Origin of the sequence: Klebsiella sp. WP3-W18-ESBL-02, assembly GCF_014168815.1 — a bacterium.
In the GTDB taxonomy this organism is placed as follows: domain Bacteria; phylum Pseudomonadota; class Gammaproteobacteria; order Enterobacterales; family Enterobacteriaceae; genus Kluyvera; species Kluyvera ascorbata_B.
The window spans coordinates 742,347-857,689 of sequence record NZ_AP021972.1 but is presented as its reverse complement, the minus strand read 5'-3'; the positions used below and the strand labels follow the sequence as shown (position 1 = coordinate 857,689).

The window sequence follows — 115,343 nt, the reverse complement described above, 5'->3', positions numbered from 1 at the left end:
GATCTCCTCTGCCCGATCGGCGGCGATCAGGTCAGCTGCGATGCTGACTTCGACCGGCTTATCGCCGCCGTTAACGCGCTTAGCGAAGACCGCTGGGAGGTCAGCAGCTATGAACGTTACTTCGCCACGCTGGCCAGTCAGACGCTGCCACGCTGGCGCGGTGAGTTTCGTACGCCGCGCCTTTCCCGGGTACACAAAAGCATTGGTTCTTCGCGTTACGACATTAAAAAAGCCAATGCAGATGCGGAAAGGTGCCTCACCCGGCTGGCAGAGCCCATGCTGGCGCTGGCACGGCGTAACGGCTTTAGCGAAGGTGAAGAGATGCTGGAGCAGGCGTGGCGATGGCTACTCGAGTCGCACGCCCACGACAGCATGGGCGGCTGCAACAGCGATGAAACCAACCGCGACGTGCTGCACCGTTGCCGTCAGGCGCAGCAAATCGGCGAGGCAATATTCAGCCTCCACGCTCGTCAGCTTCTGGCGAATCTTGAGATCCAAACGCCCTATCGCTTTCTGGTGCTCAACGGGACCAGCAGCCCCGCCATCGACGTCCGCCAACAGACGCTTATTACCCCCACGGCCCAATTTGCGCTCATCGGTGAGAATGGCGAACCGATACGCGTCGTGGTTCATCGACAGCGCCAGGTTCAACTACCGCGCCATGTTCTGCTGACGCCGGATGGCGAGGTCGAGACAGAACAACAGTGCTGGTACTACGAAAACATCGTCGACCTGCTCAACGTACCGGTGCCACCGCTGGGCTTCGCGCTCTTTTACGTCGCCCCCAGCCAGCGGCCGATGCTCTTTCCCCTCTCTTGCCCTGAGGCGTTGGCGATCGAAAATGCGCACTATCACCTGAGTCTGCGGGACAACCAGCTACAGCTGTTGGAGAAAAACACCGGCCGCAGGCTAACGCCGCTGCTGCAACTGCGCGATATCAGCGACGATGGCGATCTCTACGACTTTTCGCCCCTGCCCGGCGATAGCGGGCTGCTCTTCTCGCACTTCACCCTCAGCGAGGTTCAGCAGCATCCGTGGCAACAGTCTCTGCGCCTGCACGCCGCGCTGCGGCTGCCGGAAGGGATTAATGACGACCGACGGGCGCGTAGCGATCGCCTGCGCGTCGTTAACGTCACACTGACGCTGACCCTTGAAGACGATATGCTGCACGGCGAGCTGACTATCGAAAATACGGTACGCGAGCACCGTATGCAGCTGCTGTTCAATACCGGGCAAACCATCGCCGCGGTGTGCGCCGACGTGCCGTTTGGCACGCTCACGCGCACCAATCAGCAGATTGCCGATAGCACAGACTATGCGGAGCGCCCGGTTGATAGCGAACCCTTTATGCACCGGCTGAGCCCACACGCCGATTTTCACGTTTTCGCCCGCGGCCTGAAAGAATACGCCTATCAAGGGCAACAGCTTCGCCTGACGCTGTTTCGCGGCGTCGGCCAGCTTGGTAAAGACGATCTGCTGTATCGCCCTGGGCGCGCCTCCGGGCAGCGCCAGGCCACGCCGGAAGGTCATCTCCCCGGCGAGCTGAGTTTTCACTTTGCGCTGTGTCTCGGCACGCATTCCCCGGCGCAGCTGGCGGTACGCGAACAGCGCTTCAGCGCGCCGGGGCGACTGTGGCAATGGCAGCACGATCGAACGGGTCTTCAGCGCTTAGATAATTTTGATGTATTTATTCCCGAACGGGACATTGCCCACCGCCAGCTGCTGAGCCATTTGCCCCAGGGCTGGGTAATCAGCGGCGTTGACGTGCTGTACGGCAAAACGTTGGTGCGGCTGTATAACCCATCGTCAGAAGCCCTGACCATACCGGAAGACTGGCGCGGTTATGTCTGTAACGCGCTGGGAGAAAAAATAGAGAAAGCGGTTTTACGGGGCAACGATCATCTGACGCTTGACCTCAGCCAGCTGGCTCACGATAGGCCGGTCTGATATCCCCACGCCATAAAAAAAGGCCGCTTTCGCGGCCTTTTTACTCAGGAGCAACGGATTACAGCAGGCCTTTCGCCTTCGCAACCACGTTATCCACGGTGAAGCCAAACTCTTCGAACAGCTGCTCTGCTGGCGCAGACTCACCGAAGGTGGTCATGCCCACGATAGCGCCGTTCAGGCCCACGTATTTAAACCAGTAGTCGGCGATGCCCGCTTCGATAGCGACGCGTGCACTCACGGCTTTCGGCAGCACGGATTCACGGTAAGCCGCATCCTGCTTGTCGAACGCGTCGGTAGACGGCATGGAAACCACGCGCGCCTTCACGCCTTCAGCGGTCAGTTTTTCATACGCCGCAACCGCCAGCTCAACTTCAGAACCGGTCGCGATGAAGATCAGTTCAGGCTGACCGTCACAATCTTTCAGCACGTAGCCGCCGCGCGCCACGTTAGCCAGCTGCGCTTCAGTACGTTCCTGCTGCGCCAGGTTCTGACGGGAGAGGATCAGCGCGGTCGGGCCGTCATGACGCTCAACGCCGTATTTCCACGCAATCGCGGACTCAACCTGGTCACACGGACGCCATGTGCTCATGTTCGGCGTCACGCGCAGGGAAGCAATCTGCTCTACCGGCTGGTGCGTCGGGCCGTCTTCGCCCAGACCGATAGAGTCGTGGGTGTAGACCATAACCTGACGCTGTTTCATCAGCGCTGCCATACGCACGGCGTTACGCGCGTACTCAACGAACATCAGGAAGGTAGAGGTGTACGGCAGGAAACCACCGTGCAGCGCGATACCGTTCGCGATTGCGGTCATACCAAACTCACGCACGCCATAGTGAATGTAGTTGCCTGCGGTATCTTCGTTGATCGCTTTTGAACCAGACCAGATGGTCAGGTTAGACGGTGCCAGGTCAGCAGAGCCGCCGAGGAATTCAGGCAGCAGATGGCCAAAGGCTTCGATTGCGTTCTGAGAAGCTTTACGGCTGGCGATTTTCGCCGGGTTAGCCTGCAGCTTAGCGATGAACTCATTCGCTTTCGCATCGAAATCAGACGGCATATCGCCTTTCATACGACGGGTAAACTCAGCCGCTTCCTGAGGGAATGCTTTCGCATAGGCAGCAAACTTGTCGTTCCAGGCGGCTTCTTTCGCTTTTCCTGCTTCTTTGGCATCCCACTGCGCGTAGATGTCAGCCGGGATTTCAAACGGCGCGTATTTCCAGCCCAGCGCTTCACGGGTCAGCGCCACTTCGGCTTCGCCCAGCGGGGCACCGTGAGAGTCGTGCGTACCTGCTTTGTTCGGTGAACCGAAGCCGATAACGGTTTTGCACATCAGCAGCGACGGTTTGTCGGTGACTTTACGCGCTTCTTCTACCGCACGTTTAATCGCTTCAGCATCGTGACCGTCGATATCGCGGATCACGTGCCAGTGGTAGGCTTCGAAACGCTTCGCGGTGTCATCGGTGAACCAGCCTTCAACGTGGCCGTCGATGGAGATACCGTTGTCATCATAGAAGGCAATCAGTTTACCCAGCTTCAGGGTACCGGCCAGGGAGCACACTTCGTGAGAAATGCCTTCCATCATGCAGCCATCGCCCATGAATGCATAGGTGAAGTGGTCAACGATGTCGTGACCCGGGCGGTTGAACTGCGCCGCCAGCGTTTTTTCTGCAATAGCCATACCTACGGCGTTTGCAATACCCTGCCCCAGCGGACCGGTGGTGGTCTCAACGCCAGCGGTGTAGCCAACTTCCGGGTGACCCGGCGTTTTGGAGTGCAGCTGACGGAAGTTTTTCAGCTCTTCCATCGGCAGATCGTAACCGGTGAGGTGCAGCAGGCTGTAGATCAGCATGGAGCCGTGGCCGTTAGACAGCACAAAGCGGTCACGGTCAGCCCAGGACGGATTTTGTGGGTTATGGTTCATAAAATCACGCCACAGGACTTCGGCAATGTCAGCCATACCCATCGGGGCACCCGGGTGACCGGATTTGGCTTTCTGTACTGCGTCCATGCTCAGCGCACGAATAGCATTAGCAAGCTCTTTACGTGAGGACATTTTGACTCCAGTTCGGACTGTTGAAGGCCAACCCTAACGCCACGAGGCGCGCACGTTACGGGCTATGCCAGAAAAAAGTGCCAACAATGTAACCTATGCGACAAAGCATGTACATGGAGCATCCTTTTGCGTATTCAGAAATCTCTGGAAGCGGGGTTAAGAAGATGTAATCTCCTCGCCCACAACTCGCGATATTCTTTATACTTAGCCTCACTCTGGCGTCGCAATTCCAGGGCATTTTCCGATAAACGACTTTGGAAGCAATCTTATGAAAAAACGGGCGATGGTTCTGGCTTTTGGCGCAACCTTACTGCTTAGCGGCTGCCAGAATATGGATTCTAATGGCTTATTAAACTCCGGCTCCGGCGCACTGCAGGCGTTCACCCTGAGCGATCAACAGGTACAAGCCTTGAGTGACCAGGCCTGTAAAGATATGGACAGTAAAGCGACCATTGCCCCGGCCGATAGCGCTTATACCCAACGGTTGAATAAAATCGCCGCGGCGCTGGGCGATAACATTAACGGCCAGCCGGTGAACTACAAAGTCTACGTCGCGAAAGACGTCAACGCCTTTGCCATGGCTAACGGCTGTATTCGCGTCTATAGCGGCCTGATGGACTTAATGAACGACAACGAAGTCGAAGCGGTGATCGGCCATGAAATGGGCCACGTTGCGCTCGGCCACGTTAAGAAAGGCATGCAGGTTGCCATTGGCACCAACGCGCTACGCGCGGCGGCGGCCTCAGCGGGCGGTATCGTCGGCAACCTGTCGCAATCGCAGCTGGGCGATCTCGGCGAGAAGCTGGTGAACTCGCAGTTCTCACAGCGTCAGGAGTCAGAGGCAGACGACTACTCCTATGATTTGCTGCGCAAACGCGGCATTAACCCCACCGGGCTAGCGACCAGCTTCGACAAGCTGTCTAAGCTGGAAGACGGCCGCCAAAGCTCGATGTTCGATGATCACCCGGCAACCCAGGAACGCGCGCAGCACATCCGCGACCGTCTCCAGGCTGACGGCATTAAATAATCATTTTTCCGGGGGGTAATTTTGCCTCCCGGAATAAATAAGATAAAAATAGAATAACTGACTTAACGGCACCAATTGATAACTTAAGCGCACAAACCGTTAAATATGTTCAGATGTCAACCAGGATGAATATATAACGCATCGCGCAACAGACCAAACATTTATACTAGAAACAAACACGGCGATATATTATTTATCTTTCACAAAGGTCATTTGCCGTATTTTTAATTAGTCTATACCTTGCCCACCAGCCCAGCCGCGACGGCTGCCGCTCAACAAAAAAGACCCAAAACCTATTAATACAATGATTGCTTTTGCGGCTTATTCAGGCGACTATAAAATTGTAACAATACAATTTGACAGTTTATAAACAGAGAGGTTCCCTCCGTGAAAAAGAAATTAACATTAGTTGCCTTAAGTATTATTGCCTCTGCGCCGGCTTTCGCTAGCCAGCAATCTGACAGCCAGGGTTTTATTGACGACAGTCATCTGGATATCTTTTTACGTAACGCCTATATCAAACGCGATTACCGCGATGGCCTGCACGATAAAAGCGAATGGGGTCAGGGCGTTATTGCGACCTTCCAGTCCGGCTTTACCCAGGGCCCAATCGGCTTTGGCGTAGACGGCATCGCCCAGTACGGCGTGCGTCTTGACGGCGGGCGTGGCAACAGCGGCGCGGGTGGTATTGACTTCTTTGCGCAGGATAACGACGGTCGCGCGAAATCCGATCTGGCCAAATTTGGCGCAACCGCCAAAATGCGTTTTTCTAACACCGTGCTGAGCTACGGTAACCAGCGCCCGACGCTGCCCATTCTCTACGCCGACGACTCGCGCCTGCTGTATGAAACCTACACCGGGACGATGCTGACCTCAAAAGAGATCGCCGGTCTGGAAGTTAACGCCGGTTACTTTACCGACGAACAGCGTAAAAGCGACGACAGCCACAACAGCGGTCTGAAAAGCATCACCTTCGGCGGTGCCAGCTATCAGTTCAACGACCAACTGAGCGGCGCGCTGTACGCGTCTCACGTGGAAGATGTCCTGAACAAGCAGTATCTCGGCCTGAACTACGCGCAGCCGTTGAGCGAAAAACAAAAACTGGTCTTCGACTTTAACGGCTATAACTCACGCCTGGAGCAGGAATACGCCGACTCGCTGAACACCGGACGCAGCAACAGCATCTGGAGCCTGGCGACCAGCTACATCTGGGATATTCATACCTTCAAGATCGCCTACCAGCAGAGCAGCGGCAGCACCGGCTATAACTACGGCGGCTATCAGAACCGTGGCGGCGTCGGCGATGGCGGCAACACCATCTGGCTGGCGAACTCCTACTGGTCTGATTTTAACGGCGAAGATGAGCGCTCATGGCAGGCATCCTACGGCCTGGACTTCGGCGGCCTCGGCCTGCCGGGTCTGAGCTGGACCACCGCTTACGTTCGCGGCGATAACATCAAGACGGCTGAGACCAATAACGGTAAAGAACACGAGTGGTTTAACCAGGTGCAGTACCAGGTTCAGGACGGCCCGGCAAAAGATCTGAAGTTTAAAGTGCGCTACTCGGTGCTGCGTGTGTCCAGCAACGCCAGCGACTATAACGTCAGCGGGAATGAAGTGCGCGTGTACGTCGAGTATCCGTTTAACGCATTCTAACTATTGTAAGACCGCCGGATGGCGGCTAACGCCTTATCCGGCCTACCGTGAAGGGTTCCGTAGGCCGGATAAGGCGTTAGCCGCCATCCGGCACAAACACCGCCTTACTCGCCTTTTTTCGCCGCCTGGATATAGAGCATTTCCAGCGCCAGCGTCGCCGCGGCCAGCGCGGTAATCTCGGACTGGTCATAGGCCGGAGCCACTTCCACCACGTCCATGCCAACGATGTTCAGATCTTTCAGTCCGCGTACCAGTTTAATCGCACGATCGGAGGTCAGACCGCCGATAACCGGCGTGCCGGTACCCGGTGCAAACGCCGGATCCAGGCAGTCGATATCGAAGGTCAGGTAGACCGGCATATCGCCAACAATCTGCTTCACCTGCGCGATGATATCGTCCACGCTGCGATCGTTCACCTGGCCCGCATCCAGCACGGTGAAGCCGTTGTCTTTGTCGAACTCGGTACGAATACCAATCTGTACAGAGTGGTTCGGGTCGATCAGACCTTCGTTCGGCGCGGTGAAGAACATGGTGCCGTGGTCAAACTCGCAGCCGTTAGCGTAGGTGTCGGTGTGGGCATCAAAGTGCACCAACGCCATTTTACCAAAGTGCTTCGCATGTGCGCGCAGCAGCGGCAACGTCACGAAGTGATCGCCGCCGAAGGAGAGCATACGCTTACCGGCCGCCAGCAGTTTTTCCGCGTGCGCCTGCAGCTTCTCACTCATTTCACGAGCGTCACCGAAGGCATAAACCAGGTCGCCACAGTCCACCACGTTCAGGCGCTCGCGCATGTCGAAGTTCCACGGGAAGCGGTTATGCTCCCAGGCCAGGTTAGTCGAAACCTGACGAATCGCCGCCGGGCCGTGACGGCCGCCGGCACGACCCGACGTGGCCATATCAAACGGCACGCCGGTGATGACCCAATCCGCATCGCTGTCGTACGGCATGAAGTTCATCGGCAGGCGAAGAAAACCGAACGCGTTGGAAACCAGGGAGTTATCGTACTGATGCCCTAAGGTGCTCATGTGCTGACCTCTTTTAAAATCACTGTAAAAAAAATCCCCTCCGCGTCGTTAGGCCCGACGAGGAAGGGATTGATTTGGTATCTGCATATTTGCGGCAAATTATCGCCGTTATTTTGTACGGATTCAAGCTAGCATCGTCAATGCCGGATGGCGGCTTCGCCTTATCCGGCCTACACCGTAGGCCCGGTAAGCGCAGCGCCACCGGGCCATTACCGTTACTCGTCTTCCAGATAAGTATAGCCGTACAGCCCCGCTTCAAACTCTTCGAGGAACTGCTGTTGCAGCTCAGCGTCGAGATCGGTGTTTTTCACCTGATCGCGGAACTGGGTCAGCAGCGTGTTCGGATCCAGCTGCACGTACTGCAGCATATCCGCCACGGTATCGCCCTCATCGGACAGCTCAACTTCGACGCTGCCGTCAGGGAAGACGAACACGTCCACCGCTTCGGTATCGCCGAACAGGTTGTGCATGTTGCCGAGGATCTCCTGATACGCGCCAACCATGAAGAAGCCCAGCATCGGCGGGTTCTCCGGGTCGTATTCCGGCATCGGCATAGTAGTGGCAATCCCGTCGCCGTCGACGTAGTGGTCGATGGCACCGTCGGAGTCACAGGTAATATCCAGCAGCACCGCGCGGCGCTCCGGCGCCTGGTTCAGCCCTTCCAGCGGCAGCACCGGGAACAGCTGATCGATACCCCACGCATCCGGCATTGACTGGAACAGGGAGAAGTTGACGTAGATCTTATCCGCCATACGTTCCTGCAGCTCGTCGATAATCGGACGGTGCGCACGGTTGCTCGGGTCGAGCTGCTTCTGCACTTCATGACACATGTTCAGGTAAAGCTGTTCGGCCCAGGCACGTTCGTGCAGGCTGAAGGTGCCAGAAGAGTAACCGACGTGCACATCATGCAGATCCATCTGGCTGTCGTGCAGCCATTCACGCAGCGAGCGGCGGTTATCCGGCTCGTGCATCTCTTGCCAGGTTTCCCACATGCTTTGCAGCGCGCGCGGCGCATCGTCAGCCGGCGGCGTGGCTTCGGTGTGTTCGCTACGCTCAACGCCGATAATGTTCGACACCAGCACCGTGTGGTGCGCGGTCACCGCGCGGCCCGACTCGGTGATCACCGTCGGGTGCGGCAGCCCGTGCTCTTCACAGGCATCGCCAATCGCCCAGATGATATTGTTGGCGTATTCGTTCAGGCCGTAGTTCACGGAGCAATCTGACTGTGAGCGGGTCCCTTCGTAGTCCACGCCCAGGCCGCCGCCCACGTCGAAGCACTGAATGTTCACGCCCAACTTGTGCAGCTCAACGTAGAAACGGGCGGATTCACGCACGCCGGTGGCGATATCACGGATGTTCGCCATCTGCGAGCCCAGGTGGAAGTGTAACAGCTGGATGCTGTCCAGACGGCCACGCTCGCGCAGAATTTCCACCAGCTGTAGTACCTGGTTTGCCGCCAGGCCAAATTTAGATTTTTCGCCGCCGGAGGACTGCCATTTACCAGAGCCCTGAGAGGCCAGACGCGCACGCACGCCAAGGCGCGGCACCACGTTCAGACGCTCAGCTTCTTCCAGCACGATGGCAATTTCAGACATCTTCTCGATGACCAGATAGACTTTGTGGCCCATCTTCTCGCCCACCAGCGCCAGACGAATGTATTCACGGTCTTTATAGCCGTTACAGACGATCACGCTGCGGGTCATGCCAGCATGCGCCAGTACCGCCATCAGCTCGGCTTTTGAACCCGCTTCCAGACCCAGCGGCTCACCGGAGTGGATCAGCGACTCAATCACGCGGCGGTGCTGGTTCACCTTAATCGGGTAGACCAGGAAGTAGTCGCCGTTATAGCCGTAAGATTCGCGCGCGCGTTTGAACGCGGCGTTAATCGAACGCAGACGATGCTGCAGGATCTGCGGGAAGCAGAACAGTGCAGGCAGACGCTGCCCCTGCGCTTCACGGGCTTTTACCAACTCGGCGAGGTCAACGCGCGCTTCTGGTACATCCGGGTCCGGGCAGACGCTGATGTGCCCCAGTTCGTTGACGTCGTAGTAGTTATTGCCCCACCAGGCAATGTTGTATGTGCGTAGCATTTTGCTGGCTTCCTGGGAGCTCATCGCAACCTCCTGCATGGAACGTAGTACACCGCGTTCGCCTGCTGACGAAGGCGAATCCAATGAAATGTCGTCAGACATAGCGAACCTCAATTATTTATACCAAGTGTAAAACAGTTAACTACTATCGCAGCGTAACGTTGCGATAACAACCCATAAACAGCCCGCCGAGACAGCAGAACATGCTGACGCGCCGACTGTGCGACCGGTTTCTTATTCATATCATTGTAAAACACGCACCTGAACCCGGTATGACGGTTCAGCGAAACCACGAGAAAACCCTTGCCGTAACAAGAGCGCCCTTGTTCAGTCTTCCGTTACCTACCGGCTCTGGAGTCCTGAGAAGCGCCGAAATGGGTATAACATCGGCTGGTATGCAAAGTAGAAATGGGGGTTGCGGGGAACATGCTCGCGCCAGGACGGCACGATAGAATCAGCAGAATACAACGGTTCATTATCTCGTATCACCTCCACGGCCGCCTCGTAAGACGAACCTTTAAGCCAAAGCAGTGTTTTAGCCCGGCTGGAAGTGGCGACACGAGGAAAACGTCGTGTGCTTTTTGGTATGAGCCGCGCGCGGCGTTTTATACCGAGAACCCACCCAAAAAGCAAAATATAAATGTGGGCATTGCCAACACTGTCAGGAAAAATTTCCATCTCATTGAGCAGCAGAATGGGAGCCCAATCAAAAAAAACTGGCAAAGAGGTGAAGAAGTAACCTAGAATAGCCATCCAGATGTTAATCCATCTATACCGATTAACACTCAGACTGCCAGTGACAGTCATCTATTCGTCTGTGGTATAATCCGCCACCGTGACTATGCAGCACAACAGTTTGAGCTAACCAAATTCCTATTGGGTGAAATTTAATATGGCAAAACACCTTTTTACGTCCGAGTCTGTATCTGAAGGGCATCCTGACAAAATCGCAGACCAAATTTCCGACGCCGTGCTGGACGCCATCCTCGAGCAGGATCCGAAAGCCCGCGTAGCGTGTGAAACCTACGTCAAAACCGGTATGGTGCTGGTCGGCGGTGAAATCACCACCAGCGCATGGGTTGATATCGAAGAGATCACCCGTAACACCGTTCGCGAAATTGGCTATGTGCATTCTGATATGGGCTTTGATGCCAACTCTTGTGCCGTACTGAGCGCGATTGGCAAGCAGTCTCCAGACATCAACCAGGGCGTTGACCGTGCCGATCCGCTGGAACAGGGCGCGGGCGACCAGGGCCTGATGTTTGGCTATGCCACCAACGAAACCGACGTGCTGATGCCAGCGCCAATCACCTACGCCCACCGTCTGGTGCAGCGTCAGGCAGAAGTGCGTAAAAACGGCACCCTGCCGTGGCTGCGCCCGGACGCGAAAAGCCAGGTTACCTTCCAGTACGACGACGGTAAAGTGGTCGGTATTGATGCGGTAGTCCTGTCAACCCAGCATGCTGAAAGCATTGATCAAAAATCACTGCAGGAAGCGGTGATGGAAGAGATCATCAAGCCGGTTCTGCCGACCGAATGGCTGAATGCGTCAACCAAATTCTTTATCAACCCGACCGGCCGTTTTGTTATCGGTGGCCCAATGGGCGACTGCGGCCTGACCGGTCGTAAAATTATCGTTGATACCTACGGCGGCATGGCTCGCCACGGCGGCGGCGCGTTCTCCGGTAAAGATCCATCAAAAGTGGACCGTTCCGCAGCCTATGCCGCACGCTATGTGGCAAAAAACATCGTTGCGGCTGGCCTGGCTGATCGCTGTGAGATTCAGGTTTCTTACGCTATCGGCGTAGCAGAACCGACCTCCATTATGGTGGAAACCTTCGGTACCGAGAAAGTGCCTGCAGAACAGCTGATTGGGCTGGTACGCGAGTTCTTCGACCTGCGTCCATACGGCCTGATTCAGATGCTGGACCTGCTGCACCCGATCTACAAAGAGACGGCTGCGTACGGTCACTTCGGTCGCGAAACCTTCCCGTGGGAAAAAACCGACAAAGCCGCGCAGCTGCGCGAAGCAGCCGGTCTGAAATAATCCCAGCCCCCCTTTTCCAGAAGCCAGCCTCGCGCTGGCTTTTTTTATGTCTGTAACCTGCATACCGTACGCTCGGTTACATTCTCAGACAATTTAATGAAAGCGATTACACACACATACCCATGGCTAGCAAAGCCCTCAATACCCTCAATGAAACAGTCTTTCATTTTATTGTGCTGTGTTTCAGTAAAATCTTATTATCGTGATTTTCGCCTCAACCAAACCAAATATATCGTTATGATTTTATTTAAATTTAACCATTAAATAACACAAACACCAGTGTAACCGATTACACAGTCGTGATTGTTATCACATTTTTTTACCTCACAGTCTCCTACCCTAAGCATCGATAGAATCAATGACTCATTTGGAGAGCATCATGCCTAACAATAAAAAACAGGGTCGCTCGAACAAGACAATGACCTTCTTTGTCTGCTTCCTGGCGGCGCTGGCCGGACTGCTGTTCGGCCTTGATATCGGCGTTATTGCCGGTGCCCTACCGTTTATTACGACCGATTTTCAGCTGAGCTCGCATACGCAGGAATGGGTTGTCAGCTCCATGATGTTCGGCGCCGCCGTCGGCGCCGTCGGCAGCGGCTGGCTCTCCTTCAAGCTGGGCCGTAAAAAAAGCCTGATGATCGGGGCGATCCTGTTCGTTGCCGGTTCGCTATTCTCCGCCGCCGCGCCAAACGTTGAAGTACTGCTGATTTCCCGCGTTCTGCTGGGGCTGGCGGTGGGCGTGGCCTCTTACACCGCGCCGCTGTACCTGTCTGAAATTGCACCGGAAAAAATCCGCGGCAGCATGATTTCCATGTACCAACTGATGATCACCATCGGGATTCTCGGCGCGTACCTGTCGGATACCGCATTCAGCTACAGCGGCGCATGGCGCTGGATGCTAGGCGTTATCATCATTCCGGCGATTCTGCTGCTGATCGGCGTGATCTTCCTGCCGGACAGCCCGCGTTGGTTCGCCGCGAAACGACGCTTTAACGACGCTGAACGTGTGCTGATGCGTCTGCGTGATACCAGCGCCGAGGCCAAACGTGAGCTTGATGAAATTCGTGAAAGCCTGAAGGTAAAACAGAGCGGTTGGGCGTTATTCAAAGAAAACAGCAACTTCCGTCGCGCGGTGTTCCTCGGCGTACTGCTGCAGGTGATGCAGCAGTTCACCGGCATGAACGTCATCATGTACTACGCGCCGAAAATCTTTGAACTGGCGGGCTACACCAACACCACCGAACAGATGTGGGGGACGGTCATCGTCGGCCTGACCAACGTGCTGGCCACCTTTATCGCCATCGGTCTGGTTGACCGTTGGGGTCGTAAGCCAACCCTTATTCTGGGCTTTATCGTTATGGCCGTCGGTATGGGCGTACTGGGCTCAATGATGCACGTCGGCATCCACTCAGCAGTGGCGCAGTACGTCGCCGTCCTGATGCTGTTGATGTTTATCGTCGGCTTTGCGATGAGCGCCGGTCCGCTGATTTGGGTACTGTGTTCTGAAATCCAGCCGCTGAAAGGCCGTGATTTCGGTATCACCTGCTCTACCGCCACCAACTGGATTGCGAACATGATCGTCGGCGCCACCTTCCTGACCATGCTGAACTCACTCGGCAGCGCCAACACCTTCTGGGTTTACGGCGGTCTGAACGTACTGTTCATCTTCCTGACCCTGTGGCTGATTCCGGAAACCAAAAACGTCTCTCTGGAACACATTGAACGTAACCTGATGCAGGGCCGTCCGCTGCGCGAAATTGGCGCTCGCGACTAACCTGAACAACGCTTCCTCCCGCCAGGGGGGAAGCTTCTTCTTGCGCCCCCCCGCTTCTCGCTCTATTCTCAGCCGTTATGAAAACCCCTCGAATTCCTATCGCAATCCAGCAAAACATCATGCGCAGCCTGCGAGAAAAACTCGCTCAGGCCAACCAGGCGCTGGGCCGCAATTACCCGGAGCCAAAGCTGGTTTACCAGCAGCGCGGTACGTCGGCGGGCACCGCCTGGCTTCAGCAGTATGAAATTCGCCTCAATCCGGTGTTGTTACAGGAAAATCAGCAGGCGTTTATTGATGAAGTGGTGCCGCACGAGCTGGCGCACCTGCTGGTCTGGAAACACTTTGGCCGCGTTGCGCCGCACGGCAAAGAGTGGAAGTGGATGATGGAAAGCGTGCTCGGCGTACCGGCACGTCGTACCCATCAGTTCGAACTGGAGTCCGTGCGCAAAAATACCTTCCCCTACCGCTGCCGCTGCCAGCAGCACCAGCTCACCGTGCGTCGGCATAACCGCGTGCTGCGTGGTGAAGCCACCTACCGCTGTGTACACTGCGGCGAGCCATTAGTTGCAGAAATGTAACCATCGGAAATAACAGGAAGTTTTCCGCTCTAACTGATTGCATCTGACAACCACATTCGTTACGTTGCGGGCTCGTTTTGAGATGGAGTTCGTGATGTACCGTAATGTGTCTTTAGCCGCCGCGTTTCTGGCAGCGGCACTCTCCGGCCAGGTAATGGCCGAAGGGATCAACAGTTTCTCCCAGGCGAAAAGCGCCGGCGTTAAGATCAATAACGATGTCCCCGGCGATTTCTACTGCGGCTGCAAAATTAACTGGCAGGGGAAAAAAGGCGTTATCGATCTGGAATCGTGCGGCTACAAAGTGCGTAAAAATGAGAACCGCGCCAGCCGCGTCGAATGGGAGCACGTCGTTCCTGCATGGCAGTTTGGCCATCAGCGCCAGTGCTGGCAGGACGGCGGCAGAAAAAACTGCGCCAAAGATCCGGAATATCGCAAGATGGAAAGCGATATGCATAACCTGCAGCCCGCCGTGGGCGAGGTGAACGGCGACCGCGGTAACTTTATGTACGGACAGTGGAACGGCGGCGAGGGCCAGTACGGTCAGTGCGCGATGAAAGTCGATTTCAAAGAAAAAGTGGCCGAGCCGCCGGAGCGCTCACGCGGTGCGATTGCGCGTATCTACTTCTATATGCGCGATCAATATCATCTGACGCTTTCCCGTCAACAGACCCAGTTGTTCAACGCGTGGGATAAAATGTATCCGGTCAGCGCCTGGGAGTGCGAACGCGACCAGCGCATCGCCAAAGTACAGGGCAATCATAATCCTTATGTGCTGCAGGCTTGCCAGGCGCAAAAGAGCTAACCTACACTAGCGACAATCGTTAATTTGCTCCAGCCCTCTCCCGGCGGAGGGGGCATACAGCCACAGATGGAAGTCAGACTTATGCGTATCCCTCGCATCTACCACCCGGAACCTCTTACCGTCGGCGCGCAGATTGCGCTTTGCGAAGATGCCGCCAACCACGTTGGCCGCGTCCTGCGGATGGGTAAAGGCCAGGCCGTACAGCTGTTTGACGGCAGTAACCAGCTGTTTGAGGCCGTCATTACCGACGCCAGCAAGAAAAATGTGATGGTGGATGTCCAGAGCGCGACGATGGACAATCGTGAATCGCCTATCCATATTCACCTGGGCCAGGTGATGTCGCGAGGCGATAAAATGGAATTCACCATCCAGAAATCGATTGAACTGGGTGTAAGCCTCATTACGCCACTTTTTTCCGAGCGCTGCGGCGTTAAACTGGACGCCGAACGCCTGAATAAAAAAATTCAGCAGTGGCAGAAGATCGCCATCGCCGCCTGCGAGCAGTGCGGCCGTAACGTCGTGCCGGAAATTCGCCCGGCAATGGACGTTGAAGACTGGTGCGCCGAGCAAGATGATGCGCTGAAGCTCAACCTGCACCCGCGCGCGAGCGCCAGCATCAATACGCTGCCGCTGCCGGTGGAGCGCGTACGCCTGTTGATTGGCCCGGAAGGCGGCCTGTCCGCCGATGAAATTGCCATGACCGCTCGCTACCAGTTTACTGATATTCTGTTAGGGCCTCGCGTTCTGCGCACAGAGACTACCGCACTCACCGCCATTACCGCACTGCAGGTGCGCTTTGGCGACCTGGGTTAAAGGAGAACAATAATGATCAAGCTCGGCATCGTGATGGATCCCATCGCAAGCATTAACATCAAGAAAGACACCAGCTTCGCTATGCTGCTGGAGGCACAACGTCGCGGCTACGAACTCCACTATATGGAGATGAACGATCTGTATCTGATCAACGGCGAGTCGCACGCCCGTACGCGTCTGCTGAGCGTCGAGCAGAACTACGACAAATGGTACGAATTCGGTCATGAGCAGGAAATTAAGCTCGCCGATCTCGACGTGATTCTGATGCGTAAGGATCCGCCATTCGACACCGAATTCATCTATGCCACCTATATTCTTGAGCGCGCTGAAGAGAAAGGTACGCTGATCGTCAACAAGCCGCAGAGCCTGCGCGACTGTAACGAGAAGCTGTTCACCGCGTGGTTCGCCGACCTGACGCCGGAAACGCTGGTCACCCGTAATAAAGCCCAGCTGAAAGCGTTCTGGGAAAAACACGGTGACATCATCATGAAGCCGCTGGACGGCATGGGCGGCGCCTCAATCTTCCGCGTGAAGGAAGGCGATCCGAACATTGGCGTCATTGCCGAAACCCTGACCGAGCTTGGCAGCCGCTACTGCATGGCGCAGAACTACCTGCCGGCAATTAAAGACGGCGACAAACGCGTGCTGGTGATCGACGGTGAGCCGGTACCGTACTGCCTCGCGCGTATTCCGCAGGGTGGCGAAACCCGCGGTAACCTGGCCGCCGGCGGCCGCGGCGAGCCGCGCCCGTTAAGCGAGAGCGACTGGGCTATCGCCCGTAAAGTCGGCCCGACGCTGAAGGAGAAAGGGCTTATCTTCGTCGGTCTGGATATTATCGGCGATCGTCTGACGGAAATTAACGTCACCAGCCCAACCTGCGTGCGGGAAATTGAAGCGGAATATCCGATTTCTATCACCGGTATGCTGATGGACGCCATCGAAAAACGTCTGCAAAAATAAGACGTTGTTTGAAGACGGCGGGAGGGATCCCGCCGCCAGCCGGGCGTTGTGCCCTGCGTATACGCAGGCTAGCCTGGTGACAGCGGTCCGCTTTCCCCTCATACTGGGCGCTGCTGCTTTTTGAAACAGGACAAGAACCTCTGATAATGAATTTACAGCATCATTTTCTTATTGCTATGCCATCCCTTCAGGATCCTATCTTCCGCCGTTCCGTAGTCTACATCTGCGAATACAACGACGACGGCGCGATGGGCATCATCATTAACAAGCCGCTGGAAAATTTACAGGTCGAAGGCATCCTCGAAAAGCTGAAGATCGCTCCGGAGCCCCGCGATCCGTCCATTCGTCTGGATAAGCCCGTTATGCTCGGAGGCCCGCTGGCGGAAGATCGTGGTTTTATCCTGCATACGCCGCCGGACTCGTTCTCATCCAGTATCCGTATTTCCGACAATACAATTGTCACCACCTCACGTGACGTACTGGAAACCCTTGGCACTGAACGCCAGCCGTCTGAAGTGCTGGTTGCCTTAGGCTACGCCTCGTGGGAAAAAGGCCAGTTGGAGCAGGAGATCCTCGATAACGCCTGGCTAACCGCTCCGGCCGATTTCAATATTCTGTTTAAAACTCCGATTAGCGAGCGCTGGAAAGAAGCAGCGAAGCTGATTGGCATTAATATCCTGACCATGTCAGGCGCTGCGGGGCACGCGTAATGAGTGGCACACTGCTGGCTTTTGATTTTGGTACGCGCAGCATCGGCGTGGCGATTGGCCAACGTATTACCGGCACGGCCCGTCCGCTCGCCGCCATTAAGGCGCAGGACGGTACGCCCGACTGGAATATCATTGCTCGCCTGCTTAAGGAATGGCAGCCTGAAACGGTTATCGTCGGACTGCCGCTGAATATGGACGGCACCGAACAGCCGCTGACCGCTCGCGCACGTAATTTTGCCAATAAAATTCACGGCCGCTTTGGCGTGCCAATTACGCTGCACGATGAACGTCTGAGCACCGTCGAGGCGCGTGCCGGGCTGTTTGAACACGGGGGGTTTAGGGCGTTGAATAAAGGCAGCGTAGATTCCGCCTCCGCCGTGGTGATTCTGGAAAGTTATTTCGAGCAGGGTTACTAACAAACAGGCAGCCCCGGGAATGATTCCCGGGAGCACACCAGAATAGCTATCTCGCCAATCAGTGACGCAGATTTTCGTTCGCCCAGCTCACTGCCTGGGTTCTGTTCTTCACGCTTAATTTGCGGAAAACATTATACAGATGCGTACGTACTGTATTTTCACTAATAAACAATGCACGCGCGATATCCATATTGGTCGCACCGTGACGTAATTCATTAAGAATTTCACATTCACGCTCGGTCAGCGGTACGCTATCGTGATTTTCCGGAGTATGTTCAACGGCATACATTGCCGGATGCATCACGCTCAATTCAGCCGTCTGCTCGCCATTCAGCACCGCTTTGACGCCCTCAATTAAGCGCGATTCTTCGTCGTCATGACGGAATACGCCATACAGCGCTGGCCATTGTGCCATTTCGTACAATTCATACTTCTGCGCGCTATTAATAATCAACAGACGTGGGGCATCAAACTGGGTGCGGATAATATCGCGCCAGATGCCATTCAGCTTTTTGTTGGAAACAGCAATATCAAACAATACCACGGCACCTTTACTCAGGCGCTGAACCAGCGGCTTGTTGATATTATGAACATCAACAGAAACTGACAGTAATTCAGTAAGATAGTTTGCAAACGCGTTTGCTTGTACTGACGGGTGGGTGATTAAGATAATCTTGCGGGAATTAGATACACTCTCAGTTACTTCAAACATTTCGAAACTCTCCATAGTCTATATCCACCATCATGGTGATTTAATAAGTCAAAGCAAAGGCAAACCTAATACCATTAGCAATTAAAACCAACCAGTCCAGGAAAACCTATTTCATAAGATTAGTCCTAATTACATAAACAGGATAGAACGAAGACCTTAGAAGTGTCAAAAGAATATCAACCTTTTTTTGTAAGCCTACGCAACATAATGTAATCGACAAATTACAAACAAAACATACCGATGGCTTACGCGCAAAAATCGTATTAGAATAAATGTCGTAGGAAGTTTTTCTTCCGCCTTATAAAACATCACCCGATAATCACAAAAAAATACATTCCGGCAACAACGAAAAAAGTAATATTTACAAATTTAAAAAACTGACGGTTGAATAATTAATCAGTTAGCCAGAAATAAAACAGCCATCACATTATTTAATATTCCAATGTGATAGCTGAAAATAAATATTTCCGAATTCATCTGTACAAAAATAACCAGAAGATCGTGCTACGCAGGACTATACGCGCTTTCTCTCACGATAACATCCCCGCCTTAACTCGCTGTTGATAGCTTTGGCTGAAGGTCTGCATGCCGCTTTGCAACCCGGTCTGCATCACGCCTGCTATCTGGTGCGTTTTCCCTTCGCGAATGAGATTACCCACCGCCGGCGTGTTAATCAGCATTTCAAACAGCGCGACGCGCCCGCCGCGATTGTCCGGCTGCAGCTTTTGCGCCAGCACCGCGCAGAGGCTGCTGGCCAGCTGATTGCGCACGGGCTCTTTTTCCTGTGCGGGGAACACGTCCACCAGCCGCTCTATGGCCTGTGCCGCGCCGCGCGTATGCAGCGTTGCCAGCACCAGGTGCCCGGTTTCCGCCGCCGTCAGCGCCAGACGAATGGTTTCGCTATCGCGCAGCTCACCCAGCAGAATCACATCCGGATCCTGACGTAGTGCGACTCGCAGCGCATCGGCAAAAGACGCGGCGTGCTCACCGACCTCGCGCTGGTGAATCAGACACCCCTCGCTGGTATGCAGAAACTCAACCGGGTCTTCCAGCGTCAAAATATGCCCGGCCTGATGATGATTAAGGTAATCCACCATCGCCGCCAGCGTGGTGGATTTTCCGCTGCCCGTCGCCCCGGTCACCAGAATCAGCCCGCTCTCCTCCTGTAGCATCTCCGCTAACGCCACCGGCGGATGCAGTTCGTCAAGCGTAGGGCAGCGCGTCGGCAGTATGCGCAGCACCAGCGAGACACCGCCGCTGTGGGCAAACGCACTGGCACGCAGGCGCGGGCAGCCGGTCAGCGACAGTGAAAAATCAAGCTGTCGCTGCCGCAGCCACGTCTGTTGCTGGCTTTCACTTAGCCAGCCGTCCATTAGCACGCCGAGATGCGGGGCGCTAAACGGCGCTATTTCCAGCTTACCCGCCCTACGCCAGCGCGCGTTTCCACTGCTACATAGGTGTAGATCGGACACGTTATGCTTTACACTAAGCGTCACGATTTCTTGTATATCCATAGACCCACCAGCCCATATGAACGATATTGCGCATAACCTGGCACAGGTCAGGGAGAAAATCTCAGCGGCAGCAGCGCGCTGCGGCCGGGATTCAGAAGAAGTAACGCTGCTTGCAGTCAGTAAAACGAAACCTGCGAGCGCCGTCGAAGAAGCCGTTGCCGCGGGCCAGACCGCGTTCGGCGAAAACTATGTTCAGGAAGGGGTAGAAAAAATCCTCCACTTCCGCGAGCAGGGAATCACCTCGCTGCAATGGCACTTTATCGGCCCGCTGCAGTCCAACAAAAGTCGCCTGGTTGCCGAGCACTTCGACTGGTGCCATACCGTGGACCGGCTGAAGATTGCCGTGCGTTTAAGCGAGCAGCGCCCGGCCGACCTGCCGCCGCTCAACGTGCTGATTCAAATCAACATCAGCGATGAGCAAAGTAAATCCGGTATTGCGCTGGAATCGCTGGACGCGCTGGCAGCCGACATCGCCGCGTTGCCGAATGTTCGTCTGCGCGGCCTGATGGCCATTCCCGCGCCGGAAAAAGAGTACGACCGGCAGTTTGCCGTCGCTCGCCAAATGGCGGTAGCATTTGCGCGACTGAAAGCAGACTACCCGACCGTAGACACCCTCTCTCTGGGCATGTCTGACGACATGGAAGCCGCTGTTGCGGCAGGTAGTACAATGGTACGCATTGGCACCGCGATTTTTGGTGCGCGTGATTACACAAAAAAATAAGGAACCCCAAGGAACGCCATGAAGACGTTGACCTTCCTGCTCTCTACAGTGATTGAACTGTACACAATGGTGCTGCTGCTCCGCGTCTGGATGCAGTGGGCGCGCTGTGACTTTTACAACCCGTTCTCGCAGTTCGTGGTGAAGATCACGCAGCCCATTGTTGGTCCGCTGCGCCGTATCATTCCGCCGATGGGGCCGCTGGACAGCGCCTCTGTGCTGCTGGCATTTATCCTGTGCGTAATAAAAGCTATCGTGCTGTTTATGGTCATCACCTTCCAGCCGATCATCTGGATCTCTGCGGTGCTCATTCTGCTCAAGACCATCGGTCTGCTGATCTTCTGGGTTCTGCTGCTGATGGCCATCATGAGCTGGGTCAGCCAGGGACGTAGCCCGGTTGAGTTCGTGCTGATGCAGCTTGCTGAACCGCTGCTGCGCCCGATTCGCCGTCTGCTGCCGTCGATGGGGGGCATTGATTTCTCGCCGATGGTGCTGGTGCTGCTGCTGTACGTTATCAATATGGGCATTGCTGAAGTCCTGCAAGCCACCGGCAACATGCTGCTGCCAGGACTGTGGATGGCGCTATGAGTGCCGTGACACTTTGCGATGACGGGCTGGTGCTGCGGCTGTACATTCAGCCAAAGGCCAGCCGGGACGCAATTGTTGGGGTTCATGGCGACGAATTAAAAGTCGCCATTACCGCCCCGCCCGTGGATGGGCAGGCCAATGCCCATCTGGTGAAGTACCTCGCCAAACAGTTTAAGGTCGCCAAAAGCCAGGTCATCATTGAGAAAGGTGAACTGGGGCGGCATAAACAGGTTAAAATTATTCATCCGCAACAAATCCCATCGGGCGTCGACGCCCTGACACATTAGGATATCCCATGCAAAAAGTTGTCCTCGCGACCGGTAACGCCGGTAAAGTGCGCGAGCTTGCCGCGCTGCTCGGCGATTTTGGTCTTGATATCGTCGCTCAGACCGAGCTTGGCGTGGAGTCCGCCGAGGAAACCGGGCTGACCTTTATTGAAAACGCCATTCTCAAGGCGCGTCACGCTGCGCAGGTGACCGGCTTACCGGCCATTGCCGATGATTCCGGGCTGGCGGTCGATGCGCTCGGCGGCGCACCGGGCATTTACTCCGCACGCTATTCCGGCATCGACGCCAGCGACCAGCAGAACCTGGAAAAGCTGCTGGAAACGCTCAAAGACGTGCCGGACGAGCAGCGTCAGGCGCAGTTCCACTGCGTGCTGGTGTATCTGCGCCACGCGGAAGATCCCACGCCGCTGGTGTGCCACGGCCGCTGGCCGGGCGTCATTACCCGTTCGCCGGCGGGTCAGGGTGGCTTCGGCTACGATCCGATTTTCTTCGTCCCGTCGGAAGGTAAAACCGCCGCCGAGCTCACCCGTGAAGAGAAAATCGCCATCTCCCACCGCGGTCAGGCGCTGAAACAGTTACTGGAAGCGATGCGCAATGGTTAATCTGCCGCCGCTGAGTCTTTACATTCATATCCCGTGGTGCGTGCAGAAATGCCCGTACTGCGACTTCAATTCGCACGCGCTCAAGGGCGAAGTGCCGCACGATGACTATGTGCAGCATCTGCTCAACGATTTAGACGCTGACGTCGCCTATGCGCAGGGACGTGAAGTGAAGACCATTTTCATCGGCGGCGGGACGCCGAGCCTGCTCTCCGGCCCGGCGATGCAGGCCCTGCTGGACGGCGTTCGCGCACGTCTGCCGCTGGCCGCTGACGTGGAGATTACCATGGAAGCCAACCCGGGCACCGTCGAAGCCGACCGCTTTGTCGAATACCAACGGGCGGGCGTGAACCGCATCTCCATCGGCGTTCAAAGCTTTAGCGAAACCAAGCTCCAGCGTCTGGGCCGAATTCATGGGCCGGAAGAAGCCAAACGCGCCGCGCATCTGGCGAGCGGGCTTGGGCTACGCAGCTTTAACCTCGACCTGATGCACGGCTTGCCGGATCAGTCGCTGGAAGAAGCGCTCAGCGACCTGCGCCAGGCCATCGAGCTGTCGCCACCGCACCTTTCCTGGTATCAGTTGACCATCGAGCCGAACACTCTGTTCGGTTCACGCCCGCCGGTGCTGCCGGACGATGACGACCTGTGGGATATCTTCGAGCAGGGGCATCGCCTGCTGACCGCCGCAGGTTATCAGCAGTATGAAACCTCGGCCTACGCGAAGCCGGGCTATCAGTGCCAGCACAATCTCAACTACTGGCGTTTTGGCGACTATCTGGGCATTGGCTGCGGCGCGCACGGCAAAGTGACGTTCCCGGACGGCCGTATTCTGCGCACGGCGAAAACCCGCCATCCGCGCGGCTATATGGAAGGGCGCTACCTTGAACGCCAGCACGATGTTGAAAATGCCGATAAACCGTTCGAGTTCTTTATGAACCGCTTCCGTCTGCTGGAGCCGGCTCCGCGTGCAGAGTTCAAGGCCTACACGGGCCTTAACGAGCAGGTGATTCGCCCGCAGCTTGATGAGGCGCTCGCGCAAGGCTATCTGACCGAGTGCAACCAGTACTGGCAGATTACTGAACACGGCAAGCTCTTCCTCAACTCGCTGCTGGAACTGTTCCTCAACGAATAAGTTCAAATATATTTCGCCATTAATTCATAATGGCGAAATATATAACATCGTCTTTTCCGAGCAATAACCAAAATACTTCCCGAACAATTCTAACGCTAATATTTAATAGAAATATTAATAGCTAATTACACATACCCCATAAATATAATACAGCGCACAAAAACCGCATTTAATGCGTAGATAATTTAAAAGTGTGAGAGGGATAGCGTAAAGATGTCTGACAACCAGGATAATATGTCATACAGAAAATACAGCTATACCCATAGATATAAACCACCATAATAAATGTGCATGGAGCCTATTAATGAAATCTCTCACTTTTCGCAAAACGCTGATCTGTGCCTCACTTTTTGCCTTACTCTCTGCCGGAGTCAGCGCCGCTGAAAAAGTCACGCTGAAGCTGGCGCATAACCTCGAGCGCAGCCACGTCGTTCACCAGGCATTTGAGGAAATGGCCAAAGAGGTCAAGCAGTTATCAGACGGCAAAATGACCATTCGTATTTATCCCAGCAGCCAGATGGGCAGCGCTCGTGAAACCATGGAACTGCTACAAAACGGCGCACTCGATTTAACCAAGGGGTCAGCCAGCGATCTTGAATCCTTCGATAACGTCTATGCCATTTATAACCTGCCTTTCTTATTTAAAGACCAGGCGCATTTTAATAAAGTGGTATTTGGCGACGTTGGCAAAGAAATAATGGAGTCGACAAAAGATAAAGGATTCTTTGCGCTTTCCGCCTATGTTGCCGGCACCCGCAGCTTTTATGCGAAAAAACCGATTACCAAACCAGAAGATTTAAAAGGCTTAAAAATTCGCGTCCAGGCCAGCCCAACGACGCTGAAAATGATTGAATTAATGGGCGGCTCGCCGACGCCAATTTCTTTCGGTGAAGTCTATACCGCAATGCAGCAGGGGGTGGTTGACGGCGCGGAAAATAACGTCCCGTCCTGGGTGCAAACGCGTCATATTGAAATAGCCAAGGTCTTCTCTGAAGACGAGCACGCCTCTATTCCCGATTTCCTGGTCATCTCGACCAAAACGTGGGACAAGCTGACCCCGGAGCAACAGCAGATTCTGATGAAGGCCGCCAAAGCCTCAGAAACCTACCAGCAGAAGCTGTGGGACAAAATTGACGCCGATACCCGTGCACAGGCGAAAGCCATGGGCGGTGAAATCGTGAAGGTCGACAAAGCGCCGTTCCGCGCCGCCGTTCAGCCGCTGTTCGACGATTTCAAGAAAGATCCAAAACAGGCCGCGCTGCTGGCCAAATTTGAAGCCGCCGCAGAATAACCGCCCTGCGGGCCAGCCTCTGGCCCGCGTTCACCAGGATACTAAACGATGATTTTTACCCGCACTAAACAGGCGGTGGACCGCGCGATCGCCGCGTTTTCCATCGCGGTCATGGTGGCGCTGGTCGTCTGCGTCGTCTGGCAGGTGTTCAGCCGCTACGTGTTAAACCAGCCCAGCACCCTCACCGACGAGCTGGCGCGTTTTCTGATGATTTGGGTCGGCCTGCTCGGCGCAGCCTATACCGTTGGCGCCCAGCGCCATCTGGCCATCGACCTGCTAGCCATGACGCTCAAGCCGCGTAAGCAAACGCTGCTGGGCGTGGTGATTAACCTGCTGATTTTTATCTTCTCTGGTTCGGTGATCGTCACCGGCGGCCTGAAGCTAATCGCGAAAACGCTGGCCACCGCGCAGGTCTCTGCGGCGATGCAAATTCCGATGGGCTACGTCTATCTGATCCTGCCGCTGTCCGGCCTCATTATGATGTTCTACGCCCTTTGGTTTATCGCCAATGGCCTGCTTAGCCTGAAACAAACCGCGGAAGGAGCGTGTTAATGGACGGGTATATCGCACTCACGCTGTTCGGCGCCTTCTTCGTACTGGTGTTTATTGGCGTGCCTATTTCATTTTCTATCGGGATCGCGACCGTCGCCTCGATGCTGCTGATGTTCCCCTGGGATATTGCCGTCATCACCGTTTCTCAGCGCCTGGCCAACGGCCTGGACAACTTTGCCCTGCTGGCGATTCCATTCTTCATTTTTGCCGGTACACTGATGAACAGCGGGGGGATCGCCATACGCTTGATTAACCTCGCGCAGGTGATGGTCGGCCGCGTGCCCGGTTCGCTGGGCCACGTTAACGTGCTGGCCAATATGATGTTCGGCTCGATTTCAGGGTCTGCGGTTGCGGCGGCGGCGGCCGTCGGTGGCACCCTGCATCCTATCCAGACCAAGAAGGGCTATGACCCGGCGTTCTCCACTGCGGTGAACGTTTCATCGTGCATTACCGGGCTGCTTATCCCGCCCTCCAACGTGCTGATCGTCTTCTCCCTTACCGCAGGCGGCGTTTCGGTCGCATCGCTGTTTATGGCGGGCTACCTGCCGGGCATTCTGATGGGCCTGTCGATCATGGTGGTTTGCGCCATCATCGCCAAACGTCGCGGCTATCCCGTGTCGGAACGCCCGACCTGCGCCCAGGCGGCAAAAGCATTCCTTGATGCGCTGCCGAGCCTGCTGCTGGTGCTTATCGTAATGGGTGGCATTCTGGGGGGGATCTTCACCGCCACGGAAGCCTCGGCTATTGCCGTGGTCTACACCTTTATCCTGTCGGTCATCATCTACCGTGAGGTTAAATGGCGCGATCTGCCGAAGCTGATTTTAGAGTCGGTGGTCACAACCTCAATCGTGCTGCTGCTGATTGGTTTCTCCGTCGGCATGTCGTGGGCGATGACCAACGCGGATATTCCCTACATGATCAGCGACACGCTGATGGGGATCTCCGAGAATCCGCTGGTGATCCTTCTGCTTATTAATATCGTGCTGTTGATCGTCGGTATTTTTATGGACATGACGCCGGCGGTGCTGATCTTTACGCCGATCTTCCTGCCGATTGCCCAGGACCTGGGGATGGACCCGGTACATTTCGGCATCATGATGGTGGCTAACCTGTGTATCGGCCTGCTCACGCCGCCGGTCGGCAGCGCGCTGTTTGTCGGCTGCTCGATCTCCGGTGTGAAAATTCAGCAGCTGATTAAACCGCTGCTGCCGTTCTACGCCGCCCTGCTGGTTGCGCTGATGATGATTGCCTACATCCCGCAGATTTCGCTGTTCATTCCGCAGCTGCTGGGGCTGATGTAATTCCAGGAAATAACCCGGCCGAGCGCAGCGAAGCCGGGGTATTTCCGCTCGCGCAGGGCGCCTTATGGAATCACCCCCTTCTCACGCATTCTCTCGACCCCTTCCTGCCAGCGCGTTGCCTCATATTGCAATTCGTCATTACTCGACTCCAGCACCACCATTTGCCCACGCAGCGCTTCACGTTTCTTACGCAGCGGCTCAACCTTTTCCTCCATCGCGGCCATGCGCGCATTGATCTTGTCGCCGATCGCCTTATGCTGGCGATAATATTCCTGCTTCTGTTCCTCCAGCGCCTTATCGCGGGCGGCACGAATGGGCTCTGCATCACACACCGCTTTCTTCTGGCAGGCCACCAGCGCGGGCTCATACACGTTGATATAGTATTGATTACTAAACTTCGCCATATCGTTTCGGCGGTCAACGGCGTAGATTTCGGCGTTCATCGCCTGCTGTACCGCGCTGCGGTCCAGCGGCTTGCCGTTGGCGTCCGTTCCCCACGAGCTTGCCATCTGTTCATCTAACTCGACCACCTGTGTTTTCAATACATCATACTGTTTTTTCTGCTTTTCTATCGTTGTGCGGCTGTCGGCAAACTGGGCGTCAAGCCTGGCGAACTGCGCCATAAAGCCGCTATCGTTCACCACCAGCAATTTGCTTAAATCCTCTCTTTCACTGAACGGTCTTCCCGCATTTTTGGCGGCCATCTGCATCGAAAAGAAGGTCGTCGTCCAGCCGGAAGCCGGGGTTCCCACGGCGGTCATCATCGCCGAAAATTTGACCGGACGCCCTTTAGTCCAGGTTTTTTCATAGAAAAGATAATCCCCGGCCATGCCAACCGGCGTGTAGAGATTATCGTCAGAAGCCATATCGCCTTCGAGGGTGTACGTCGCCTGGTTTCCTGTCGCATCCAGCTGGCGCAGGCTGATGCGCTCAAGATGCATCATGCCGCCAGACTGTTTCGCGAACTGCTGTTTGATAACGTCGTCGGTGGGGGTATTGCTGTCGGCGATAACCGACAGGGAAAAACTACACAGCAGGAGCGTCCCGCATTTCCAGGCGAGCTTCATCGGCAAATTCCTTTTAGGTATGAAAAGCGCATCATACGGAATTTGCGGCGGAGGGAAGGATAAACGAAATCTGATTCTGGCTACCCGTAGAACACAGGTAGCCGATAACCACTTACTTGAGGGTGCCCACCAGCGCCTTGCGGCTGTCTTCCAGCGACACCACGCGGCTGCACACGTCTTTACCGAACGCCTGGAAATCCGCTTCTTGGTTTTTCCACTCGTTCTGAATCGCAGTTTGCAGGCCGCCCAGGCTGCCCAGCACGCCCTGCAGCGGGTTACCGCCGCCTTTCAGTACGGCTTTGGCGCCCATCTCGTTGATGCTGTCCTGCAGGATGCCGCCCATCGCCTGATTCACCAACTGCTGGCCGTCGGCACGCACCTGGTCAATCGCTTTATAGTGGAAGGTCAGGCCGTCACTGCGGCGCTCAATAATGCGGTTCATCTGCGTTTTCAGCTGCGCGTCGAGTTTGGTCAGACGACCGCGCATATTGCTGTCCTCGCCGACTTCTTTGGCGATAATTTTGTCCAGCGCCACGCGGCCTTTTTCAACCCGGTTACGCGCGCCTTCGTCAATCCACGGCAGCGCGCTACGCAGTTCCGTTTGATAATCTTTGGCCTGCTCGCGCTGGGCCGCGGTGAGCGTGTACGCCTTGCCGTTGTAGGTGACGTCGCCGTTGGGGGTAATAATAAGATTGCCGTTTTCCCCTTTCACCTGCACGGTTTGCGGGTTGAGCACCACGTCATCACGCGGGGTGACGCTGCACTGGTAGTCAGCGTGGGCGGCGGTCGCCGTGAACGTAAGAACTGCCGTCAGCAGCGTTTTGCGCATCATAACTTTCCCTCAAGATAAATCGGGCCAGCAAATGCTGGCCCCGTACACGCGTCATCGTTCAAGCGGCCTCTGCGTTGGCTGCGTCTGAACGATATTGTGCATATAAGATCTTAGTCCCACCAAACGTCAAAAAGTTCGCTGGTGCGCACCTCTTCAAACTTACGGTCTTCCAGCCACTTACGAACCAGCGCCTGATGTTCTTCAGTACACTTGCCCACTTCCTGGGTGCAAATCAGACCTTCCCAGGCCAGATAGCCGCTGCCGTCAAACGCCAGCTTGTTCGGCTCGATCACTTCATCGATAAACTGGTCGACGGTTTGATCGATCTGTTCTTCGCTGGTGCCTTCCGGGAAACGCCACGCGACGGAGAAGCCGATTTCCTGAAATTCATCGATATGCATTTTTTTACGCAAACGACGGCTACGATTCTTTGCCATTTATTTCACCCTCTCGAACATTAAGTCCCATACGCCGTGGCCAAGACGATGGCCACGCTGTTCAAATTTGGTTACCGGGCGCGATTCCGGGCGCGGTACGTAATCTTTTGTTTCAGACAGGTTCTGGTATCCACCAATGGAGGACATCACTTCCAGCATATGCTCAGCATAGGCTTCCCAGTCGGTCGCCATGTGGAAAACGCCGCCCAGCTTTAATTTCGTCTTCACCAGCTCAGCGAACGGTACCTGCACGATACGGCGTTTATTATGACGCGCTTTGTGCCACGGGTCAGGGAAAAAGAGCTGAACCATGTTCAGAGAGTTGTCCGGGATCATCTTGTGCAGCACTTCGACCGCGTCGTGGCACATGACGCGCAGGTTATCAACGCCCCCTTCGTGCGCCGAAGCCAGACAGGCGCCAACGCCAGGTGAGTGTACCTCAATACCGAGGAAATTCTGGTGCGGACGTGCTTTCGCCATCGTCACCAGCGAGGCCCCCATGCCAAAACCAATTTCCAGCGTCACCGGCGCTTCGCGACCGAACAGCGCGGCGAAATCGACAGGCTCTTCGCTGAACTCAACGCCCATCACCGGCCAGTAGTTTTCCAGCGCGTGTTCCTGCCCTTTGGTCAGTCGCCCCTGGCGACGCACAAAACTACGAATGCGGCGCAGCGGGCGGCCGTTTTCATCAAAATCCGGTGAAATGACGTCGTTCTTCATAAAAATATGTCTGCTTGTGAGAGTGTTCGGGAAACGGGCATTATCCAAAGTTAGTTGCCGGATGCAAGCACCGGAAAGTTCCTGTTTACAGCATAGTACCGCTGTGCTGCAATCTGGCCCCCTAATCGCACGATAACGGAAGCACTGCTTTGACCATGCAAGCGTCTCAATTTTCAGCCCAGGTGCTGGACTGGTACGACAAATACGGGCGTAAAACCCTGCCCTGGCAAATCGAAAAAACGCCTTACAAAGTATGGCTGTCAGAGGTGATGTTGCAACAGACGCAGGTTGCCACCGTTATCCCCTATTTCGAACGCTTTATGTCGCGCTTCCCGACGGTCACCGATCTCGCGAATGCCCCCCTCGACGACGTGCTACACCTGTGGACGGGGCTCGGTTACTATGCGCGCGCGCGCAATCTACACAAAGCGGCCCAGCAGGTGGCGACGCGGCACCACGGCCGTTTTCCGGAAACCTTCGATGAAGTCGCGGCGCTGCCCGGCGTAGGGCGCTCAACCGCAGGCGCGATACTGTCGCTGTCGCTGGGCAAACATTTCGCGATTCTCGATGGCAACGTTAAGCGCGTGCTGGCCCGTTGCTATGCCGTCGGCGGCTGGCCGGGTAAAAAAGACGTTGAGAAGCGGCTGTGGGACATCAGCGAGCAGGTTACGCCCGCCGAAGGCGTTTCGCGCTTTAACCAGGCCATGATGGATCTTGGTGCGATGGTCTGCACCCGCTCGAAGCCCAAATGTTCGCTTTGTCCGTTGGAAAAGGGCTGTATCGCCACCGCCAACGGCAGTTGGGCACAGTATCCCGGTAAAAAACCGAAGCAGACGATCCCCGAACGTACCGGCTATTTCCTGATGATGCAGCACGAGCGCGACGTGTTTCTTCAGCAGCGCCCGCCCAGCGGTCTGTGGGGCGGTCTATACTGTTTCCCGCAGTTTGCAGATGAAACGGCGCTGCGCGAGTGGCTGGCCGAGCGGCATATTCCGGCCGAAAACCTGACCCAGCTTACCGCCTTCCGCCATACTTTCAGCCATTTCCATCTGGACATTGTGCCTATGTGGCTTAGTGTGTCCTCATTCGCCTCATGCATGGATGAAGGCAGCGCTCTCTGGTATAACTTAGCCCAGCCGCCCGTCGTCGGGTTGGCCGCACCGGTTGAGCGCCTGTTGCAGCAGTTACGCGCCGATTCACTCGTCTAGCGAGCGGCGAACTAAGAGGATTTATTATGAGCAGAACCATTTTTTGTACTTTCCTGCAGCGCGACGCCGAAGGACAGGATTTCCAGCTCTACCCTGGCGAGCTGGGAAAGCGCATCTATAACGAGATTTCGAAAGAGGCCTGGAAGCAGTGGCAGCAAAAGCAGACCATGCTCATCAATGAAAAGAAACTCAATATGATGAACGTGGAGCACCGTAAGCTTCTGGAAGAAGAAATGGTTAATTTCCTGTTTGAAGGCAAAGATGTGCACATTGAAGGCTACACGCCGCCAGAAAAACAGTAAGGGCCCTGCGGGCCTTTAAGACAACAACAACACGCGCTCCCGGAATGATGAAAAAAAGAATTTATGCACTGGCGTTGATAGCACCGCTGCTGGTTTCCTGTTCCTCAAATAAAAAGGGCGATGCCTACAATGAGGCGTGGGTCAAAGACACCAACGGCTTTGATATCCTGATGGGGCAATTCGCCCATAACATTGAAAACATCTGGGGTTTTAACGAAGTCCTGATCGCCGGACCGAAAGACTACGTAAAATACACCGACGGCTACCAGACCCGTAGCCATATCAACTTCGATGAAGGCACCATCACCGTCGAGACCATTGCCGGTACAGATCCCGCCGCCCGCCTGCGTCAGGCGATTATCACCACGCTGCTGATGGGCGACGATCCCGGTTCGGTCGATCTCTACTCCGACGCCGACGATATTCAAATTTCTAAAGAGCCGTTCCTGTACGGCCAGGTGGTAGACAACACCGGCGAGGCCATTCGCTGGGAATGGCGCGCGGCGCGCTTTGCCGACTATCTGCTGCAAACGCGGATGAAAAAACGCAGTAACGGCCTGCATATCATCTACAGCATCACCATTAACCTTGTTCCAAACCACCTCGACAAACGTGCGCATAAATACCTCGGCATGGTACGCCAGGCTTCGCGTAAATACGGCGTCGACGAATCGCTTATTCTGGCGATTATGCAGACCGAATCATCCTTTAACCCCTACGCCGTCAGCCGCTCCGATGCGCTGGGGCTGATGCAGGTGGTGCAGCATACCGCCGGTAAAGACGTGTTCCGTTCACAGGGTAAATCCGGTACGCCAAGCCGCAGCTTCCTGTTCGACCCGGCCAGCAACATTGATACCGGGACCGCCTATCTGGCAATTCTCAGCAATATTTATCTCGGCGGCATCGACAACCCAACCTCGCGCCGTTATGCGGTCATCACCGCCTATAACGGCGGTGCGGGCAGCGTGCTGCGCGTGTTCTCCAACGATAAAGTGCAGGCGGCGAATATTATCAACAGCATGACGCCGGGCGACGTCTACCAGACGCTGACCAGCCGCCATCCGTCCGCCGAGTCGCGGCGCTATCTCTACAAAGTGAATACCGCGCAGAAAGGCTATCGTCGTAAGTAACAATTCTCACAAATATGGCCGTCACAAGCGCTGATGTTCACCGCGCGTGGCGGCCTCTCCGCCTGAACCTCATACAAAAATGTTAGTTTTGTCACTATTTCGTTATGCAAAGTAAAAATAATTGCAATTTTTTGCGGCGCTTAACAATGTCACATCTATGCCGTTGATAGAATCAGCACAAACAATGCTTTCGGATGTTATTAAACGAACGCGTATCCGGCCATTTTTGTGAGGAAAATAACATGAATTTAAAGCTGCAGCTTAAGATACTGTCCTTCCTGCAGTTCTGCCTGTGGGGGAGTTGGCTGACCACACTCGGTTCCTACATGTTTGTGACGCTGAAATTTGACGGCGCGTCTATTGGCGCGGTGTACAGCTCGCTGGGTATTGCCGCCGTCTTTATGCCGACGCTGCTGGGCATCGTGGCAGATAAGTGGATTAGCGCCAAATGGGTCTACGCCTTCTGCCATCTGGTGGGCGCAGGCACGCTGTTTATGGCCGCCCAGGTCACCACGCCGGGAGAAATGTTCTTCGTTATCTTGCTCAACTCGCTGGCCTATATGCCGACGCTGGGTCTGATCAACACCATCTCCTACTATCGTCTCAAAACGGCAGGCATGGATATCGTGACCGACTTCCCGCCTATCCGTATCTGGGGCACCATCGGCTTTATTCTGGCGATGTGGGCGGTGAGCTTCTCCGGGTTCGAGCTGAGCCATATGCAGCTCTACATCGGCGCCGCGCTGTCAGTCGTCCTGGTGCTGTTTACCCTGACCCTGCCGCATATTCCGGTCTCTAACCAGCAGCAAAAGCAGAGCTGGAGCAGCATGCTGGGGCTGGACGCGTTTGCGCTGTTTAAAAACAAACGCATGGCGATCTTCTTTATTTTCTCCATGATGCTGGGCGCCGAGCTGCAGATCACCAACATGTTTGGCAACACCTTCCTGCACAGTTTCGATAAAGATCCGCTGTTTGCCAGCAGCTTTATCGTGCAGCACGCCTCGGTAATGATGTCGATTTCACAAATCTCCGAAACGCTGTTCATCCTCACCATTCCGTTCTTCTTAAGCCGCTACGGCATCAAGAACGTGATGCTGATTAGTATCTTCGCATGGATGCTGCGCTTTGGCCTGTTCGCCTACGGCGACCCAACGCCGTTCGGCACCGTGCTGCTGGTTCTGTCGATGATTGTTTACGGCTGCGCCTTCGACTTCTTTAACATCTCCGGCTCGGTATTTGTGGAAAAAGAAGTGAAGCCGGAAATCCGCGCCAGCGCGCAGGGGATGTTCCTGATGATGACCAACGGCTTTGGCTGCATTCTCGGCGGTATGGCCAGCGGCAAGGTTGTTGAGATGTACACCGTGGACGGCATTACCGACTGGCAGAGCGTGTGGCTGATTTTCGCCGCGTACTCTCTGGTTCTGGCGGTGGCATTTGTGGGGCTGTTTAAATACAAACATGAACGTACGCCAGCTGGCGTACAGACGGTTGCCCACTAAGTTTCCTACCCACGTAACCCGGCCGAGCAAAGCGACGCCGGGTTCAAAATAGTAGGCCGGATAAGGCTACGCCGCCATCCGGCAATCTGTTCCATTCTGCCTGATGGCGCTGCGCTTATCAGGCCGACACCTTCGATAGCACCCATCCTACTGACAGCAAATCTGCGCTGCCGCCGGGGCTTAAATTCCGCGTAATCAGCGCGTTATCCATTGCTATCAGCGCGCCTTCATCCCAACCGTTTTCCAGTAAATCGTGGGCGTAATCCTGTACGTAGCGCAGACCGTTCATTCCGCCGCGCGAGACCAGATTACTGTCCGGGTTCACCGCCATTAAACGCAGCAGCAGCGCGTGCAGATGGCGACGATTCCAGCCTGAAAGCGCCTTGCGAACCGTGGCGAATCCGCTCTCTGCTTCCCCCCGCGCCCCGGTCAGGCCAAACTGATGAAACTGGCGCTCGCCCGCGGTCGCCAGCGATGAGCGGGAAGCCAGCTCCCGTTCAACCAGACCGCGGCAGATATCGCTCACTTCACGGCACAGCCGCTGCGGGTTTACCTCACCCAACCGGCCCGCGGCAAAGCAAAGCAGCCCCAGCGCGAAAATACCGCCTTTATGCGTATTCACGCCACCGGTTGCTGCATACATCGCCTGTTCGCAAGCGATACCCATCGGGCGAATCATTCGCAGCTGTTCGCCAGCAGGGCGATGCGCATGTTTATCGCCCAGTTCGGCAAACCGGGTGAACCACGGCGTAATGGCCGCAATGCTGCGAACAAACAGCGCATGGTCCATGTCCCGGTGCGCGCCGTTGTTGTATTTATCCACCAGCCCTGGCTTCGGCGTCAGATCCAGTTCCTGCCACAGCGCCTCTTCGGCCAGCGCCGGCACATCGACGTTGCGGGTATTAATCGCGAATAAACCAGCCATCGATCAGCGCCTCCACGCGGCCAATAACCTGCTCAAGCGGATGCTGGCGCGAACGAGAGCAGACGTGCGCTGGCTCATCGCAGATCAGACAGCGGCGCATATGGCGGCCTAATGCCAGCCGGCCAATATGCCCGGCGTGCGGACAGATGACGTCCAGATCCCAGAGCCTTCCCAGCGGATGGGACTGTTCCAGCGCCGCGCAGTGGGCTTTGATCTCCGGCGCCTGATGCCCCACGCACCAGAGGGCTTCCGGGCCGGTAGGCAGCCACAGCACCTGCCTGTCCAGAACCTGCCAACCGTTTTGCCACAGCATCTGATCGCACATCTGTAGCGCTACCCCCATGGTATTGCGATAGCGCAGATTATTTTTTACCGCGCCCGGCGTCACCAGCGTGAGCGAGATAACCGGTTGTCCATAATGGGTTAGCCAGTCAGCCTGACGCGCCGCGCGGCTCTCTTTTGCCGCCAACAGCGCTTCGAGGCTGACACCCGGGCTAACGGGTGTCGCCGTCGTCATCATGCTACTCCTTAACCTGACGCACGGTATCAATCACGCTACCGTCGCGATAGCGAATCACACCGACAATTTTATCTGTGAACTCAATCGGTTTCGGCTGGCCGGTCAGCGAGATAGCCCGCGCATATAGCGCCTCAATCTCAACCACTTTCAGCCCTGCGGCGATAAGCCGTTCGCGAATTTCCGGACGCGCCGGGTTTACCGCAATACCGTGGTCGGTCACCAGCACATCGATGCTTTCCCCCGGGGTCAATCGGGTTGTCACCCGCTTGACGACCGTCGGAATACGGCTGCGCAGAAGCGGTGCCACGACGATAGTCAGGTTAGCCGCTGCCGCCACGTCGCAGTGGCCGCCCGATGCGCCGCGCATCACGCCGTCGGAACCGGTAATCACGTTGACGTTAAAATCAACGTCAATCTCCAGCGCGCTGAGGATGACCACATCAAGCCGATCGCAGCAGGCAGCCTTACTGCCCGGATTGGCGTAGACGTTGGTGGAAATCTCTACGTGATTGGGGTTACGCGCCAGCGACGCCGCCGCCTGCCCGTCAAAACACTGGGTATCGAGCAGCTTTTCAATCAGCCCTTTTTCATGCAGGTCGACCAGGCTGCCGGTAATGCCGCCCAGCGCAAAGCGCGCCTTCACGCCGCTGCGCTCCATCTTCTCTTCCATAAAGCGCGTGCAGGCGGTGGCGGCCGCGCCGGAACCGGTCTGCATCGAGAAGCCCGGCGTAAAGTAGCCTGAGTGTTCAATCACATCCGCTGCATAGCGGGCAATCATCAGTTCACGCGGGTTGCTGGTCACGCGCGCCGCCCCGACGCTGATTTTCGCCGGGTCACCCACACTGTCCACCGGCACAATGAAGTCAACCTGGTCCTGCACAATGCTGGCGGGCATATTCGGGAACGGCACCAGCGCTTCGGTCAGCAGCACCACGTGGCGAGCAAATTGCGCATCAACCATGGCGTACCCCAGCGAACCGCAGCATGACTTACCGTGGGTGCCGTTAGCATTACCAAACTCATCGCTGCACGGCACGCCGAGAAACGCCACGTCGATTTTCAGCTCGCCGTCCTGCAGCAGCTTCACGCGCCCGCCGTGGGAGTGGATTTGTACCGGTTCATCCATCAAACCGTGAGAGATAGCGTCCGCCAGCTTACCTCGCATACCGGAGGTATAAATACGCGTAATCACGCCGCTTTCAATATGCTCGATCAGCGCATCGTTGCAGGTCATCAGCGAGCTTGAAGCCAGCGTCAGGTTCTTGAAGCCCATCTTCGCCAGCAGCGCGACCACGTGATTAATGACCCGATCGCCTTCGCGGAATGCGTGGTGGAACGAAATGGTCATGCCATCTTTTAAGCCGCTGCGCGCCACCGCGTCTTCAATCGAGGCGCACAGTTTTCGGGTGCGTTTCTCCTGCGGAGAGTTCAGCCACGGCGTTGTGCTGTGGGCCGAATCAAAGGGTTTTAGCGCCCGCAGGTGGGGGAAATGAAGGTGGAGAAGTTCTGTCTGATTCATTATCAAGTCCTTAACGACGCACGCCGGAGGCGGCTGCACGTTCCAGTACCATTTGCGCGTGGTTAATAATCGGGGCATCGACCATTTTGCCGTTGAGTGATACCACGCCCAGGCCGTTGCGTTCGCCCTCTTCTGCCGCTTCAATCACCCGTCTGGCGTGATCCACTTCCTGCTGCGTTGGCGCATAGGCATTGTGGAGCAGGTCAATCTGACGCGGGTTAATCAGCGATTTACCGTTAAAGCCCATCTTGCGAATCAGTTCCACCTCACGCAGGAAGCCGGCTTCATCGTTGACGTCAGACCACACGACGTCAAAGGCATCAATACCGGCGGCACGCGCCGCGTGCAGTACCGCACAGCGGGCATAAAACAGCTCGGTGCCATCGCCGCGTTCGGTCTGCATATCCATGACATAGTCGAATGCCGCCAGCGCGATGCCGATCAGGCGCGGCGAGCTGCGCGCAATCGCCACGGCGTTAATCACGCCAACCGCTGATTCAATTGCCGCCATCACGCGGGTCGAGCCCACCTCACGCCCACAGGCGCGCTCAATACGTTCAAGATGGCCTTCCAGCTCAAAGATATCTTCAGGCGTGTCGGTTTTCGGCAGGCGAATCACGTCCACACCGGCATACACGGCGGCTTCCAGGTCAAGCAAGCCGAACGGCGTGCTAAGCGGGTTAATGCGTACGACGGTCTCAATATCCTGATACATCGGATGCTGAAGCGCGTGGAAGACCAGCAGGCGGGCGGTATCTTTCTCACGCAGCGCGACCGCGTCCTCCAGATCGAACATGATCGAGTCCGGGCGGTAAATAAAGGCGGTGGAGAGCATGGCGGCGTTGGCCCCGGGCAGGAACAGCATACTGCGACGAAGTTGACTCATTGCAGCGCCCCCCAGACGATCGTCTGCTCTTCTGCGGCACGCAGAATCGCGCTTTGCAAACGGGCGCGAATCACACAGTCCAGCGCCCCTTTATCTTCCACGATAATCAGCCCCTGCTGCACGTCCAGCGCGCGCAGTGTCTGCTCAACAACCTGGCGAATCTGTTCGCCAAACTGCTTCATCACCTCACTGTGGATGACAATCTCCAGCTCGCCGTCGGCGGGGGCGATTTTCACCATCAGGTCGCTGGACTCCTGCGTTCCGGCCAGCGCCTCCCTTATGATTTTCATGATAATGTCCTGATAGTTATGCAACTTCCGCGCTGTAATGCGCTTCGAGATGCGCGAAAGTGGATGCCGGAACAATGTCCCGGATACGAGAAAACTGCTGCAATGTTAATAAACGGCGGACTTCCGAAGCCGAAATCGCGCTCCCGGTGGCTTTCATGCGCGGCATCTCTACCACGGTCATGTTGTCGCCAAGCAGCATATGCAGCGTCTGGTTGTACTGGCGGGTCACGTCGCAGAACGGCTCCGAACCGATAAAGCGATGCGTGATCCCCAGCGCGGGCGCAATGTAGTTGCGGAACAACAGCACGTCGATTTCACTCCACGCCTGCTGCACCTTGCCGGTTTCCTTTAAGAAATAGGCCGGGAAGGTGGCGCGCGAGATGATGTACTGCGATCCCTCGTGCACCGTGACGTTCGCCAGATGCGCGACGCCGGCACGCACCATCTCCAGACGAGCGCGAAACGGAAAGAACGACGCATCTTCACGCACCACGAAAAGATGCAGCCAGCCGCACTGTGCCGCCGCCTGTTCCACCAGATAACGGTGTCCCAGGGTGAAGGGATTTGCATTCATCACAATGGCCCCAACCTGGGTAGCCGGTTGGCGCTGGAGGCTCAGCGTACGGCAGTAGCGTTCAATCCCCTGCGGCGTATTTTCCATCAGCACCGCATTGTTGCCGCTCTGGGCAATCGGCCAGAAGCCGCTGCGGGCGAAGCGCGCAATGTTGCAGGGACGAGTACAAAGAAAAAGATGGAAATAACCCTGCGCTAACGCCACGTTCTCCACCTCGGCCAGCAGCCGAGCGCTCAGATTCGCGCCGCGCTGTTGTTCATCGACCGCCACGCACTTAATCACGTTTGCCGCCAGACCTGCGCAGCCCACCAGCTTTGTGCCGTCCCAGGCTTCAACGAACAGCGTAATATCGCTATCCAGCCCGAGGCCGCTGTCCACCAGCAGCGCACGGATAGGGCTTAAACGTTCCGGGTGTTTTGCCACCATGCTGACCCGAAAATCGAGAGTGGGTTGCGTGTACATCGTGCCGCCTGCCTTACTTAGTGCGCCGCCGTCAGCGTATTCGCTGGCGCTTCCATGATGATGTTGCTGAGATGGCCAATATGTTCAATCTCCACCTCGATACGGTCCCCCTCCTTCATAAACAGCGGCGGGTTACGTTTCTTGCCGACGCCGCCCGGCGAGCCGGTGATGATGACGTCGCCAGGGCTTAAGCGGGTGAAGGTACTGATGTACTCAATCAGCTCGGCCACTTTATGAATCATGCTGCTGGTGTTGTCCTCCTGCACCATCCGCCCGTTCAACCAGGTACGGATAGCCAGGCTATGCGGGTCGGGGATCTCATCGGCGGTCGCCATCCACGGCCCAAAAGCGCCGGTCTGTCGCCAGTTTTTCCCGGCGGTAAACCAGGTGTGCTGCCAGTCGCGAGCGGAGCCGTCCATATAGCAGCTGTAGCCGGCCACGTGGCGCAGCGCATCCTCACGCGAAATGTTCTCGCCGCCCTTGCCAATGATCACCGCCAGCTCGCCCTCATAGTCAAATTCGCGAGAGTGGCGCGGCTTCAGCACCGGTGCGTTGTGCGCGGTCTGCGAGTCGGGGAAGCGGACAAACAGCGTCGGTGCCGGGTTATGCTGGTCAAATTCTTTGCGTTTCTCGGCATAGTTCATGCCCACGCAGAGAATCTTTTCCGGATGCTCAATCACCGGTAAGAAGGTCACGGCCTCCATGGGCACATCGACGGCATCGTGAAGATAGCGGGTCGCATCGGCCAACCCGTTGCCATCAAGCAGCGCCTTGAGGTCGCCGTAGCGGTCGCCAAGACGGCGTCCCAGATCAATCATTCCTTCTGCATTCACGATGCCGTAGCTGCGAACGCCCTGATAGATAAAGCTTGCGAGTTTCATTGTTCTATTCCATTAAACGAGGAAGTTGCCCAGCACCAGCAGCGACACGGAGACGTTAATTGCACCGCCGATACGGGTCGCAATCTGCGCGAACGGCATCAGGCTCATGCGGTTACCGGCGGTCAGAATCGCGACGTCGCCGGTGCCGCCCTGGCCGCTCTGGCAGCAAGAGACGATGGCGACATCAATCGGGTGCATGCCGATTTTTTTGCCGACGAAGAAACCGGTCGCAACCAGCGCAGACACGGTGCTGACGATCACCAGCAGATTGCTGAGGGTGAAAGCGTTAACCAACTCCTGCCACGGGGTGATAGCCACGCCGACGGCAAACAGCACCGGATACGTCACTGAGGTCTGGAAGAATTTATAAACCACCTGCGAGCCTTCGAGCAGGCGTGGAGAGGCGCCGTGGCACAGCTTGACCAGCACCGCCATAAACAGCATGCCAACCGGTGCCGGCAGGCCAATCAGCTTGTGACCTAACATACCGAGCATGTACAGCAGCACCGCCAGCAGCGCGCCTGAAGCAATGGTGGTCACGTCAGTTTTGCCCGACAGCGCCGGCTGTGCGGATGCGGTATCGGCGTTGGCGCGGTTAGGCATCAGCTGGCCCTCACCGGTCAGGTGCGGGTAGCGTTTGCCCAGTTGGTTCAGGCAACCGGAGATAATGATGGCCGTCAGCCCGCCCAGCATCACCATCGGCAGCACGCGGCCCAGCGCTACGCCCTGATCCATATGCAGCAGCGTGGCATAGCCGATGGACAACGGGATCGCCCCCTCGCCGACGCCGCCCGCCATGATCGGCAGAATGATAAAGAAGAAGATCTGGAACGGCTCAAGGCCCAGCGCCATGCCGACGCCCATCCCAACGATCATGCCGACGATTTCGCCACACAGCATGGGGAAGAAGATCCGCAGGAAGCCCTGAATCAGCACCGTACGGTTCATGCTCATGATGCTGCCGACGATGATGCAGCAGATATAGAGGTACAGAATATTGGTCGATTTGTAGAATTTCGTCGTCGACTCCACCACCACGTCCGGCAGCAGCCCGTAGTAGACCAGCGCGGAAGGGATAAAGGTGGCACAAATTGCCGCCGCCCCTAGCTTGCCGACGATCGGCAGACGCTTACCGAACTCACCGCAGGCAAAACCAAAAAATGCCAGCGTCGCAACCATCACCACGATATCGCTTGGTAGCTTACCGCCCAGGCAATCAATGGCGATAAGCGCCCCGGCCAACAGGAACAGGGGCAGCGGAATAATGCCGACTTTCCAGGTGTCCATAATATGCCACCAGCGCTCCTTGAGGGCCGGGCGCTGAATTTCTATCGGGTCGTGGGTAACAGAGAATGAATCATCAGTAGTGCTCATAATGAAGCCCTTTGGTTATTTTGTGAGGCTAGCTTAAGGGCCAAAAGGCTTACTTTATGTGAGTGATAGCATATTAAAACCGAAGTTTTAATGGCGCCTATGGTTTTAATGGTTTCTTTTATTTAATGTGATTAGCGCCTTATTTAAAGGCGTGGTTTTTATGGTTTCTATTCTGCGCTGAATGCCACAGGCGGATTTATTAATTTAGCCTTAATAAAGAGTACTTTTCAGATAACTCTCGTTCTGCGCCAGGCTGTGCAAGGGATCACAAGTTTCTGGCAAAGCCCGGCAGCGGCGATAAAAAAGATGATATATTGTCGGCTTCCGTCGCTGCCGTGCGTGAGTCTGATGAAAGTATCGTTCCAGATAAAACTGTTTATTTCCCTGGTTGCCTTTTTCTCGGTGCTGTTTGCGCTACTGGGTAGCTATTATTATATTGACGTCGGCCAGCAGCTATATCAGGAAATGAGCGGGCGGGCAAAAATACAGGCAGAAGAAATAGCTGTGATTCCCAGTTTGCGTAAACAGGTTGCCGAGAAAAACGTTCCAGCCATCCGTGACTTTATGCAAAAAATAGCCGCCCGTAGTGACGCTAGTTTTATTGTCATTGGTGATAATAAAGGCCTGCATCTGTTCCACTCGGTATTTGCCGACAGGATAGGTAAAACGCTGGTCGGCGGCGATAATGAAGAAGTGCTCCAGGGCAAAAGCACCACCACCATTCGGCAGGGCGGTTTAGGCATTTCCCTGCGCAGCAAGGCGCCTATTTTCGACGACCACGGCAAGGTTATCGGTATTGTTTCCGTGGGCTACCTTACCAGCTACCTCGACAGCATTACCGTCAACAAAGTGGTCAATATCCTGATCGCCGCAGTGCTTCTGCTGATGGCGCTGTTTGTTTTCTCCTGGTTCTTTACCCGCAGCATCAAGAAACAAATCTTCTCTCTTGAGCCGCGCGAGATTGGCCTGCTGGTGCGCCAGCAGAAAGCGATGATGGAGTCTATCTATGAAGGCGTTATCGCTATCGACGACAACCTGCGCATTGAGGTCATTAACCAGGCGGCACGTAAGCTGCTTGGCCTGAGCCTGCCGGCGCGCCAGCTGCGCGGAAAGCCTATCGGCGACGTCATCGCCCTCGTGCCCTTTTTCGAGCGCAGCGCCATGCTCAGGCAGGATACGCACGACGAAATCTGTCACTTTAACGACCTGACGGTCATCGCCAGCCGCGTGCGAATCATGCTGGAAAATGCGCTTCAGGGCTGGGTGATTACCTTTCGCGATCGTAACGAGATCGATTCGCTTAGCGCTCAGCTAAGCCAGGTAAAACGCTACGCCGATAACCTGCGCATTATGCGCCATGAGCAGCTTAACCGTATGACCACCCTCTCCGGTCTGCTGCATATGGGGCGCTACGACGAAGCAATTGGCTATATTCAGGCCCAGTCGGAACACGCGCAGGAGCTACTGGATTTCATCTCCTCACGCTTCAGTTCCCCCACGTTATGCGGGCTGCTGCTGGGGAAAGCCGCGCGCGCCCGTGAAAAAGGCGTGGTGCTGGAGTTCGACCCGGCCTGCGAGATGCGACGTCCCTTCCCGCCGCTGAGCGAGTCGGAGACGATCTCGATTATTGGTAATCTGATTGATAACGCCATCGAAGCGACCCAGCGATCGCCGCTGCCGCACGCGCCGGTCGAGATCTTGATTAAGCTCAGCGAACAGGAGCTGATTATCGAAGTCGCAGATCGGGGAATTGGCATTACGCCGGCGATCCGCGAACATATTTTTGAGCGCGGCATTACCACCAAAACCCGAGGCGACCACGGTATCGGACTCTACCTTATCGACAGCTATGTCACCCAGGCGGGCGGCCTGATCGAAGTGTCTGATAACGCGCCCAGCGGCACGATTTTCTCTTTATTCATTCCCGCCGCAGGGCCTGCCCGGCGTACCGCACAGCAACTGGAAGATACCGACTATGCAACATGAACTTATCGATGTACTGATTGTGGAAGATGAGAATGAGCTGGCGCAGCTGCACGCGGAGCTCATCGACAAGCACCCGCGTCTGCGGCTGGTCGGTATTGCCTCTTCGCTGGCCGACGCGCAACAACAGCTACAGAGCAAGCAGCCGCAGCTACTGCTACTGGATAACTACCTGCCGGACGGTAAGGGCATTACGCTTATCAGCGACCCGATGCTGGCCCGCGCCAACTGCTCGGTTATCTTCATCACCGCCGCCAGCGATATGGACACCTGTAGTCAGGCCATTCGTAACGGCGCCTTTGACTACATCCTTAAGCCGGTATCGTGGAAACGTCTAAGCCAGTCGCTTGAACGCTTCGTGCAGTTTGCCGAACAGCAGCGGGTGTGGAAAATCGTCGACCAGCAAAACGTGGACTCACTCTATTTACTGCAGGCGAAAAACTACCGTCAGGACAACGGCAGCAAGGGCATTGAGGAAAATACGCTGGCCAGGGTACAAACGCTGTTTAACGCCCGGGAAAATCACTGTTTCTCGGTTGACGAAGTGGTCAGCGAAACCGGGCTCAGTAAAACCACCGCCCGTCGCTATCTTGAGCACTGCGTGGAATCCGGGTATTTAAGCGTTGAAATGCTGTATGGCAAGATTGGCCACCCGCGCCGCATGTACCGCCGCAGTGCGGCCTAGCCCCTCACCACGCGATGAGGGGCTAGCGCCCATTATTTCAACACGTAGCCGTACAGTCGGCTAATGCCGTCGGCGTCTTTCTCGCTGTACACCCCCTGAAGCTCCGGCGAGAAACCGGGCAGCAGGTTAACGCCCTCTTCCAGCGCCAGGAAATAGCGCTGCACCGCCCCGCCCCACACTTCTCCCGGCACCACGCACAGCACGCCCGGCGGGTATGGCAGCGCCCCTTCGGCGGCAATTCGCCCTTCCGCGTCACGAATGCGCACCAGCTCGACGTTGCCGCGAATAAACTCACCGTTAGCGTCCTGCGGGTTCATCACCACTTTCGGCAGGCTCTCCTTACGGAACATCGCTTTTTGCAGATCTTTCACCTCAAAGCTGACGTACAGATCGTGCATCTCCTGGCACAGTTCGCGCAGCGTATAGTCGCGGTAGCGCAGCGGATGCTTGCTGTAAACGCTCGGCAGTACCTCCGCCAGCGGCGTGTCATCTTCGATATGCTGCTCAAAGCGGGCCAGCATCGCCACCAGTTGGGCCATTTTCTCCGGCGTTTCCGCCGGGGTCAGCAAGAAGAGGATCGAGTTCAGATCGCACTTCTCCGGGACGATCCCGTTCTCGCGCAGGTAGTGGGCCAGAATGGTCGCCGGAATACCAAACTCGGTGTATTTTCCGGTTTCGGCATCGATCCCAGGCGTCGTCAGCAGCAGCTTGCACGGATCGACAAAGTACTGATCCTGGGCGTAGCCCTCAAAACCATGCCAGCGCGCGCCCGGCGCGAAGCTGAAGAAACGTCTATCGCTGGCGAGGGTTTGGGTGGAATGCTCTTGCCACGGGCGTCCGTCAACCATCGGCGGGATAAACGGCTGGATCAGCTTACAGCTGGCAATAATTGCTTTGCGCGCTTCAATACCCAGCTCGACGCACTCGGCCCACAGGCGGCGACCGCTCTCCCCTTCGTGAATTTTGGCATTAATGTCCAGCGCCGCGAACAGCGGATAAAACGGGCTGGTTGAGGCGTGCAGCATAAAAGCGTTGTTCAACCGCTTGTGCGGGCAAAAGCGCGCCTGACCACGAATATGGTTGTCTTTTTTGTGGATCTGCGAGGTTTGCGAGAAGCCCGCCTGCTGTTTATGCACCGACTGCGTCACAAAAATGCCCGGATCGTTTTCGTTTAACGCCAGCAGCAGCGGCGAGGTATCCGCCATCATATCGATAAACTGCTCATAGCCTACCCATGCGGAGTCAAACAGGATGTAGTCGCACAGATGGCCAATTTTATCCACTACCTGACGGGCGTTATAGATGGTGCCGTCGTAAGTGCCCAGTTGGATCACCGCCAGACGGAACGGACGCGGCGCGTCGGCCTTCTCCGGCGCCGCTTCACGAATCAGCTCGCGCAGGTAGCGTTCGTCAAAACAGTGCTCGTCAATACCGCCAATGAAACCAAACGGGTTACGCGCCGCTTCCAGGTAAACCGGCGTCGCCCCGGCCTGGATCAGCGCTCCGTGGTGGTTTGATTTGTGGTTGTTACGGTCAAACAGCACCAGATCGCCACGCGTCAGCAGCGCATTAGTCACCACTTTGTTGGCCGCCGAAGTGCCGTTCAGCACGAAATAGGTTTTATCTGCGTGGAATACTTTAGCGGCAAATTTCTGCGCGTGCTTGGCGGATCCCTCATGGATTAAGAGATCGCCCAGCTTCACGTCAGCGTTGCACATGTCGGCGCGGAAAACATTTTCGCCGAAGAAGTCGTAGAACTGACGCCCCGCCGGATGCTTTTTAAAGAATGCGCCGTGCTGGTGCCCAGGACAGGCGAAGGTGCTATTGCCCATCTCAACGTACTGGGTCAGGGTGTTGAAGAACGGCGGCAGCAAATTCTCTTCATAGCGACAGGCGGCCGCTTCCAGCGCCAGCCACTCCTGCTCTTTGCCGCTGATGACCGCTTCCACGCCGTCCGGCGCGCGAAGGTCGTCCGTCGAGAACACAAACACCGGCAGATGAAAACCGGTGCGCTTGAGCAACGCAAGAATACCGCTATGGCTGTCGGCCACGGTAATGACGACTGCTGCCACATCGGTAAAGTCGGTACTATCCAGCGCCACCACGCCACGGGGGCTGGACAGGCGAGAGACCAGTTCACGACTGGCAGCAATGTTCATTGATTTCATAAGCGCAACGACCCACTCAGGGAGAGTAAAAGCCCCGGACAAAGCCACTGGCCTTGCCCCACAAAGCGTCTGGGTGCAACTGGGTTACAGCTCCGACCGCCAGACATCAGTAAAAGCAGAGGGCGTCTAATCTTACTGTTGTCCTGCAGTGAGCATGCGTTGACCTCACCGCATGGTGAGCAAAACGGAACGGGCAGGCTTTCGCAAGCAAGCGAAGCGGCATTGGCGATGTAATGGCAATAATGTCATTGCAGGCAGCCCCCGTGGAGGAAAGGAGAAATTTCGCGCAATCATGGCACCATTGACCAGAGGGCGCAAGACGAAATTTTTATGCACTAACCCTACGAAGAAACAAATACTGAACCGATTAATCGGTCCATAATAATGCAGGAGTTAGCGATAATTAACAGGAGTTAACGTGGTAATAGGTCCCTTTATTAATGCCAGCGCGGTGCTCGTCGGCGGGCTGATCGGCGCATTGCTCAGCCAGCGTCTGCCGGAACGCATTCGCGTTTCGATGACCTCTATTTTCGGCCTTGCTTCGCTGGGCATTGGGCTGCTGCTGGTCATCAAGTGCGTCAATATGCCGGTAATGGTGCTGGCGACGCTGATTGGCGCGCTGATCGGCGAGTTTTGTCATCTGGAAAAAGGCATTAACAACGCGGTGGCGCGGGCGCAAAAGCGGCTGATCAAACCGGGGAAAAACCCCGAACACGAGACGTTTATTCAGAGCTTCGTGGCGATCATCGTACTGTTTTGCGCCAGCGGTACCGGGATTTTTGGTTCGATGCACGAAGGGATGACCGGCGATCCCACCATTCTTATCGCCAAGTCGTTTCTCGACTTCTTCACCGCCATGATTTTCGCCTGCTCGCTGGGTTTTGCGGTCTGCATCATCAGCGTGCCGATGCTGGTCATTCAGCTGTCGCTGGCGTTTTGCGCGTTTATGATCCTGCCGCTGACCACTCCGGCGATGATGGCCGACTTTACCGCCGTCGGTGGCCTGCTGCTGCTGGCAACCGGCCTGCGCATCTGCGGCATTAAGATGTTTGCGGTGGTGAATATGCTGCCCGCACTGCTGCTGGCAATGCCGATTTCCGCCGCCTGGACGGCATTTTTTGCCTGATGCAGCGTGCAAAACAGGAAAAGCGGTGATATGTTGTGCAACTCGCCGCAAATTTTATAAATTTCATTGACGAGGCGCGGCGATTACGGTTTAATGCGCCCCGTTGCCCGGATAGCTCAGTCGGTAGAGCAGGGGATTGAAAATCCCCGTGTCCTTGGTTCGATTCCGAGTCCGGGCACCACTCATTTATAACCCTCGCTTCGGCGGGGGTTTTTGCTTTTTGAGTCAACAACTTGTTGGTTTATCAGTAGTTACCGCCCTTATTTCTCCTCCGGCCCCGCTTCCCGGTGGTACAAAATGGGCATTATGAACCAACTAAGAACCGCTTCGGCGTTTATCACGTCCGTAAAGTCGTCCCTGATCGCCTTCGGGGCATCCTTAACAAACGTGAAATCAAGTTCACCCTTGATGCCAAAGACGCCAGCGAAGCCAGAATGTGTGCCCCCGCAATCTTATGGTGCTCGCGAACGCAACTTACAGCGTGCTGTCTGACGAGAAAAAATAGCCCGATGGTCGATCGTGACAATAGTTTTACCTTGCTAACCGGCGTGAGCCGGCGGTTTTGATGGTGCTTGTTCCGTTAGTGATAAGGCGCATGATTGTTGAAATAAGATGACCGCTTCGGCGGTCATCTTATTAGTGATAGCTCACAGGTCGTGAGCCATTAAAGTACCGGCGCGTCCGGTTTTGCAATCAGGCTATTGATATCGATATCTGCGGAAGAACAGTTCTCAACGGTGATACTCATTGTTGAACCATTATTCTGCATCTGCCCATTGGTGTTGATTTCTATCACCGCATTACCGTTATCATCGTTAGTGACTCTGATATACGAGGCCAGATCGGTATCGGCAATGTCGCCAAGCAGATCGCTTAAATCAATGCGATCGCCTTCATCCGCACGGAAATCTTTAATCACGTCGTGGCCCCCATCACCTTTAAGCCAGGTGAAGGTGTCACTGCCGCTGCCGCCATAAAGCGTGTCGTTGCCCTGACCGCCGATAAGAATATCGTTTCCAGCGCCGCCGATCAGGATGTCATCGCCTGTGCCACCGTAAAGCAGGTCGTTGCCTTCGTCCCCGTGCAGGATGTCATTACCGCCGCCGCCGTACAGGATATCGTTTCCACTACCGCCATGGAGAATATCGTCACCGCCGCCCGGCGCGCTGATATCGAACTCATGACTATTGTCGGTGATGTACTTCTGCACATCGGCGAGAGTGATGTTTTCGGTACCCAATTTACCCGCGATATAGTCAAACAGTTCGCTAAATGCGTTGTAGCCATCGCCAAACAGAATATCATTGCCTACGCCGCCATAAAGGAGGTCGTCGCCATCACCGCCCGCGAGAATATCTTCGCCACCCCCGCCATAGATAATATCGTTACCTGCGCCACCGAACAGAATATCGTCGCCGCCGTCGGTTCGCGACATGTCGAAGACGTCAGGATGTTCAGTAATATACTGATGGATATGGGCAGATGTGATGGACGTAACGCTAACGCCCATCTCTTTCGCGATCAGTTCCCGAATGGCGGTAAAACCATTGCCTGCGATTCCCGCAAATTCGACGGCATCGCCAAAGATAATGTCGTTACCGGATTTACCCTGGACAATATCCTCCGCGCCCTCTACCCGAACATCGTTCTTACCCAGAATGGCGTCCGCAAGTTCATTCGCTTTAATATCGGTCTGAACGTTACCATCGGAATCATAGGCTTTTAGATCGTCAGCACCGATAGCGCTGTTAACGCCTAATGCTTCAATCGAACCGCAGACGGCCAGTAACAGCGCAAATGATTCCATTGAGCCGTAGGTCAGGTTAGGGTTATTGGCGCTAGACGCAGTACCGTTACCAAACGATCCTGAAATCGTATAGCCCCCGGCGCCATCTGAAACGACGGTACCGATTTTAGTTTTGCTACTTCCATTCCACTCGTAGACGTTACCATTTTTATCAATAACCTCGCGATTAACGCCATTGATCCTTAACGTAACGGCGGTACCAGGCTGATACTGGAGAGTACTCATATCCAGTTTTGTTTCGTAATTTGAACGCGCGTCCACATCGACAACTTTGGTTGTACCCGTAAAGATTGTCGGCTTTCCATCGGTGATGAAATAGGTGAGGTTGGTGCTGTCATCCCCTTCAAATTGCGAGAACCAGTCTGCCGCGCTTTCAAAAGCGGCACCGTAGTTCGTGCTGCCGCCGCTCGTCATCTTATTGAGTTGGGTATAAAGATCGTTCAGCGCTTTGTCTCGTTGTGCCTCGGTCATGTCTGCGGAGAACGACACGTCATAGGCAAACTGCACTTTGGAATCAAAGTCCACCAACAGGATATTGAGCGTCCCTGAACTTTCGTGCTCGGTACCCGCAGCCAATGTTGAGAAGACGGTTTTCAGAGAGGCAATTAATGCCTTGATATCGCTTGATGAGACGCTGCCGGAGGTATCCACCAGGAAGGCAATATTGTAGTCCTGCCCTGGCTGCGCCTGGAATCCTTCAACATCGCCGATAATCACGTTGCTACTGCCTTCATTGCCATGGATGGTATCGTCGGCGGCGGTACCTAATTGCTCGGTGGCGGTCTCGCTATCCACGGTACGATCGGCGTGATCCGTTGCGGTATTTCCGGCTGCATCGGTGATAGTGATACTGGCGTCAACTTTCGGTGTTTCGACCAGGTCTGCCGTATCCACCGTTAACTCCCAAACTAATTTATCGCCGACTTGCTTGAGGGCCACATTATCGTAGGTCTTGTTGTTTACGGTGATGCTGACAGTATCGTTCTCTGTTGCTTCACCGGTGACATAACCCGTAATGGTGGTTGTTGGCGCTTCTTGTCCCTGCCAGTGGGTGGTTTCGGAAATATCGAGATAATCGTCGCCGGTGATAGGGTCAATAAAGATTTCAACATCAGCATTTATGTCGATGCTGACGTCGGTGGTGTCGGTGTCATCCGCCGAGTTACCGGCTTTGTCATAGCCGGTGACGCTGGCCTCGATGTTGGTGCCGTCCTGCAGCTGGCTGGTCGGCACCTTAACCGACCAGCTCAGGTCTTCCTGGACGATGGCGGTGTAGGTCTGGTCACCGATGGTGATCTGCACTTCGTCCCACTGCACCACGTCCTTGCCGGTGACCTTGCCGGTCAGCTCGGTGAATTCTTCCTGGCTTTCCTGCTGATTGATAACGCCGTCGCCGGTGACGAGGTCGATGGTGATGGTGACTTCCGGCGCGCTCAGATCGAGGCTGACGCTGGTGTCGTCGGTGTCATGGTCTGAGTTACCGGCTTTGTCATAGCCGGTGACGCTGGCCTCGATGTTGGTGCCGTCCTGCAACTGACTGGTCGGCACCTTAACCGACCAGCTCAGGTCTTCCTGGACGATAGCGGTGTAGGTCTGGTCACCGATGGTGATCTGCACTTCGTCCCACTGCACCACGTCCTTGCCGGTGACCTTGCCGGTCAGCTCGGTGAATTCTTCCTGGCTTTCCTGCTGATTGATAACGCCGTCGCCGGTGACGAGGTCGATGGTGATGGTGACTTCCGGCGCGCTCAGATCGAGGCTGACGCTGGTGTCGTCGGTGTCATGGTCTGAGTTACCGGCTTTGTCATAGCCGGTGACGCTGGCCTCGATGTTGGTGCCGTCCTGCAGCTGGCTGGTCGGCACCTTAACCGACCAGCTCAGGTCTTCCTGGACGATGGCGGTGTAGGTCTGGTCACCGATGGTGATCTGCACTTCGTCCCACTGCACGACGTCCTTGCCGGTCACCTTGCCGGTCAGCTCGGTGAATTCCTCCTAGCTTTCCTGCTGGTTGATAATGCCGTCGCCGGTGACGAGGTCGATGGTGATGGTGACTTCCGGCGCGCTCAGATCGAGGCTGACGCTGGTGTCGTCGGTGTCATGGTCTGAGTTACCGGCTTTGTCATAGCCGGTGACGCTGGCCTCGATGTTGGTGCCGTCCTGCAACTGACTGGTCGGCACCTTAACCGACCAGCTCAGGTCTTCCTGGACGATAGCGGTGTAGGTCTGGTCACCGATGGTGATCTGCACTTCGTCCCACTGCACCACGTCCTTGCCGGTGACCTTGCCGGTCAGCTCGGTGAATTCTTCCTGGCTTTCCTGCTGGTTGATAACGCCGTCGCCGGTGACGAGGTTGATGGTGATGGTGACCTCCGGCGCGCTCAGGTCGAGGCTGACGTCGGTGGTGTCGGTGTCATCCGCTGAGTTACCGGCTTTGTCATAGCCGGTGACGCTGGCCTCGATGTTGGTGCCATCCTGCAGCTGACTGGTCGGCACCTTAACCGACCAGCTCAGGTCTTCCTGGACGACGGCGGTGTAGGTCTGGTCACCGATGGTGATCTGCACTTCGTCCCACTGCACGACGTCCTTGCCGGTCACCTTGCCGGTCAGCTCGGTGAATTCCTCCTGGCTTTCCTGCTGGTTGATAATGCCGTCGCCGGTGACGAGGTCGATGGTGATGGTGACTTCCGGCGCGCTCAGATCGAGGCTGACGCTGGTGTCGTCGGTGTCATCCGCTGAGTTACCGGCTTTGTCATAGCCGGTGACGCTGGCCTCGATGTTGGTGCCGTCCTGCAGCTGACTGGTCGGCACCTTAACCGACCAGCTCAGGTCTTCCTGGACGACGGCGGTGTAGGTCTGGTCACCGATGGTGATCTGCACTTCGTCCCACTGCACGACGTCCTTGCCGGTCACCTTGCCGGTCAGCTCGGTGAATTCTTCCTGGCTTTCCTGCTGGTTGATAACGCCGTCGCCGGTGACGAGGTTGATGGTGATGGTGACCTCCGGCGCGCTCAGGTCGAGGCTGACGTCGGTGGTGTCGGTGTCATCCGCTGAGTTGCCGGCTTTGTCATAGCCGGTGACGCTGGCCTCGATGTTGGTGCCATCCTGCAGCTGACTGGTCGGCACCTTAACCGACCAGCTCAGGTCTTCCTGGACGACGGCGGTGTAGGTCTGGTCACCGATGGTGATCTGCACTTCGTCCCACTGCACGACGTCCTTGCCGGTCACCTTGCCGGTCAGCTCGGTGAATTCTTCCTGGCTTTCCTGCTGATTGATAACGCCGTCGCCGGTGACGAGGTCGATGGTGATGGTGACTTCCGGCGCGCTCAGATCGAGGCTGACGCTGGTGTCGTCGGTGTCATGGTCTGAGTTACCGGCTTTGTCATAGCCGGTGACGCTGGCCTCGATGTTGGTGCCGTCCTGCAGCTGACTGGTCGGCACCTTAACCGACCAGCTCAGGTCTTCCTGGACGATAGCGGTGTAGGTCTGGTCACCGATGGTGATCTGCACTTCGTCCCACTGCACCACGTCCTTGCCCGTGACCTTGCCGGTCAGCTCGGTGAATTCTTCCTGGCTTTCCTGCTGGTTGATAACGCCGTCGCCGGTGACGAGGTCGATGGTAATAGTGACCGTTGGTGGCATCGTATCAATAGACACCGCGCTATCGGCACTCGCACTGGCCTGATTGCCATACTGATCGTAGGTCGTCACGCTGGCATGCACATCGCCAGCCGCCACCAAATCGCTGGTATTCACCTCGACTGACCAACGCCCGTCGGCGTCAACCTGAGTCTGATACTGGTTGCCGTTAATGGTGACAGTCACCGTATCACCCGGGCGCACATCCTTCCCGGTCGTGCCGCCGATCGCTGTTTTCTCCTGAGCGGCCTCTTGTCTGTTGATGACGTTATCACCAGCAATCATATCAATCGTGATGCTGGCTTCGGGTAATGTTATCGGGGACGTTGGCTGCGTTGGCGGTGTTACGGTTTCATCACTGCTGGTGTCTGCTTCCGGCCTGATCAGTGTGATTTCTTCGACCGGCGCAATGACCGATGTATCCAATCCTTCCGTCGGATAACCGGCGGTAGGATCGAGTATTTCCCCCGTCAGATCGAGAATGACATGGGTATGACCGCTTTCGGCTCCTGTCGGTGCGGAGGATGAGTCAATAATTGGGCTATTACCCGCAGCGGTTGCTTCAAGCACCTGGGTCGGGTCAGCACCTTCGGCAATGGCTTGCTGCGATGCCGCAATCGCCTGGGCGTCAACATCTGCGGTGGTGGAGATGGCAGTGGCGTCACTTCCCCATTCACTTCCACGGCCTAGATCCATACCTTTACCGTTGGGCAGCGTGATGGTTGCTGCCCCCTGGTCAGTAACGACAACTTCCCCGCGCATAACCTGCTCACCTTCTGTTGCCAGGCGTCGAGCACCGTCAGACGCGACGATCCATACTTGCCCCATAACTGCCTTTATCGTTCCTATAATCGCTGACATAGCGGTCTCTCCTTAGAGTGCAAATTACGTGGTAGTAAGTAGATCATGTACAGAACCTTAAGCGGCAAGCGAATTAATAATACCGTCTAACGTGTTGTTTTTCTTGGATTTTCTCTGCCTACTCTTTTTGCCGTTTTTGGATAAATACACCATTGCCCACTCCAACTTCTCTGTTATTTCCTGCCACGCACCATGGATGATGCTCGCCAATATCGGCATTAACCAAAGCGCGCTGTTTTTGGCAATCTTCAGCATCGATAACTCCGCGCTGCCAATCAGCGTCAGCGCCAGCCGACGTTTGACCAGCAAGGCCAGCAAACTAGCCCAGATCAAGCCTTCCGCTATCGCTTTTTGTCGTGTCGCGAACGCCTTCAACCGGTTATGTGATTTCAGCTCTTTGAACAACAGTTCGATCTGCCAACGGCAACGATACAATGCCATCACCTTCTCGGCTGGCCATCGCTCACGCGGAAGATTGGTCATCCATATACAGAACCGTTTTTCCTCTGCAAACCAACGTCTTATGAGTCGATATTTATACTTTCCCGAACTCACATCCAGATCCAGAACCTCGGCTCTGCAGCTTCTCCGATCGATATCCTTGAGCTTTTTTCCGAGTAACTTGGGCATTTCCCTGCCGTCCTGTCGGTAAGCTGCCTGTACTTTGGGATTGAGATTTTGACTCCCTCTGACCAGATAGCTTCCTTTGGCTTTGGTCACATCAGCAAAGTACTCGCGGCTGATGTAACCGGCATCCGCCAATAACAGTTTGTTATTTAACGAATTTGCGGCCGGAAGATGCTTGCGCTCCGATTCGGTATCCGCCGTGATACTCATCGATATCGGCGACTGGTCCAGCAAGGACATGGTCATATGACACTCTACCGCAGCGGGGCTGTGCTTATTGAATCGGCCCGGGAAATGTTCTGCCAATTGCGGATGTAACGCGAATGACGACCCGTCCTGCAGCAGTACCTGCTCAAAGCCTGCCAGTCCGTGGGCGTCCGGTAGACACTCCTTGAGGCGTAAGGCGATGGCTCGTTCAACCAGTGCGCGCATGAACAAGGGAAAACCCTGCTTGCGTAACTGGTTGTGAAAGGGTTTATACGCTATTTGGTCAGTATCATGGAGCTGCAACGCATTGAAATGGCGATGCAAACCAGCAATACCATCCACCTTGTCGCAACCAAGCCCTGAGAGCAGAGCCGGGAGTAGTCTCGCAGGCTGGATATCCCGGAGTCGCTGACAAAAACCGGTAAATTTACCGATCCGGTTGAGTTCAGAAGAGCTAAGAAGTTGCTTGAGGTACTGGGTTGCATTTATAATAGTCATGGCTTCGGGCGTGTCGGTTTTTTTTTGCGATTAAATCAGATCACAAACGAAGCCTTTTTTCTATCTATTTCAATTGGTTGTAGCTAAAGATCCTGTACATGGTAAGTAGATACAATCTACTTATTAATCATCTTTGTAAGATTAATTACGTATATTTCGTGAGGTGGTAATCATGATGGCTATTTTTTCTTCGAGTATATATATCCTTTTTTGCATTTGTAATAACGCCCTGAATTTATTTTGTATGCACTTTTATTTTTATTTCTTTTCAAATCCTTAACATCAGTTTTAATTAAGATTCAGGATTAATAAAACAAGTGTTCCCTGATTGTCATGATTCACTTCCCGTTAAATGCAGAATTCAGTCAAATTATTGATTTTATTTATTTATTTTTTCATTATTTGTTTTTTGTGATTGCTATACATACGATGGTATGTTTTATTTTTTTATCACTTAATTCATTATTCTAATAGGTATTTACTAACCATAATGATTTGTTATTGCGTGTCATAAATATAAAGAATTATTGAAGGATATTATAAATGATTCCCGTGAACATATCTGGTAACTTGAGTAAGCAATAAGTATTGTAATGTCTTTTGCGTCATTGCCCGGAATTTACGGATGAGAAAGAGCTAACTACCTTAACCGGGTCTGTTATTAAGGATATAACGTATGACACTACATTCACCTGCTCCAGGCGAGCATGAGGTAATTGAATTACAAGAAGAGATCAAAATTGACCCGCGCGAGCTGTGTGATGATCCGCTTCTTGATAGCCTGATGGCCATTTGTACGCTGCACGGAAAAGCCTCCAGCCGCGTATCGCTTACGGCGGGACTGCCGCTGAAAAATAATCGTCTGACGCTGCCTATTTTTCCACGTGCTGCGGCGCGTGCCGGGCTACGTGTACGGATGCTTAAACGTGAGCTGAGCAAAATCACGGCGTTATCACTACCGGCCATCCTCATCCTCAAAAATAACCGCACGGCGGTGCTGTTTGGCTGGAATGAGAACGGGCAGGCGCGGATCCTGCCTGGTGACACCAATGGCGGCGAGATCGTGGTCGATCGGGCGGTGCTGGCGGAAGAGTACTCCGGTGTTACGCTGTTTATCCAACCTATTCACCAAAGCGAAAGAACCAAAGCCACGCTGCTGCCACGCACCCGAACCTGGTTTCGCGATACGCTGAAACTGTCGCGCTTTCTGTATGTCGATGCGATTGTCGCCAGCTTTCTGATTAATGTCATTGCCTTATGTACGCCCCTGTTCGTGATGAACGTTTACGACCGCGTCGTGCCCAATCAGGCCACCTCCACCTTATGGGTTCTGGCTATTGGTATCACGGTCGCGTTTTTATTCGACCTGTTGCTCAAAACGTTGCGTACGCGCTGTCTGGACATTGCCGGAAAGAAAACCGACATGATTGTCTCGGCATCGCTGTTTGAGCGCATCACCGGGATGGCAATGAAAGCGCGCCCGTCGCGGATGGGCAGCTTTGCCCAGAATATTCATGAGATCCAATCACTGCGGGATTTCCTCTCTTCATTAACCATGGCGACCTTAATCGATATGCCCTTCACGCTGCTGATGTTGCTGGTGATTGGCATTATCGGCGGGCCACTGGTCTTTATCCCTTTGGTCGCATTTCCTTTAGCGCTAGTAGTGAGCTGGGCTATCCAGAAACCACTGAACAAGACCATTGATGACACCATGAAGCTGGCCTCGGAGCGCCAGGCGGTGCTGATTGAAACGCTTAGCGGGCTGGATGCAATCAAGGTCAACAATGTGCAGAGCGAGCGCCAGCACATGTGGGAAAGCACGCTAGTGGCCCTGAGCAAAAAAGAGCTGCGGGTAAAAACGCTCTCCACGCTGGCTATCAATTTCACCTCATGGTTACAACAGTTCTCCGGCGTTGCGATGATTGTGGCGGGCGTGTACCTGATTATTGACGGCAACCTCAGCATGGGAGGACTTATCGCCTGCTACATGCTCAATGGCCGCGCGCTGGTACCTATGGGACAGCTCAGCGGGCTGGTAACCCGTTACCAGCAGGCGAGAATGACGATGAAAACCACCGAGGAGATGATGGATCTGCCTCAGGAACGCCAGGACGATCGTCCGCTCGTCGCACGTGAAAAACTGCTGGGCAGCATTAGCTTCCAGAACGTGACCTTTACCTATCCAGGCCAAAAGCGGCCCTCGCTCAACGGCATCTCTTTCACCATCACCCCGGGCGAGCATGTCGGCATCATCGGGCGCAGCGGTTCAGGGAAAAGCTCACTGGCCAAACTGCTCGTCGGCTTTTATCAGCCGGATTCCGGCGAAATCCTGCTCGATGGCATGGATTCCAACCAAATTGACGTCAACGATGTCCGCCATAACATTGGCTACGGGCCGCAGGATATCCACCTGTTTAGCGGCACATTGCGGGACAACTTGCTCTGTGGGGCCAGCTATGTGGAAAAAGAGGCTATGCTCCGGGCCGCTCAGCTGGCGGGCGTGCACGAGTTTGCCCGTAAACATCCGGACGGTTACAACATGCAGGTTGGCGAACGCGGCCTGAATCTCTCGGGCGGCCAGCGCCAGGCGGTAATGCTGGCGCGTGCGCTGCTGCTTGAGCCTCCGGTGCTGTTACTCGATGAACCCACGAGCTCGATGGATAACACCACCGAAGATGCCGTACGCCGCGCGCTGATGGAGTCAAGCAAGGGACGCACAATGCTGCTGGTGACGCATCGCGCGTCGATGCTGTCGCTTGTCGACAGGCTGATCATCATCGACCGGGGACGCATTATTGCGGATGGTCCAAGGGAGAATGTCCTGACGGCACTGAAGAAGGGGCAAATCCATGCGACACAATAAATGGCTGAAAAAACTGCTGCACTGGCTGGGATTTGGCGATAACAACAACGATCTCACCATTAATGGGATCAATGGCCTGGTGATGGGTAATGGTTCTCGCTCCACCCGGACGACGCTGTGGTCGTGCCTGGCGTTCTTTATTGTGCTGATCGTCTGGGCAGCTAACGCGCAGATTGATGAGGTTACCCGAGGCGAAGGCAAAGCGATTCCTTCATCGCGGCTGCAAAAAATTCAGAACATGGAAGGCGGCATTGTGTCTGAAATTTTCGTTCATGAAGGGCAGATAGTTGAAGCCGGGCAGCCCCTGTTAAGGCTGGATGATACCCGCTTTCAATCTAACGTCGGCGAAAGCGAAGCCGATCGTTACGCGTTAATGGCGCAAATTTTGCGGCTGGAAGCGCAAATTGAGGATAAGCCCCTCGTCCTTAGCGAAGACATTGAGCGTGAAGCGCCGGGCATTGCCAGCGGTGAGCGTGAGCTATTCAATACGCAGCGTGCGCAATTCAACAGCGAAATAGCCGGTCTGGAAGAGCAGTTATCACAAAAAAAACAAGAGCATCTCGATTTTGAAGCGAAGAAAAAGCAGTTCAGCCACAGCCTGGGGCTGATTCAACAAGAGGTCAGAATGTCGGAGCCGTTAGTCAGCGCCGGTGCGATCTCAAAAGTTGAAATTCTGCGTCTTCGACGCTCTGAAGTTGAAACGCGTGGGCAACTTGATTCCATCGTGCTTGCTATTCCTCGAGCCCTGTCGGCAATTAAGGAAATAGAAAATAAAATCGCAGAATCACGGGGTCGCTATCGCAGTGAAATGCTGGGGCAGCTCAATGAAGCGCGCACCAATCTGACAAAAATTGAAGCCAGCGGTAAAGCAATTGAGGATCGGGTCAACCGTACATTGGTCACATCGCCGGTGCGTGGCGTTATCCAGCAAATGCTGGTGACCACCATCGGCGGTGTCATTCAGCCCGGCAGTGAGCTGGTTGAAATTGTCCCGCTTGATGACAGCCTGCTAGTTGAGGCAAAAATACGGCCGCAGGACATTGCATTTTTGCACCCGGGGCAAAAAGCGATGATTAAATTTACTGCCTATGACTACACCATCTACGGCGGTTTGAAAGGCTCTTTAGAGCATATTAGCGCTGATACCATCACCGATAACGAAGGGCGGAGTTTTTATCAAATTCGCCTCAGAACCGATCGCAATTATCTAGGAAGTGAAGATAAACCGTTATTGATTATTCCTGGCATGGTTGTCTCAGTCGACATTATTACCGGGCAAAAGACCGTGTTGAGTTATCTGCTCAAGCCGATTTTACGCGCAAAAGCAGAAGCGCTGCGTGAGCGGTAATCCTGCACATTCAGGAAACATCAAAAAGTTAATGCTGCCGTATGGCGGCAAAAGGGAAATTAATAAAAGGACGAAATGATGAGCAAACATATTCTGGCCCTGACCGGTATTTCATTACCCTTACTGTTTTCGCACACGGCCAGCGCCGTGTCGCTGGAACAGGCGGTAAAAGAGAGTTTGCTGTGGCATCCACAGGTGAGCGCCTCGGTGAACAGCCGCTACTCTGCGGATGAAGATCTCCGTGCGGCGAGAGGCGGCTTTTTACCAACCTTAAATCTCTCTGCAGGGACCGGTTGGGAACAGACGGATAACTCCAGCACCCGCGCCGCAAACGATCACCGACGTAATCTGCACCGCAGCGAGTCGAGTATCAACCTGAGCCAAAACGTGTTTAACGGTTTTGCCACGACCAGTGAAGTTGATCGCCAAAGGGCGACCGTTAACTCCCGTGCTTATTCGGTGCTGAACACAAGTGAAGTTACCGCTCTGAACGCCATCCAGAGTTACCTGGATGTGCTGATGCGCCAGCGTATGGTGAAGCTGGCGGAAGATAACCTGAAAAGCCATGAGCGCGTGTTCGACCAGATACGCTTACGCACCCAGCAGGGAGTAGGGCGCAAGGCGGATTATGAACAGGCTCAGGCGCGTCTGGCGCAAGCGAGAAACAACCTGCTGACCGAACAGACCAACCTGGAAGATGCGCAGGCAAACTACTTTAGCGTGGTGGGTAGAGAGGCTACCGGGCTATCCATGCCAATGGCAACCAACATTCCGGCGACCCAGGCCGAAGCACATAAGCAAATGCTGGAAAACAGCCCGCTGTTAAAGCAGGCCGATGCGGACGTAGAAGCAACGCGTCAGCAGTATGAAGCGGCGAAATCCCGCTTTTACCCGAGCGTTGATATCGACCTTGGCCGTCGGATGGATAACAACATTGACGGTACGCGCGGTCACGATCAAGAGTGGCAGGCCATGCTGAGAATGCGCTACAACCTGTTTAACGGCGGCAGCGATAAAGCGCAGCTCTCTTCTTATGCCTACAAAATGCAGGAAGCGCAGGATGTTAAACGTAACGCTCTGCGTCAGTTGGACGAAGAACTGCGTCTGTCCTGGAACGCCTGGCGAAATGCCAAACAGCAGGTGCCTATCGCCAAAGACTATGCCGAGCGCAGCGCCGTGGTACGCACTGCCTATCAGGAGCAGTTCAGCATTGGCGAGCGTAGCCTGCTGGATATGCTGGACAGTGAAAACGAAGTGTTCAACGCCCAGCGCCGCTATGTCGAAATGCAGTTTGTCGAAATGTTCACAACTTACCGTATCAATGCGCGCATTGGCGATCTGTTAAAGCAGCTTAACGTCCAGGCACCATCAGCCGCACAACCCATTGAAACGGCAAAATCCCCATCATCCGCACACAGCGATCTCCCTAAGCTGAGATAGCGATTGGGTTGATGAGTAAAAGGCCACCTTCTTAGAAGGTGGCTTTCGCCCAGCAACCGCGCATGGGCATACTCACCGCTCGCAAACGCACGGTATTCATCTTTCTTTACAGGCACAAACAGCGCGTATATCAAAAAGGGAACACGATCCCATCACGATCGTGTTCCCTCGCCGCCCAAACCTTCCCGCCCCTTGCCAGGGAAGTTACCCTAAGCTACTGATAAACAAACGTCACCCCAATAATTGACTGCACGTTGCCCGCCGTCACCTGGCCGCTGGTTCGCGCGTAGTTAGCCGTCAGGCCCAGGCTGACCGCCGACGTGCTGACCGTACCAAGCGACACCGTGCTATTGGTTGGAACAATGTTACCGTTGCGGGTGAGCTGCACGCCAATGCCCTGCGCCGGAGAGGCGGTCGCGGTATTGGTAAAAATCGAGTTGGCGGAGTCCGCCGTTGTCCCCGTGAGGTAATAGGCCAGCTTCTGGCTCTGCGCACAGTACACCGTCAGCGGAATCGCCGTTGAGCCCGGGTAGTCGGGCAGCGTAACCGTCACGTTACGCGCAGAAACGTCGCAGCCGCCCGTGGGCACCACCACATTATTTTTGGCGTAAATGTTCCAGACGAACTGGAAGTCATCGCCGTTTTTGTTGTTGGTCTGACGCAGGATCAGAATCGCGATCAGCGTCCCGGAGGTGATCGCCACGCCGCCCGCAGAGCTAATCGGCGTCAGGTACAGAACGGTTGGCCACGGCTGATCGGTTCTCGAGTTGTAGATAATGCGCGAGGTTTCACTGGTGGTCGGAAACGGATAGTTGCTGCCGTTGTACTTCACGGTGCCAGAGAAGCTCGACAACACGCCGCCGTAGGCCGATCCGCGCTGGAGGGTGACGTAGTCAGTGATGGTCTCCGGGTAGTCGTTATGGCAAAAGATCTGCGTGGAGAGATCGACCACCAGGTTTTGCCCGACGTTCACCGCGGGCGCAAGGTCGACGTAAACGTCAGCGCTGCCGCCACCGATAGGGATCGTCGCCCCGCTGGCGGTCTTACAGGCAAACGACCAGGCATTCACAGACCAAACGGCCAGCAGCAGCGTCGTCAGCAGGGTTATCGCTTTTTTCATGACTCTCTTCTCCTGGTCAGGCGTAGGTATAGGTAACGTTAATCACCGCCTGGATAGTTCCCTGGGTGGCACCGCCGTTTACCGACAGCGCCCTCACCTGCAGCGGAAAACGCGCGGACTGTGATGACTCATCCACCTGCACTGCCGTACTGGTCCCGGTATTCAACGTATTGCCTCCGTTATCCTGTAGCTCAAGCTGGATGTTACGGGCGGTACCCTGATTCTGGTAATAGCCGGTGGCATCAGCGGTGCCGCTGAAGCTGGCGGTTACCCGCGACGTTCCCACCGGACAGTTGCTCAGCTCCAGCGCGACGCTGTGCCAGGCGGAGGACGATCCCGCCGACATTAAACTGAAGGTATACAAATCGCCGAGCTCAACGGCCGCATTGCTGGTTGAAACCGTACACGGTTTCGCCACCACTTTACCGTTGACGGTAATGGTCACATCGGCGGCCAACAGCGTTGGAGAAGCCGTCACCAGCGATACCGCCAGCAGCCAGCTGTAACAGGTGCGTTTCATCAGCGCCTCCGCTTACTGAAATTCAAGAGTGAACGTCGCCGTGGCATTCACGTGGCCCGGCGTAATCGGGAGCTGCGTGGCCATCAGGCGGGCATAAAAGTTCAGCGTATTGGTCTGGCCGGGGGTCAGCGTGGTCCAGGCAATCGCAGAAGACGCCGCATTAAGCGGCAGCGTGGTCTGCTGCCCATCGAGGATTTCAATCCCCATCCCCGCCGCGGCTGATGTTCCACCATCCACCTTCAACAACCGGGTGTTTTCAGCGTCGGCTACCCCAACAAAACCCACCTTCACCGCGCTCACCGCGCCGCCGCAGGGGGAAAGCACAATGCGAAACGGAACGGCTGGCGTGGTCGCACCTACCGTGCTGAACTGCTTAGCCGCGTTGTTCATCAGGTCGACGGTAAAGTCTTTGGATTCACCGGCGACGGCGCAGCCGTTATCCCTGACGTTGCCGCTGATGGTGATCGTGCTATCGGCGGCATACGCGTTCGCAGCGGCCAGCGCGAAAATGGCGCTCAGCCAGTACTGGGGTTTCCTCATCTTCCTTTCCTTAGCGGCACACGGCCGATAGCTGAACTAACGGCTGCTGCTGACTATCGGCTGGCAGGCGGTAGTCCGCCGTGCAGCTGCCGTTCGCACCGTCACCCCATTTGACCCGTACCTTTCCGGCAAGCGGCATCCCGCTCAGGTACACAAGGCCGTTATCGGCGACGATGCTACCGTTCTGGTTGCTGTCTGAAGTCACCATCGCGCCAAACGGCACGGCTTTACCGTCGTAGGTGAGCGTCATCAGCAGCTTCATACCGACATGGGTTTTAAATTCCGCGCGGACAATCGCGCCATGAGTCGGCACAACGCTGACCACCGCATCGTCCAGATCGACGTTATCCGCCAGCGAGTTGGTATCCAGCGCCACGCGGTTTTCCCGGTATTCAGTGGCGTACGGCAGCACCGCATAGCCACGCCAGTCGGTACGTACCCCGGTCTGATTTTCCACTTTTGTGCCTTCCGCACCCGGGGCGCGAATCAGCACGACGGTGTCGTTCAGCGGCTGGCTCAGCGTAATCCCATTGGCGTGAGCCAGTACGCCGCCACTCATGCCGTAATAGAGCTGTTTGATGCCGTCGCTGCGGCTGTAGCCGACGTTGGCGTTGCCGTAGCCGCCGCGATAGTTCAACGAGGCGTAGCCGGTGCTGCCGCTGCTGCTATCCCCGCCGCCCGCATAGCCGGTCTGCACGCTGTAGCTCAGGTTATTCCCCTCCAGCATCGTGCCGTACAGCCCCGCGAGGTTGCTCATTCGCCCATTAAGATCGTCCGACATGCTGTAGCTAGCGCTGGCGTGCCGCCAGGCGGACTGGCTGTCTGAACGCAGCCAGTGGCTGAACGGAATATTGACGTTAATCGCCAGCATCTGATCCCGGCCTTCCTGCCAGGCGTTTTTAGTGCGGCTGTAGCTCAGCGTCCAGTTGATGTCGTTAACCGCCGTGTTCAGGCCAACCTGAAACTGTTCATCCGCATTGCCGGTTCCCCAGTAGGTCTGGTGGCTGCCGCTCACATAAAGCGTGGCGGTACGCCCCAACTGCTGGGTGATGCTCGCCTGTAACCTGCCGCGTTTGCTGTAGGCCAGGTTGTAATAGTCGGTGAATTTTGGCTTCACGTAGACCGGACCATCTTCGGTTTCAACGCTGTGGCCGCTCATCCGCTGATAGGTGGTATCCGCGAAGCTATAGTAGCCACGGGTGGAATAACGGTAGCCCACCAGCTGGATATTGGTGCCCAGATCGCTGAGCGATTTGTTGTACAGAAAACGAACCGATTGACCCTGCTGTCGGCTGTCGTCGGGCAGCGTGGCGTTCGCCTGGGTGATATCCACCGACAGCGCGCCCAGATCGCCCATGTTTTTACCGACCCCGACGTTAACGGCGCGATAGCGGTCCGCCAGTTGGGTGCCGCCATACAGCGTCCACCCTGCCGCCATCCCGTGCAGTATCGTGCTTTGAAAAAACGTCGGCTCTTCCTGCTGATCGTTGCCGCTGCGATATTCCCCGGCGGTCAGGGCATAGCGCGTGCGGCCTTCACGCTGTAGCACCGGCACCGAAGAGTACGGCACGCTGAAATTCTGGCTGCTGCCATCCGCTTCCTTAATGGTGACCTGCAGGTCACCGCCGTTGCCTGCGGCATAGAGATCGTTAATGGTGAAAGGGCCAGGCGGCACCGTGCTGTGGTAAATCTCATAGCCGTTTTGTTTGATAGACACCTGCGCCGTGCCGCGGGCAATACCGTGGATAACCGGCGCAAAGCCTTTCTGGCTATCCGGCAGCATATTGTCATCAGAAGCCAGCTGTGCACCGCGGAAGTTAATGCCGTCGAAAATGTCGCCGTTGGTATAGCTGTCGCCAAGCGTCAAACGCGAGCGCAGCGCTCGAATATCGCGCTCAACCCAGGTGTTAATGTGCTGCCATTTGTTCTGATTGCTCGAACCGCTGCCGCCGCTGCTGTAGCTCCAGGTACTGTTGTCGCGCAGCCGCCACGCGCCCGCGTTAAGCCCGCTTTGCAGGTTTAAATAGGCGTACTGGCTGCTGCCGCCGACCGTGTTATGCACGTTATTGCCGGTAAAGTTGTAGTTCAACAACCCGGCGGTAATCCCGTCATCCCACTGCTCCGGCGGAATATAGCCGCGCGCACGGTTGCCCATAAAGGCCTGCGGAATGGTCAGATACAGCCGCTGCTGGCCTACGTCCAGGCGCTGAGTTGCATCTTTAATCGTTTCGGCCAGCGGCACGCAGGCATCGGGCGCCAGCGCGCTCATGCCGCCGACCGCCGCGGTATTCAGCCCCATAGCGGCCAGTTGGCTGCGCGTCAGGCAGGCAAGCAGCCCCTGGCCGTGTTCGCCGGCGTTGAACGTCACATCACGGGTCGTAATGTAGCCATCGTTCAGGTAGATATCGACGCGGTAGGTCCCCGGCGGCAGTTCCTGCCCCTTCTCAAAACCGGAGAGATCCGCTACTGCGGCAGGATCGTCGGCCAGAAAACGGGGGTTAAAATACAGCTCCGCCTGGGCGAAAAAAGTCGGTGACGCCAGCATAATAGCCACCGGAAGCCGCGCAAGCGCGCTGACCGAGCGTGACGCCAGTTGTCGCAAGCGACGGGCCTCCAAATGGTCGAGGCCAAATTTCAGATATGGCATAGTCCCTCCGGTTCGACATCGCCCGGCCGTCAGTTATTATTCTGTTCTGGGAAAACGAAGACGCTCTCGCGGCTTATCGCATCGCGCCGATCATGCGCGGCGTCAGTGCGCCATAGTCATTAATAGTTCGGTAGGTAATCTCACCACCTGCATCTGCCGGTATTTTGACCCGTGTTTCCCCCATCGGCGGCACCAGCGCATTTTCCAGCACCCGCGTTCCGGCATTCAAATCGGTCACCGTCAGGTAGTAAGGCGTGGGGTTGATAAGCGTCAGCGTGCCGGCATCGCGGCGAAACGTCAGTTTTTCCGCAGCCTGCTCCGGCGGCATAGCCAGTTTGGCCGGGCGGTAATAGAGCTTTATACGGCTGATAATCGCCAGCTGCAGCGTGTTATCGCTGAGTTTTGATTTATCCATCGCCGGAATGGCCTTCACGTTCATCCAGAACAGGCTCTCACGGTCCTGCGGTAGCTGATTATTCGTGGCATCAAGAATGCGCAGGGTGTTCTCTTTTTTACCCTGCATGGCAAACAGCGGCGGCGTAACGACAAAGCGCCCGTCTTTCGCGCCAGCGGCGTTTTCCACCCATGACTGGATCAGATACGTGCTGCTATCGTCGGTGTTGGTTACCGCCAGCGGCACCTGCTTCTGCCCCGCCGGGTAGATGACCCGAGTGGCGCCCAGCGCAACGCCGGCCTGCGCACGGGAAACCAGCCCGCTTGCGGCCATCAGCAGCGCCGCCACCAGCAGGCCACGCATCATCAACGTTATTTTCATGTTTACCCTTGTTGTACTCACCGTCATATCCTGTATTCGGTTAATTACTCGTAGGTCAGAGCGAACCAGGCCTGTGCGTTGGCCGTGCCCCCCACAACCTGACGATCGGTCGAGCGATATTTCGCCACAAAATGCAGCGTCGTCGGTCCGTCGTTGAGTTTGGTCCAGCGAACCGGAGCCTGATTGAGCGGGATGGAGCCGCCCTGGTCATCAAACAGCGCAATGCCAATACCGGTGGCGATCCCCGCGCCCTCACCTACCGAGAGAATGTTGGGATCTTTACCGTCGGCGACGCCCTGAAACGACACGCCCACGCGCTGGCTGACTTCCGTACTGCAATCTTCCAGATGAATATCAAACGCAATCGGCCTGGATTCTTCACCTACGGCGTGAAAACGATGGCTGCTGATTTGCCCCATGGTCACCGTCATCATGCGGTCACTTGCCGCGACGCTACAGGCTTCGGCGATAACAACGCCCTGAAACCGCATACTTCCGCCAGGCAGCGTGACGTTCCAGCGATTCCCGGCCAGGGTGACGGTAGGCAGCAGAAAAATCAGCAGTCCCCATTTCATCCATTGCATGGTTATCACCTCTGTTCCTTTACCAATAGCGAGCCATCCTGGCCCGGTCAGCATCCCTGCTTTAGGGATTACTCGTACTGCACTTTGAAGGTTGCGTCGGCGTTCGCGGTACCGGCCGTTGCCGCACCGGTCGCGTAGTAGCGCGCCTGGAACGGAATGACGTTGGTGCCGTCGTTCAGCGTGGTCGCGTTGCTGAAGGTTGCGCCATCCAGCGCCAGCGGCGTACCTTTGTTATCCAGGATCTGCACGCCTACGTTGGTCGCGCCGCCGGAAGCGGAGCCCTGCAGAGCCAGCACGGTGGTATTGGTGGTATCAATCGCCGTACCGGAGAAGGCAACGGACGCCTTGGTCGATACGTTGGTATCACAGTCGTTCAACTGGATATTGAAACCGACCGCCGAGCTGGTGCTGCCCGCCGTTGCCAGTTTTGCTGAACGCACCTGACCCATCTGTACGGTCTGATCAACAGAGCCCGCATCGACGGCGCAGGCCGCGTTAACCACTTCCCCTTTAAAATGAACGGTGCCGCCGTTAACGGTGGTAGTATCTGCCGCCAGCGCAGCCGCTGAACTCAGAGACAGCGCAGAAATAATTACCAGCGCAACTTTATGAAAGCCCATAAAACCTACTCCTTATTAATTGAGAATATTATTCTCAGCGTGTTACAAACAACGATGAAGGCGGGCACCAAAGGCTCCACCTGACGTACTAAATTTATTTATGTAAAAACGACTCGTTCCCAACAATAGGCATGATTATCCGGATGGCTGCAATAGCGCTACCATCGAGGGTTTAGCTTTGATATATCCAGATAAAACGAGATTGTCGCGGCACTATTCCCACGCAGACCAAACATCTTTTTGGTCTTCTGCCTCAAATAATAAATATGCTTTTCGCTGAGTCCTGCCAGTTTATTTATTTGTGAGACGGAATACCCTTCGCAGAGATAGCGAAAGACAATCATCTCTTGTTCAGAGAAACCTCTCTGGTCAAAAATAGTTTTACTCGCCTTGTACAGGCATGAGTAAAGCTCTGAAAAGCTAATCTTTTCAGAGACTAGCCAAGGAAACGGCCCCTGAAAAGCATAGCTGGAGGAAACATCCATCTTGTATAACAGTATAATTCGGCAATGAGACGTAGACGAAGCCAATAAGCCGAGTATCCGATGTCGCTCAACGATATCAGAAATATAAACAATAAAAATGTCGCTGATCGAGGTGCGTAAATAGCACTTCGACCGCAGCTGCCAGGAGTGGATTGTCGAAACGTTACCATCCTGAATAACTTCGTCGTCTTGCAATGCCAAAAGAAAAAAACTGTTATCCGAGATAATACACTGCCTCATATATTACCCCAACGACCATGTCCGAATTTTTTATTTAGTATCCATAATTCCTGATTCTAAAACTGAGTTACCTAAACTTCGGTTTAATTATATACACAGCCAATATATATCGTCAAAAACGATCAATTCATTATTATTGATAGATATCATCAATTGATTTTATGAATATAGATCGCCCTAATCGATCAATTGCTTAATAAAAACAAGAAGATCAATGAAATAGGGAAGGTGCGAATAAGCGGGGAAATTCTTCTCGGCTGACTCAGCCATTTCATTTCTTCATGTTTGAGCCGATTTTTTCTCCCGTAAATGCCTTGAATCAGCCTATTTAGACCGTTTCTTCGCCATTTAAGGCGTTATTCCCAGTTTTTAGTGAGATCTCTCCCACTGACGTATCATTTGGTCCGCCCGAAACAGGTTGGCCAGCGTGAATAACATCGCCAGTTGGTTATCGTTTTTCAGCAACCCCTTGTATCTGGCTTTCACGAAGCCGAACTGTCGCTTGATGATGCGAAATGGGTGCTCCACCTTGGCCCGGATGCTGGCTTTCATGTATTCGATGTTGATGGCCGTTTTGTTCTTGCGTGGATGCTGTTTCAAGGTTCTTACCTTGCCGGGGCGCTCGGCGATCAGCCAGTCCACATCCACCTCGGCCAGCTCCTCGCGCTGTGGCGCCCCTTGGTAGCCGGCATCGGCTGAGACAAATTGCTCCTCTCCATGAAGCAGATTACCCAGCTGATTGAGGTCATGCTCGTTGGCCGCGGTGGTGACCAGGCTGTGGGTCAGGCCACTCTTGGCATCGACACCAATGTGGGCCTTCATGCCAAAGTGCCACTGATTGCCTTTCTTGGTCTGATGCATCTCCGGATCGCGTTGCTGCTCTTTGTTCTTGGTCGAGCTGGGTGCCTCAATGATGGTGGCATCGACCAAGGTGCCTTGAGTCATCATGACGCCTGCTTCGGCCAGCCAGCGATTGATGGTCTTGAACAATTGGCGGGCCAGTTGATGCTGCTCCAGCAGGTGGCGGAAATTCATGATGGTGGTGCGGTCAGGCAAGGCGCTATCCAGGGATAACCGGGCAAACAGACGCATGGAGGCGATTTCGTACAGAGCATCTTCCATCGCGCCATCGCTCAGGTTGTACCAATGCTGCATGCAGTGAATGCGTAGCATGGTTTCCAGCGGATAAGGTCGCCGGCCATTACCAGCCTTGGGGTAAAACGGCTCGATGACTTCCACCATGTTTTGCCATGGCAGAATCTGCTCCATGCGGGACAAGAAAATCTCTTTTCTGGTCTGACGGCGCTTACTGCTGAATTCACTGTCGGCGAAGGTGAGTTGATGACTCATGATGAACCCTGTTCCATGGCTCCAGATGACAAACATGATCTCATATCAGGGACTTGTTCGCACCTTCCCTAGAGAATTTGTTTTTAGGATTTTTCTAAGAATAAGAAGTTATACGTATTGATATACGCCACGCGCAAATTGTAATTTTATGTAAAATTTATATCCTGATGCGCAATTTAACTTAATTTTTACAAACATATAAATTGATCCAGATCAATTAACGCCATTTAAACAAAAATACCATAATTGATTCGCAAGGGATTCGCGCTGCAGAATTTACCCCTGAAAGCGTATCTATTACGACAGCTAACTACCTGATAAAGAGTATAGACGTCGTTTTGCGACCTGGATAAACGCGTGCAGGCTGGCGTGGCGATGCGGGAATAACAAAGAGGGGGGTTACAATCTAATAACAGAAATGACCAGGCATAGCGTCCCATGATAAACGCCACGCCTGAAGAAACGATTAGCGCAGTTGTTGCAGCACCTCGCCGGCCAGCGATTCCGGGTTGGCAAATCCTGCGCCTACCCGATGCGTCAGCAGTTTCGAACCGTACTGGCGGGTGATTTGCGGCAGACAGGCATCATGAAACGCCTTAAGATCGGCAAAGTAGTCCAGCGAATACTGGCTTTCTCCGGGTCGACCTCTTGCCCGGCAGGCATCAAAGCAGGCCCTTGCATCACGGTCGATGTACACCACCAGATCGATCGGCGGGTAACACTTAAGATAATGCTTAATTTGATAAAAGTAGGACATATAGCGGGCCGACGGTTGCTCGGTGGTCAGAAAATTCGCGTGGCAGAACACAATATCGCTAAATAGCGAACGCTCAATCACATAATTTCCCTCCGCAATATTGCTCAACAGCGCCTGGCGGCTGCGAGTGATATATAGCTGAAAAGCCACCCGGGCATCCGCATCATTGGGGCTTTCCACAAAAAGCTGAAGCAGTTCCAGAAATACCGGGTCTTCATCGACAGGCTCCCGAACAACCGTCCAGACGCTACCCGTCTGTTTCGACAGCGCCTGGGCCAGCGGTTCGAGCAGCGTGGTTTTTCCTGCGGCGATATTCGCCTCAATGGCAACAATCTGCATTGCACTATCCTTAGGCAGGCTCCCCCTCTTTACAGGGGGAGCGTCGGGCTATGATTTTTTCGCGCTGTATACGTCTTCGCCGGAGAATGTCGGCTCGGCCCAGAAGTTGATATTAAACTGCGCATCGTCGGTCATCTCGATACGGTGCCAGTACTGCGGAGGACTGGTTGCGAAGCTGCCGGCGTTGATGACCACTTTCACTTCCGGCTCGGTTGCCTGCTCGTCGGCGAAACCATAGTAGGTCACGGTCCCTTCCATCACGCACAGCTGACCAAAAATGCCGGCGGCAGTATTGTGGTGGCTCAGCAGCGCCGCAGGAACATTATCTTTGGTAAAAAACGGGGTTGAACGTTTGATGGTCCAGTTTTTCGGGATTCTGCGATGGCTCATATTCACCTCCAGCTCTATAAGATGCATTTAAAATACATCTTATAATTTTGCCTGTAAAGCCATTTTGATAATAAATCTCATTATCAAATGAACAACATTCTTCGTCAGCCATCACACTTTTGCACATCGCCATTTGTCGACAATCGACATTTATATACAATTTAAATGTCGAAAAACAACAGAGGCTACGCATGAATCCGCTCGCTTTTACCATCTCGCAAGAACAGAACGTCGATACCTGCCACCTGGCTGACCTGCCGCTGGCCGAAATGCTGTCGCTGCTGAACGAACACGACGCTCGCGTACCGCAGGCCATTAGCCGCGTGCTCCCGCAGGTTGAACAGGCTGTACGGCTGATTGTCGCGCAGATGAAAAGCGGTGGCCGGCTGTTTTACGTCGGCGCCGGTACCAGCGGTCGCCTGGGCGTACTGGACTCCGCCGAATGCCCGCCAACCTTTGGCACCGACCCGGATCGGGTACAGTCGGTCATTGCCGGTGGGCTGGACGCCATGCTGCGCGCCGTGGAAAACGTCGAAGATGACACCGAAGCATCGGTAGCCGAACTACGCGCTCGCGGGCTGAACGCGCAGGATGTTGTTCTCGGTATTGCCGCCAGCGGGCGCACGCCGTTCGTGATGTCGGCGCTCGACTACGCGCGCCAGATTGGCGCAAAAACCATTGCCCTCACTACCCGTGGCCCAGGTCTCATCTCGCAGCAGGCAGATGTCGCGGTAGCCCCGGACGTCGGAGCCGAAGCGCTGGCCGGTTCAACACGGATGAAAAGCGGTTCCGCGCAAAAAATGCTGCTCGGAATGATCAGCACCGCCACCATGATTCAACTGGGACGCGTTCACGGCAACCTGATGATTGACGTTAAAGCCTCCAACGAAAAGCTGCTACGCCGGGCTGAACATATGGTGGCGCAGATTTGCGATGTCGATAATGCCGAGGCGCAATCGCTACTACGCCCGGTGAACTACAACGTACGTGCGGCGGTGCTGAGCAACCTGCTGAATCTCTCCCCGCAGGCAGCGCTGGCGTTAGCCGCTCAACCCTTTGTCGCCCTAAAAGATCAGCTATTATCAGGAGCCGCTCATGGCCAATAAAATAGAACATCTGGAGCATATCGCTAACGCCATTGAGGAACATATTGGCGGCTTCGACAACGTCGTCACGCTGACCCACTGTATGACCCGCGTGCGCGTGGTGCTGCGCGATCGCGGCCGGTTTAACGCCGAAGCGCTGCGTAAAACCGACGGCGTGAAGGGCGTGGTAGACGCCGGGGAGCAATTCCAGATTATTGTCGGTGCGGGTACCGCCTCGAAAGTGACCGGCATCCTGACCAAACGCCTGAATCACGCCGGCGTCACGCCAGCGGTAGACGACAATGTGCGTAAACCCTTCTCCATTCGCCGCAGCCTGAATATCCTGGCCGCCATTTTTGTCCCCACGATCCCCGCGCTGATCGGCTGCGGGCTGATCCTTGGGCTGGTCAACGTCTGCCGCTTGATTGGCCCCGAGTTTGTCGCCAGCCATCAGGATCTGTTTGCGCTACTGACGGTGATGGGTAAAGCGGTCTTTACCGTACTGGCGGTGATGATCGGCATGAATACGGCGAAAGAATTGCAGGCCTCCCCCGCTATCGGCGCGGTGATGGCGGCAGTGCTTGCCGCGCCGGATCTGGCCAATATTAAACTCTTCGGCAGTGCGTTGACGCCGGGCGGCGGCGGGATTTTCGCCGTGCTGCTGGTCTGCGTCTTTGCGGCAAAATTTGAGCTGTGGTTCCGTCGTTACTGCAAAGAGAGTCTCGATCTGATTTTAACGCCGATGGTCACGATCCTTGTGTCATCGCTCGCCGCGCTGTTGATTCTCCAGCCGCTGGCGCACGCGGTAAACCAGTGGCTGGGCGATCTGGTGGCGCTGTCTTTGCTGAATAACTCCGCGGGCTCGGTCGCCGTTGGCGCGCTGCTCGGCGGCGGCTTCCTGTTCCTGCTGTTGACCGGCTTACACCAGGGGCTGATTCCGATTCATGCGCAGATCCTCGACACGTTCGGGCTCAACTATCTGTTCCCGATTCTGGCGATGGGCGGCATGGGTCAGGTTGGCGCAGCGGCCTACGTTTATTTGAAAACGAAAAATCCGCGCCTGAAAAAAACCATCTCCGGCGCGTTACCGGTCGGCATCATCGGCGTCGGCGAGCCGCTGCTGTTCGGCGTCTCTCTGCCGCTGGGTAAACCGTTTATCGCCGGCTGCATCGGCGGCGCGGCGGGCGGCGCAGTGATGGCGGCCTGCAAAGTGGGCATTATCATTCCCTTCGGCACCGCCGGGCTGTCGCTGCTGCCGCTGGTTGGCGCCGGACAAATTCTGCCTTTCCTGCTGGCGGTACTCAGCGCATGGATTGTAGGTTTCATCGCCGCCATGATCCTGGGCTTTACCGATCCGCAAGAATAGTCATAATCAGGCACTGGGCGCACCGCGCCCTTTCCCACGACGAGAGATAAGGTACGTAATGGAATCGATCATCAGCAAAATTCAGGCCCTGGCAAATGCCAAAACCAGCGGCGATCGTCGTATCTCGACATTCCTGATTGCACGAAATTTTGATATTTCCGATCTCAGCGCTACCCGTATGGGGCAAGAATTGGGCATCAGCGACTCGTCGGTTATTCGCTATGCCAAGGCGCTGGGCTGTAGCGGTTTCCCCGAGCTGAAGCTGCGGCTTGCCGCCGCCAGCCGCCCCCAGCAAACCGCTGGCCGGCAGGAAATCTATGAGGGTATTGAGGCGGACGATCCCACCGATCTGATGATTGAGAAGGCCAGAGTACTGTTCGCCAGTAAGATCGAACGGTCGCTGGATCTTCTCGACGCGCCCATTATCGACACCTGCGCCCGGAGACTGATCGACAGCCGTAAGATCGTGCTGGTCGGTATTGGCACCTCGGCGCTGATCGCACTGGATATCAACCACAAGCTGATCCGCTGCGGTCTGAACGTCCAGTTCAACTACGATTACCATACGCAGATTGTGCAGGCTTCTCTGCTACAGCCCGGCGACGTCCTGCTGGCGGTATCCGCGCGCGGCGAAACGGCGGAAGTGGTTGAGGCGCTAAGCCTGGCCTGCGAGCGCGGGGCGCACACGATGGCGATTACCCGCTACGGTAAAAACAAAGTTAGCCAGCTTGCTGAATATGTGATCCCCTATTGCTATAGCGAGGCGCACGAGAAGCTCGGTATGGTCACACCGCAAATCTTACAGATGATCGCCTTCGATATTCTGTTCTTCCGCATCAACAGCCTGGTCTCGCCGGACAGCATGTCCACCGCGCTGCGCACCATCGATCGACGCCAGCAAAAAGGCGGCACGTCATGAAAATGGGCAAAGATCCCGACTACCGATTTTCGCTCGCCAATGAGCGCACGTTCCTCGCATGGATACGGACCGCGCTGGCGTTTCTCGCCACCGCAATCGGCGTCGATATCTTGCTGCGCGAGCATCATCTGGGGGTCATGCGTCACGGCCAGTGGCTGGTTATTCTGCTCGCGCTGGTCGCCATTTTCGCCGGTGGCTGGGCGTTTTTGCGCTGGTATCAAAACGAAAAAGCAATGCGGCTGGAACAGGCTTTTTGCTATAGCCGCAGCCTATCGCTATTGACTGGCGTACTGATGCTGCTGGGCGCGCTGGTGATTGGCCTGGCGCTATGATCTCGCGCGATCCGGGGTTACAAAAAGAGCGCACCCAGCTTTCCTGGGGGCGCAGCTCGTTGGTACTGGCGGCGATGGTGATGATGCTGGTCAAGCTCGGCGCGTTTTTTGCCTTTCAACTGGCGCTGGTCCTGATAGGGCTACGGCTGATTCTGGGCGCCGTCAGCGCCCGCAAAAAGGAGCTGGCCCAACCGGAAATCTGCGTCAACGCGCGAGTGATAGGCCGACACTTATGGCTGTCCCTGAGCGTGGTACTCGCCGGTATCTGGTTCCTGTTGCACCGCTAGCGAGCCGACGCTTTAGCAATCACCACCGGTACGCTTTTATACGCTGGCGTCAGGCTTTGGCTGTCTACCGCGTCCAGCGAGAGCAATACGTTGGCTTCCGGCAGATAGGCGCCGAGCGATCCCGCGGCCATACTGTAAATCACCACGGTCAGACCGTACATCGCGCGATCGACGCTCGGCGTTCCGCTCTCATCCAGCGCCTGGATGTTAATCACGTCGCCTTCCGCCAGCCCGCGCGCGTCGGCTTCCTGCTGGCTTAAAAACGCCACATCGCGGCGGCCGCTAATACCCCGATAGCGATCGTTCATACCATAAATGGTGGTGTTGTACTGATCGTGGCTGCGCAGCGTTGCCAGCACTAAGGCTTCGGCGGGCTGCTGCTCGCGCTCGACGGCGCGCCGCTGGCTGACCACAAAATTGGCCTTGCCCGTCGACGTATGCCATTCGCGGCGCGATGCCGGCGTATCCATACGGAAACCACCCGGCGCGACAATGCGGGCATTGTAATCGGCGAACGCCGGAATCACGTCGGCAATCGCTTCGCGAATCAGGTCGTAGTTGCCCACCAGCGCTTCCCAGTTGACCGGCGAGTCCGGCAGCGTGGCCCGCGCCAGCCCGGCGACAATGGCCGGTTCCGACTTCAACCAGCGCGAGGCCGGTTTGAGCGCACCGCAAGAGGCGTGCACCATCGACATGGCGTCCTCCACGGTGACGGACTGAATGCCGCCTGCCTGTATATCGCGCTCGGTGCGACCCAGCGCCGGCAGCAGATAGTTGTGCTGTGCCATCAGCAGATGCGAGCGGTTCAGCTTGGTCGCCACATGAACCTGGAGATCCAGCTTTTTCATCGCCTCAAAAGTACGCTGCGGCTGCGGCATCGCCACCGCCAGGTTACCGCCCAAGCAGATCAGCGCCTTCGCCTCGCCGCGTTCAATCGCGCGAATGCTCTCAACGCTGGCGCGCCCGTTCTCACGCGATACCTGAATACCAAAGCGTGCTTCCAGACGCTGAAGGAAATCCTCTGAGGCGGCTTCGTTGATGCCTACCGAACGATCGCCCTGCACGTTTGAGTGGCCGCGCAGCGGGCAAATTCCCGCGCCGGGTTTGCCAATATTTCCCTTCAGCAGCAGCAGATTGATCAGCTGCTGAACGTTTTCGGTGCCGTTCTTATGCTGCGTGATCCCTAAGCCATAGCAAATGATGGTGGCATTAGATTTATCATAGCGGTAGGCAAGATCCTCCATCTGGCTGCGGGTCAGGCCGGAATCCTGCTCCAGATCCGCCCACTGGCAGCGGTGCAGATCATCATACAGCGCCTGATAGCCGTGGGTATGCTCAACCAGAAACGCGCGGTCGAGGCACGGTTCCTGGCCAAGCAAAATACGGGCTTCATCCATTTCAATCAGCGCTTTCATCACCCCTTTTAGCAGCGAAGCATCGCCACCCATTTTGACCTGATAATAGTCATGGCTGAGCGCCGTGAAATGGCCTTTGAACATGTCGGTCGGGCTTTGCGGGAAACTAAAGCGTTCCAGGCCACGCTCTGCCAGCGGGTTGATCGCGATGATGCGTGCGCCGCGCTGCGCAACTTCCCGTAAGGTGCTCAGCATGCGCGGGTGGTTAGTCCCCGGGTTATGACCAATACAAATGACCAGCTCGCAATGTTCAAAATCCGCCAGCTCAACGGTGCCTTTGCCCAGGCCAATCGCCTGCGTCAGCCCGACGCTGGTCGGCCCATGGCACATGTTGGAGCAGTCAGGGAAGTTGCTGCTGCCGTATTCCCGGGCAAAAAGCTGGTACAGAAACGCCGCTTCGTTGGAGGTACGCCCGGAGGTATAAAACTCGACCTGCTGCGCAGAGGCATAGCTGCGCAGGCGCGCGCCGATTTCCGCGAAGGCAACCTGCCAGTCAACCGGCTGCCAGGTATCGCTTTCACGATCGTACTTCATCGGATGGGTTAACCGGCCGCTGTTTTCCAGCTCATAGTCACTGTATTGCCACAGTTCAGCGACGGTATGCTGGCGAAAAAATTCCACCGAGGCTTTCTTGCTGGTCGTTTCCCAGGAAACGGCTTTTACGCCGTTCTCGCACAGCTCCATCGGCGAACGATGGCCCGGGTCAGGCCAGGCGCAGCCGGGGCAATCAAAGCCCTTCACCTGGTTCATGCGGAACATGGCGATAATATCGCGCGCAACGGCCTTTTGTGAAAATACCGAAGCGGCGACCGCTTTCACCGCCCCCCATCCCCCTGCCGGCCCTTGATAACCGCTTACACCCGGAACGCCGTTGTTCATTTTTACCGCTTATTTTTTACGCCCTTTCAATAGCGAATACGGTAGCAAGTTCCCTTGCCTAATGATTTCCTCTTCACGGGGTACGGTGGGCGTACGCTCAACGGGTTAGTGCGCTGCCCCCAACGGGTGGCATAGTGCGCGCGTTTTTGCCTGGTCATGACGTAAAACACGCACGGACTCCACATGAAAAAAGGGGTTGATCTGATACGAACAACCTCTTATTTTCTTGTCTCTTTTTTCACTGGGCCCTGTGATGTCGACGATGACAAAATCGAACACGTTGGTAAGCAGCAGAATAATAATAAAAATAAGCTGAGGAATTTCTTATGTTGTTATTTATTGGCACCGCCGCCGTCGCCTTTCTGGCATCGCTGATGCTGATCTGGCTTGACGACAGAATTGCCGAACCGGAATAAATTCGGGGAGGGGGTTCCGCGCCAGCCATTGGCGCGGAATATCAAATACTACAGTGACTTAGCCAGACGTTCTACGGCGGTCATCAGCCCGTCTTGCGACACCGTTGAGTAGGATAAACGCAGCGTGCGGGTATCCGGATTGTCGTTATAGAACGCTTCACCCGGCACATACACCACGCCATTTTCCAGCGTTTTTTCCAGCCATTTCATGGTATCAAACGGATAGCGGAAACGCGCCCACAGGAACATCCCGCCTTTCGGACGACTGAATTCCAGATGCTCGACCAGACGACTTTCCAGCGCGTCGGCCAGCGCATCGCACTTCTTACGGTAATCTTCACGAATCAGCGCGATCTGGCTTTCCAGGCGATTCATGGTGAGATACTCCGCGGTAATCACCTGTGACAGCATGTTGGTATGCAGATCCGCCGCCTGCTTCACGATCACCGTTTGCTGTGCCAGCCAGTCCGGCATCACGATCCAGCCGATACGCATTCCCGGCGCAAGAATTTTCGAGAAGGTTGAGGTGTAAACCACGCGATCTTCACAGCCCAATTCCAGCGCGTGCTGGTACAACGGGCGTTGCACTTCGTCCGTAAAGCTGATTTCACCGTACGGATCGTCTTCAATAATGACAAAGTCATACTGCTTCGCCAGCTCAACCAGACGGCGGCGGCGATCGTCACTCAGGGTTTTGCCGCCCGGGTTGCCGAAAGTGGGCACCAGGTACACGGCTTTAACCCGCGTGGTCGCCAGCCGTTCGGCGAGCTGCTCTACCAGCATTCCGTTGTCGTCGGTATCAACGCTCAGAATATTGGCCTGCGCCAGCTGGAACACCTGTAGCGCCGCCAGATAGGTCGGGCGTTCAACAACAATCGTGTCGCCCGGATCGAGCAGGGTGCGCGCCACGATATCGAGCGACTGCTGCGAACCGGAAGTGATGTAAACATGGCTTGCCTGACAGGCCACGCCGCGCGCCTGACACAGTTCGCTGACGGCCTGACGCAGCGGCGGATAGCCTTCGGTCAGCCCATACTGGAACGCATCGTTGAAGCGTTCGCGCATCACCTTCTGCACCGCCAGCTCCAGCCCTTCGGTATCAAAAAGCTCCGGTGCCGGAATGCCGCCGCCGAGCGAAATAACACCGGGCAGTTTACTGTGTTTGAGGAGTTCGCGGACGGCGGAGGGTTTAAGCTCCCGCGCGCGGGCGGCGAGTCGCCTGTCGTGCATACTATGTTCCTTTTCTGTCTTGTTGTTGTGTTGATTGCAGGCTTTCTTTACGTCGGCCTGATAAGCGAAGCGCCATCAGGCAACCCAACACAGATTGCCGGATGGCGGCTCCGCCTTATCCGGCCTGCTTGCCTTTATTCGTTATCTTTAATGACCACCAGCGGTTCGATATCACTCTCTTTTTTTATCACCAGAGAATCATCGCCGCGCAGGCAGGTGCCGCCGTAGTTACCGCCGACGGTAAAGGTACATACCTGAATATATTTTCCGGCCACGTTTGGCAAGCACCAAAGTTGCTGGTAAATATTTTTCCGATCGACGAATTTCCCGCTGGTCTGATCCAGCAGCTGGTCGTGGCCGCTGACCAGATCGATATTGCTGCCGCAGCGCCCGGAAATCGGCTTAATGGCGTAGCCCGTTTTCGCCAGATGCTCGCTGACTTCAAAGTCGGTATCCAGCAGGTATGGGTGGTTCGGGAACAGTGACCACAGTACCGGGAGGATCGCTTTGTTGCCGGGGATCACCGTCCATAGCGGTTCAAAGACCATCACTTCCGGGCGTAGCAGCACGTCGATCAGGCGGACTTCGCCATCAGGGCTGCCGGTACGAATCGGCACCGCCGCGTACTCGTCTTCGCTGACCTCGCGCACCTGCTCAATGGCCGTTTCCCATGCCCAGGTTTTCCACACGCAGTTCACCAGCCGTCCGTCACCGTCAATCAGCTGGCCGGCAGCATCCCAGTGCAGTTCATCAAGACCGTGAAGAATTTTGCTCTCAAAGCCCGCCTGCTCCAGCGCACGCTGCATAAACTGCGCGTGGTAGTTCTCTTCCAGATCCTTGTCCTGCATGATGTGCACGAACGGCCGTGCCAGGCTGTGCTTCCACGCGCCGACCAGCTCACCCAGCAGATCTTCCGCTGGGTTATGACCGTTGCCGCGATAGCCGGTTTTCAGCCACTGTTCGAGGATCAGCCCGCCTTCGGTATGACAAGAGGCGGAGTCGGCGTTGTACTCGTACACCTTCAACCCGCGCTCATCCATGCAGAAGTCCATGCGCCCGGTAATCATGTCGTGGCGGCGGCGCTGCCACGAAAGGCGCAGACGCGGCCAAAGAATTTTCGGAATATCAAACAGCGCCAGCAGGTTATCGTCGCGCATGACTTTATCGGTGGCGTGGAGATACATCAGATGCATCTCGTTAGTCGCCTTGATGAGCTCCTGCTCCGCGCTCTCGGTCATGGTGAAGTACTGGTACGGATCGCGGTTAATCACGTGGCCGTTTGCCGCGATATAGGCCTGCTGGAGCGAGTCTTTTTCGTTCAACCATTCACCGTCGAACTGACCGTGGTTGTCGAGGCGTGCGCCGCCCAGCTTCAGCGCTTCACCGGCAATGGCCGGCTGGGGCAGGCTGTAACGCGCATCGTCGGTCTGGATCATCCAGCCCAGAATCGTCGTGTCGTCGAAGGTATCATGCAGCGTGTAGTGCCCGTCTTTTACTTCCAGCGTCAGCTCGCGCGTCCACTGCTGCCCTGCCGGCAGCGGCGAATGCAGCACGTTCTGTTCGGCGATACGCACCTTATTCCCCAGCAACTGGGTAATCACCGCCACGTGGCCGGTTTCGTTAAACTCGCCGCCTTTCTGCCAGATAAGCAGCGAACCGACGAGCGGCGGGCGACGGGAGCCGTTGGCAAAAGCCTGTAGCGGCAGGATGGCGTCGTTCACCACCTGGCGCAGATAGCGCAGGGAGAAGATTTCATAGGCCATGCTGACGTCGGTGAAGACAAAACCGTAGGTGATAAACAGGAAGCGGCGGGCAAACTCAACGCACTGCCATTTGTGGCCCATGTATTCGTTATCAATGTAGCTACGAAACGAGGCGTCGTCAGGCATGTCGCCCGGTTTTAAGCTGCTGTAATTCGAAGAGTAAATCGCTACGCCACCCGGCGCATACCCCAACAACGTGCCAAATGGGGCGTCACTATTGGTACTTCCCGTGCTCATGAACCTTCCTCAAACGCGCGTCGCGATTTTTATCGCCCCGCACGTTGAAATTAATCCAACAAAAGTGGATTAATCATACACCCGTGCAGGCGAGGATGGCCGCTGCGGAGGAAAAATATTCATCTGAAAAATGGGCATCCACAATACCTGGCGGTTTCAGTACGCGGGATGCGCGGCAGGTTAGCGCGGATTTTTGCCTGAGGCTGCTAAACTTGATTGTCCAAACACATCATCAATATAAGGCGAGCGATTATGTCAGAGAACACCTATCAGCCACCCAAAGTCTGGGAGTGGACGCAAAACAGCGGCGGCGCATTCGCCAATATTAACCGCCCCGTCTCCGGCGCAACGCATGAACAGACGCTGCCGGTTGGCCATCATCCGTTACAGCTATACTCCCTCGGCACGCCGAACGGTCAGAAAGTCACTATTATGCTTGAGGAACTGCTGGCACTGGGCGTTACGGAGGCTGAGTACGATGCGTGGTTAATCCGTATTGGTGAGGGCGACCAGTTCTCCAGCGGTTTTGTCGAGGTGAACCCGAACTCGAAAATCCCGGCGCTGCGCGACCACTCGACCACCCCGCCAACCCGCGTGTTTGAGTCCGGCAATATTCTGTTGTATCTGGCGGAAAAGTTTGGCCACTTCCTGCCAAAAGATCCGGCAGGGCGTACTGAAACCCTTAACTGGCTGTTCTGGCTTCAGGGCTCTGCGCCGTTCCTCGGCGGCGGCTTTGGCCACTTCTACAACTATGCGCCGGTGAAAATTGAGTACGCAATCAACCGCTTCACGATGGAAGCCAAACGCCAGCTCGACGTGCTGGATAAACAGCTGGCACGCGGTCGCTACGTGGCGGGCGAAGAGTACACGATCGCCGACATCGCCATCTGGCCATGGTACGGTAACGTGGTGCTGGGCAACGTGTACGGCGCGGCGGAGTTCCTGGATGCCGAAAGCTACAAGAACGTAATGCGCTGGGCGAAAGATATCGCCAGCCGCCCGGGCGTGCAGCGCGGCCGCATGGTGAACCGCACCAGCGGCCCGTTGAATGAACAGCTGCACGAGCGGCATGACGCTAGCGATTTTGACACCAACACGGAAGATAAGCGTCAGCAGTAGCGGCGTTAATCGGGCGCTCTGCGCCCGGTTTTATTGCCCTTCCAGACGGTATCCCGCCATAAAATAACGCACGGTAGTACTGGAATCGTGCTCTCTGAAAAAATCCATGACCATCTCTTTGTCGAGGCCATAGCGCCGCGTCAGAATTCCCGCTTCCCAGGCGCTCAGCTGGCGGTCCCCCGTCTTCTCAAACATCCGGTGCGAAAATCCCAGCACAAACCCGCGTTTATAATCGGTGCAAAAACCAATCACTTTTTGCGCGCTGTCGGCATAAGGCGCCTTCAGACCCGCGATCAACCCTTTGCCAAAATGGTTATCCATCGACGTCTCCTCAATCGTTATATATAAAATTATATAGCGATTTTTTAAGCGATGCCTAGCGCTATTTCGGCGCTACCCCCAAAGGGGAAAGCCGCGCCTTTTCGTGCGCCAATTCGCGGCAGTGTGATCGCGACGACGGGCGGCCTGGCGTAAAGCCAGTATTCTGGAAACAGCGTTTCAAAAAAAGAAGGAGAAACTATGGCCTGGCAAGCAAACCCAGCCCGTTATGAAGACATGCAGTATCGCTACTGCGGCCGCAGCGGTTTACAGCTCCCTGCACTGTCCCTTGGCCTATGGCACAGTTTTGGCCACATCCACGCGTTAGAAGGCCAGCGCGCGCTGCTGCGTAAAGCCTTTGACTGCGGGATCACCCATTTCGATCTGGCGAATAACTATGGCCCGCCGCCGGGCAGCGCCGAAGAGAACTTTGGCCGCCTGCTGAAGGAGGACTTCGCCAGCTACCGCGACGAGCTGATCGTCTCCACCAAAGCCGGATACGATATGTGGCCGGGGCCTTATGGTTCCGGCGGCTCGCGCAAGTATCTGCTGGCAAGCCTCGACCAGAGCCTCCAGCGGATGGGGCTGGACTACGTCGATATTTTCTATTCTCATCGCGTTGATGAGAAAACGCCGATGGAAGAGACCGCCAGCGCGCTGGCTCAGGCGGTACAGAGCGGCAAGGCGCTGTACGTCGGCATTTCCTCTTACTCATCTGAGCGTACGCAGGCGATGGCCGCACTGCTGCGCGAGTGGAAAATCCCCCTGTTGATTCACCAACCTTCTTATAACCTGCTCAACCGCTGGGTCGATAAGAGCGGTCTGCTGGATACGCTAGCGGACAACGGCATCGGCTGCATCGCGTTTACCCCGCTAGCGCAGGGGCTATTGACCGGCAAATACCTTAACGGCATTCCGGACGGTTCGCGCATGCAAACGGAAGGCAAAAAGGCGCGCGGCCTGACGGAAAATATGCTGAGCGAAAGCAACCTCAGCAGCCTGCGCCTGCTCAACGAAATGGCGCAACGGCGCGGGCAGTCGATGGCGCAGATGGCCCTAAGCTGGCTGCTGAAGGACAGCCGCGTGACATCCGTGCTGATTGGTGCCAGCCGGCCGGAACAAATCGAAGAGAACGTGAAGGCGCTGGCGAACCTGAGCTTCTCAGCAGAGGAACTGGCGCAGATTGACAAGCATGTCGCCGATGGGCAGTTGAATTTGTGGCAGGCGTCGTCGGATAAGTAAGCGCGCCCGGGAGTATCTGTAGGCCTGATAAGCATAGCGCCATCAGGCATTTCGGCGCACTCTGCCGGATGGCGGCGTGAACGCTTTATCCGGCCTACATGTCGTGCATATCACCACAGCCGCGCTGGGAGAATCTGTAGGCCTGATAAGCGTAGCGCCATCAGGCATTTCGGCGCACGTTGCCGGATGGCGGCGTGAACGCCTTATCCGGCCTACATCACGACTTTTTCCCGCGGGTCAGGCTATCGAGATAGCCCATCACAAAGGCCGACAGAACAAAGGTCAGGTGAATAATCACGTACCACATCAGTTTGTTATCCGGTACGTTTTTAGCGTCCATAAACACCCGCAGCAGGTGAATAGACGAGATAGCAACAATCGACGCCGCCACTTTATTCTTCAGCGAAGTGGCATCCATTTTGCCCAGCCAGCTCAGCTTCTCTTTGTGCTCGCTGATATCCAGCTGCGAGACAAAGTTTTCATAGCCAGAAAACATCACCATCACCAGCAGGCCACCCACCAGCGTCATATCCACCAGCGACAGCAGCGTCAGGATCAGATCGGCTTCCGCCATGCTGAAAATGTTCGGCAGTACATGCAGAATCTCCTGAAAGAACTTCAGGGTCAGGGCCAGCAGCGCCAGAGAAAGACCGAAATAAACCGGGGCCAGAAGCCAGCGCGATGCGTACATCGCATTTTCCAGAAAGCGTTCCATAATGTCCTGTTTTTGAGTCAGATTCGCCCTAGTATATCTCAATCAGGCAACATCACATCAACACTTCAGATCACACATCATGTGTGCGGACAAACGGTCGCTGTAAGTCCGGCCACACCAGCGCCACCAGCTCGGGATAGGCCTCCTCGGCAAACTCCTCGTAGCACTGCTGCAGGCCAAGCACCACCGGGTCAACGTCGGTGACCCGCTCGCCTTTCAGGCAGCGGCGCTTAATCTCATCGTAATATTCATAAACTGCGCCGTTGAGATTGCGACAGCGTTCCTGCGCTTCAAACAGGCCAGGGGTCTCTTTCAACCGTTCGGTGGACATACGCTTAATCGTCGACTGGACAAAATCGATATATTCATGATTAATACGCCAGTACCAGGCAGGCGTGATCCGGCTCATCAGCGCGGCAAAATGGTTTTCGCCTTCGTCTTTGTCCAGCGGTGCCGCCGCCGGGGAGGGAACGGTTTCATTATTGGTTTCAGATGTTTCGTTATTTTGGCCATACATAAAAATTAAAATAACGACGGTAAGTAACAGCAACAGCATCACAAAATAAATAATACCGCTCATGGCTTTCTCCACTTTTTTTGATTTTAAAAGTGCACCATGTTAATGTCAACGAACCTCACTATAATAAAAAACACGCCCCAGCCATTCGACAAACGACGCCTATATGATTGCTGAAACCCTTATCCCAGCCCGTTTCTGCATACCGGCATTGGACGCAGAAAACAAGGATGCACAGGCCAGCCAGGGGGGCGAGCCTGAGAAAGTCTCGCTCGCGTTCTGGCAGGACGACGTCTTGATTGGCGGCGGCCAGTCACGTAACCCGCTGCTGGAAGAGCGCGATCGTCATATTAAAGACAGGTTATATCGCATTGCAAAAATTGAAGCTTTTGCACTTATGCTAAATAACCTGGTGGTTCAGGGGGAGATCTCCGCGCTGGAGCTAAGCCAAATTATGGAGATAAAAACCCAGGAGATAAATGAAGACGGTAATAAAATCTGGCTTAATTTAATGACCCAGGAAAGAACCGTTCCCTTATTTTATAATCTGACGGATAAGTGAACATGAAACTTGTCGATGTTAGTGCGGCTAATATACCGTTAAGCCCACAGATCAGTGATGAGACTATCCTTCAGCGTAATCTCCAGACGTTACGCGAGGAAAAAAACTCCGAAGGACGGCGTATTTCCGGCCTCTCTGAGCCTATCCCCGCAGCGCTGGTCAAGATGAAGTGGCAGCATCGCCACGAAATATACGCCTACCAGGTAAAAGAAGAGATTCTGGGCGCCGCGCTGTGTGAAGTGATGGCCCGCTACCCGCACCTGCGCGACAAAATTCTGGCACATACCGAATCCTGCTATCAGCACGTGCTGAACCGCGAGGCCGCAACCCTTGAGATCAGCCGCGGGCTTGCAGATGGTGATTACCGCACTTCAAACGTGATCCTGAAGACCGAAAAAGAGGGCGAAAAACGCCCGGATCAGCCGATTATCGCAATGGCGAAGTGATCGAACGCGCAGTGACCCGATGCTCGTGTTCCTCGAACTAACGAAACGCTTACATCAACGGCGCGCTGTATTTTATGCACTTACACCAGCCTGAATACCGAAATCGCCGACTTCAGTTCACCGGTTTGCTGCTGCTGCTGATGCGCCACCTGAATAGTTTGCGCCACGTGCTGTGCGTTCTCCTGCACGCTGGCATCAATGTGGGCAATACTGCCCTTCATCTGGAGAACGCTGGCGCGCTGCTGGTCGCTCATAGATGAAAGCACGTCGACGCAGGATTGCAGACTATCAATGTTGCTGATGATCGCCGCCATGGTTTTCCCGGCCCGCTCAACCTGCTCACTCCCCTGATGCGTACGCTCGACTGAGGCGGAAATGAGCTGGCGGATATCGCGTGCAGCGCCTTCACAGCGGAGCGCCAGCGTGCGCACTTCGGCAGCCACGACGGCAAACCCTTTGCCGTGCGCGCCGGCTCTGGCCGCTTCAACGGAAGCATTGAGCGACAGAATATTCGTCTGGAAGGCGATGCCGTCAATCATCTCCAGAATGCCGCTGATCTTTTGCGATTCATCACGGATGTGCGTCATGGACGCCATCGCCGCGCGGATATTCTCTCCCCCTTCTCGCGCTACGCCGCTGGCCTGCTCTGCCAGCGATCGCGCTTCGCTGGCCTTCTCGCTGGTGAGCGAGGCGGCGGCGGCGAGCTGTTCCATGGCGCTGGCGGTGACCGCCAACGAACGCGCCTGGCTGTCCGTACGTTCAGACAGCGCCGTATTGCGCTGCAGCAGCGTTTGCGATGCATCCAGCAGTTGAGAAACGTTGCCGCTTACCTGCTCCAGCGTCGTTCGCATGGCGTCGAGCGTCAGGCTAAAGGTACGGGCAAAAGGCGAACGGCTGGTTTTGCTGTCGCGCTCAAGCGTCAGGTAACCCGACTCGCGGTTAATCACCGCCGCCAGCTTCGCCACCTCGCTGGCCGAGCGAGCATCCTGCTCCATGCGTACTGCCAGAAAGACCAGGAATACCGTCTGCACGACCACAAACAGGCCGTGCATAATCACCATATGCAGGCCGGGGTGCATAAAGACGGCAATATGAAATAAGCCATATTGCTGTAAATAATTAAACACCAGATGATGCAGCGCAATCACCGCCGCACCCATAATTAACGGCCGCCAATCACGCCAGGCCAGCAGCGCAGAGAGCAGTACAAATACCGAAAAATGATATTCAGTTTCCCCTTCACCAAGCTGAATAAGTAGCGCAGAGTAGGCCATCAAAATAACAGCATAAGCCAGCCGGGCGATCAGTCTGCCGGAGAAAAGCAGCGTCATGATGGTGCCAAGGACAGTCAGACAGCTTGCCACCAGCAACGCCAGAGCAGGATTATCATGGCGCCATCCCACCGCGAGCGAAATAAACCACATAACCCAAACCAGCACCAACAGCAGGCGGTCCGCCCTCTGACGAATTGTCGATAACGAGATGAGGTCACGATGCGTGCCTTCAGCTTGTCGCAAAGATATTATGGCCATGATAATGTCCGTCCGCTGCAGGTTTATATATTATTGTTAGCGTTCAGAATTAAGCGTAGAAAGGTTATTTCAGGCTAGCCACTCTAACGTTAAAAATATATAACGCGAATGAAGCACTGCTAAATAACATTTAAATATCAGCAGAAATGCCGTGCAGAAAATAAGACTTAAGATAAATATGATATTATCAGGGGGATATAACGGATGGCGCAGAGCGCGCCATCCGGTGTGATTATTTTTTCGCGACGGTCTCTTCGCCAACCAGGCCAATCTTCAGATAGCCCGCCTGATGAAGCGTATCCATAACCTTCATCATCGTTTCATAGTCCACCGTTTTATCGGCGCGGAAGAAGATGGTGGTGTCTTTCTTGCCTTCCGTCAGCGCTTCCAGCGCCGTGACCATATTGTCATCGGTGATGGGATCATTACCGAGGAACATCGATTTATCCGCTTTCACCGACAGGTAGACCGGTTTTTCCGGGCGTGGCTGCGGTTGGCTAGAAGACGCCGGCAGATTCACTTTGACATCGACGGTCGCCAGCGGTGCGGCAACCATGAAGATAATCAAGAGCACCAGCATGACGTCGATAAACGGCGTCACGTTGATTTCATGCATTTCGCCGGTGTCGTCCAGATTTTCATTAAGACGCATTGCCATGGGGCATTAACCTACTCGTAATTTCTGGGCGGTACGGACCGGATGCACGCCGCTGGCGCTGAGATCCAGATCGCGACTCTGCAGCAGCAGAACCTGGGCGGCCACATCGCTAAGGTTGGCCTTGAAGCCGCCGATGAGACGCGCGAAGACGTTATAAATCACCACCGCCGGAATCGCGGCAAACAGGCCAATCGCAGTCGCCAGCAGGGCTTCTGCGATACCCGGTGCCACCACCGCCAGGTTAGTGGTTTGGGTCTGGGCGATACCGATAAAGCTGTTCATGATGCCCCATACGGTGCCGAACAGGCCGACGAACGGAGAGATAGCACCGATGGTCGCGAGGAAGCCGTTACCGCGTCCCATGTGACGGCCTACCGCCGCAACGCGACGTTCAAGACGGAAACCGGTACGTTCTTTAATGCCTTCGTTGTCTTGCGAACCGGCCGAAAGCTCGAGTTCGTTCTGCGCTTCATTAATCAGCTGGCTGCTCAGGCTGCGGGCGTCGAATGCGGCGGCCGTTTCGTGCGCCTGATTGAGTGAACGCGCATCGGCTAACAGCTTCTGTTCGCGCTTGAGGCGGCGCTTATGAGAAATGAGCTCGGCGCCCTTGCTGAAGAAAATAGCCCAGGTGACGACGGATGCCAGTATCAAGCCAATCATGACCACTTTAACCACGATGTCGGCATGATGATACATACCCCAAACGGAGAGATCCGCCTGCATCAAATTATTACCCACTGTGTATCTCCAGGACATAAATCACAAAATCTGAGACCAATAATATCAAAACAACGTCGAATTGATAGTAGTTCTCATTAGTATTTACATATTGACTCAAATCACACTTATTTTCCTTGCGCTTACGCAGTAAAAAAGTTTTCTGCGCGCTTTTTGGCAAAATTTTCTCCTGTATGCGTTTGCAACGCGCCATCGCATGAACAATCGTGATAGTTTAGACGTCCAGACGTATAAAAACAGGTAGACCCAAGATGGCAGACAAGCACCTTGATACCGCGCTGGTTAACGCCGGACGCAGCAAAAAATACACCCAGGGATCGGTAAACAGCGTGATTCAGCGCGCCTCTTCGCTGGTTTTCGAGACCGTTGCCGCCAAGAAACAGGCAACCCGTAACCGCGCCAACGGCGAGCTGTTTTATGGCCGTCGCGGGACGCTCACGCATTTCTCACTCCAGGAGGCCATGTGCGAGCTGGAAGGCGGCGCCGGCTGCGCGCTCTTCCCCTGCGGTGCGGCGGCGGTCGCCAACACCATTCTGGCCTTCGTCGAGCAGGGCGATCACGTCCTGCTGACCAACACCGCCTATGAGCCGACGCAGGATTTTTGCACCAAAATTCTTGGCAAGCTGGGCGTAAGCACCGGCTGGTTCGACCCGTTGATTGGCGCCGACATTGCTGGCCTGATCCAGCCCAACACCAAAGTGGTGTTCCTGGAATCACCGGGTTCGATCACCATGGAAGTGCATGACGTGCCGGCGATTGTTGCCGCCGTGCGCAGCGTTGCGCCCGAGGCGATCATCATGATCGACAACACCTGGGCGGCGGGGATTCTGTTCAAAGCGCTCGATTTCGATATCGATATTTCCATTCAGGCCGGCACCAAATATTTAATTGGTCACTCAGACGCCATGGTCGGTACGGCGGTAGCCAATGAACGCTGCTGGGCGCAGCTGCGCGAAAATGCCTACCTGATGGGTCAGATGCTCGACGCGGATACCGCCTATATGACCAGCCGCGGCCTGCGCACGCTGGGCGTGCGCCTGCGCCAGCACCATGAAAGCAGCCTGAAAATTGCCGAATGGCTGGCACAGCAGCCGCAGGTGGCGCGCGTTAACCACCCGGCGCTGCCGGGCAGCAAAGGCCATGAGTTCTGGCAGCGCGACTTCACCGGCAGCAGCGGCCTGTTCTCCTTCGTTTTGAATAAACGTCTGAATAACGATGAGCTGGCGCAGTATCTCGATAACTTTTCGCTGTTCAGCATGGCGTACTCGTGGGGCGGCTTTGAATCGCTTATTCTGGCCAACCAACCGGAAGAGCTCGCCAGCATCCGCCCTGAAGGTAAGATTGATTTTGAGGGCACGCTCATCCGCGTTCACATCGGCCTGGAGAACGTTGACGATCTGATTGAGGATTTAGCGGCAGGATTCGCCCGCATCGTGTAACATAGCCGGGCCCGGCATGGTCAGTGCCGGGCGGGTTAGCAATGTTTTTGGCGCAGCCTACGGCGGCGTCACCGATGTTGAGAACAGTCGGTTCCCGAGTGCCCTCGTCGCCAGGCGTAAACAAATTTCACGTGATTGTCAGCCAGGCTGAACAATACGGCTTCATTTGTTGCGTCCGGGATCAAGGTGTTCTTAAGAATTCGGGCGTACAATAAGTGAAAACGCTGTTCCACAGGAATGTCCATGGTCGTTATTCAAGATATAGTCGCCGCGCTTTGGCAGCACGATTTTGCTGCCCTGGCGAATCCGCACGTCGTGGGGGTTGTTTATCTGGTCATGTTTGCCACTCTGTTTCTGGAAAACGGCCTGCTCCCCGCCTCCTTCCTCCCCGGCGATAGCCTATTGCTATTGGCGGGCGCGCTCATCGCCAAGGGCGTGATGGGCTACGTCCCTACCCTCGTCATCCTGACCACCGCCGCCAGCCTCGGCTGCTGGCTGAGCTATATTCAGGGCCGCTGGCTGGGCAACACCCGAGTGGTAAAAGGCTGGCTCGCACAGCTGCCGGAAAAATACCATCAGCGCGCAACCTGTATGTTCGACCGCCACGGCCTGCTGGCGCTGCTCGCCGGGCGCTTCCTGGCATTCGTGCGCACCCTGCTGCCAACAATGGCGGGCATTTCCGGCCTGCCGAATCGTCGCTTCCAGCTGTTTAACTGGCTAAGCGCGCTGCTGTGGGTGGGCGTGGTCACCAGTCTGGGCTATGCCATCAGCATGATTCCGTTCGTGAAGCGCCATGAAGATCAGGTGATGACCTTCCTGATGATTCTGCCGATTTTCCTGCTGGTTGTCGGGCTGCTCGGCACGGTGATTGTGGTTATCAAGAAAAAGTATTGCGACGCTTGATCGCATAGCACACGTAGGCCGGATAAGGCATTTACGCCGCCATCCGGCAACGTGCGCCGGGTTTGCCTGATGGCGCTGCGCTTATCAGGCAAACCTCTTTATCTGGCTCCCGATTACATGCCACGCAGCCGTGCCGCATCCTCCCCCGGCGTGAGCCCGAAGTACCGCTTAAACTCCCTGCTAAACTGCGACGCGCTTTCGTAACCCACCTGCATGGCCGCTGCGCTGGCCTTCAGCCCATCGTGCGCCATCATCATCCGTGCTTTATGCAGCCGATAGGTTTTCAGATATTGCAGCGGCGAAGTGCTGGTGACTGACTTAAAATTATGGTGGAACGCTGACAGGCTCATGTTTGCTTCGGCGGCCAGCTGATCGACGCTCAGCGATTCGGTGTACTGGCTTTCAATGCGCTTCAGTACCCGGCCTATCTGGCTAAAGTGCGTCTGGCGGCTGACCAGCGCCATCAGCGCGCCGCCGCGCGGCCCGGTCAGCACGTGGTACAGCATCTCACGAATAATCTGTTTGCCGAGAATACGAGCGTCCAGCGGGCGTTCCATCACGTCCAGCAGGCGCTCAGCGGCGCAGAGGATCTCCTCAGACAGCGTCGCCGAGTTGATGCCGCTTTCCGCCACCGAGGGGCGAAACAGTGGGTCTTCGCCAATGTCCATCAGCAGCGCCTGAAGCTGAAACAGATCGACATCAAGCCGCAGACCGGCCAGCGGCGCATCTTCAGTCGCAAAAGTTTCACATTCGAAGGGTAAAGGTACCGTCAGCAGCAGGTATTCGTTCGCATCGTAGCGGAAGGTACGGTCGTTGATATAACCGATTTTATAGCCGGAAAAGAGAAAAACGATGCCCGGCCGGTACATCACCGGCGTGCGTCCGTTTGGCCGGGTGCCGTAGATAAGCTGAATCTCCGGCAGCAGCGCCTGAAGATTTTGTTCGTTATTTTTCAGCTGCTTAATTTTCTCTGTCAGCAGCGCACAGATTTCGTCACGGTTCATCAACGGGGGCTCCAGATGCCTTTTCCAACGCAATCATTGTGACCATCATTAACGTAATTCTCCAGCCATATGGAGAAATGGGCAAGACAAACGCAGAAATGTGCATTGAGAGGTACGGCGACGAGGACCACAATGATGTCATTCGGCGGCGACCTTTCGCCACCTTGTTTTTCACCCACCAAGAAGGGAACGAGCAATGTTTAATTTTGATCTTCACACCCCGACCCGCATCCTGTTCGGTAAAGGCGCTATCGAAAATCTGCGCGCTCAGATCCCGGCAGACGCCCGCGTACTGATTACCTACGGCGGCGGCAGCGTGAAAAAAACCGGCGTACTGGATCAGGTTCTGGCCGCGCTGAAAGGCCTGGATGTGCTGGAATTCGGCGGCATCGAGCCAAACCCGTCCTATGAAACGCTCATGAACGCGGTGAAGATTGCCCGCGAGCAAAAGGTGACTTTCCTGCTGGCAGTCGGCGGCGGTTCCGTACTCGACGGCACTAAATTTATCGCCGCTGCGGCGCACTACGATGAAAGCATCGATCCGTGGGAAATTCTCGAAACCTACGGCAGCAATGTAAAAAGCGCTATCCCGATGGGCTCCGTCCTGACCCTGCCGGCGACCGGTTCTGAGTCAAATAAAGGCGCGGTCATCTCCCGTAAAACCACCGGCGACAAACGTGCCTTTATGTCTGCGCACGTCCAGCCGCAGTTCGCCATTCTGGACCCGGTTTACACCTACACCCTGCCGCCGCGCCAGGTCGCTAACGGCGTTGTCGACGCCTTCGTTCACACCGTTGAACAGTACGTGACCTACCCTGTTGACGGTAAAATTCAGGACCGCTTTGCCGAAGGCATTCTGCTGACCCTGGTCGAAGATGGCCCGAAAGCGCTTCAGGAACCGGAAAACTACGACGTGCGCGCCAACATTATGTGGGCCGCCACCCAGGCGCTTAACGGTCTGATCGGCGCGGGTGTGCCGCAGGACTGGGCAACCCATATGCTGGGGCATGAGCTGACCGCAATGCACGGTCTGGATCACGCGCAGACGCTGGCTATCGTGCTGCCGGCACTGTGGAATGAAAAACGCGACACCAAGCGCGCTAAGCTGCTGCAATATGCCGAACGCGTATGGAACATTACCGAAGGCACAGACGATGCGCGTATCGATGCCGCCATCGCCGCAACCCGCAGCTTCTTTGAAAAAATGGGCGTACCAACCCGCCTGTCTGACTACGGTCTGGACGGCAGCTCCATCCCGGCGCTGCTGAAAAAACTCGAAGAGCACGGTATGACTAAACTGGGTGAAAATCAGGATATTACCCTCGACGTGAGCCGTCGTATTTACGAAGCCGCTCGCTAATCCATCCTCGCTTTACCTTTCGTTTTGGCATATTTAGACCAGACTTAATCCTACAAACCTTATCGGGGCACGCCCCGATAAGCTGATGAAAAGGAGAAATGCATGACACAACCAACCGTGATTAAACTGCACGATGGCAATGTAATGCCGCAGCTGGGCCTGGGCGTATGGCAGGCCAGTAATGAAGAAGTCGTGACCGCAATCCACAAGGCGATTGAGGTCGGTTACCGTTCCATTGATACTGCCGCCGCCTACAAAAATGAGTCAGGCGTGGGTAAAGCGATTAAGAGCGCAGGCATTGCGCGTGAAGATCTGTTTATCACCACCAAGCTGTGGAATGACTCCCATCTGCGCGCCGCCGACGCGCTGCAGGAAAGCCTGGAACATTTGCAGCTCGACTATCTCGATCTGTACCTGATCCACTGGCCAGTGCCCACATCGGATCACTTTATTGACGCATGGAAAGCGCTGATTGCGCTGCAACAACAGGGCCTGGTCAAGAGCATTGGCGTGTGTAACTTCCAGGCTCCGCATCTGCAGCGGCTGATTGACGAAACCGGCGTTGCGCCGGTGATTAACCAGATTGAACTGCATCCGCTGATGCAGCAACGCCAGCTGAATGCGTGGAACGCCACCCACAAAATTCAGACCGAATCGTGGAGCCCGCTGGCACAGGGGGGCGAAGGCGTGTTCGATCAGAAAGTGATTCGTCATCTTGCCGACAAGTACGGGAAAACCCCGGCGCAGATCGTCATTCGCTGGCATCTCGACAGCGGTCTGGTGGTGATTCCAAAATCGGTGACGCCGTCGCGCATCGCCGAAAACTTCGACGTCTGGGACTTCCGCCTGGATAAAGACGAGCTCACCGCTATCGCCGCGCTGGATCAACGCAAGCGTTTAGGGCCGGATCCTGACCAGTTCGGCGGTTAATCTCTCAAGCCCGGCTCACGCCGGGTTTTTTATTGCCTGCGTCTGCTACAGTAACGATTCTACGTTAACGGAGAGGACGCCATGAGCTGCATTTTTTGCCAGATAGTTGAAGGTAAAGCCCCCTGCCATAAGGTCTGGGAAGACGAACATCATCTCGCCTTTTTATCGATTTTCCCCAATACCGAAGGCTTCACCGTCGTGATCCCTAAAAAACACTACCCCAGCTACGCATTCGATATGCCGCCGCAGGCGCTGGCAGACTTAGTGCTGGCGACGCAGAAGGTCGCCAAATTACTGGATAACACCTTCGACGACGTGGGGCGCACCGGGATGTTCTTTGAAGGCTTCGGCGTCGATCATGTGCACAGTAAGCTCAGCCCGATGCACGGCACCGGCGATATGCGCCAGTGGCGGCCGATCGAAAACCGGCAGACAAAATTCTTCACGCAGTATGAAGGGTATTTATCCTCACACGATCATGAACGCGCGGATGACGAACAGCTGGCGGCGCTGGCAAAAAGAATCAGAGATATGCAGGAAAAATCGGAGAGCCGGTAACATTAAGGCGCGTCGGGATAACATGCATCATGCAAAGGAAATGCAGAATGGGAAAAATGATCCGTGGGTTGTTTTTACTGCCGCTCTTGTGGCTGAGCACCAGCGCCCTGGCGCAGCCGACGCTTTCACCACAACAAACCGTTGAACAGCTTTACCACGCCTATCTGAACGATGAGCAGTTCGTCTACTTTGGTGAAACGGGCGAAACGCGAATTATCTCTCAGCGCCTGGTCGAAGAATTAAACGAAAACGATCGCTATATCCTGCCGGGTGATGAAGGCTTTCTGGATTACGACCCGATGTGCGGCTGCCAGGATTTTGAATCCCCCTTTGTGGAAAGCATCCAGGCCACGCAAAGTGATGCCACGCACGCCGAGGTCACGGTGCGCTTTCATCCGCTAAAAAGCGATAGCGCGGTCCTCACGCTCATTACGCTGACGCTGATTGCCGAAGGCGATCGCTGGAGGATTGATGACGTAATCGATAGCGACAGCAATGGCGTTACGCTCTACCAAAGACTCCATGCCGAAAACCAACGGATGCGTGCCAGTCTCGTGGGATTACAGCATCCGCAGCCGCAGATTTTTGTCCAGCGCGTCTATGCGCAGCTTGCTCATTCTCCCGTCCCCTGGACGGCGATGGCGACTCCAAAGCTGCTTCAGGCGCTCATCGATTATGAACATGCGGAAGGCAATAGCGGTAAAACGTTTGAAGATCCCCACACGCTGGAATATATCAATAGCAACCCATTATGCGGATGCAGCGAGGGCGACTTTCAAAAAATCATCGCCATGAACGTGGTGGAGCAAAATACCGGGCAGGCCAAAATTCACGTTGCGTATTGGCTCAACGAAAATACACCCGGCGAGCGCGATATCGTGCTAAGCAAAATAGAGAATAATTGGGTGATAGAAGATGTGATTCTTCCCGGGGAAGGCAGCCTTTTACAGCGGCTGCGCAGCGTGGCCGCTGAGGACAGAGCAACCCGCGGCACGCCATCAACCTGATGACACACCGCGGGTCTCAGCGCATTAACGCGCCGGTTTGGCCCGTTTTTTCATCGCGTCGGCCGATGGCTTACGCGGCTGTGCGGCAGGAGCTCTTTTCGCCGCTGTCGGCGTCTGGCGCTGATGTGCCACCGGCGTATGCTTGGTCAGCGCCGGGCGCGTATTGCGATTCTGGCGACGCGCTTCGCGCATCTCATCCAGCGTTGGCGCCGGGACCAGGCAATCGCGACGGCTGCCGATCAGATGCTTTTTCCCCATCGCCTCTAGCGCGGTACGGATCAGCGGCCAGTTAGCCGGATCGTGATAGCGCAGCAGCGCTTTATGCAGACGGCGCTGTTTATCGCCCTTCGGCACCACCACGTCTTCACTCTTATAGCCAATTTTACCCAGCGGGTTCTTGCCGGTGTAATACATGGTGGTCGAGTTCGCCAGCGGCGATGGATAGAAGTTTTGTACCTGATCGAGGCGGAAACGGTGCTGCTTGAGCCACAGCGCCAGGTTCACCATATCTTCATCACGCGTGCCTGGGTGCGCGGAGATAAAGTAAGGGATCAGATACTGTTCTTTGCCCGCCTGCTTCGAATAGGTGTCAAACAGCTCTTTAAAGCGGTGATAGCTGCCCATCCCCGGCTTCATCATTTTCGACAACGGCCCTTCTTCAGTGTGCTCCGGCGCAATCTTCAGGTAGCCGCCGACGTGGTGCGTCGCCAGCTCTTTAATGTAGCGCGGGTCTTCCACGGCCAGGTCATAACGCACGCCGGAAGCGATCAGGATCTTTTTGATGCCTTTCAGGTCGCGGGCGCGGCGATACAGGTTGATGGTCGGCGTATGGTCGGTATCCATATGCGGGCAAATTTCCGGGTACACGCAGGAGAGACGACGGCAGGTCTGCTCGGCACGCGGCGACTTACAGCGCAGCATGTACATGTTGGCCGTCGGGCCACCAAGGTCGGAGATAATGCCGGTAAAACCGGGCACCGTGTCGCGAATGGCTTCGATTTCGTTGATGATCGAATCTTCAGAACGGCTTTGAATAATGCGCCCTTCGTGCTCGGTAATCGAGCAGAACGAGCATCCGCCAAAGCAGCCGCGCATGATGTTGATAGAGAAGCGAATCATCTCATACGCCGGAATACGCGCCTTGCCGTATGCAGGATGCGGCACACGCTTATACGGCAGCGCAAATACGCTGTCCATCTCTTCGGTCGACAGCGGGATAGCCGGCGGGTTAATCCAGATATAGCGGTCGCCCTGCTTCTGCATCAGCGCACGGGCGCTGCCCGGGTTGGTTTCATGGTGAAGAATGCGCGAAGCGTGAGCGTACAGTACCTTATCGTTTTTCACTTTTTCAAACGACGGCAGCAGCACGTAGGTTTTTTCCCACGGTTTCGGACGCGGCGGCTGTACGGTAACCACTTTTGCTTCCTGCTTTTTCGGCGCTACCGGCTTGTTGTCGGCGCACGGCAGGTCTTCCCCGTACGGGTGCGGAATGGGGTCGATTTTCCCCGGGGTGTCGATACGGGTGGAGTCGACGCCGGACCAGCCCGGCAGCGCTTCTTTAACGATAATCGCGGTGTTGCGCACATCGCGAATTTCAGTGATTTTTTCGCCCAGCGCCAGGCGGTGAGCCACTTCCACCAGCGGGCGTTCGCCGTTGCCGAACATCAGCATATCGGCCTTGGCGTCGATCAGCACCGAGCGGCGCACGGTATCAGACCAGTAGTCATAGTGCGCGGTACGACGCAGGCTGGCTTCAATACCGCCGAGGATCACCGGCACATCTTTCCACGCTTCTTTACAGCGTTGGGTATACACCAGCGTCGCGCGGTCCGGGCGCTTGCCCGCCACGTTGTCCGGGGTGTAGGCGTCGTCATGACGCAGCTTCCGGCCGGCGGTGTAGCGGTTGATCATCGAGTCCATGTTACCGGCGGTAACCCCGAAGAACAGATTGGGTTTGCCCAGACGCATAAAGTCGTCTTTGCTGTTCCAGTCCGGCTGGGCGATGATCCCTACGCGGAAGCCCTGCGCTTCCAGCATACGGCCGCAAATTGCCATCCCGAAGCTCGGGTGGTCGACGTAGGCGTCGCCGGTTACCAGAATGATGTCGCAGCTATCCCAGCCAAGTTGATCCATCTCTTCACGTGACATCGGCAAAAACGGTGCCGGCCCAAAGCAGGCGGCCCAGTACTGCGGCCAGGAGAAAAGGTCGCGATCCGGTTGGATCAGGGAGATAGCGCTCATGTTGCTTCCAAAAAATGGTAAAAAAATAATCAAAGGTCGGGGATTATAAGCCCGATCGACGTTCTATGAAACGGGATTTTTTAACGCGTTGATAACCCCGGCGTCGCGACGCTCGGCCGGGTTGTTTAGCGATGTCTTACGGCGCGGGGTTCACCAGAATCTGGCCAATGGAGCCGCGATCGACCAGCTCCAGCGTCTGGCTGGCGAACTGGAACGGGAAGTGCGGCCACGACGGCTGACCGTAGTAGACCAGCAGCTCGACCTGGCCGTCAATCCAGACGGTGTCTTTCCAGCCGCGATCTTCCGGCAACGGCATCGCGCCGTTGACGTTACGAATCTGGAACATCACACCTTCAATATGGAACGACTGCGGCGCGTCCGCGCGCACCGTCCAGCGCTCCCAGGTGCCCTGCTGCGCGGTAATATCAATACGCTGCGGGTCCCACAGCTGACCGTTGATACCAGGATCGTCGCCCAGTCGAATATCACGGCTGCGCAGCGGCGTACCGCTGAGTATTTCCGTCGGCAGGATACGCATCGGTAAGTTATCGGTCACTAACGGCAACAGGCCCGTCGGGCGTAGGGTTAGCACCAGCGTGGAAACCAGTATGCTCGATGGCTCAAAGAAGCCGCGGATGCGATCCATAATGCTGGCAGACTCGCCGCAGGTGATGGACACTTCATCACCGTTGGTCATATCGACCAGCACTTCGCGGCGCTCGCCCGGCGCCAGCGACAGCTGGGTCGTCGAAACCGGTGCCGGCAGGAAGCCCTGATCGCTGGAAATCACGTGCAGCGCGCGCCCGTCGCTCATACGCAGCATATAGCGGCGTGAGTTTGAAGCGTTGAGCAGGCGCAGGCGCACCCAGCCGCGAGAAACCTCGACGTAGGGGCCCTGCACGCCGTTCACCAGCAGCGTGTCACCCACAAAACCGCCGCTGCCCGGTTCGCTATAAACGGGCGTACCGAAGTTGTCCAGCCGTTTGTCCTGAATGATGATCGGAAAGTCGTCCACGCCGTAGTGGCTGGGGAATGGTAAGGACTTACTTACTTCATCTTCCACGAGCCACATGCCCGCCAGGCCGTTATAGACCTGCTGCGCCATATGGTTCGGCGTGTTGGCCTGATACCACAGGGTCGCCGCACTTTGGCGGATCGGCAGCACCGGCGCCCAGTCGGCATTAGGCGTCATCATGCGCGCCGCGCCGCCAATCAGCGGCCCCGGCACCTGCAGGCCGCGCACGGTCATGGCGACATTTTCGGTGAGGCGGTTACTGTAAATGAGCTTAACGTCATCGCCGTTCCAGACGCGGATAGTCGGCCCAAGGTAGCGGCCGTTGACGCCCCATACCTGCGCGCGGGTGCCCTGGCTAAAAGACCAGTGCGCACGCTGTAGCGTTAAGAAAAGGGGCTGTCCGCGACGAGACTCCAGCAGCGGAGGTACCGGCAGCGCGGGCTGCTGCCCTGCGGCCTGCGCCTTCAGCGGCACCGCGCCTGCGCAAAGCGCAACGCCCGAAGCCTGAATAAACTGACGCCGACTGAGTGACATATAAGCTCCATCAAAACTGACAAATCAAACGTGGGAAATCACTTTCCCAACAGCAAAACGGCATACGGCAAGCGCGTTTGCGCGCCGCCGACGGTCATTATTTTTTAGCGGCAGACTCGCGCGCGGCCACTTCCTGGTCCAGCTCGTCAATTTTCGCCTTCATCACTTCGCGGCAGTGTTTCGCCAGCTCGCGTACCTGATCTTTGCCCCACGCGCTGGTGTCGATCGGGTCCAGCATTTCCACAATCACCAGGCCATTGTTCCAGCGGTTGAGCTTGATTTTGTTCGAGGTGTTCGACACGCAGACCGGAATAATCGGTACGCCGGAGGCGATAGCCGCGTGGAACGCGCCGGTTTTAAACGGCAGCAGGCCACGGCCGCGGCTGCGGGTGCCTTCCGGGAACATCCAGAAGGAGATTTTGCGTGTCTGAAAACTGTTCACCACTTCAGAGATCGTACCGTGCGCTTTCGCGCGGTTGTTACGGTCAATCAGCAGGTTACCCGTTAGCCAGTACAGCAGGCCGAAGAACGGAACCCATACCAGACTTTTCTTCCCAACCGTAACGGTAGGCGGCAGCACGATATTGGCCGCAGTCACCATGTCGTAGTTGTTCTGGTGGTTAGCGATGTAGATAGCGTTGCCAAAGCTGTCGGCATTGGCCGGCTTGCGGGTTTCCACTTTTAAACCGAAGACCGGTGCCAGTCGGCCGAACATGTGGCCAAAGGTGGCAACGTGTTTTGGGTTACGCGGGCTGAACAGACAGTAGATACAGCCAAAGATGCATACCAGAATGCAGTAAATGACAACAATAATGACACGTAAAATAAATAGCATAGCGTCCTCTGAACCCTGAACCGCTTAGAATTATACCCGTCGATGCACCGCTGATATGTACGTAAAACGCACATTTTCAGCCCGCCTGACGGGGCACGTATACCGGACAGGGCTTGGTTACTTGCAGACCCCTGCAAAGGGGTATTGTTAATCGCAATGGTTGAATTAACAACGGTTTTGCAGCAATTTTTCCCCCGCCCGATGACGGGGGAAACGCTTACTCTTCGCTGTCGGCCGCCTGCGCGCGCTGCGGCGAATCAATGTCGACACGGTCGATTTTCTGCAGGCCGCGCATCAGCGTCCCACGGCGGCCGCGCTCGCCGGTCACTTTTTGCAGCTCTTCCGGGCGCAGTTTGATCTTACGCTTGCCGACGTGGAAGGTCAGCGTGCTCTGCGGCGGCAGGATGTACAGGTGCGCCAGACTATCGGTACCGCTGGCGGCTTCCGCCGACGGAATATTGATAATCTTGTTGCCCTTACCTTTCGACAGCTGCGGCAGATCGCTCAGCGGGAACATCAGCATACGGCCCGCGGCGGTAATGGCCAGCAGCATATCCGACTCGTCTTCAATCACCAGTGGCGGCATCACGTGCGCGTTATCCGGCAGTGAAATCAGCGCCTTACCGGCACGGTTACGCGCGACAAGGTCATTGAAGGTGCAGATGAAACCGTAGCCCGCGTCGGAAGCCATCAGCAGCTTCGTGTCGTCGCCTTCCATCAGCATATGCTCAACGGTCGCTCCCGGCGGCAGCGTTAGCTTGCCGGTGAGCGGCTCGCCCTGCCCGCGCGCGGACGGCAGCGTGATCGGGTCGATGGCGTAGCTGCGCCCGGTAGTATCAACAAACACTACCGGCTGGTTGCTCTTGCCTTTCACCGACGCCTTCCAGCTGTCGCCGGATTTGTAGCTCAGGCCCTGCGCGTCGATATCGTGGCCTTTGGCGCTGCGCACCCAGCCCATTTGCGACAGCACGATGGTGACCGGCTCAGACGGCAGCATGTCGTGCTCACTCATCGCCTTCGCCTCTTCACGCTCGCGCAGCGGTGAACGACGGTCGTCGCCGAAGGCTTCGGCGTCGGCCTGCAGCTCTTTCTTCAGCAGATTGCTCATCTTACGCTCGGAGGCAAGGATGGCCTGCAGATGATCGCGCTCTTTAGCCAGTTCGTCCTGCTCGCCGCGAATCTTGATCTCTTCGAGTTTGGCGAGATGGCGCAGCTTCAGCTCAAGGATCGCTTCCGCCTGGGTTTCGCTGATGCCAAAGCGCGACATCAGCGCGGGCTTCGGCTCATCTTCGTGGCGGATAATCTCGATAACTTCATCGATGTTGAGAAACGCCACCAGCAAGCCTTCGAGGATATGCAGGCGCTTGAGCACTTTCTCCAGACGGTAGTTCAGACGACGGCGCACCGTGTCGCGGCGGAACGCCAGCCACTCGGTGAGGATTTCCAGCAGATTTTTCACCGCTGGGCGGCCGTCAAGGCCGATCATGTTCAGGTTAATGCGGTAGCTTTTTTCCAGATCGGTGGTGGCGAACAGGTGATGCATCACCGGCTCCATGTCCACGCGGTTGGAGCGCGGTACGATCACCAGACGGGTCGGGTTCTCGTGGTCAGATTCATCGCGCAGGTCATCTACCATCGGCAGCTTTTTATTGCGCATCTGGGCGGCAATTTGCTCCAGCACCTTCGCGCCGGACACCTGGTGCGGCAGCGCGGTAATCACCACCGCGCCGTCTTCTTTCGTCCACACCGCGCGCATACGCACAGAGCCGCGACCGTTCTGGTAAATTTTGCGGATTTCCGCACGGGAGGTGATGATTTCCGCTTCGGTCGGGTAGTCCGGCCCCTGGACGATATCCAGCACCTCGTCGAGGGTGGTTTGCGGTTTTTCAATCAACGTAATCGCCGCTTTCGCCACTTCACGCAGGTTGTGCGGCGGGATATCCGTCGCCATGCCCACGGCAATACCGGTGGTGCCGTTCAGCAAGATGTTTGGCAGACGCGCAGGCAGCATTTTCGGCTCCTGCATCGTGCCGTCAAAGTTCGGCACCCAGTCCGCCGTGCCCTGGCCCAGCTCGCTGAGCAGCAGTTCGGAGTACTTCGACAGGCGCGATTCGGTGTAACGCATTGCGGCGAAGGATTTCGGGTCATCCGGCGCCCCCCAGTTCCCCTGGCCATCAACCAGCGGGTAACGGTAGGAGAACGGCTGCGCCATCAGCACCATCGCTTCATAGCACGCGCTGTCGCCGTGCGGGTGATATTTACCCAGCACGTCGCCGACGGTACGGGCGGATTTTTTGAATTTGGCGCTGGCGTTCAGCCCCAGCTCCGACATCGCGTAAACGATGCGGCGCTGAACCGGCTTCAGGCCGTCGCCAATAAACGGCAACGCGCGGTCCATGATGACGTACATGGAGTAATTTAAGTAGGCGTTTTCCGTAAATTCATGTAGCGCAAGGCGCTCTGCCATATCGCTCATTAACAGTGGATCCTCAATCTGCATGCTGACCGTTCGGACGGCAATATTGCCGCAGATAATACCCTATCTCACGGTCTGAGTCACAAACCGTGAGATAGGTTGCGAGGAAGTTAACGCAGCGGCAGATAGATGTCCGTTATCAGCGCGTGCTCGGGGACTTCATGGACGAAATTGCGGTACTGGAAGAAGACCGGGAAATCGCGCGGCGTTTCACCGCTGCCCGGTAGCCATTCGCGGAACAAGTACCAGACGCTGTCAGACAGTGAATCCAGCGAGCCCTGATGACGCACCACCGCGCAGCGCCCGCCGGGGATTTCAGCGTTAACCACGCCAAACGCGTTCTCCGGTATCGGTGCTGCGACGCTGCCGCAGATATCAAAGCGAAACTGCTCCGGCGGCGTCGTTTGCGGGTCGTGCCAGGCAATGCCGTAAGTTTGGCTGCTTTTCACCGGAGAAAACCCGGTGCTGCGTCGCCATTCAATAAAGGTTGCCGCGCTGTCGTTCACCCGATCCGGATGCCCTTGATGGGTCAACATGGCGACGTTAGTATGCGGAAATTCAACGATTTTCACGTCCATTACGTTCTGCTCCTGTAATGCCAGTTTAGGTACGCGTTGGTGCCAGGCCGCCCAGTTCGGTTTTTGACGGAACTGGCGCGGGCTCTGGCCAAACGCGGTTTTAAAGGCACGAGTGAACGACTCCGGATTCTGAAACCCGGCATCCAGCGCAATATCGATAACCTTATCCTGCGGGTTAAACGCCAGCCGCCAGGAAGCGCGGCGCAGACGTAACCACTGGATATAGCGATACAGCGGCAGGCCGCACCAGGCGGTAAACTGCCGGTGGAAATGAAACGGCGAGCTGTGCGCCATCCGACTTAACGCCTCAATCGATAGAGGCTCATCCAGATGACGCTCAATGTGGTCGCAAACGCGCCGCAGGCGTTTGGCATAAGCCGCGCTAATCATGTCATTCATCACTGCCTCCATGTGGCCCATTTTGCCCTCCGGGCGGCAGCGAATCCTGACCGATCTTGCGCAGTATTGTCGATTATGGATTCACTTTACGAATCTGCTTCACATCAATTTCCACGGAGTTCCAGTCTTTGTCCACTTCACCCTGGATTTCAACAAGATCCTGAGGAGAGATGGTCTGGCCGTTCCAGCGCTTGTGGTCGATATCCACGTTGATGGTGCCGCTGGCATCTTTAAAAATATACAGGTCGTCGGAAATACGCTCGGTAATATTGCCGCGCAGCGTTACCCAGGTATCGTCACGCATTGATTTGGCGTTTGCCGCCGTGGTTACCGTCCCGCTAGGCCCGGTAAAACCGCCGGTTTGCGCGCTAGAAGTGCTGGTGGGGCCGGAAAAACCACCCTGGTTGGCCGCGAAGGCCGGTGCGGATGCCAGTGCCAGAATGGCAGCGAAAGCAGCAAGTTTCTTCATGATGATGTCTCCTTTTTATTGTCTGTGCTCGCTATTACACCGTGCAATTCTTAACAACTTCTTAAGCGAAAAAAAGAATTATTTTTGCTGTACAGCAGCAGCAAAGGCGCGGTTTACTTGGCATTCACGGTGTCGGCAAGGAGCAAAAGATGCGCATTTTGTTGGTAGAAGATGACAAGCTTATCGGCGATGGTATCAAAGCCGGGTTGGGGAAAATGGGCTTTACGCTCGACTGGTTTACCCGCGGTGAAGAAGGGAAAATTGCGCTCTATAACGCCCCCTATGACGCGGTCATCCTCGACCTGACGCTCCCCGGCATCGACGGGCTGGATATCCTGCGCGAATGGCGCGAAAAAACCCGCCGTGAGCCGGTGCTAATCCTCACCGCCCGCGATGCGCTCAGCCAGCGCGTAGAGGGGCTGCGCCTCGGGGCTGATGATTACCTGTGCAAACCGTTCGCCCTGATCGAGCTGGCCGCCAGGCTGGAAGCGCTGATTCGCCGCGCCCACGGCCAGCCCAGCAGCACGCTGCGTCACGGCGATGTCGAACTGGACCCCGGTAGCCTCACCGCGACGTTAAACGGTGAACCGCTGGCCCTCAAACCTAAAGAGTTCGCCCTGCTGGAGCTGCTGCTGCGTAACGTCGGGCGCGTACTGCCGCGTAAGCTTATCGAAGAGAAGCTCTATAGCTGGGATGAAGACGTTTCCAGTAACGCCATTGAAGTGCATGTCCATCATCTGCGCCGCAAGCTCGGCAGCACGTTTATACGCACCGTTCACGGTATCGGCTACACCCTGGGTGACCAATGAATCTATTCCGCCGCCTCAGTCTGCGCGTTCGTCTGACGCTCCTGTTTATGCTGCTTTCCGCCATCACCTGGTGTTTTGCCAGCGCGATTGCCTGGAAGCAAACCACCCATAAGCTGGATAAACTCTTCGATACCCAGCAGATGCTGTTTGCCAAGCGCATCAGCGCCATGGATTTTGCCGATTTAACCACCTCACGCCAGTGGGTACGCGCGCCGAAAAAGGTCAAGCACGGCCATCTCGACGAAGATGCCATCGCCTTCGCCATCTACACGACCGATGGGAAAATGGTGCTGCACGACGGCGAGAACGGGCCGTATATTCCTTATCACTACCGGCGCGAAGGCTTTGACGACGGCCAGCTTAGCAATGATGACGACAGCTGGCGCTTTCTGTGGCTGACGACCGCCGATAAAAAGTACCGTATCGTGGTCGGCCAGGAGTGGGATTATCGCCGGGAGATGGCGCTGGATATCATCACCGGTCAGCTGACGCCATGGCTTATCGCCCTACCGATCATGTTTTTGCTGCTGATTGTCCTGCTCAGCCGCGAGCTGGCACCGCTGAAAAAATTGACCCGGACGCTGCGCCAGCGCGACCCGGACGCCGGTGAAGCGCTCAGCACCGACGGCGTGCCTAGCGAAGTTCGTCCGCTGCTGGACGCGCTTAATCAGCTGTTCCGCCGCACCCATGACATGATGACCCGCGAGCGACGCTTTACCTCTGACGCCGCGCACGAGCTACGTAGCCCACTGACCGCGCTGCGGGTACAGGCCGAAGTGGCAGAACTCTCGCAGGGCGATCCGTCGGGCCAGCGTCGGGCGCTGGCACAGCTGCACGCGGGCATCGACCGGGCGACCCGCTTAGTCGAACAGCTGTTGACCCTTTCACGCCTGGATTCGCTGGAACAGCTGGCGGACGTGCAGACCGTGGTGCTCGACGATCTGCTGCAATCTTCGGTCATGGACATCTACCACACCGCACAAAAAGCGGGCATTGAAGTCCGCCTGCATACCGGCGAGCCACCGGTATCGCGCACCGCGCAGCCGCTGCTGCTTGGGCTGCTGGTGCGTAATCTACTCGATAACGCGGTGCGCTACAGCCCGGCCGGCAGCGTGGTCGACGTCACGCTGACGCCTGAGGGTTTTAGCGTGCGCGACAACGGCCCCGGCATCAGCCCGGAGGCGCTGGCGCGCGTCGGTGAACGGTTCTATCGCCCACCGGGACAGGATGAAACCGGCAGCGGCCTGGGGCTGTCTATCGTGCAGCGCATCGCCGCGCTGCATCAGATGTCGGCCACATTTCACAATGCCCCCGGAGGCGGATTCCAGGCTGATATTCGCTGGTAGACCGATTATTGCTCTTTTAGCAAAAGACTTTGCACATTTTGCACATTTAACCTCTTCGGCACGCCGAGTATCATGGCTGACAAAAGCATTTTATTGAGGATAAATAATGAGCAACATTCTGATTGTTAACGGCGCGAAAAAATTCGGCCACTCCAACGGCCAGCTGAATGACACCCTGACCGAAGTCGCGGAAACCTTCCTGCGCGACCTCGGGCATGATGTTAGAGTGGTTCGCGCCGACGGCGACTACGATGTCAAAGCCGAAGTGCAGAACTTCCTGTGGGCCGATTCCGTTATCTGGCAGATGCCGGGCTGGTGGATGGGCGCACCGTGGACCGTCAAAAAATATATCGATGATGTCTTCACCGAAGGTCACGGCACGCTGTATGCCAGCGATGGCCGTACCCGTTCCGATGCCAGCAAAAAATACGGCTCCGGCGGTCTGATTCAGGGCAAGACCTATATGCTGTCTCTGACCTGGAATGCCCCAATGGAAGCCTTTACCGATAAAGACCAGTTCTTCCACGGCGTGGGCGTTGACGGCGTTTACCTGCCGTTCCACAAAGCCAACCAGTTCCTGGGAATGGAAGCGCTGCCGACCTTTATTGCCAACGACGTGATTAAAATGCCTGACATTCCACGTTATGTTGCAGAATACCGCGAGCATCTTGCGAAGATTTTTGGTTAACTGGTCACCTGGAATTAGAAGGAGTTAATCATGTTGACAGTTATTGCTGAAATCCGTACTCGTCCGGGCCAACATCATCGTCAGGCGGTACTGGAACAGTTCACCAAAATTATCCCAACCGTACTGAAAGAAGACGGCTGCCACGGCTACGCGCCGATGGTGGACCACGCCGCAGGCGTTAGCTTCCAGACCACCGCGCCGGACTCTATCGTGATGGTTGAAGTGTGGGAAAGCGTCGCGCACCTTGAAGCGCACCTGCAAACCCCGCACATGAAAGCCTGGAGCGAAGCGGTGAAAGGCGACGTGCTGGATACGACCATTCGTATTCTGGAGTCAGGCGTTTAAGGTTAACGCATTAACGTAGCCCGGCCGAACGCAGCTCGTCCGGGATACGTGTTGAATGCAGGCCCGGTAAGCGCAGCGCCACCGGGCAATATCAATTTACCAGTACAGCTTCCAGCTCTGCGTCATGCGCACCAGCGCTTCCACATAGAAGTAATCCCCCCAGCTACAGCATTCATCCACGCCCTTATCGCTGGCGAAGTGATAGACCGAATGCTTCAGCACGCCGGTACCCGGCTCATCAATGCCCATCAGATAATGTTTCGACAGCGAGGACATAATGCCCATCGCCCACTGCTGATAGCGCTCGCGATCCGGATCGGTGGTCGGCAGATGCTTCACCAGCTCCAGCAAGCCGCACACCGCAATCGCCGCCGAGGATGAATCCCGCAGCGCGTCGGTGCCCACCAGCGCCAGATCCCAGTGGCATACGTGGTCTTCCGGCAGGCGGTTGAGGAAGTAGTTGGCCAGTTTTTTCGACAGGCTAATCAGTTCTTTATCGCCGGTATAGAGGAAGCTCAACATAAAGCCGTAAATGCCCCACGCCTGCCCGCGCGACCAGCAGGAATCATCCGCATAGCCCTGCTGCGTTTTGCCAAAGCGCGGCGCACCGGTCTGCACGTCCATGTAGTAGGTGTGGTAGGTCGAGGCGTCTTCACGCACCAGATACTTCGCCGACTGGCGTACGTGAGCACGTGCGGCGTCGGCGAATCTTGGATCGCCGGTTTGTTCAGTCGCCCAGTAGAGCAACGGCAGGTTCATGGTGCAGTCGATAATCATGCGCCCCGCCTGCTCCGGGTCGGTCAGTACGCCCCAGGCCTGGATAATTTCCGCTTTACGATGGAAGCGCTCCAGCAGCGCTTCCGCTGCCTGCAAAGAGAAGCCGCGCGCATCGCGATTGCCGGTCAAGCGCCACGCTGACACGCAGGAAAGCGTGTACAGGAAGCCCAGGTCATGCGTGTTGGTGTCGCAGCGGCCCGCAATACGCAGGCCGAACGAGCGCACGTGTTTTTCCGCCAGCGCCCGGTATTTCTCCTCACCGGTCATCTCCCAGGCCAGCCACAGTTGACCGGTCCAGAAGCTGGTGGTCCACTCAACGTTTTCGGTGAGCGGATAGTAGCCGTTCACGCAGGCCTCGCCCGGGAATTTATCACCGAAATCCGTTAAATGACGGCTAATCAGCTTAAGGACATGGCTACGCGCCGAGCACAGCTCATCGTTAAACGTCTGAAGATTAACGGGTGCACCCGGAAATTCGCGCAGGGTTTCCTCAACGATAGGGTTTAACATATTCGGTTCCTTCATTCAGTCATACTTATTTAGAAATACCATTCTCAGCAACATCAAGCGCAGGCTGACGATGATTCTGACGTTTACAGGCAGATAAGGTAAATGCGGATATCAACGTAAAGAACAGCGCAATACCCCCCATGATCATATAAGTCTTTTCAAAGCCGATGCGGTCGTACAATAATCCTGCCGGAGAAGACACCACCACGTTGCCGATATACAACATGGCCTGATAACCCAATAAATACATGGTGGCATTGACGCGTTTATCGAAATGCTCGGCAATATATTTAAAGACCGATACCAGCAGCAGACAAATTTCCAGGCCGTACAGCGGTTTAATCACCGAAATAAGCAGATGCGAGTCGCACAGGCCGGAAATCACCAGGCGAGCACCAACGAGCGCCCCGACAATGATCAGGCCGCGTTTTGCGCCAATATAGTTAACGAACATCGGCATAAAGATGTACATCACAAACTCGGTGCCGGACTGCACGGTTCCCAGTAAACCAAAGATAGTGTTGCCTTCGTGCACATCGCTAAAGAAGGTGACGAAGTAGCGGGAGAACTGCTGCTCAGCCACAAACATCATCCACGCTACGCCTGCCACATACAGGCAGAAAGCCCAGAACTTGCCGCTTTTCAGCAGGTCGAATACGTCTTTCAGGACAATCTTATCCTTCGAGATAACCGCGCTGGCGTTGCTGGTTTCAGTATCCACTTTCAGGCTGATTAACACCGCCAGCATGACCAGCGATGCCACGCTGCCGAGAATAAAGTTGTAGGCCGGAGAGATATTAAACAGCAGGCCGGAGAACGACGACGCCACCGCCCAGCCGAGCGAGCCCCACATACGAATCTGGCCAAACTCCATGTTGTTCAGACGGCTGTAGCGATCGGCATAGGATTCACAGGCTGCCACGCCGGCATACCACGCAAAGCTCAGATAAATAGCACCAACAATAATCCCCACGGTGGTGTAGGAGAGCAGCAGCGGTTGGTAGACATAAATAAAGAACGGCGCCATCAGGGCGGACATCACGACCACAAAATAGAGCAGATATTTACTCATCCCTATTTTATCGAGAATGTAGCCGTAAATCGGTTTAAGGATAACGGAGAAGATGCCGTTTACGGCAAATACGGTACCAATTACCGCACCGCTGAGTTCTGCTTTTTGCCCAAGCCAGATAGCAAATAAACCAATACTGGCAGACCAGGTAAAGAAATATAAAAAGATAAATGAGCTTATTTTGTAATATTCCAGCCTGTTTGTTGACGATAGTTTTTCCATACGGTCCTCGACAAGACGATGTAGGGGTACAAACTCTGCATCATGGTGAGGCAGAGTTTGTCAGGAGGTATTCCGGTTTAATTTTTATCCGGGTATTTAAAAATTCAGCGTTGTTATTTTTCCGCTGATGTTATCCGTCACGTTCAGCGTATTATTTTGAATATGCAGCGTGGGCAATGCGGGCAACAGCATATTGTGGTTAGCGCTTGCCACCACGGCGCAGCATAGCCAGTGTTCACCGGGTGCTATCTCACCCGTTAACGTTGGGATCGCCGCGCACTCAGCAAACATCACGCTGCTGTTCGGCGGGGTAATGACGCTATCGGCAACGCGAACGGCCAACGGCGAGAGATCCACCACCGCGCTCACGCCGTTGGCCGCGTTCACCAGGCTCTGGCGCACGGTCAGCTCCGCCTCGGCTTTCATCACCGCAAAACCCCCTTCCACCGTCTGCAGGCGACGCGCCGTATTCACGCGGTGAACGCGAACGTGCCAATCACCACACGGGATAAGCCAGGTATCCACCTGCACGTCGTGCCACGGCAGCCAGCGTGAGTAAATTGCGCCGTCCAGCATCTCAACGCTCTCGCATTCGCGGCGGCCGCGCCAGTAGTTGTCGTTATCCGACAGCAGCAGCATCGAGTCACAGGCCGCGTGCTTAATACCGTAACGTCCCCGCTCGATGGTGAAGCCAAAGCGCGTGGAGTAGGCAAATTTGGTGTACTTGGCCTCGGTGTTGACGTAGTTGTTCAGCTCGAGCTGACCGGAAGTGAGCATCACCACATGCTTCGAGTTGTCGCTGTGCTGCAAAATTTGCTGGGCAGGTACAATCGCATGCACCGGCGCCAGGCTCGGCAGCGGCAGCGCTTCCGCCTGCCAGAAAGCATGGGTTTCCGGCAGCGCCATGATCAGGAATACCTTCAGCGCCCAGTACGGCGAGCCCGGCGAGTTGTAGTCTTCGCACATCGCCAGATTCGGGTAGGCAAAGCCCAGCGTCAGGATGCCGTCGCGGTCGAAAATCGGCTGTTCAAGCCACCAGCGCAGGTGACGCAAGATAATGCCTTTCACCACGCCAGGCGAGAACACGTCGAGCCCGGCGAAGGCCACGCCGCTCCAGAAAGCGACCATCGCAAAGCGGTAGGTCAGGCTGCGGCCAAACGGTACAGATGCCCCGTCGGCGGCGGAAAAATAGATAAAATCTTTGGCAAACAGGCAGGCACGTTCACGCAGCGTCGCGGCGCGCGTTGGGTCATCTTCCGCGTTCAGCGTAGCGTAAATCAGGCCGTAAAAGTGGAACGCCATCGAGATGTAATAATCCTTCGGACGCCCCGGGCCATCGGAGTACCAGCCACCGCCAAGATAGTAGGCTTCCATCATCGTAAAGCGGCGGTCGATAGCGGCCTGGTCATACGGTAGCCCGGCACGCTTAAAGCCCAGCTGCACGATAATCGCGAAGTAGTTCCAGTTGCTGTCCGGCATCTGGGCATCGGTGATTTGGTTCAACCAACGGTGCAGGTTTTCAAGCTCGGTGGCGCTAAAGTGACGGGTCAGCTTGTCCTGCAACAGCGCCAGACCGAGTCCGTAGGCCGCCATCTCAACCAGACGCTGGTCGTACGGCCCGGTTTCGCCCCAGTAAGCTGGGCTGTGCGGGTCGGTGCCGAGCTTAATGGCGGTGATGTACTTCTCGCTGAATGGTACCTGCGCGCCGCCCGCCAGCAGCGGGAACAGCCCCCAAAGCGCTCTCGATAAGCCCTCCATCTCCGCGATATCCTGGGTGTAGTGCGCGCAGGTATTACCCAGCGAGAACTGCGCCGCATGGGCGGGAAATTGTTTATCGAGAGCGCTCAGCATCGTTACCAGCGTCGCCGTAACGTCTTCACGTGATGACAATATTTTTGATATTTCAGTCACTGTCCTGACCCCTAATTTAACCATCCTCGAAAGTGGCTAAAGCATAGAGAATCCGGGTAATGCAGAAATGTTAACCAGGTCACAACTGATTGTATTATCTGAACCCGCGCTTGATAAAATTTAAAACAGTGGTTTAGTAGTAAGATTAAACCGGTAAAAATTTAAAAATATTGCACATGTCGTCGTCCTGGAATGCCGAACATCTGGAGCTCATCACGCTGAATGACGCCGTAGCGTCATTCAGTCGTCTGTTTGCTAACACCGTGCGCTATCACCACTGGCACCAGTGTCTGGAGATCCTCTACGTTGAGGAAGGTTTTGGCGTGGTCATTGTCGATAATCGGCAGTACACCATGCGCCCCGGCCGGCTGTTTTTCTTCCCACCGTTTACGCTGCATAAAGTCATGGTCGATGAGAAAGCCCAGGACCGTTATCGCCGGACGATTATTCATGTCGATCAGCACGCAATTGCTAAACTTCTCCGCCATTTCCCGGAAAATTACCGCCGTTTGCTGGCGCTTTCTGCCCGTGGCCGCCCGGCATTTGTTGCCGATCTGGCCGAAATACACCCGCATATTGATCATCTGTTCAGCCTGTACGCACGCGCGGCGCAGGTTTCAGCATTGAGCAGCGAGCAGATTGCCTGCATGTTGATGACCTTATTCAATATGCTGCCGCCGGGGCAGGAGCAGATGACCGATACATCACGCGGCATTGCCAGCCCGGTGATGTTCTGGATTGAAGAAAACTATCAACACAAATTCAGCCTCGATGCGCTGGCGGCCGAGCTGGGAAAATCGCGCAGCTACCTGTCGCGCCGCTTTCGCGCCGAGACCGGTGAACATATTCACGACTACCTGAATACCCTGCGCCTGCGCCGCGCCTGTGAACTGTTGCTGCACAGCACGCTGCCGGTGAATGAGATTGCCGGACAGGTCGGGTTTGCCGAAGTGACCTACTTTATTAGTTCATTTAAAAAGGGGATCGGCGAGACCCCCTTGCAGTATCGAAAAAATCACGCCTCGCGTCGGCAGGCTAGCGGAAATGCGCCGGCAGCCACAGCGAAATCATCGGAATATAGGTGATGATCACCAGCACGAGGAACAGCACGCAGTAGAACGGGACCATCGCTTTCACCACGGTTTCGATCTTCTGCCCGCTGACGGCGCTGGCCACGAACAGCACCGATCCCACCGGCGGAGTAATAAGACCAATCCCTAAGTTCATCATCATAATGATGCCAAAATGCACCGGATCGATGCCCAGTTCCACCACCACCGGCAGTAGAATAGGCGTCAGGATCAGGATCAGCGGCGCCATGTCCATCAGGCAGCCCAATAGCAGCAGCATAATGTTGATAATCAACAAGATGACGTACTTGTTGTCCGACAACGACAGCAGTGCAGCGGAGATCTCCTGCGGCAGCCCCACCAGCGTCATCACCGAGCCAAACGCAGCGGCGAACGCGATCAGCACCATCACCATGGTGACGGTTTTGATAGTGCGGTGAATCAGCTTCGGGAAATCCTTCAGCTTGTATTCGCGATAGATAAAGAACGTGACGAACATCGCCCAGATGCAGGCAATTGCCCCCGACTCGGTTGGCGTAAAGAAGCCGGAAAGGATACCGCCGGAGATGATCACAATGGTAATCAGCCCCCAGATGGCGTCCGAGGCAATCTTGATCTTGCGCTTAAGTTCAACTCGCTCTTCTTTGGGATAGTTGTTTTTACGCGCGGCAATCAGACACATCACGATAAGCGTCAGACATAGCACCAGCGTTGGGATGATCCCTGCGAGGAACATCGCCGGGATGGTCACCGCCGCGGTGTTGGCCACGATCGCAAACAGCACCGAGTTATGGCTTGGCGGCACGAGGATCGCCTGCACCGAGGCGCTGGCGGTGAGCACCGCACCAAACGAACGTGGATACCCCTTGCGCTCCATCTCCGGGATCAGCACCGATCCGATCGACGCGGTGTCGGCGACCGACGATCCGGAAATGGCCCCGAACAGCGTAGACGCCAGAATGTTAACCAGCGACAGCCCACCGCGGATCCATCCCACGAACAGCCCGGCAAAATCCACCAATCTTCGCGCCATTCCCCCTTCGGCCATAATGGCCCCCGCAAACACAAAAAACGGGATGGTCAGCAGGTTGACGTTATCGGTACTGTGGAAAATGGTGATGATCAGCCCGTCGAGAGAAAAGTCGGCAAATGCCGTCACCACCACCGCAGTAAGACCCACGGCGTAGGCAACCGGCATACCGATAGCCATCAGCACCACGAAGGTCGTCACAAAAATAATCAGCGTTAAATCCATTGCGTTCGCTCCTCAGTGACCGACTTTCGGCGAGCCAAACTGCACCAGCTCGCGGTGCGTTTGCGGGCCGCACAGCAGTTTTTCCACCACAAACAGCAGCGTAAAGAACGAGCCCAGCGGAATAGGCAGATGGGTGATCCCTGACGTCAGGAACGGCAGCGACGGCACCACGTCTTCCCAGGCATCCATGCAGCCAACGATCCCCCAGTGGATGATAAACAGGCAGGTCGCGAGCATCGCCAGATCGACAAACACCGCCAGCCCTTTTTTCATCACCGGGTTGATGCGATCCACCAGCATCGTGATAGCAATGTGGCTGCCCGCACGATAGGCCGCTGCCGCTCCCACGAATGAGAAGGTGATCATACAGATCTGCGACAGCGGCTCCGGCCAGCTGGTTGACGCATGCGGCAGAAAGCCAAGCCATTCGGGAAAATCAGGGCGAAAACGCGCGTAAATCCCCACCAGATAAATAAACGTCATAAATAACAGGCTGATCCCTGACAGCCAGATGCAGATCCGATACACGCCATCCATGACCAGGACATAGATATTTTTCATTGTTATCTCCAGATCAAAACGGACAGGCCAGCCCGTGCCAGCCTGCCGCTGTGCGTCTTACTTGGTGTCCTGAATTTCCTGCATTAACTCGCTGAACTGCTTACCGTATTTCTCACGGACCGGCGCGGTAGCATCAACAAACGGTTTCTTGTCGACCGGAAGGAATTTCACGCCCTGGCTTTGCAGGCGCTGTTTGGATTTCTCGACATATTCAGCCCACAGTACGCGCTCTTCGGCCTGAGCTTCCTGCGCCAATTTCGTAATCAGCGCCTGATCTTCGGCAGACAGCTTGCTCCATTTGCGCTTTGAGAAAGCGAGCACTTCCGGAATCATAAAGTGTTCGGTGAGATCAAAATACTTCGTACCTGCCACGACGTAGTTTTCGGTGTCAAAGGTCGGCTCGTTGTTTTCCGCGGCAT

The 115,343-nt window shown here is 55.7% G+C and carries 105 protein-coding genes and 1 tRNA gene (2 of these 106 cut by a window edge); 51 read left to right on the top strand and 55 right to left on the bottom strand.

The window, feature by feature from the left end; all coding sequences use genetic code 11:
- On the top strand, window positions 1–1,947 hold the 3' portion of the coding sequence (locus H7R56_RS04165; RefSeq protein ID WP_106925728.1) for a glycoside hydrolase family 38 N-terminal domain-containing protein. It extends 651 nt beyond the left edge of the window; 1,947 of the gene's 2,598 nt are visible here — the last part of the coding sequence; its start codon lies beyond the left edge, outside the window; it ends in the stop codon at window positions 1,945–1,947.
- 58 nt (window positions 1,948–2,005) lie between these two features.
- Here the strand turns inward: H7R56_RS04165 and tkt are convergent, their stop codons facing one another.
- The gene (gene tkt / locus H7R56_RS04160; protein ID WP_106925725.1) at window positions 2,006–3,997 is read right to left on the bottom strand and encodes a transketolase; all 1,992 of its coding nucleotides are present in this window, start codon (window positions 3,995–3,997) and stop codon (window positions 2,006–2,008) included.
- Between the two features lie 268 nt (window positions 3,998–4,265).
- On the opposite strand from tkt, the gene H7R56_RS04155 reads away from it, so the two are divergent.
- Together H7R56_RS04155 and H7R56_RS04150 are read left to right on the top strand one after the other, a co-directional pair.
- The gene (locus tag H7R56_RS04155; RefSeq protein WP_106925723.1) at window positions 4,266–5,024 is read left to right on the top strand and encodes a metalloprotease LoiP; all 759 of its coding nucleotides are present in this window, start codon (window positions 4,266–4,268) and stop codon (window positions 5,022–5,024) included.
- A 387-nt stretch (window positions 5,025–5,411) separates the two neighbouring features.
- Window positions 5,412–6,680, top strand: a complete 1,269-nt coding sequence (locus H7R56_RS04150; protein WP_106925721.1) for an OprD family porin — start codon at window positions 5,412–5,414, stop codon at window positions 6,678–6,680.
- A gap of 104 nt (window positions 6,681–6,784) precedes the next feature.
- Here the strand turns inward: H7R56_RS04150 and speB are convergent, their stop codons facing one another.
- The 4 genes from speB to H7R56_RS27840 all read right to left on the bottom strand — a co-directional run bounded on the left by speB (window position 6,785) and on the right by H7R56_RS27840 (window position 10,548).
- Entirely contained in the window at window positions 6,785–7,705 is a 921-nt protein-coding gene (speB, locus tag H7R56_RS04145) for an agmatinase (protein ID WP_062772945.1), read from the bottom strand.
- Window positions 7,706–7,920: 215 nt separating this feature from the next.
- Complete coding sequence (speA, locus tag H7R56_RS04140; RefSeq protein ID WP_106925719.1) at window positions 7,921–9,897, bottom strand: biosynthetic arginine decarboxylase; 1,977 nt, start codon at window positions 9,895–9,897, stop codon at window positions 7,921–7,923.
- An 8-nt stretch (window positions 9,898–9,905) separates the two neighbouring features.
- A complete protein-coding gene (gene yqgB / locus H7R56_RS04135) occupies window positions 9,906–10,037 on the bottom strand; it encodes an acid stress response protein YqgB (protein ID WP_146145709.1) in 132 nt (43 codons plus the stop codon).
- A 100-nt stretch (window positions 10,038–10,137) separates the two neighbouring features.
- The gene (locus H7R56_RS27840; RefSeq protein ID WP_146145703.1) at window positions 10,138–10,548 is read right to left on the bottom strand and encodes a hypothetical protein; all 411 of its coding nucleotides are present in this window, start codon (window positions 10,546–10,548) and stop codon (window positions 10,138–10,140) included.
- Window positions 10,549–10,687: 139 nt separating this feature from the next.
- Between H7R56_RS27840 and metK the strand changes: the two genes are divergently transcribed.
- The 8 genes from metK (at window position 10,688) to ruvX (ending at window position 17,895) form a co-directional block, all read left to right on the top strand.
- Window positions 10,688–11,842 carry a methionine adenosyltransferase gene (gene metK, locus H7R56_RS04120; RefSeq protein WP_106925716.1) on the top strand — a complete coding sequence of 385 codons (1,155 nt, stop codon included), beginning with the start codon at window positions 10,688–10,690 and terminating at the stop codon, window positions 11,840–11,842.
- Between the two features lie 379 nt (window positions 11,843–12,221).
- On the top strand, window positions 12,222–13,616 hold the full coding sequence (locus tag H7R56_RS04115) for a sugar porter family MFS transporter (RefSeq protein ID WP_106925714.1): 1,395 nt from the start codon (window positions 12,222–12,224) through the stop codon (window positions 13,614–13,616).
- A 77-nt stretch (window positions 13,617–13,693) separates the two neighbouring features.
- The gene (locus H7R56_RS04110; protein WP_106925712.1) at window positions 13,694–14,194 is read left to right on the top strand and encodes a SprT family zinc-dependent metalloprotease; all 501 of its coding nucleotides are present in this window, start codon (window positions 13,694–13,696) and stop codon (window positions 14,192–14,194) included.
- A 94-nt stretch (window positions 14,195–14,288) separates the two neighbouring features.
- A complete protein-coding gene (gene endA, locus H7R56_RS04105) occupies window positions 14,289–14,996 on the top strand; it encodes a deoxyribonuclease I (protein WP_106925710.1) in 708 nt (235 codons plus the stop codon).
- 81 nt (window positions 14,997–15,077) lie between these two features.
- Window positions 15,078–15,809: a 16S rRNA (uracil(1498)-N(3))-methyltransferase gene (gene rsmE, locus H7R56_RS04100; protein ID WP_106925708.1), complete on the top strand. Its 732-nt coding sequence runs from the start codon at window positions 15,078–15,080 to the stop codon at window positions 15,807–15,809.
- Between the two features lie 12 nt (window positions 15,810–15,821).
- A complete protein-coding gene (gene gshB, locus H7R56_RS04095; protein WP_106925706.1) occupies window positions 15,822–16,769 on the top strand; it encodes a glutathione synthase in 948 nt (315 codons plus the stop codon).
- A gap of 146 nt (window positions 16,770–16,915) precedes the next feature.
- Complete coding sequence (locus H7R56_RS04090) at window positions 16,916–17,479, top strand: YqgE/AlgH family protein (RefSeq protein ID WP_106925704.1); 564 nt, start codon at window positions 16,916–16,918, stop codon at window positions 17,477–17,479.
- Entirely contained in the window at window positions 17,479–17,895 is a 417-nt protein-coding gene (gene ruvX, locus H7R56_RS04085; RefSeq protein ID WP_064542651.1) for a Holliday junction resolvase RuvX, read from the top strand. The genes H7R56_RS04090 and ruvX overlap by 1 nt, the downstream gene beginning before the upstream one ends.
- Window positions 17,896–17,953: 58 nt before the next feature.
- Here the strand turns inward: ruvX and H7R56_RS04080 are convergent, their stop codons facing one another.
- Window positions 17,954–18,607: a LuxR C-terminal-related transcriptional regulator gene (locus H7R56_RS04080; RefSeq protein ID WP_106925702.1), complete on the bottom strand. Its 654-nt coding sequence runs from the start codon at window positions 18,605–18,607 to the stop codon at window positions 17,954–17,956.
- 530 nt (window positions 18,608–19,137) lie between these two features.
- Entirely contained in the window at window positions 19,138–20,121 is a 984-nt protein-coding gene (locus H7R56_RS04075) for a type IV pilus twitching motility protein PilT (protein WP_106925700.1), read from the bottom strand.
- 16 nt (window positions 20,122–20,137) lie between these two features.
- Here H7R56_RS04075 and H7R56_RS04070 point away from each other — a divergent pair, with 16 nt between their 5' ends.
- The 8 genes from H7R56_RS04070 (at window position 20,138) to H7R56_RS04035 (ending at window position 26,589) form a co-directional block, all read left to right on the top strand.
- The gene (locus tag H7R56_RS04070) at window positions 20,138–20,842 is read left to right on the top strand and encodes a YggS family pyridoxal phosphate-dependent enzyme (RefSeq protein ID WP_106925698.1); all 705 of its coding nucleotides are present in this window, start codon (window positions 20,138–20,140) and stop codon (window positions 20,840–20,842) included.
- Between the two features lie 18 nt (window positions 20,843–20,860).
- Complete coding sequence (locus H7R56_RS04065) at window positions 20,861–21,427, top strand: YggT family protein (RefSeq protein ID WP_106925696.1); 567 nt, start codon at window positions 20,861–20,863, stop codon at window positions 21,425–21,427.
- On the top strand, window positions 21,424–21,714 hold the full coding sequence (yggU, locus tag H7R56_RS04060; protein WP_106925694.1) for a DUF167 family protein YggU: 291 nt from the start codon (window positions 21,424–21,426) through the stop codon (window positions 21,712–21,714). The genes H7R56_RS04065 and yggU overlap by 4 nt, the downstream gene beginning before the upstream one ends.
- A gap of 8 nt (window positions 21,715–21,722) precedes the next feature.
- A complete protein-coding gene (locus tag H7R56_RS04055) occupies window positions 21,723–22,316 on the top strand; it encodes an XTP/dITP diphosphatase (RefSeq protein WP_106925692.1) in 594 nt (197 codons plus the stop codon).
- Window positions 22,309–23,445, top strand: a complete 1,137-nt coding sequence (hemW, locus tag H7R56_RS04050) for a radical SAM family heme chaperone HemW (RefSeq protein ID WP_106925690.1) — start codon at window positions 22,309–22,311, stop codon at window positions 23,443–23,445. The genes H7R56_RS04055 and hemW overlap by 8 nt, the downstream gene beginning before the upstream one ends.
- A gap of 304 nt (window positions 23,446–23,749) precedes the next feature.
- Complete coding sequence (locus tag H7R56_RS04045; protein WP_106925688.1) at window positions 23,750–24,736, top strand: TRAP transporter substrate-binding protein; 987 nt, start codon at window positions 23,750–23,752, stop codon at window positions 24,734–24,736.
- 48 nt (window positions 24,737–24,784) lie between these two features.
- On the top strand, window positions 24,785–25,288 hold the full coding sequence (locus H7R56_RS04040) for a TRAP transporter small permease (RefSeq protein WP_106925686.1): 504 nt from the start codon (window positions 24,785–24,787) through the stop codon (window positions 25,286–25,288).
- Window positions 25,288–26,589 (top strand): TRAP transporter large permease, encoded by a 1,302-nt coding sequence (locus tag H7R56_RS04035; RefSeq protein ID WP_106925684.1) that lies wholly within the window; start codon window positions 25,288–25,290, stop codon window positions 26,587–26,589. The genes H7R56_RS04040 and H7R56_RS04035 overlap by 1 nt, the downstream gene beginning before the upstream one ends.
- Before the next feature lie 62 nt (window positions 26,590–26,651).
- On the opposite strand, the gene H7R56_RS04030 is transcribed toward H7R56_RS04035, so the two are convergent.
- From H7R56_RS04030 to trmB, 4 genes are all read right to left on the bottom strand, one after another.
- Entirely contained in the window at window positions 26,652–27,656 is a 1,005-nt protein-coding gene (locus H7R56_RS04030) for a DUF1202 family protein (RefSeq protein ID WP_106925682.1), read from the bottom strand.
- 112 nt (window positions 27,657–27,768) lie between these two features.
- A complete protein-coding gene (locus H7R56_RS04025; protein ID WP_106925680.1) occupies window positions 27,769–28,488 on the bottom strand; it encodes a YggN family protein in 720 nt (239 codons plus the stop codon).
- A gap of 110 nt (window positions 28,489–28,598) precedes the next feature.
- On the bottom strand, window positions 28,599–28,925 hold the full coding sequence (locus tag H7R56_RS04020; protein WP_065356020.1) for a YggL family protein: 327 nt from the start codon (window positions 28,923–28,925) through the stop codon (window positions 28,599–28,601).
- Window positions 28,926–29,645 carry a tRNA (guanosine(46)-N7)-methyltransferase TrmB gene (gene trmB, locus H7R56_RS04015; protein ID WP_182928521.1) on the bottom strand — a complete coding sequence of 240 codons (720 nt, stop codon included), beginning with the start codon at window positions 29,643–29,645 and terminating at the stop codon, window positions 28,926–28,928. It lies immediately after the preceding gene.
- A 155-nt stretch (window positions 29,646–29,800) separates the two neighbouring features.
- Between trmB and mutY the strand changes: the two genes are divergently transcribed.
- The 4 genes from mutY (at window position 29,801) to H7R56_RS03995 (ending at window position 33,784) form a co-directional block, all read left to right on the top strand.
- The gene (gene mutY / locus H7R56_RS04010; protein ID WP_106925676.1) at window positions 29,801–30,853 is read left to right on the top strand and encodes an A/G-specific adenine glycosylase; all 1,053 of its coding nucleotides are present in this window, start codon (window positions 29,801–29,803) and stop codon (window positions 30,851–30,853) included.
- 26 nt (window positions 30,854–30,879) lie between these two features.
- Entirely contained in the window at window positions 30,880–31,155 is a 276-nt protein-coding gene (locus H7R56_RS04005; protein ID WP_106925674.1) for an oxidative damage protection protein, read from the top strand.
- Between the two features lie 47 nt (window positions 31,156–31,202).
- Window positions 31,203–32,285 (top strand): membrane-bound lytic murein transglycosylase MltC, encoded by a 1,083-nt coding sequence (gene mltC, locus H7R56_RS04000; RefSeq protein WP_106925672.1) that lies wholly within the window; start codon window positions 31,203–31,205, stop codon window positions 32,283–32,285.
- A gap of 242 nt (window positions 32,286–32,527) precedes the next feature.
- Entirely contained in the window at window positions 32,528–33,784 is a 1,257-nt protein-coding gene (locus H7R56_RS03995) for a nucleoside permease (protein WP_106925670.1), read from the top strand.
- A gap of 118 nt (window positions 33,785–33,902) precedes the next feature.
- Here H7R56_RS03995 and citG read toward each other — a convergent pair whose 3' ends face one another.
- From citG to H7R56_RS03955, 8 genes are read right to left on the bottom strand one after another with little or no spacing between them, the layout of a single operon-like run.
- Entirely contained in the window at window positions 33,903–34,709 is an 807-nt protein-coding gene (gene citG, locus H7R56_RS03990; protein WP_106925668.1) for a triphosphoribosyl-dephospho-CoA synthase CitG, read from the bottom strand.
- Window positions 34,687–35,226: a citrate lyase holo-[acyl-carrier protein] synthase gene (gene citX, locus H7R56_RS03985; protein WP_106926103.1), complete on the bottom strand. Its 540-nt coding sequence runs from the start codon at window positions 35,224–35,226 to the stop codon at window positions 34,687–34,689. Before citX ends, citG begins: the two co-directional genes overlap by 23 nt.
- Window positions 35,227–35,230: 4 nt before the next feature.
- Window positions 35,231–36,748 (bottom strand): citrate lyase subunit alpha, encoded by a 1,518-nt coding sequence (gene citF / locus H7R56_RS03980; RefSeq protein WP_106925666.1) that lies wholly within the window; start codon window positions 36,746–36,748, stop codon window positions 35,231–35,233.
- A 10-nt stretch (window positions 36,749–36,758) separates the two neighbouring features.
- Window positions 36,759–37,634 carry a citrate (pro-3S)-lyase subunit beta gene (gene citE, locus H7R56_RS03975; RefSeq protein WP_106925664.1) on the bottom strand — a complete coding sequence of 292 codons (876 nt, stop codon included), beginning with the start codon at window positions 37,632–37,634 and terminating at the stop codon, window positions 36,759–36,761.
- Window positions 37,631–37,924: a citrate lyase acyl carrier protein gene (gene citD, locus H7R56_RS03970; RefSeq protein WP_106925662.1), complete on the bottom strand. Its 294-nt coding sequence runs from the start codon at window positions 37,922–37,924 to the stop codon at window positions 37,631–37,633. Before citD ends, citE begins: the two co-directional genes overlap by 4 nt.
- A gap of 16 nt (window positions 37,925–37,940) precedes the next feature.
- Window positions 37,941–38,960 (bottom strand): [citrate (pro-3S)-lyase] ligase, encoded by a 1,020-nt coding sequence (citC, locus tag H7R56_RS03965; protein WP_106925660.1) that lies wholly within the window; start codon window positions 38,958–38,960, stop codon window positions 37,941–37,943.
- Between the two features lie 17 nt (window positions 38,961–38,977).
- Complete coding sequence (locus tag H7R56_RS03960) at window positions 38,978–39,841, bottom strand: fumarylacetoacetate hydrolase family protein (RefSeq protein WP_106925658.1); 864 nt, start codon at window positions 39,839–39,841, stop codon at window positions 38,978–38,980.
- Window positions 39,842–39,853: 12 nt separating this feature from the next.
- Entirely contained in the window at window positions 39,854–41,215 is a 1,362-nt protein-coding gene (locus tag H7R56_RS03955) for a 2-hydroxycarboxylate transporter family protein (RefSeq protein ID WP_106925656.1), read from the bottom strand.
- Between the two features lie 348 nt (window positions 41,216–41,563).
- Between H7R56_RS03955 and H7R56_RS03950 the strand changes: the two genes are divergently transcribed.
- Together H7R56_RS03950 and H7R56_RS03945 are read left to right on the top strand one after the other, a co-directional pair.
- Window positions 41,564–43,201, top strand: coding sequence for an ATP-binding protein (locus tag H7R56_RS03950; protein WP_106925654.1), 1,638 nt, complete (start codon window positions 41,564–41,566; stop codon window positions 43,199–43,201).
- Window positions 43,191–43,883: a response regulator gene (locus tag H7R56_RS03945; protein ID WP_106925652.1), complete on the top strand. Its 693-nt coding sequence runs from the start codon at window positions 43,191–43,193 to the stop codon at window positions 43,881–43,883. The genes H7R56_RS03950 and H7R56_RS03945 overlap by 11 nt, the downstream gene beginning before the upstream one ends.
- Before the next feature lie 32 nt (window positions 43,884–43,915).
- On the opposite strand, the gene H7R56_RS03940 is transcribed toward H7R56_RS03945, so the two are convergent.
- Window positions 43,916–46,051 (bottom strand): ornithine decarboxylase, encoded by a 2,136-nt coding sequence (locus H7R56_RS03940; RefSeq protein WP_106925650.1) that lies wholly within the window; start codon window positions 46,049–46,051, stop codon window positions 43,916–43,918.
- Between the two features lie 418 nt (window positions 46,052–46,469).
- Here H7R56_RS03940 and H7R56_RS03935 point away from each other — a divergent pair, with 418 nt between their 5' ends.
- The 3 genes from H7R56_RS03935 to H7R56_RS28005 all read left to right on the top strand — a co-directional run bounded on the left by H7R56_RS03935 (window position 46,470) and on the right by H7R56_RS28005 (window position 47,743).
- Entirely contained in the window at window positions 46,470–47,177 is a 708-nt protein-coding gene (locus tag H7R56_RS03935; RefSeq protein WP_106925648.1) for a DUF554 domain-containing protein, read from the top strand.
- Window positions 47,178–47,282: 105 nt separating this feature from the next.
- A tRNA-Phe gene (locus tag H7R56_RS03930) sits at window positions 47,283–47,358 on the top strand.
- Window positions 47,359–47,464: 106 nt separating this feature from the next.
- The gene (locus H7R56_RS28005; protein WP_374956735.1) at window positions 47,465–47,743 is read left to right on the top strand and encodes a DUF6538 domain-containing protein; all 279 of its coding nucleotides are present in this window, start codon (window positions 47,465–47,467) and stop codon (window positions 47,741–47,743) included.
- Between the two features lie 98 nt (window positions 47,744–47,841).
- Here the strand turns inward: H7R56_RS28005 and H7R56_RS03925 are convergent, their stop codons facing one another.
- The 3 genes from H7R56_RS03925 to H7R56_RS03915 are packed head-to-tail and all read right to left on the bottom strand — an operon-like array spanning window position 47,842 to window position 54,813.
- Window positions 47,842–50,949, bottom strand: a complete 3,108-nt coding sequence (locus H7R56_RS03925; protein ID WP_182928520.1) for an Ig-like domain-containing protein — start codon at window positions 50,947–50,949, stop codon at window positions 47,842–47,844.
- 27 nt (window positions 50,950–50,976) lie between these two features.
- Window positions 50,977–53,481, bottom strand: a complete 2,505-nt coding sequence (locus tag H7R56_RS03920) for a retention module-containing protein (protein WP_182928519.1) — start codon at window positions 53,479–53,481, stop codon at window positions 50,977–50,979.
- A gap of 57 nt (window positions 53,482–53,538) precedes the next feature.
- Window positions 53,539–54,813 (bottom strand): IS4-like element ISApu2 family transposase, encoded by a 1,275-nt coding sequence (locus H7R56_RS03915; RefSeq protein WP_171269952.1) that lies wholly within the window; start codon window positions 54,811–54,813, stop codon window positions 53,539–53,541.
- Window positions 54,814–55,489: 676 nt separating this feature from the next.
- On the opposite strand from H7R56_RS03915, the gene H7R56_RS03910 reads away from it, so the two are divergent.
- The 3 genes from H7R56_RS03910 to H7R56_RS03900 all read left to right on the top strand — a co-directional run bounded on the left by H7R56_RS03910 (window position 55,490) and on the right by H7R56_RS03900 (window position 60,467).
- Entirely contained in the window at window positions 55,490–57,679 is a 2,190-nt protein-coding gene (locus H7R56_RS03910; RefSeq protein WP_106929757.1) for a type I secretion system permease/ATPase, read from the top strand.
- Complete coding sequence (locus tag H7R56_RS03905) at window positions 57,666–59,027, top strand: HlyD family type I secretion periplasmic adaptor subunit (RefSeq protein WP_182928518.1); 1,362 nt, start codon at window positions 57,666–57,668, stop codon at window positions 59,025–59,027. The genes H7R56_RS03910 and H7R56_RS03905 overlap by 14 nt, the downstream gene beginning before the upstream one ends.
- Before the next feature lie 78 nt (window positions 59,028–59,105).
- Entirely contained in the window at window positions 59,106–60,467 is a 1,362-nt protein-coding gene (locus H7R56_RS03900) for a TolC family outer membrane protein (RefSeq protein WP_413782711.1), read from the top strand.
- A gap of 214 nt (window positions 60,468–60,681) precedes the next feature.
- Here H7R56_RS03900 and H7R56_RS03895 read toward each other — a convergent pair whose 3' ends face one another.
- The 10 genes from H7R56_RS03895 to H7R56_RS03850 all read right to left on the bottom strand — a co-directional run bounded on the left by H7R56_RS03895 (window position 60,682) and on the right by H7R56_RS03850 (window position 70,834).
- Window positions 60,682–61,587 (bottom strand): fimbrial protein, encoded by a 906-nt coding sequence (locus H7R56_RS03895; protein WP_106929751.1) that lies wholly within the window; start codon window positions 61,585–61,587, stop codon window positions 60,682–60,684.
- 16 nt (window positions 61,588–61,603) lie between these two features.
- A complete protein-coding gene (locus tag H7R56_RS03890; protein WP_106929749.1) occupies window positions 61,604–62,107 on the bottom strand; it encodes a type 1 fimbrial minor subunit FimG in 504 nt (167 codons plus the stop codon).
- Between the two features lie 12 nt (window positions 62,108–62,119).
- A complete protein-coding gene (locus H7R56_RS03885) occupies window positions 62,120–62,647 on the bottom strand; it encodes a type 1 fimbrial adaptor subunit FimF (protein ID WP_106929747.1) in 528 nt (175 codons plus the stop codon).
- A 10-nt stretch (window positions 62,648–62,657) separates the two neighbouring features.
- The gene (locus H7R56_RS03880) at window positions 62,658–65,294 is read right to left on the bottom strand and encodes a fimbrial biogenesis usher protein (RefSeq protein WP_106929745.1); all 2,637 of its coding nucleotides are present in this window, start codon (window positions 65,292–65,294) and stop codon (window positions 62,658–62,660) included.
- Window positions 65,295–65,367: 73 nt separating this feature from the next.
- Window positions 65,368–66,054, bottom strand: a complete 687-nt coding sequence (locus H7R56_RS03875) for a fimbria/pilus periplasmic chaperone (protein WP_181358036.1) — start codon at window positions 66,052–66,054, stop codon at window positions 65,368–65,370.
- Between the two features lie 59 nt (window positions 66,055–66,113).
- Window positions 66,114–66,653: a type 1 fimbrial minor subunit FimI gene (locus H7R56_RS03870; protein WP_106929743.1), complete on the bottom strand. Its 540-nt coding sequence runs from the start codon at window positions 66,651–66,653 to the stop codon at window positions 66,114–66,116.
- 68 nt (window positions 66,654–66,721) lie between these two features.
- Window positions 66,722–67,273: a type 1 fimbrial major subunit FimA gene (gene fimA / locus H7R56_RS03865; protein ID WP_106929741.1), complete on the bottom strand. Its 552-nt coding sequence runs from the start codon at window positions 67,271–67,273 to the stop codon at window positions 66,722–66,724.
- Between the two features lie 1,094 nt (window positions 67,274–68,367).
- A complete protein-coding gene (locus H7R56_RS03860) occupies window positions 68,368–69,348 on the bottom strand; it encodes an IS5-like element IS5 family transposase (protein ID WP_000019402.1) in 981 nt (326 codons plus the stop codon).
- A 466-nt stretch (window positions 69,349–69,814) separates the two neighbouring features.
- The gene (locus H7R56_RS03855) at window positions 69,815–70,444 is read right to left on the bottom strand and encodes a deoxynucleoside kinase (protein ID WP_106929737.1); all 630 of its coding nucleotides are present in this window, start codon (window positions 70,442–70,444) and stop codon (window positions 69,815–69,817) included.
- Window positions 70,445–70,492: 48 nt separating this feature from the next.
- Window positions 70,493–70,834, bottom strand: coding sequence for a TehB family protein (locus H7R56_RS03850; protein WP_106929735.1), 342 nt, complete (start codon window positions 70,832–70,834; stop codon window positions 70,493–70,495).
- Window positions 70,835–71,025: 191 nt separating this feature from the next.
- On the opposite strand from H7R56_RS03850, the gene murQ reads away from it, so the two are divergent.
- Genes murQ through H7R56_RS03825 form a run of 5 tightly spaced genes read left to right on the top strand, consistent with a single transcriptional unit; the run spans window position 71,026 to window position 74,823 of the window.
- Window positions 71,026–71,940 carry an N-acetylmuramic acid 6-phosphate etherase gene (gene murQ, locus H7R56_RS03845; protein ID WP_106929733.1) on the top strand — a complete coding sequence of 305 codons (915 nt, stop codon included), beginning with the start codon at window positions 71,026–71,028 and terminating at the stop codon, window positions 71,938–71,940.
- Window positions 71,930–73,285, top strand: a complete 1,356-nt coding sequence (locus H7R56_RS03840) for a PTS transporter subunit EIIC (protein ID WP_106929731.1) — start codon at window positions 71,930–71,932, stop codon at window positions 73,283–73,285. Before murQ ends, H7R56_RS03840 begins: the two co-directional genes overlap by 11 nt.
- A gap of 58 nt (window positions 73,286–73,343) precedes the next feature.
- Window positions 73,344–74,204 carry a MurR/RpiR family transcriptional regulator gene (locus H7R56_RS03835; RefSeq protein ID WP_106929729.1) on the top strand — a complete coding sequence of 287 codons (861 nt, stop codon included), beginning with the start codon at window positions 73,344–73,346 and terminating at the stop codon, window positions 74,202–74,204.
- Entirely contained in the window at window positions 74,201–74,536 is a 336-nt protein-coding gene (locus tag H7R56_RS03830; RefSeq protein WP_106929727.1) for a YidH family protein, read from the top strand. Before H7R56_RS03835 ends, H7R56_RS03830 begins: the two co-directional genes overlap by 4 nt.
- On the top strand, window positions 74,533–74,823 hold the full coding sequence (locus tag H7R56_RS03825) for a DUF202 domain-containing protein (RefSeq protein ID WP_182928516.1): 291 nt from the start codon (window positions 74,533–74,535) through the stop codon (window positions 74,821–74,823). Before H7R56_RS03830 ends, H7R56_RS03825 begins: the two co-directional genes overlap by 4 nt.
- On the opposite strand, the gene H7R56_RS03820 is transcribed toward H7R56_RS03825, so the two are convergent.
- The 3 genes from H7R56_RS03820 to gss form a co-directional block, all read right to left on the bottom strand.
- The gene (locus H7R56_RS03820; protein ID WP_106929723.1) at window positions 74,820–77,117 is read right to left on the bottom strand and encodes an FdhF/YdeP family oxidoreductase; all 2,298 of its coding nucleotides are present in this window, start codon (window positions 77,115–77,117) and stop codon (window positions 74,820–74,822) included. The genes H7R56_RS03825 and H7R56_RS03820 overlap by 4 nt on opposite strands.
- A gap of 464 nt (window positions 77,118–77,581) precedes the next feature.
- On the bottom strand, window positions 77,582–78,763 hold the full coding sequence (locus H7R56_RS03815; RefSeq protein WP_182928515.1) for an aminotransferase-like domain-containing protein: 1,182 nt from the start codon (window positions 78,761–78,763) through the stop codon (window positions 77,582–77,584).
- 134 nt (window positions 78,764–78,897) lie between these two features.
- The gene (gene gss / locus H7R56_RS03810) at window positions 78,898–80,763 is read right to left on the bottom strand and encodes a bifunctional glutathionylspermidine amidase/synthase (RefSeq protein WP_106929719.1); all 1,866 of its coding nucleotides are present in this window, start codon (window positions 80,761–80,763) and stop codon (window positions 78,898–78,900) included.
- A gap of 252 nt (window positions 80,764–81,015) precedes the next feature.
- Here gss and yghU point away from each other — a divergent pair, with 252 nt between their 5' ends.
- Complete coding sequence (yghU, locus tag H7R56_RS03805) at window positions 81,016–81,882, top strand: glutathione-dependent disulfide-bond oxidoreductase (protein WP_106929717.1); 867 nt, start codon at window positions 81,016–81,018, stop codon at window positions 81,880–81,882.
- A gap of 30 nt (window positions 81,883–81,912) precedes the next feature.
- Here yghU and H7R56_RS03800 read toward each other — a convergent pair whose 3' ends face one another.
- A complete protein-coding gene (locus H7R56_RS03800) occupies window positions 81,913–82,203 on the bottom strand; it encodes a DUF2623 family protein (protein ID WP_106929715.1) in 291 nt (96 codons plus the stop codon).
- A 198-nt stretch (window positions 82,204–82,401) separates the two neighbouring features.
- On the opposite strand from H7R56_RS03800, the gene H7R56_RS03795 reads away from it, so the two are divergent.
- Window positions 82,402–83,442: an aldo/keto reductase gene (locus H7R56_RS03795; RefSeq protein ID WP_106929713.1), complete on the top strand. Its 1,041-nt coding sequence runs from the start codon at window positions 82,402–82,404 to the stop codon at window positions 83,440–83,442.
- 217 nt (window positions 83,443–83,659) lie between these two features.
- Here the strand turns inward: H7R56_RS03795 and H7R56_RS03790 are convergent, their stop codons facing one another.
- Together H7R56_RS03790 and H7R56_RS03785 are read right to left on the bottom strand one after the other, a co-directional pair.
- Complete coding sequence (locus tag H7R56_RS03790; RefSeq protein ID WP_106929711.1) at window positions 83,660–84,157, bottom strand: TIGR00645 family protein; 498 nt, start codon at window positions 84,155–84,157, stop codon at window positions 83,660–83,662.
- Window positions 84,158–84,227: 70 nt separating this feature from the next.
- Entirely contained in the window at window positions 84,228–84,737 is a 510-nt protein-coding gene (locus H7R56_RS03785; RefSeq protein ID WP_182928514.1) for an ESA_00282 family adhesion-associated protein, read from the bottom strand.
- 103 nt (window positions 84,738–84,840) lie between these two features.
- On the opposite strand from H7R56_RS03785, the gene H7R56_RS03780 reads away from it, so the two are divergent.
- Complete coding sequence (locus tag H7R56_RS03780; protein ID WP_106929707.1) at window positions 84,841–85,236, top strand: hypothetical protein; 396 nt, start codon at window positions 84,841–84,843, stop codon at window positions 85,234–85,236.
- Window positions 85,237–85,238: 2 nt separating this feature from the next.
- Window positions 85,239–85,682, top strand: coding sequence for a cytoplasmic protein (locus tag H7R56_RS03775; protein ID WP_106929705.1), 444 nt, complete (start codon window positions 85,239–85,241; stop codon window positions 85,680–85,682).
- An 80-nt stretch (window positions 85,683–85,762) separates the two neighbouring features.
- Here the strand turns inward: H7R56_RS03775 and H7R56_RS03770 are convergent, their stop codons facing one another.
- The 3 genes from H7R56_RS03770 to exbB form a co-directional block, all read right to left on the bottom strand.
- Window positions 85,763–87,214, bottom strand: coding sequence for a methyl-accepting chemotaxis protein (locus H7R56_RS03770; protein WP_106929703.1), 1,452 nt, complete (start codon window positions 87,212–87,214; stop codon window positions 85,763–85,765).
- Window positions 87,215–87,446: 232 nt separating this feature from the next.
- A complete protein-coding gene (exbD, locus tag H7R56_RS03765; RefSeq protein WP_106929701.1) occupies window positions 87,447–87,872 on the bottom strand; it encodes a TonB system transport protein ExbD in 426 nt (141 codons plus the stop codon).
- Between the two features lie 6 nt (window positions 87,873–87,878).
- Window positions 87,879–88,610, bottom strand: coding sequence for a tol-pal system-associated acyl-CoA thioesterase (gene exbB / locus H7R56_RS03760; RefSeq protein ID WP_106929699.1), 732 nt, complete (start codon window positions 88,608–88,610; stop codon window positions 87,879–87,881).
- Window positions 88,611–88,861: 251 nt separating this feature from the next.
- On the opposite strand from exbB, the gene metC reads away from it, so the two are divergent.
- Both metC and yghB read left to right on the top strand, forming a co-directional pair.
- Window positions 88,862–90,049 (top strand): cystathionine beta-lyase, encoded by a 1,188-nt coding sequence (gene metC, locus H7R56_RS03755; RefSeq protein ID WP_182928513.1) that lies wholly within the window; start codon window positions 88,862–88,864, stop codon window positions 90,047–90,049.
- 243 nt (window positions 90,050–90,292) lie between these two features.
- Window positions 90,293–90,952 (top strand): DedA family general envelope maintenance protein YghB, encoded by a 660-nt coding sequence (gene yghB, locus H7R56_RS03750; RefSeq protein ID WP_106929693.1) that lies wholly within the window; start codon window positions 90,293–90,295, stop codon window positions 90,950–90,952.
- A 113-nt stretch (window positions 90,953–91,065) separates the two neighbouring features.
- Here yghB and H7R56_RS03745 read toward each other — a convergent pair whose 3' ends face one another.
- A complete protein-coding gene (locus tag H7R56_RS03745) occupies window positions 91,066–91,956 on the bottom strand; it encodes an AraC family transcriptional regulator (RefSeq protein WP_106929691.1) in 891 nt (296 codons plus the stop codon).
- 196 nt (window positions 91,957–92,152) lie between these two features.
- Here H7R56_RS03745 and yqhD point away from each other — a divergent pair, with 196 nt between their 5' ends.
- The 4 genes from yqhD (at window position 92,153) to H7R56_RS03725 (ending at window position 95,811) form a co-directional block, all read left to right on the top strand.
- On the top strand, window positions 92,153–93,316 hold the full coding sequence (gene yqhD / locus H7R56_RS03740) for an alcohol dehydrogenase (protein WP_106929687.1): 1,164 nt from the start codon (window positions 92,153–92,155) through the stop codon (window positions 93,314–93,316).
- A gap of 102 nt (window positions 93,317–93,418) precedes the next feature.
- The gene (gene dkgA, locus H7R56_RS03735; protein ID WP_182928512.1) at window positions 93,419–94,246 is read left to right on the top strand and encodes a 2,5-didehydrogluconate reductase DkgA; all 828 of its coding nucleotides are present in this window, start codon (window positions 93,419–93,421) and stop codon (window positions 94,244–94,246) included.
- An 81-nt stretch (window positions 94,247–94,327) separates the two neighbouring features.
- Window positions 94,328–94,804: an HIT family protein gene (locus tag H7R56_RS03730; RefSeq protein WP_106929683.1), complete on the top strand. Its 477-nt coding sequence runs from the start codon at window positions 94,328–94,330 to the stop codon at window positions 94,802–94,804.
- A 47-nt stretch (window positions 94,805–94,851) separates the two neighbouring features.
- Complete coding sequence (locus H7R56_RS03725; protein WP_181358035.1) at window positions 94,852–95,811, top strand: DUF3828 domain-containing protein; 960 nt, start codon at window positions 94,852–94,854, stop codon at window positions 95,809–95,811.
- A gap of 24 nt (window positions 95,812–95,835) precedes the next feature.
- Here H7R56_RS03725 and H7R56_RS03720 read toward each other — a convergent pair whose 3' ends face one another.
- The 6 genes from H7R56_RS03720 to H7R56_RS03695 form a co-directional block, all read right to left on the bottom strand.
- Window positions 95,836–98,052 (bottom strand): YgiQ family radical SAM protein, encoded by a 2,217-nt coding sequence (locus H7R56_RS03720; RefSeq protein ID WP_182928511.1) that lies wholly within the window; start codon window positions 98,050–98,052, stop codon window positions 95,836–95,838.
- 136 nt (window positions 98,053–98,188) lie between these two features.
- Window positions 98,189–99,601, bottom strand: a complete 1,413-nt coding sequence (gene ftsP / locus H7R56_RS03715) for a cell division protein FtsP (protein ID WP_182928510.1) — start codon at window positions 99,599–99,601, stop codon at window positions 98,189–98,191.
- Window positions 99,602–99,698: 97 nt separating this feature from the next.
- Window positions 99,699–100,436 (bottom strand): 1-acylglycerol-3-phosphate O-acyltransferase, encoded by a 738-nt coding sequence (locus H7R56_RS03710; RefSeq protein ID WP_106929675.1) that lies wholly within the window; start codon window positions 100,434–100,436, stop codon window positions 99,699–99,701.
- A gap of 217 nt (window positions 100,437–100,653) precedes the next feature.
- Window positions 100,654–102,912: a DNA topoisomerase IV subunit A gene (parC, locus tag H7R56_RS03705; protein WP_106929673.1), complete on the bottom strand. Its 2,259-nt coding sequence runs from the start codon at window positions 102,910–102,912 to the stop codon at window positions 100,654–100,656.
- Between the two features lie 110 nt (window positions 102,913–103,022).
- Window positions 103,023–103,889, bottom strand: coding sequence for an AraC family transcriptional regulator (locus H7R56_RS03700; protein ID WP_106929761.1), 867 nt, complete (start codon window positions 103,887–103,889; stop codon window positions 103,023–103,025).
- Between the two features lie 73 nt (window positions 103,890–103,962).
- Window positions 103,963–104,358, bottom strand: coding sequence for a YgiW/YdeI family stress tolerance OB fold protein (locus tag H7R56_RS03695; RefSeq protein ID WP_106929671.1), 396 nt, complete (start codon window positions 104,356–104,358; stop codon window positions 103,963–103,965).
- A gap of 149 nt (window positions 104,359–104,507) precedes the next feature.
- Here H7R56_RS03695 and qseB point away from each other — a divergent pair, with 149 nt between their 5' ends.
- From qseB to H7R56_RS03675, 4 genes are all read left to right on the top strand, one after another.
- Entirely contained in the window at window positions 104,508–105,167 is a 660-nt protein-coding gene (qseB, locus tag H7R56_RS03690; RefSeq protein ID WP_106929669.1) for a quorum sensing response regulator transcription factor QseB, read from the top strand.
- On the top strand, window positions 105,164–106,513 hold the full coding sequence (gene qseC / locus H7R56_RS03685; RefSeq protein ID WP_106929667.1) for a quorum sensing histidine kinase QseC: 1,350 nt from the start codon (window positions 105,164–105,166) through the stop codon (window positions 106,511–106,513). Before qseB ends, qseC begins: the two co-directional genes overlap by 4 nt.
- Window positions 106,514–106,619: 106 nt before the next feature.
- Complete coding sequence (locus tag H7R56_RS03680; RefSeq protein WP_106929666.1) at window positions 106,620–107,201, top strand: NAD(P)H-dependent oxidoreductase; 582 nt, start codon at window positions 106,620–106,622, stop codon at window positions 107,199–107,201.
- A 30-nt stretch (window positions 107,202–107,231) separates the two neighbouring features.
- Window positions 107,232–107,546: a putative quinol monooxygenase gene (locus H7R56_RS03675; RefSeq protein WP_106929664.1), complete on the top strand. Its 315-nt coding sequence runs from the start codon at window positions 107,232–107,234 to the stop codon at window positions 107,544–107,546.
- 96 nt (window positions 107,547–107,642) lie between these two features.
- Here H7R56_RS03675 and H7R56_RS03670 read toward each other — a convergent pair whose 3' ends face one another.
- The 3 genes from H7R56_RS03670 to H7R56_RS03660 all read right to left on the bottom strand — a co-directional run bounded on the left by H7R56_RS03670 (window position 107,643) and on the right by H7R56_RS03660 (window position 112,062).
- Entirely contained in the window at window positions 107,643–108,833 is a 1,191-nt protein-coding gene (locus H7R56_RS03670) for a glycoside hydrolase family 88 protein (protein WP_106929663.1), read from the bottom strand.
- A 25-nt stretch (window positions 108,834–108,858) separates the two neighbouring features.
- Window positions 108,859–110,127 (bottom strand): oligosaccharide MFS transporter, encoded by a 1,269-nt coding sequence (locus tag H7R56_RS03665; protein ID WP_106929661.1) that lies wholly within the window; start codon window positions 110,125–110,127, stop codon window positions 108,859–108,861.
- Window positions 110,128–110,223: 96 nt separating this feature from the next.
- Window positions 110,224–112,062 carry a DUF2264 domain-containing protein gene (locus H7R56_RS03660; protein ID WP_106929659.1) on the bottom strand — a complete coding sequence of 613 codons (1,839 nt, stop codon included), beginning with the start codon at window positions 112,060–112,062 and terminating at the stop codon, window positions 110,224–110,226.
- A 152-nt stretch (window positions 112,063–112,214) separates the two neighbouring features.
- On the opposite strand from H7R56_RS03660, the gene H7R56_RS03655 reads away from it, so the two are divergent.
- Complete coding sequence (locus tag H7R56_RS03655; protein ID WP_106929658.1) at window positions 112,215–113,123, top strand: AraC family transcriptional regulator; 909 nt, start codon at window positions 112,215–112,217, stop codon at window positions 113,121–113,123.
- Here H7R56_RS03655 and H7R56_RS03650 read toward each other — a convergent pair.
- The 3 genes in view from H7R56_RS03650 to H7R56_RS03640 are tightly spaced (at most 57 nt apart) and all read right to left on the bottom strand, a layout consistent with a single transcriptional unit that may run on beyond the window.
- Window positions 113,074–114,363 (bottom strand): TRAP transporter large permease, encoded by a 1,290-nt coding sequence (locus H7R56_RS03650; protein WP_106929656.1) that lies wholly within the window; start codon window positions 114,361–114,363, stop codon window positions 113,074–113,076. The genes H7R56_RS03655 and H7R56_RS03650 overlap by 50 nt on opposite strands.
- Window positions 114,364–114,375: 12 nt before the next feature.
- On the bottom strand, window positions 114,376–114,924 hold the full coding sequence (locus tag H7R56_RS03645; RefSeq protein WP_106929655.1) for a TRAP transporter small permease: 549 nt from the start codon (window positions 114,922–114,924) through the stop codon (window positions 114,376–114,378).
- Window positions 114,925–114,981: 57 nt separating this feature from the next.
- On the bottom strand, window positions 114,982–115,343 hold the 3' portion of the coding sequence (locus H7R56_RS03640; protein ID WP_106929653.1) for a TRAP transporter substrate-binding protein. Its footprint extends 616 nt past the window's final position; only the last 362 of its 978 coding nucleotides appear in the window; its start codon lies beyond the right edge, outside the window; the stop codon is at window positions 114,982–114,984.

Coding starts and splice junctions, on each gene's coding strand:
- ruvX (WP_064542651.1), top strand. CDS start 17,479: ATGAGTGGCACACTGCTGGCTTTTGATTTTGGTACGCGCAGCATCGGC.
- H7R56_RS03815 (WP_182928515.1), bottom strand. CDS start 78,763: ATGCACGACAGGCGACTCGCCGCCCGCGCGCGGGAGCTTAAACCCTCC.
- citF (WP_106925666.1), bottom strand. CDS start 36,748: ATGAATCAGACAGAACTTCTCCACCTTCATTTCCCCCACCTGCGGGCG.
- speB (WP_062772945.1), bottom strand. CDS start 7,705: ATGAGCACCTTAGGGCATCAGTACGATAACTCCCTGGTTTCCAACGCG.
- H7R56_RS03960 (WP_106925658.1), bottom strand. CDS start 39,841: ATGAAACTCGCAAGCTTTATCTATCAGGGCGTTCGCAGCTACGGCATC.
- H7R56_RS03895 (WP_106929751.1), bottom strand. CDS start 61,587: ATGAAAAAAGCGATAACCCTGCTGACGACGCTGCTGCTGGCCGTTTGG.
- H7R56_RS03665 (WP_106929661.1), bottom strand. CDS start 110,127: ATGGAAAAACTATCGTCAACAAACAGGCTGGAATATTACAAAATAAGC.
- hemW (WP_106925690.1), top strand. CDS start 22,309: ATGGTTAATCTGCCGCCGCTGAGTCTTTACATTCATATCCCGTGGTGC.
- citG (WP_106925668.1), bottom strand. CDS start 34,709: ATGGCTGGTTTATTCGCGATTAATACCCGCAACGTCGATGTGCCGGCG.
- H7R56_RS03885 (WP_106929747.1), bottom strand. CDS start 62,647: ATGAGGAAACCCCAGTACTGGCTGAGCGCCATTTTCGCGCTGGCCGCT.
- H7R56_RS03780 (WP_106929707.1), top strand. CDS start 84,841: ATGATTGCTGAAACCCTTATCCCAGCCCGTTTCTGCATACCGGCATTG.
- H7R56_RS03675 (WP_106929664.1), top strand. CDS start 107,232: ATGTTGACAGTTATTGCTGAAATCCGTACTCGTCCGGGCCAACATCAT.
- H7R56_RS03915 (WP_171269952.1), bottom strand. CDS start 54,813: ATGACTATTATAAATGCAACCCAGTACCTCAAGCAACTTCTTAGCTCT.
- H7R56_RS04040 (WP_106925686.1), top strand. CDS start 24,785: ATGATTTTTACCCGCACTAAACAGGCGGTGGACCGCGCGATCGCCGCG.
- H7R56_RS04055 (WP_106925692.1), top strand. CDS start 21,723: ATGCAAAAAGTTGTCCTCGCGACCGGTAACGCCGGTAAAGTGCGCGAG.
- H7R56_RS03645 (WP_106929655.1), bottom strand. CDS start 114,924: ATGAAAAATATCTATGTCCTGGTCATGGATGGCGTGTATCGGATCTGC.
- qseB (WP_106929669.1), top strand. CDS start 104,508: ATGCGCATTTTGTTGGTAGAAGATGACAAGCTTATCGGCGATGGTATC.
- speA (WP_106925719.1), bottom strand. CDS start 9,897: ATGTCTGACGACATTTCATTGGATTCGCCTTCGTCAGCAGGCGAACGC.
- yghB (WP_106929693.1), top strand. CDS start 90,293: ATGGTCGTTATTCAAGATATAGTCGCCGCGCTTTGGCAGCACGATTTT.
- H7R56_RS04110 (WP_106925712.1), top strand. CDS start 13,694: ATGAAAACCCCTCGAATTCCTATCGCAATCCAGCAAAACATCATGCGC.
- H7R56_RS03830 (WP_106929727.1), top strand. CDS start 74,201: ATGAAAATGGGCAAAGATCCCGACTACCGATTTTCGCTCGCCAATGAG.
- H7R56_RS03910 (WP_106929757.1), top strand. CDS start 55,490: ATGACACTACATTCACCTGCTCCAGGCGAGCATGAGGTAATTGAATTA.
- H7R56_RS04115 (WP_106925714.1), top strand. CDS start 12,222: ATGCCTAACAATAAAAAACAGGGTCGCTCGAACAAGACAATGACCTTC.
- H7R56_RS03800 (WP_106929715.1), bottom strand. CDS start 82,203: ATGGATAACCATTTTGGCAAAGGGTTGATCGCGGGTCTGAAGGCGCCT.
- H7R56_RS03790 (WP_106929711.1), bottom strand. CDS start 84,157: ATGGAACGCTTTCTGGAAAATGCGATGTACGCATCGCGCTGGCTTCTG.
- H7R56_RS03725 (WP_181358035.1), top strand. CDS start 94,852: ATGGGAAAAATGATCCGTGGGTTGTTTTTACTGCCGCTCTTGTGGCTG.
- yghU (WP_106929717.1), top strand. CDS start 81,016: ATGTCAGAGAACACCTATCAGCCACCCAAAGTCTGGGAGTGGACGCAA.
- H7R56_RS03905 (WP_182928518.1), top strand. CDS start 57,666: ATGCGACACAATAAATGGCTGAAAAAACTGCTGCACTGGCTGGGATTT.
- qseC (WP_106929667.1), top strand. CDS start 105,164: ATGAATCTATTCCGCCGCCTCAGTCTGCGCGTTCGTCTGACGCTCCTG.
- H7R56_RS03955 (WP_106925656.1), bottom strand. CDS start 41,215: ATGAGCACTACTGATGATTCATTCTCTGTTACCCACGACCCGATAGAA.
- H7R56_RS04020 (WP_065356020.1), bottom strand. CDS start 28,925: ATGGCAAAGAATCGTAGCCGTCGTTTGCGTAAAAAAATGCATATCGAT.
- H7R56_RS04045 (WP_106925688.1), top strand. CDS start 23,750: ATGAAATCTCTCACTTTTCGCAAAACGCTGATCTGTGCCTCACTTTTT.
- rsmE (WP_106925708.1), top strand. CDS start 15,078: ATGCGTATCCCTCGCATCTACCACCCGGAACCTCTTACCGTCGGCGCG.
- H7R56_RS03720 (WP_182928511.1), bottom strand. CDS start 98,052: ATGAGCGCTATCTCCCTGATCCAACCGGATCGCGACCTTTTCTCCTGG.
- H7R56_RS03670 (WP_106929663.1), bottom strand. CDS start 108,833: ATGTTAAACCCTATCGTTGAGGAAACCCTGCGCGAATTTCCGGGTGCA.
- fimA (WP_106929741.1), bottom strand. CDS start 67,273: ATGGGCTTTCATAAAGTTGCGCTGGTAATTATTTCTGCGCTGTCTCTG.
- H7R56_RS03655 (WP_106929658.1), top strand. CDS start 112,215: ATGTCGTCGTCCTGGAATGCCGAACATCTGGAGCTCATCACGCTGAAT.
- H7R56_RS04030 (WP_106925682.1), bottom strand. CDS start 27,656: ATGAAGCTCGCCTGGAAATGCGGGACGCTCCTGCTGTGTAGTTTTTCC.
- yggU (WP_106925694.1), top strand. CDS start 21,424: ATGAGTGCCGTGACACTTTGCGATGACGGGCTGGTGCTGCGGCTGTAC.
- H7R56_RS03700 (WP_106929761.1), bottom strand. CDS start 103,889: ATGAATGACATGATTAGCGCGGCTTATGCCAAACGCCTGCGGCGCGTT.
- mutY (WP_106925676.1), top strand. CDS start 29,801: ATGCAAGCGTCTCAATTTTCAGCCCAGGTGCTGGACTGGTACGACAAA.
- H7R56_RS03870 (WP_106929743.1), bottom strand. CDS start 66,653: ATGCAATGGATGAAATGGGGACTGCTGATTTTTCTGCTGCCTACCGTC.
- mltC (WP_106925672.1), top strand. CDS start 31,203: ATGAAAAAAAGAATTTATGCACTGGCGTTGATAGCACCGCTGCTGGTT.
- H7R56_RS04005 (WP_106925674.1), top strand. CDS start 30,880: ATGAGCAGAACCATTTTTTGTACTTTCCTGCAGCGCGACGCCGAAGGA.
- citX (WP_106926103.1), bottom strand. CDS start 35,226: ATGACGACGGCGACACCCGTTAGCCCGGGTGTCAGCCTCGAAGCGCTG.
- H7R56_RS04075 (WP_106925700.1), bottom strand. CDS start 20,121: ATGGATATACAAGAAATCGTGACGCTTAGTGTAAAGCATAACGTGTCC.
- H7R56_RS04035 (WP_106925684.1), top strand. CDS start 25,288: ATGGACGGGTATATCGCACTCACGCTGTTCGGCGCCTTCTTCGTACTG.
- H7R56_RS03950 (WP_106925654.1), top strand. CDS start 41,564: ATGAAAGTATCGTTCCAGATAAAACTGTTTATTTCCCTGGTTGCCTTT.
- yqhD (WP_106929687.1), top strand. CDS start 92,153: ATGTTTAATTTTGATCTTCACACCCCGACCCGCATCCTGTTCGGTAAA.
- H7R56_RS03660 (WP_106929659.1), bottom strand. CDS start 112,062: ATGGTTAAATTAGGGGTCAGGACAGTGACTGAAATATCAAAAATATTG.
- trmB (WP_182928521.1), bottom strand. CDS start 29,645: ATGAAGAACGACGTCATTTCACCGGATTTTGATGAAAACGGCCGCCCG.
- H7R56_RS03840 (WP_106929731.1), top strand. CDS start 71,930: ATGGCCAATAAAATAGAACATCTGGAGCATATCGCTAACGCCATTGAG.
- H7R56_RS04065 (WP_106925696.1), top strand. CDS start 20,861: ATGAAGACGTTGACCTTCCTGCTCTCTACAGTGATTGAACTGTACACA.
- H7R56_RS04025 (WP_106925680.1), bottom strand. CDS start 28,488: ATGATGCGCAAAACGCTGCTGACGGCAGTTCTTACGTTCACGGCGACC.
- H7R56_RS03770 (WP_106929703.1), bottom strand. CDS start 87,214: ATGGCCATAATATCTTTGCGACAAGCTGAAGGCACGCATCGTGACCTC.
- gshB (WP_106925706.1), top strand. CDS start 15,822: ATGATCAAGCTCGGCATCGTGATGGATCCCATCGCAAGCATTAACATC.
- H7R56_RS03835 (WP_106929729.1), top strand. CDS start 73,344: ATGGAATCGATCATCAGCAAAATTCAGGCCCTGGCAAATGCCAAAACC.
- H7R56_RS03875 (WP_181358036.1), bottom strand. CDS start 66,054: ATGATGCGTGGCCTGCTGGTGGCGGCGCTGCTGATGGCCGCAAGCGGG.
- H7R56_RS03795 (WP_106929713.1), top strand. CDS start 82,402: ATGGCCTGGCAAGCAAACCCAGCCCGTTATGAAGACATGCAGTATCGC.
- H7R56_RS03940 (WP_106925650.1), bottom strand. CDS start 46,051: ATGAAATCAATGAACATTGCTGCCAGTCGTGAACTGGTCTCTCGCCTG.
- yqgB (WP_146145709.1), bottom strand. CDS start 10,037: ATGAATAAGAAACCGGTCGCACAGTCGGCGCGTCAGCATGTTCTGCTG.
- murQ (WP_106929733.1), top strand. CDS start 71,026: ATGAATCCGCTCGCTTTTACCATCTCGCAAGAACAGAACGTCGATACC.
- citE (WP_106925664.1), bottom strand. CDS start 37,634: ATGAGTCAACTTCGTCGCAGTATGCTGTTCCTGCCCGGGGCCAACGCC.
- H7R56_RS03855 (WP_106929737.1), bottom strand. CDS start 70,444: ATGCAGATTGTTGCCATTGAGGCGAATATCGCCGCAGGAAAAACCACG.
- exbD (WP_106929701.1), bottom strand. CDS start 87,872: ATGGCAATGCGTCTTAATGAAAATCTGGACGACACCGGCGAAATGCAT.
- H7R56_RS03680 (WP_106929666.1), top strand. CDS start 106,620: ATGAGCAACATTCTGATTGTTAACGGCGCGAAAAAATTCGGCCACTCC.
- H7R56_RS03775 (WP_106929705.1), top strand. CDS start 85,239: ATGAAACTTGTCGATGTTAGTGCGGCTAATATACCGTTAAGCCCACAG.
- H7R56_RS03730 (WP_106929683.1), top strand. CDS start 94,328: ATGAGCTGCATTTTTTGCCAGATAGTTGAAGGTAAAGCCCCCTGCCAT.
- metK (WP_106925716.1), top strand. CDS start 10,688: ATGGCAAAACACCTTTTTACGTCCGAGTCTGTATCTGAAGGGCATCCT.
- H7R56_RS03695 (WP_106929671.1), bottom strand. CDS start 104,358: ATGAAGAAACTTGCTGCTTTCGCTGCCATTCTGGCACTGGCATCCGCA.
- tkt (WP_106925725.1), bottom strand. CDS start 3,997: ATGTCCTCACGTAAAGAGCTTGCTAATGCTATTCGTGCGCTGAGCATG.
- H7R56_RS03945 (WP_106925652.1), top strand. CDS start 43,191: ATGCAACATGAACTTATCGATGTACTGATTGTGGAAGATGAGAATGAG.
- H7R56_RS03860 (WP_000019402.1), bottom strand. CDS start 69,348: ATGAGTCATCAACTCACCTTCGCCGACAGTGAATTCAGCAGTAAGCGC.
- H7R56_RS03920 (WP_182928519.1), bottom strand. CDS start 53,481: ATGTCAGCGATTATAGGAACGATAAAGGCAGTTATGGGGCAAGTATGG.
- H7R56_RS03820 (WP_106929723.1), bottom strand. CDS start 77,117: ATGAACAACGGCGTTCCGGGTGTAAGCGGTTATCAAGGGCCGGCAGGG.
- H7R56_RS04080 (WP_106925702.1), bottom strand. CDS start 18,607: ATGTTTGAAGTAACTGAGAGTGTATCTAATTCCCGCAAGATTATCTTA.
- H7R56_RS03650 (WP_106929656.1), bottom strand. CDS start 114,363: ATGGATTTAACGCTGATTATTTTTGTGACGACCTTCGTGGTGCTGATG.
- H7R56_RS03745 (WP_106929691.1), bottom strand. CDS start 91,956: ATGAACCGTGACGAAATCTGTGCGCTGCTGACAGAGAAAATTAAGCAG.
- H7R56_RS03880 (WP_106929745.1), bottom strand. CDS start 65,294: ATGCCATATCTGAAATTTGGCCTCGACCATTTGGAGGCCCGTCGCTTG.
- H7R56_RS03850 (WP_106929735.1), bottom strand. CDS start 70,834: ATGAGCCATCGCAGAATCCCGAAAAACTGGACCATCAAACGTTCAACC.
- dkgA (WP_182928512.1), top strand. CDS start 93,419: ATGACACAACCAACCGTGATTAAACTGCACGATGGCAATGTAATGCCG.
- endA (WP_106925710.1), top strand. CDS start 14,289: ATGTACCGTAATGTGTCTTTAGCCGCCGCGTTTCTGGCAGCGGCACTC.
- H7R56_RS04070 (WP_106925698.1), top strand. CDS start 20,138: ATGAACGATATTGCGCATAACCTGGCACAGGTCAGGGAGAAAATCTCA.
- parC (WP_106929673.1), bottom strand. CDS start 102,912: ATGAGCGATATGGCAGAGCGCCTTGCGCTACATGAATTTACGGAAAAC.
- H7R56_RS03825 (WP_182928516.1), top strand. CDS start 74,533: ATGATCTCGCGCGATCCGGGGTTACAAAAAGAGCGCACCCAGCTTTCC.
- H7R56_RS03995 (WP_106925670.1), top strand. CDS start 32,528: ATGAATTTAAAGCTGCAGCTTAAGATACTGTCCTTCCTGCAGTTCTGC.
- citD (WP_106925662.1), bottom strand. CDS start 37,924: ATGAAAATCATAAGGGAGGCGCTGGCCGGAACGCAGGAGTCCAGCGAC.
- H7R56_RS03890 (WP_106929749.1), bottom strand. CDS start 62,107: ATGAAACGCACCTGTTACAGCTGGCTGCTGGCGGTATCGCTGGTGACG.
- H7R56_RS04155 (WP_106925723.1), top strand. CDS start 4,266: ATGAAAAAACGGGCGATGGTTCTGGCTTTTGGCGCAACCTTACTGCTT.
- citC (WP_106925660.1), bottom strand. CDS start 38,960: ATGTACACGCAACCCACTCTCGATTTTCGGGTCAGCATGGTGGCAAAA.
- gss (WP_106929719.1), bottom strand. CDS start 80,763: ATGAGCACGGGAAGTACCAATAGTGACGCCCCATTTGGCACGTTGTTG.
- metC (WP_182928513.1), top strand. CDS start 88,862: ATGGCAGACAAGCACCTTGATACCGCGCTGGTTAACGCCGGACGCAGC.
- H7R56_RS03710 (WP_106929675.1), bottom strand. CDS start 100,436: ATGCTATTTATTTTACGTGTCATTATTGTTGTCATTTACTGCATTCTG.
- H7R56_RS27840 (WP_146145703.1), bottom strand. CDS start 10,548: ATGGCTATTCTAGGTTACTTCTTCACCTCTTTGCCAGTTTTTTTTGAT.
- H7R56_RS03785 (WP_182928514.1), bottom strand. CDS start 84,737: ATGAGCGGTATTATTTATTTTGTGATGCTGTTGCTGTTACTTACCGTC.
- H7R56_RS04090 (WP_106925704.1), top strand. CDS start 16,916: ATGAATTTACAGCATCATTTTCTTATTGCTATGCCATCCCTTCAGGAT.
- ftsP (WP_182928510.1), bottom strand. CDS start 99,601: ATGTCACTCAGTCGGCGTCAGTTTATTCAGGCTTCGGGCGTTGCGCTT.
- H7R56_RS03900 (WP_413782711.1), top strand. CDS start 59,106: ATGAGCAAACATATTCTGGCCCTGACCGGTATTTCATTACCCTTACTG.